Consider the following 115,343-nt stretch of genomic DNA (forward strand, 5'->3'; position numbering starts at 1 on the left):
CAATTGGTTTTGATCTTACTTTTTTAATTTCTTTTACAAACTCTACAACAGCACTATCGGTTACTGCATTTCTAACCGCCGCAGTTGCTTTAAATCTAGACGCGTATCTGCTTGCACCAATACCTGAATAAGCACCATAAGTGAAGCCTTTGTCTTCACGTAAATTTTTGTACAAACGAGCCGTACCTCCACCACCTAGGATCTGGTTTGCTAATAAAGCTGCGTAATAATCACCATCATTCATGTGTAATTTAACTGCGTTAATTACAGATACTTCAGATTGAACAGCATTTGGCACATCTATAAAATCAATTTCAGTAACTGAAGGGTTTTCAACTACAGGTAGTTCTTTCTTTGGTAATTCTGCTTTTTGCCATTTACTAAATAATGTTTTAACCTGCTTTCTAATATCTTTAAAATTAACATCCCCGATAATAATTAAATAAGCATTATTAGGTTTGTAGTAAGTGCTATACAGTTTTTGAACGTCATCAATTTTTACATTTTCTAAGCTCTCTTTTGTTGTTGATTCTCCAAAAGGATGATCTTTACCATAAGTCAAGGCATTTTCTACTCTGGTAGCAATTGCTTTAACATTACTTTCTTGATTCTTTATACCATCTAAACTTTGTTTTACTTGTTTATCAAATTCGTCTTGAGAAAAAACAGGATTTATGGCAGCATCTGCCATTAACTCCAGTACTCTAGGGAAATATTTTGATAAACTATTAGCTCTAGCACCTTCATCCCAAAAAGAGATGTTTGCTCCTAAATAATCAACTTCTTCGTCAAATTTAGCCTTAGGCATATTGGTTGAGCCTGTTCCTAACATTCCGCCCAATAAACCTTCTACTCCTTTTTTATCACCCAACGCATTAGGTAAATTATCGATAGTTAATGTAGCACTTACTCTAGGTAATTTATGGTTTTCTACTACTAAAACTTTTAACCCATTCTTTAATTCAAAAGTTTCTGGTGTGCCCAAATTAATTTTTGGTGCTGGTCCTGGTTTTGGTTGTTTACTTCTATCAATTTGAGCAGAGACTCCTAAAGAAAGAAGAAATATTATTATGATTGAAAATATCTTATTTTTCATTTTTGCTTTTTTAAACTAATTATTTTTCTTTTTGAGACTCAGGTAAGTAATCGATAATAACGCGCTTGTTTTTATCTAAATACTTCTTTGCAACTTTTCTAATCTCTTCCTTAGTAATAGAATTCACTATTTCTAATTCTTTATTAATCATACTTGTATTACCAACTAACAAATAATATGTTGCTAATGTACTAGATATACCTTGCACATTTGAATTAGAACTAACGTATTGATTTTCAAATTTATTTCTAACTTTCTGTAAATCTTTATCAGAAATTAAATCTGTTTGAAGCTTTACAATCTCTTCATCAATTTCATTAATAAGATCGTCTAAAGAATTACCCCCTAAAGGAATTGCCCCCATTATATATACACTATAATCTTTTAATGGCCTTGAAAAGGAAAATGCTTGTAGTGCTTTCTTTTTATCGTCAACTAATTTTTTATACAATCTTGAGCTCTTACCATCACTTAGAATAGTAGAAATTACATTTAAAACTCTTGCATCTCTTTCTTTCATAGATGCTGTTTTATAAGCCAATAATATTGCAGGTAATTGAATATTTGCATCATATTCTTTTACTCTTTTTTCTTGGGTTCTTTCTGGTTCTATAATATTATGACGATCAGCAATTTTTCCTTTTGGAATAGGACCGAAATAATCTTTTATCATTTTCTTCGTCTTTTCAATCTCTATATCACCTGCAACAACTAGTACTGCATTATTAGGCATATACCATTTTTTAAAAAAAGCTTCGAAATCTTCTAGTTTAGCGGCATCTAAATCTTTTATATAACCAATCATTGGTCTACCATAAGGATGCTTATCAAATAAATGGTTATAGATATCACCATAAATTGCCTTTCCATAAGGAGCATTATCCATACGGAATCTTTTTTCTTCTTTTACCACCTCATTTTGTGTATCGACAGCTTTTTGATCAATTATTGGATGCATTAAACGTTCTGACTCCATCCAAAGAGCTAACTCTAAATTATTAGAAGGGAATGTTTCAAAATAATCGGTTCTATCCCAATTAGTACTTGCGTTTCTAGTACCACCATTTGCAGCTACAATATTATTCCATTCTCCTCTTGGAATGTTCTTTGAGCCAGTAGATAAAAGGTGTTCATAAAAATGAGCCATTCCAGTTTTACCATCTTCTTCATCCATAGCACCTACATTATACATTACTCTAGTTGTTACAACCGGTGCATTGTTGTCTTGATGTAAAATAACGTGTAATCCGTTATCTAAATCATACTCTATAAAATCTACTTTTTGAGCACTAATAGCTAGTAATGCAACAAAAAATAAAGCTAGAGCTAAATTCCATTTTTTCATTTGATAGATTTTTAATTGTTGTTTGTGATATCTGACGTTAACTTATCAGATTTGTTACCCTTTTTCTTAGTTTTTTTAGAGGAATACAAATTTAATAAAATAAGCATCCTTATTAAAGGAATAGCCCTGCATTAATTTTTAATTAAACCTATTGTCAGTATGTAAAATAGCTGTATATTTGCACTCATTTTTAATTAAGCGAATCCCTCCAAGTGGGATATTATAAAAAACATTTAAATTATGTACGCAATTGTAGAGATAGCAGGGCAGCAATTTAAAGTAGCAAAAGACCAAAAGGTATTTGTGCACCGTTTACAAGAAAAAGAAGGATCAAAAGTAACTTTTGATAATGTTCTTTTAGTGGATGATGGCAAAGTAACTATTGGCGCCCCAGCTATAGACGGAGCAGCAGTAACTGCAAAAGTCATTAAGCACCTAAAAGGTGATAAAGTAATCGTTTTTAAGAAAAAACGTAGAAAAGGATACAAGGTAAAGAACGGACACCGTCAATCTTTATCTGAAATTCAAATAGAAGGTATTGTTGCAAGTGGTGCTAAGAAGACTGCTAAAAAAGCTGAGCCTAAGAAAGAAGCAGCTCCAAAGACAGAAGAAAAGAAAGCTCCTGTAAAGGCAACTGAAGATTTAAGCAAAAAAACAGTAGCAGAATTAAAAGAAATGGCTAAAGCTAAAGGGATCGAAGGAATCTCCTCAATGAAAAAAGCTGATTTAATTGCTGCATTATCATAATTAATAACAATAATTAAAACTATAGATCATGGCACATAAAAAAGGTGTAGGTAGTTCTAAGAACGGTAGAGAATCAGAATCGAAACGCTTAGGTGTTAAGATTTTTGGTGGACAAGCTGCTCTAGCAGGTAACATTATTGTTCGTCAAAGAGGTACAAAACATCACCCAGGTGAGAATGTATATATGGGTAAAGACCATACGTTACATGCACAGGTTGATGGTTTAGTAAAATTTACCAAAAAGAAAGATAACAGATCTTACGTTTCAATCGATCCGATTGAAGCTTAAGAATTTGTAAAATAAATTGTAAAACCCTTACCATTTCGGTGAGGGTTTTTCTTTTATATTTGTGAAGCATTTTTTCCTTAACAGGATGACCACTAACCCAAATTCAACTTGAGTTCGTTAAAAGGATTTTTTAAAGACACCATTATCTACGGAATTGCCGCTGTTTTACCCAGAGCAATAAACATCCTTTTAACCAAATTACACACAGATAAATTAGTTTCAGCTGAATTTGCAGAGAACACTTGGTATTTTGTTTTTGCTGCTTACTTTATTGCTTTTTTAACCTTTGGATTAGAAACAGCTTTTTTTAGATTTTTTTCAAAAGAAAAGGAAAAAGGGAAAATAGTATCAACAGCTTTTATAACACTTCTATTATCAACTACAGTTTTTTTACTTGTTTTATTAGGCTTTAATGAAACGCTATCCAGCTGGTTAGGTTTTGACAATCCTATGCATTTAAAAATATTAACGCTAGTTACTGCTTTTGACCTTCTAGTAGTTATTCCGTATGCATATTTACGTGTAACCAAAAGACCTATAAAATTTGCTTTTTATAAAATAAGCAACATCATAATTTATGCGTTTTTTAATCTATTTTTTTTATGGTTAATACCTTATGCGCTAAAAAATAATATTAGTTTACCAACTTTTTTAACTGATCACTATCAAAAAACACATCCAGTAGTTTATATATTCATTGCTAATTTAATAGCAAGCTTCGTCACATTTTTAATGCTGCTACCACAAATGTTAAAGTTTAAGTTTCAATTTGATAGATCAACATTGCAAAAAATGATGATATATGGAGTACCAATCATGATAGGCAGTTTAGCTTACGTAACTAACGAAAATCTAGATAAATTGCTTTTAGGTGATATGATTGGTAAAGATCAAATGGGTATTTATGCCGCTTGCTACAAATTAGGAGTCTTTATGACATTGTATGTAATGGCATTTAGATTGGGTGCCGAACCCTTCTTTTTTAATGAAGCACATAAAGAAAATGCCAAGGAAACTTATGCTAAAATCATGAAATGGTTCACAATCATAGGAACCGTTTTTATGTTAATTGTAGTAGTTTATATTCATCTTTTCGCAAGTATTTTATTGAGTAAACCTGAATATTATCAAGCCTTAGCTATTGTGCCAATCATTTTATTGGCAAACCTATTTTTAGGAGTTTATAATAATTTATCAGTTTGGTATAAGTTAACAGATAGAACAAAATACGGCATGTATTTTTCAATATTTGGTGCAGCAATTACAATTATTTTAAACCTATGGCTTATTAAAGAATATGGTTATATGGCTTCCGCTTGGGCTACCCTTGTAGCATATGGTAGTATGTGCATAATATCATACTTCTACGGAAAGAGATATTACAATGTACCCTATAAAATCAATGCCATTTTTCTTTATCTAATTTTAGCTACAGTTCTATCATTTATATCCTTTTATCAGTTTAAAGAGAATTATATAGTTTCTACTTTATTTGTAGTAGCTTTTGGGGGATTCATAGTATTTAAAGAAAAAAACGAACTTAAAACTATCTTTAAAAAATGACCGTAGAGATCATTAATAAATCAAAACATCAATTACCGCATTATGAAACTGAAGCTTCTGCCGGTATGGATTTACGGGCCAACATTAATGAAGCAATTACTTTAAAGCCACTAGAACGAGCAATCATTAAAACTGGATTGTTTATTGCCTTACCTGTTGGTTTTGAAGCTCAAGTTAGACCTCGAAGTGGTCTTGCCGCTAAAAAAGGAATTACCGTTTTAAATGCACCAGGAACAATTGACGCCGATTATCGTGGTGAAATAGGTGTGATTTTAGTGAACTTATCAAATGAAGATTTCGTGATAAATGATGGGGAACGTATAGCGCAATTAGTAATTGCAAAATATGAGCAAGCTGATTGGAAAGAAGTTGAAGCTTTAAATGAAACCAAAAGAGGTACTGGCGGATTCGGGAGTACTGGAGTTTAATTTTCCAGAAAATAATTTTATCGCATTATGAAAAAAGAGTTTCTGATAATTTTGGCAATTTTATCTCTAAACCAAGTTAAAGCTCAACTGATACAAGAAAGAACCATAGATATCTCATTAGGTTATGGATTGAGTGCACCTTATGATGATGTTGATGTTACAGGCAATGGGTTTTATTTACAAGGAGAATATGTATTTACATTTACTAATTGGTTAGATGTTAGACCCTATGCTGGTTTAATATTGACGAAAGTTGATGGTGATGACCAGAATTCAATTCAATATAAATCAACTGCAAATGCATTTCTAATAGGGGGTAAAGCAAGAATTACAGCTCCTATTCCTTGGGTTGCACCTTATTTAGAATCTGGAATTGGAGTATCTGTAGGTTCTTTCGAAACTCTAACCCCATTTACAAATATTGAAAAAAGCGGATTGTTATTTCACATTCCTGTCTCGATTGGATTGGAATTAGGACCCAAACACAATTTTGACCTTGCATTTACATACTATTTTCATCCTAGTGCAGAACAATTTGCAGGAGCCGTAGCACTTGGAATTTCAATTCCTTTAAAAAAATAGCATGTTAGTTAACCCCTTTAGATTCTATTCTTTCGGCAAATTCACCTTATCCTCAATAACTGTATCTATTCTATCCTGAGCCTCTTTGGGTAATAAGCCTTTACCTGCCAATACCAAGCCAAAAATCATAAGAGCGATACCCATACCACGCTTAATCTTTCTAATTACAAATGGAGTTAATCTACTTCGTAACTGCTTTGCCAGTAAAATTTTAAGTAAATCAGTGAGAAAATAAGCAATTAAAATAGTCGTAAAATATTTAAATATACGCGTGTCATTCATGTCTAAATTAGGACTAATAACTACTACCATACCTAACCAAAAGGCCAATACTCCTATATTAATAAAATTGAGAAAAAAACCTTTTACAAATAATCCTAAATAGTTGTTTTTTTCTACAACAACCAAGTCTTCATCTGTTATAACAGGTTTTCTTCGCTTGTAAAATGTGAAAAGCCCATAAACAAATAAAATCCCGCCGCCAAGTATAAACAATCGAGGATCATCTTTAATTTTTTCTAATAAAGTTCTACTACCGTAATAAGCGAACAACACAAAAAGAATATCTGCTATTATAACACCAAAATCAAAAACAACAGCAGCTCTAAAACCCTTAATTGCACTTGTTTCTAGTAAGACAAAAAAGACTGGTCCAATCATAAAAGCCAGTGCGATTCCTAAGGGTATGGCGTTAATAATGTCTTGCATATATCGACTACTATAACTAAAATTAGTATAGTTTATTTAGGGAATTTTAGTGAGCTAAAAATACAAAATTGGTTATTGAAATTTCTCAATTAACCTAAAGAAATTTCATCCGACAATTCATTAGTGTCATCAGATTGATGCGGAAAGTATTCCTTTAACTTTATTCCTGTTTCAGAAATTCCGAGTTTTAAACCATTGGCATAATTTCCGTTAGAAAACTCGCTGATGATATTATCTTTAATGCTGTTCCAAAAATCATCTGGAACAGTACCATCAATACCTTTGTCACCTAAAACAGAGAATTTTTTATCATCTACAGCAACATAAAACAAAACTCCGTTCTGTTGCTTTGTCTCATCCATTTTTAAAAAGTAAAACACCTCTTTAGCTCTCTCTAAAGCATCTTTTTCAGTGCTTTTTTCTAAATGAACACGTATTTCACCAGAAGTATTCTTTTCTGCATTTCGAATTGCTTCAATAATTTGTTGCTCTTCTACTGCAGTTAAAAAATCTTCTACCTTAGACATCCTATTCTTCTTTTTTACCGAAATCGAAGTTTACGTCTGGTGCATTCTCTGAACCAGCATCAGATTTATATCGAGCCATTTCTTTAAAGCCAAACATACCAGCTAGTATCTTTCCAGGGAATTTAGTGGTAAAAATATCATAAGTGTTTACGGCCTCGTTATAACGATCGCGCGCTACATTAATTCTATTTTCGGTGCCTTCTAACTGAGACTGTAACTCTAAAAAATTCTGATTAGCCTTTAATTCAGGGTAACGCTCAACCACAACCATTAATTTACTTAATGCGCCTGTTAAACCACTTTGCGCCTGTTGAAAAGCAGCCATATTTTCAGGAGTAATATTTGTTGGATCGATCGTGGTTGAAGTAGCTTTAGCTCTTGCATTTATAACACCTTCTAGCGTTTCCTTTTCAAAATCTGCGGCACCTTGCACTGTCTTCACCAAGTTCCCTATAAGGTCATTTCTACGTTGATAAGAGCTTTCTACATTAGACCACGCTGTCTTGGCATTTGCTTCATGTTCTACTGCTGTATTATTGAACCCTACAGCCCAGTTATATAAACCAAAACCTACTATGGCTAATATTATTAATACTATTAGTCCTTTTTTCATAATGATCTCTTTTAAAGTTGATTTTTAATTTGTAATAGTTCATCTTTCACTGCCTCTAATCTAGCAATAATTGAATGATTGTCTTTTATCTTTTCTGGGTTTTGTTTTAGTTTGGTTCGAGCACCGTCTAATGTAAATCCTTTTTCCTTGACTAAATGATAAATCATTTGTAGATTTTTAACATCTTCGGGCGTAAACATTCTATTGCCTTTAGCATTTTTTTTGGGTTTGATTACATCAAATTCTTTATCCCAAAAACGAATTAATGAAGCATTTACATTAAAAGCCTTAGCCACTTCGCCAATCTTGTAATATCTCTTGTCTGGTAAATTTATATGCATTAATCGAAAGATTGATTTTCTTGTGAAGCTGCTTTCAACATTGTTTTGAACTCTTCTGGAGTTAAATTTCCGTAATAGAAATTTATAGGATTAATTGGTTTACCATCTTTATGTACTTCATAATGTAAGTGTGGTGCCATAGACCTACCAGTGCTACCAACAAAACCAATTAAATCTCCACGTTTTACACGTTGCCCCTTTCTAACATTGTATTTAGATAAGTGAGCATATAAAGTAACATAGCCAAAACCGTGATCTATTCTAATATGATTTCCAAACCCAGATGATCCATTATCAGCTCTTTTTACAATTCCATTACCCGTAGCATAAATAGGCACTCCTTTAGCAGCAGTAAAGTCCATACCCTTATGCATTTTACGTGCTTTTGTAAATGGATCTGAACGCCATCCATACCCAGAAGCCATTCTGGTTAGGTCTTCTTTTTTTATTGGTTGAATTGCTGGTATAGATGCCAACAGTTTTTCTTTATCTTCAGCTAGGTTAATGATCTCATCTAATGATTTAGATTGAACATATAATTGCTTCGCAAGAATATCCATATTCTTAGTAGCATCAATAATCATATCAGAATTTTCAAAACCTTCTAAAGATTTATATCTATTTACTCCTCCAAATCCTGCCAAACGTTGTTCTTCTGGTATCGGATTCACCTCAAAATACATTCTATAAATATCATTATCACGTTGTTGAACACCTTCTAAAACCTTTTGAGCCTGGGTCATTTTTTTATCTAACAGCTCATAACGCAACTTTATATTATCTAATTCACGTTTTTGAGCCTTTTCTTTCGGAGATTCTATAAACTGAAGTAAAACAAAAATGATAAGTAAAGCGAATAAGACCGAGCTTGCCAAAAAAATCAACGATTGCTTTATCTTATCTCTTTTTCTTAGCTCTATTTTTCTATACGATAAGGTTTCAGAATCGTAATAATATTTTACCTTCGCCATAATGTGAATTTGTACTATTTTTGCACTTTGAAAGAGGCTATAACGTGCCTTATTTCAGTTGCCAAACGAACAAATTTACAAAATGTTTCGCAACCGTAAAAACAAGCAATTCATTTAGCTTTTAATTAACATTTTATGACATCTCAAGAGATACGACAGCATTTTTTAGACTTTTTTAAATCAAAAGAGCATAAAATTGTGCCTTCATCACCAATGGTATTAAAAAACGACCCAACGTTGTTATTTACCAATGCCGGTATGGTTCCTTTTAAAGAATATTTTTTAGGTCAGAAAAAAGTTGAAGTAAAAAGAATTGCTGATACTCAAAAATGCTTGCGTGTTTCTGGTAAGCACAACGACTTAGAAGAAGTTGGTATTGATACCTACCACCATACTATGTTCGAAATGCTAGGTAATTGGAGCTTTGGTAATTATTTTAAAAAGGAAGCTATTGCATGGGCATGGGAGCTTTTAACTGAAGTTTATAAAATTGATAAAGACAATTTATATGTAACAGTTTTTGAAGGTGATAAAGAAGATGGCCTAGACTTTGATCAGGAAGCATATGACTATTGGAAAGAATGGATAGGCGAAGATAGAATTATCAATGGTAATAAAAAGGATAATTTCTGGGAAATGGGTGCACAAGGACCTAGTGGTCCGTGTTCTGAAATTCATGTCGATATTCGTTCTGACGAAGAAAAAGCAAAAATTTCAGGAAAAGAGCTCGTAAATAAAGACCATCCACATGTAGTCGAGATTTGGAATTTGGTCTTTATGCAGTACAATAGAAAAGCAGATGGTTCTCTAGAAGATTTACCTGCAAAACATATAGATACAGGCATGGGCTTTGAGCGTTTATGTATGGTATTGCAAAACGTAAAATCTAATTATGACACTGATGTTTTTACTCCGCTTATCCGTGAAGTAGAAACTATTTCTCAAACAGAATATGGTAAAGATGAAAAAACGGATATAGCTATTCGAGTGATTGCTGACCATGTTAGAGCCGTTGCTTTTGCCATTGCAGATGGTCAATTGCCAAGTAATACTGGTGCTGGTTACGTGATACGTCGTATTTTAAGACGTGCCATCAGATACGGATTTACCTTTTTAAACCAAAAAGAACCTTTTATTTTTAAGCTTGTTCAAATCTTAAGCAAAGAAATGAGTGATGTTTTTGTAGAGCTAAAAGAGCAACGACAGCTTATTACAAATGTTATTAAAGAAGAGGAGCATTCTTTTCAAAAAACGTTGGAACAAGGCTTATTAATGTTAGACGGCATTATAAAAGGCGCTGACAATAAAGTTATTTCTGGAAATAAAGCTTTTGAATTGTACGACACATATGGTTTTCCAAAAGATTTGACTGCTTTGATCTTATCTGAGAAAGGAATGTCTTTTGATGAAGGTGAATTTAATAAAGAACTAGAAAAGCAAAAAAATCGATCTAGAGCGGCTTCAGCTGTTGAAACAGATGATTGGAACATCTTAATTGATGATCGCGAAGAAGAGTTCATTGGTTATGATTCGCTTCAAGCAGATGTACGAATTACCAGATATAGAAAGGTTACTTCAAAGAAAGATGGCGATATGTATCAACTGGTTTTCAATCTTACACCTTTTTATCCTGAAGGTGGAGGACAAGTTGGTGATAAAGGCTATTTAGAAACTCCTAATGGAGATGTAATCTATATAATTGACACTAAGAAAGAGAACAATTTAATTATACATTTTGCAGAAAATCTTCCTGACCATGTAAAAGATACTTTTAAAGTTGTAGTCGATGAAAAACAACGTTTTAGAACTGCTTGTAATCATACTGCAACGCATTTGTTGCATCAGGCATTGCGTGAAATTTTAGGAACACATGTTGAACAAAAAGGGTCTGCTGTACATTCTAAATATCTACGTTTCGACTTTTCTCATTTTTCTAAGCTTAGCTTAGATGAACTTCGCGAAGTCGAAGATTTTGTAAATGCACGTATTAACAACAAATTAAAGCTGCAAGAACATCGAAGTGTCTCTATGGAAAAAGCTTTAGAAGAAGGTGCTATGGCATTATTTGGCGAAAAATATGGAGATTCTGTCCGTACTATTCGTTTCGGTAAATCCATCGAGCTTTGTGGTGGTACACATGTAGAGAACACGGGTGATATTTGGCATTTTAAAATTCGTTCTGAAAGTGCTGTTGCGGCAGGCGTACGACGTATTGAGGCAATTACTTATGATGCGGTAAAAGACTTCTATTTTGAAACAAACAGATCTTATTTTGAAATTAAAGATCTATTTAAAAGCTCATTAAGCCCTGTTGAATCGGTAAAAACACTTCAAGAGGAAAATATCCAATTAAAGAAGCAAATAGAATCGTTGATGAAAGACAAGGCGTCTTCTTTAAAGGATGATCTAAAAAACAGTGTTGAAACTATTAACGGTATTAATTTTATCGCTACTGAGGTTTCTCTAGACCAAAGCGCAATTAAAGATTTAGCCTTTCAGCTTGGTGGTGAAATTGATGATCTCTTTTTTATTGCGGGTTCAAAAAATAACGGAAAAGCCATGCTAACTGCTTTTGTTTCTAAAAACATAATTAGTGACACGCTAAATGCTGGAAAAATAGTTCGCGAATTAGGTAAACTGATTCATGGCGGCGGCGGCGGACAACCTTTTTATGCAACTGCTGGTGGTAAAAATCCTGACGGAATTAAAGATGCTTTGGTAAAAGCGAAAGAGTATCTTAATTAATCAAAATGCAACTCCAAACCAATATTCCGTTACAACCTCAACAACACAATCAAATAGATTATAATTCTGAATTGTTATTATTAGGTTCCTGTTTTGCCGAAAATATTGGAGCTAAGTTAGATTACTTTAAATTTCAAAACAGCATCAATCCATTCGGAATATTGTTCCATCTTAAGGCTATTGAAAAGTTAATTACTAATACAATAAACGAGAAGGTATATACTGAAGAAGATCTTTTCTTCTTAAACGAACAATGGCATAGTTTTGAAGCACATTCTAAACTTAGCAATTCAAATAAAGATGAACTACTAACAAACTTAAATTCAGCCATTAAAGTTACTTCTCAACAAATAATCGATGCATCTCATATCGTAATTACCTTAGGAACCGCATGGGTGTATAGACATATTGAATCTGATACAATAGTTGCTAATTGCCACAAAGTACCTCAAAAGAAATTCTTAAAAGAACTACTTTCTGTAAATGAAATTAGTGGAAGTCTAGAAGCGACAATTTCATTGATAAAAAGTGTAAATCCTAGCACTTCTATAATTTTAACCGTTTCGCCAGTGCGCCATTTAAAAGATGGTTTTGCAGAAAATAACAGAAGTAAGGCACATTTGATATCAGCTGTTCATAATGTAGTTGAACCAAGAAGAAACATCCACTATTTTCCTAGCTATGATATTATGATGGATGAATTACGAGATTATCGTTTTTATACTGAAGATATGATTCATCCTAATCAAACAGCTATAGATTATATCTGGGGAAAATTTCAACATGCTTGGATTTCTCAGAAGGCCAAAAAAACCATGGAAGAAGTAGATGGCATACAAAAAGGGTTAGCTCACAAACCATTTAATGTAAATTCTGAACAACATCAAAAATTTATTGAGAGCTTAAAGCAAAAAATGGAAACACTTGAAAAAGCATTTCCATTTATAAATTTCAATTAGGCTACTATTAATTAACGTGTTGGTCAACATTTTGCCAAGGTCCGCCGTTAATAACATCTATACCGTGATCGGCTAAAAACTCTTCTGCTCTACCACTACGAGCACCGCTTCTGCAACATGTAATCACTGGTTTATTCCATGCTTTTATTTTGTCTACATGATCTGGCAAATAATCTAATACTATATGTTCAGAACCTTCTACATGCCCTTCATTATATTCTGCGTCAGTTCTTACATCGAGTACAACAGCATCTTTAGCCAAATAAGCTTTTACATCGCCAAATTCAGATTTTTTACTAAAAAGTCCCACTTTTTTTATTTTAAATTATTTGATACAAAGAAAACAAATAACGCTTTTATATAAAACTATTTTTTATAATTCTTACCGTAGTCAAAAACTAAATTTACAAAAGACTGCACTCCCAGTTTTAATCCACTCTCATCAATAAAAAAGTCTGGTGTATGATGTGCCGCCGCATCTTCTGGTTTAACATCTAGTGGTTTTCCTCCTAAAAAGAAATAAAGTCCAGGAACTTCTTTTTGAAAAAAAGAAAAATCCTCCGCTCCAGTAATAGCATTAATCAAATGTACATTTGTTTTGCCAGCTGCTCTCTCTAAAGAAGGAGCCATATTTTGAGTCAACTCTGGATCATTATATGTAATAGGATATCCTTTTTCTATTTCTATAGTAGCATCTCCTCCAAAAGCTTTTGCAATTGCAGGAACTCTCTTTTTCATTTCATCATTCAATTTTTTTTGCATATCATAATCCAACGTTCTAATAGTACCGATCATTTCAACTTCTTCAGGTATAATATTACCCCTTATACCACCTCTAATCATACCAACTGTAATAACGGCGGCTTCTTTAGTAAGTTCAGTATCTCTACTTACAATAGTTTGTAAGCCATTGATAATTTGTGCAGAGATCACAATTGGGTCAATACCTCCCCAAGGTCTAGAACCATGAGTTTGTTTTCCTTTTACCTTAATTGAATATCCTTGAGATGCAGCCATAATACCAGCAGGTTTATAAGAGATATGTCCAACTGGCATTCCAGCTGAAATATGTAAACCAAAAACAACATCAACATCTGGGTTTTTCAAAACTCCTTCTTCAACCATCATTTTGGCACCTCCATTTTCTCCTTTAGGAGCTCCCTCTTCAGCCGGTTGAAAAATAAATTTTATTGTTCCTTTAATATCTTTTTTATTTTTAGTGAGCACCTCTGCCACACCCATTAATATAGCTATATGCGTATCATGACCACATGCATGCATAACACCGGTTTCAATACCATTATAGGTGCTTTTTGCTTTAGATGCGAAAGGCACAGGAGTTCTTTCGGTAACAGGAAGGCCATCAATATCAGCTCGTAAACCAATAACTGGTCCTGGCTTTCCTCCTTTTAAAATTGCAACAACGCCAGTATGAGCAATACCCGTTTGCACTTCTAAACCTAAATCTTTTAAAAATTTTGCAATCTTTTCAGCCGTTTTAAACTCTCTATTTGACAATTCTGGATTTTGATGAAAATCTCTACGCCACTCAATAACTTTTGATTCGACATCGTCGATCATTTTATCAATTTTAGCATTTTGTCCTTGCGTATAAAAACAAGAGCATACAAATAAAAGAAGTAGTAATTTTTTCATTTTGAGTTAATTGTTTTGTGAAGCCTAAAAGTAAGGAAAATAATACTTAACCAAAAGTCAGTTTAATCTAGAGTTTTAAGAAAACAAATGCTACTATCAACATCTTTATATTGACCATAGTTAGGTATAATACTATACATAGATTTTTTATAAAGTGAAACCGCTGGCTCCATATCTTTTGCTGTCTCTAGAACTGATTTATAAAAACCTATTTCTTTTGCCCAGATTTCAAGCTCCATTAATATTATTTCTGCTACTCCTTTTCTTCTTGCAATGGACTTAACGAACATCCTTTTTATCTCAACAGTTGTAGCATCGTATCTTTTAAATGCTCCGCATCCAATAGCATTGTTTTCATCATAAACTATAACAACATTATTTAAATCATTTAACTTATTATATTGTTTAAAATAGTCATCTGAGTCTCCATTTATAACACTCAAATAATTATCTAACTCTTCTGTTAATAAGATAAAATCTTTATGATTTGAATTCGTTCTAATTACTTCCATTATTTTATAAAAAAATCCCACTTCTGTGGGATTTTTCCAATTACCTAGTAAATAATAATTCTCTATATTTTGTTAATGGCCAAAGATCATCATCCACCATTAATTCTAACTTATCACAGTGATATCTAATTTGTTCAAAATATGGTTTCACTTTATTACAATAAGCATCTGCTGCTTTTTGACCTTCTAACTTATTTGCTTTTTTACGAGCTTCAATCATTTCATTAATTTTTGAATTGATCTCGGCAATATGGTTTGATATTTTCTCAATCAAATCTATTTGCTCAGCAGCCAGTTTTTTAAATTCCTTGCCAAAAATATCTTTTAATCCTCTTACGTTTTCAATTAAAGTGTTTTGATATTTAACAGCCGTTGGTATAACATGATTACGAGCAATATCTCCTAATACTCTACTCTCAATTTGAATTCTCATAGTATATTCTTCCAACTCAATTTCATGACGCGCCTCTACCTCTACCTTGCTCATCACACCCATTTCTTCGAAAAGTGAAATTGCTTTTTTAGAAACCTTAGGTTTTAATGCTTCGGGCGTTGTTTTATTATTACTTAAACCACGTTTTTTAGCTTCTTTTTCCCATGCTTCTCCATAACCATCACCTTCAAATCTAATTTTTTTAGAAGCTTTAATATATTCTCTCAATACATTAAAAACAGCTTCATCTTTTTTAAGGTTTTTAGTTTCAATTAGTTTATCAACTTCTTTTTTAAATTCTTTTAACTGTTTTGCCATTATTGTATTCAAAACCGTCATGGGTCCTGCACAATTAGACCAAGAACCTACAGCTCTTAATTCAAACTTATTTCCTGTAAAAGCAAATGGAGATGTTCTATTTCTATCTGTATTGTCGAGTAAAATTTCTGGAATTTTACCAACGATATTCAATTTAAGATCTGTCTTTTCTTGAGGAGATAACTTTCCTTTAGTCACATTTTCTAATTCATCTAAAACAGCAGATAACTGCGAACCAATAAATACCGAAATTATTGCAGGTGGTGCTTCATTTGCTCCCAAACGATGATCATTACTTGCACTAGCAATAGATGCTCTAATTAATTCTTCGTAATCATTTACAGCTTTAATTGTATTCACAAAGAATGCTAAAAACTGTAAATTTTTCATTGGTGTTTTACCTGGGCTTAACAAATTCACTCCAGTATTTGTAGATAGTGACCAATTATTATGTTTTCCAGAACCATTTATCCCTGCAAAAGGTTTTTCGTGAAATAACACTTTAAATTTATGACGCTGCGCAATTTTTTCCATAACGTCCATTAATAAAGAGTTATGATCTACAGCTAAATTTGCCTCTTCATAAATAGGGGCCAGTTCAAATTGGTTTGGAGCTACTTCATTATGCCTTGTTTTCACAGGAATACCTAACAACATACTTTCCTGTTCTAAGTCTCTCATAAAACTCATAACTCTATTTGGTATTGATCCAAAATAATGATCATCTAATTGTTGACCTTTGGCAGGAGAGTGACCTAACAAAGTTCTACCTGTTAAAGTAATATCTGGTCTTGAAGCAGCGAGTGCAGAATCAATAAGGAAATATTCTTGTTCCCACCCTAAAGAAGCATTTACTTTAGAAACATTTTTATCAAAATATTTACAAATAGCTGTAGCGGCATGATCAACCGCCTGTAATGCTCTTAAGAGAGGTGCTTTATTATCTAATGCCTCACCAGTATATGCAACAAAAACCGTTGGTATACAGAGCGTTGTTCCATAAATAAAAGCTGGCGAAGTAGGGTCCCATGCTGTATATCCACGTGCTTCAAAAGTATTTCTTATACCTCCATTAGGAAAACTTGAAGCATCTGGTTCTTGTTGTACCAATTGACCTCCTCCGAATTTTTCCATAGCTCTACCTCCTTGGATAGTTTCGAAAAAAGCATCATGTTTTTCTGCAGTAGAGCCTGTTAAAGGTTGAAACCAATGCGTATAATGTGTTGCATCTTTTGACAATGCCCAATCTTTCATTGCTGCCGCAACTTGATTTGCAATTTTTCTATCAATTTTAGTTCCATATTCTATTGCATCTTTTACGCTTTGATATGCGTCACTAGTCATGAACTGACGCATAGCATGTTCGTTGAAAACATTTTTGGAAAAAGCTTCTGAGCGTCTACCGCTTTCTAAAACCTCAACGGGTTTTCTATTCAAAGTTTCTTTTAAAGCATTAAATCTTAAAGTTGACATATCATTTATTTTAATCTAATGTCAAAAATACAATTTTTTTAATTTTAAAACATATACCCTAAAAAAAATAGGGCTTAAATTATTATTTTAATAAAAAAAACAAAAACACCCCTAATTATTTTATCAATTAATTAAAAAAACACATATTTGCATTGTTAAATTAAAAAAATAGTACTATGAGCAAATCAAAGCTAGAGTATATTTGGTTAGATGGTCATGAGCCCACCCAAAACATGAGAAGTAAAACTAAAGTTGAAAATGATTTTAGTGGTAAATTAGAAGATTGCCCTGTTTGGTCTTTTGATGGTTCTTCAACCGAACAAGCATCGGGAGGTGCTTCAGATTGTTTATTAAAGCCTGTGGCAATTTATCCAGATCCAACTAGAAAAAATGGATATTTAGTGATGTCAGAAGTTTTAAGCGCTGATGGAACTCCGCACCCTTCAAATGCGAGAGCTACCATAGATGATGATGATAATGATTTTTGGTTTGGATTTGAACAAGAATATTTCTTAATGGACGGTAAAACTGGTTTACCGTTAGGATTTCCAAGAGGTGGTTTTCCTGGTCCACAAGGAAAATATTATTGTTCTGTAGGTGGTCGTTATACATGGGGTAGAGATTTTGTTGAACAACACGCAGACTTATGTATTGAAGCTGGATTAAATTTTGAAGGAATCAACCAAGAGGTTGCTCCAGGTCAATGGGAATTTCAGTTATTTGCTAAAGGAGCAAAAAAGGCTGGGGATGAGATTTGGGTAGCTCGTTATTTACTAGATCGATTAACTGAAAAATATGGATACTATATTGAATATCACCCAAAACCTGTAAAAGGTGATTGGAATGGTTCTGGTATGCATGCAAACTTTTCTAATACCACATTAAGAACTTGTGGTTCTAAAGAAGTGTATGAGAAAATTTGTGAAGCTTTTAGACCTGTTACCAAAGAACATATTTCAGTTTATGGACAATACAATGATCAACGCCTAACTGGATTACACGAAACTGCCTCTATTAACGATTTTAGTTATGGAGTCTCTGATAGAGGAGCATCAATCAGAATACCTATTATTACTGTTGAAAAAGGATGGAAAGGTTGGTTAGAAGATAGAAGGCCAGCTTCTAATGGAGATCCTTACAAAATTGCAGGAAGAATTATTAAAACTGTTAAAAGTGCAAATATTTAAGTAACAGTTAAAAATAAATTATGATAAGGCCAGCTTTTAGAGCTGGCTTTTTTTATAAGCCTCTAAAAGATAAATATATAAATATGATGTAGGCCGAAAACAGTAATAGCCCTTTTAGGCGAGAAATAATCAACTTTTTAGGAATAAATATTAGCGGCAATAGTAATAGCGAAATGGCAATCATCCAAATCAAATCATTTGACAATAAATTTTTATCAACTACGTGAATAGGTTTTACTATTGCAGTTAAACCCAGCACAGAAGCAATATTAAAAATGTTTGAGCCTATCAAATTCCCTAAAGAAATTGCTTTCTCTTTTCGCAAAGCAGCGATAACTGAAGCAGCCAACTCAGGAACGCTTGTGCCCAAAGCAACCATGCTAACGCCGATAACACGCTCACTTACACCCAATTTTTCAGCAATATCTACTGCTCCTTCAACAAGTAATTCTGAACCGGCCCATAATGCAACACCTCCAATAACAAGCCATAAAAAGATTTTTGAAGAAGAAGTTTCTCTTAAAGCTTCATCAACATCACCTTCATCATTCACAGAACCATTTTTACGAGATTGCTTGATCATAAAATAGATAAACACAATTAATGAAACTAAAAGAATCAATCCCTCAGCAGAAGACAGTACACTATCATTCCACAAAAAATAATAAAGCACCAGTGACAATAGCATCATCATTGGCCAATTCATTTTATAAAAATCTTTATCCACAGCTAACGGAAAGATAATAGCCGTAACACCGAGAACCAATGCTATATTCGCTATATTAGAACCTACAACATTACTTAGCGCCAAATCTGAATACCCATCTAAGGCCGCTTGTAAACTAACAATCAATTCTGGAGCCGAGGTTGCGAATGATACTACAGTCATACCTATTACGAGTTTAGATAGGTTTAATTTAAATGATAACCCCACAGACGATCGTACCAAAAACTCACCACCAACAACTAATAATAAAAAACCTGCAATTAGGTAAAAAATACTCATATACAATTTTTGACAAATATAATTTTAAATAGTATAAAGTTACTTAGACAATGGGTCTTTTATTAAAGAAAATATTCTGTAAAAAAGAAAAGAAAAAATGCTTTTAAGAAATAGAAACCTAAAAAACAGCCTTAAAAAAGACGATTTTTAGATGATTTAGTCCAAAACCGTTAAAAAAGACTCTACAATTATTACGCTTTATAACTAAAAACACGCTTTTATGTAATAAATTATTACTAATATCTAGATCTATTTATTACACCTGTGGTTTTAAAAATCATTATATATTAAAATTTGATAGGCAATTCTATAGATTTTTAATTTTTTTTGTGACCAAAATTTAGAAAGTTCACATATTGAAAAAGAATTAATTCTAAAACCTAAATAATTATCAACTTTTAACCCATTAAACATTTATGATTCTATTTATTATTTTAATTATTGAAACAATTATTAACCTTTTTTAAGTCGCTGCAAATTTTAATTAGACCAAACCACAAAACATAATGAAAAAGAAAATGTAGCATAAGTAAACCAATTTCAAATTAACCAAACCTAAGCTCTTGTCTCTTTTACTATAAAGATTCAAGAGTTTTTCTTTTGTATTATTGTACAATGAAAAAATCACTATTCAAATTACTAGCAAAGATCAATAAAGCTGTCTTACCAAGTTTTACGAAAAAAAGATTAGATATTTCTAAAGCTACAAAACTTCAATTAGCTATAATCGGTTGGCGGGCATTTATTACCAAGAATGCTATAGATTAGTTGTATTAAATTATACTCATTTCATTTTTCTATTATTTAGAAAAGAAATATATTTGCAACCCAAAATTGGCCTCGTGGCGCAACTGAATAGCGCATCTGATTACGGCTCAGAAGGTTATAGGTTTGAATCCTATCGAGGTCACTAAAAATAAAAAAGGCTCATACCATATCGGTGCGAGCCTTTTTACTTATCATGAATTGGAATTGTTTTTCGTATTAATCCTATTTCGGGGAGAAAGGAAAATTATTTTCGACTACAAAATTCAAACATATGTTCGAATTTTAGACAAACTGCCTTACGGCTTTACTACTTAACATAAGACAGCTTGTCTTCTAATTCACAGCAACTTTCCCTTTCATCAAAATGAAACTAACAGAAACTATTTTAATGCTTTCTATATTTTTATTCTATTATAAAGATTCTAAATTTTTTAATAAATGTTTCTTTTTAGGGACTTAATTCTAAGTTTACTTTATGTTTCACTTATTATTTACGAATCTTTTAAAGAACTTTAACTAATTGTTATGTTAGTTTTAATGTTTTCGAAAGTGTTATTTGCAACTTTCACTAATTAAACAATGATCTCTAAAAAGTTCCTACCCAAAAATTGAAATATTTTAATTTTTTTAATTAACTTATTGTTAATCAGTCTTTTAAATTTAAAATAATATTTAGAAATTTTATGCACACATTAATTTAAACTACTTAAAATCATTAAAAACCTTTACTTTTACCCATCAGTTAGAAATAAAATACCGAGTTAACACAATAATATAAATGTTAAAATTTCGCTATTTACAGACAATAAAAGACAAACAATTGTAGTTAATAGAGGCAGAATTAAAATTAGTATAATACATTAATATATAATTAATAAAGATTCGAATTAACTCTACCTTAAACAAACCAAATCACAAAACAATGATTAAGACACTTGATACTAGTGTTTGCCAAGAACATATTTTCTCAAAAATGTTTCAAAGTCATTCTACAGATCTTTTTAACTTTTTGAGATATAAGTATGGTGAAAACTTAAATCCTAAAGATAAAGTTCAAGAAGCATTTATTAAACTTTGGGACAATTGTAAGAAAGTGACTCCCGAAAAGGTAAAATCGTTTTTGTTTACTACTGCTAACAATATGATGCTTAATGAAGTGAAGCATCAAAAGGTAGTTTTAAGACATCAGCAAACTAAACCAAAGAGTTATACACACGAAGATCCCGAATACAAATTAGAAGAGTCTGAATTTATGCAAAAGTACGAACGTGCCTTGGCAAAACTATCAGAAGCACAACGTGTAGCCTTCTTAATGAATAGAACAGAAGGTAAAAGACATAAAGAAATTGCCGAAATACTCGGTATATCTAGAAAGGCAGTAGAAAAACGTATTTACGGAGCATTAGAAAAGTTAAGAAAAGAAATAGACGGTATATAGCCGTAGGAAAAAATAATACTATAGTTGTTTTATTTTAAACCGAATACAACAACTAATAAAAAATATCTATATTTAGGTAGGAAAAAAAACCTTTTAGTTGTTCTATTGATATAGAATTAAAATATGGAAAAGGATAATTTAATACAAAAATGGTTAAGTAACGAACTTAACGATGCAGAAATGGAAGCTTTTAAAAAGTTGCCCGAATACGATTCATATACTCGTATTTCTGAAGGTGCTAAACTTTTTAAGGACACTTCTTTTGATGTAAATAATGAATATAATAAGCTAGACGCAATTATAGCCAAAAAGAGAATGTCAACCAACCAAGAAACAACCCAAACAGAAACAATATCTTTATTACAAAGATTAAAACCAGTACTACAAATAGCAGCTATTTTTGTTATTGGTTTAGGAATTTATTTTGGTCCGTTTTACGACAATATGAAAACCGTAAAAACTGCCCAAAACGAAACAACCGTAAAATTACCCGATGCATCTTTAGTAGCCCTAAACAATACATCTCAAATACGGTATAAAAAGTCAAACTTTAAGAATAAGAGAGTCGTAAATCTAATTGGCGAAGCTGATTTTGATGTTAAAGAAGGCTCTACATTCGAAGTAGTAACCTGGTCTGGAACGATCAATGATTTAGTAGGTACTAAGTTTAGTGTTAAGCAACGTGCCAATACATTTGAAATTCTTTGTAAAGAAGGTGAAGTAAGCTTTACTTACAAAGGCAAAATCATTAGATTACCAGCGGGTAAAAAGCTAAACATTATAGATGGTAAAATTATCGAAGCTGAAACTAAGCTAGCTTAATTAACGTTTCACCCTACAAGCCATTAAAAAACTCCTGATTTCTCAGGAGTTTTTCTTTTTATAATATTTTAACATTAGCTCTTTAAGCTCCGTTCTCTTTCTTAATTAAGTTTAGTGCTGAACCATAATTAAACCATTCTATCTGACCAGTATTATATGTATGATTAGCAATAATAGTATCTTCTGAACCATCAGCATGTTTAACAAGAATTGTTAGCGGTTTACCCGGAGCAAAATCCTTAAGATCAACAAAATTAAAAGAATCATCTTCTTGTATTTTGTCGTAATCAGACTCATTAGCAAAAGTTAATCCTAACATACCTTGCTTCTTTAAGTTCGTTTCATGAATTCTAGCAAACGATTTGACTAAAACAGCAACAACTCCTAAATGACGTGGTTCCATAGCAGCATGCTCACGAGAAGAGCCCTCTCCATAGTTATGATCACCAACAACTATTGTAGGTACTCCAGCAGCTTTATAAGCTCTTTGTGTAGCTGGCACACCACCATATTCACCTGTCATTTGATTCTTCACAAAGTTTGTTTGTTTATTATAGGCATTTACTGCTCCAATTAGCATATTGTTAGAGATGTTATCTAAATGTCCTCTATAACGCAACCAGGGGCCTGCCATAGATATGTGGTCTGTTGTACATTTGCCAAAAGCTTTAATCAATAGCTTAGCGTTATTAATTTCACTACCAATAGGCTCAAAAGGTGTTAAAAGCTCTAAACGCTCAGAATCAGGACTTACATTAATTTGAACATGACTACCATCAGCTTCTGGAGCTAAATAGCCATTGTCATCTACATCAAAACCTTTTGGCGGTAATTCCCATCCTGTTGGTTCATCTAACAACACTTCTTCTCCGTTTTCAGCAGTAAGTGTATCAGTTATAGGGTTAAAGTCTAAACGACCAGAAAGTGCTATTGCAGCTGTTAATTCTGGTGATGCGACAAATGCATGAGTATTCGGGTTACCGTCAGCTCTCTTAGCAAAGTTTCTATTAAATGAATGTACTATACTATTCTTGGGAGCATTTTTAGGGTCCTCGTACCTACCCCATTGCCCTATACAAGGTCCACAAGCGTTTGTAAATATTTTCGCATCTAAATTTTCGAAAACTTCTAAAATCCCGTCACGTTCAGCTGTATATCGCACTTGTTCAGAACCTGGATTTATACCCAATTCTGATTTCATCTTTATTCCTTTATCTAAAGCTTGTTGTGCTATCGATGATGCACGAGATAGATCTTCGTAAGAAGAATTTGTACACGATCCAATTAAACCCCATTCTACATCTAAAGGCCATTCGTTAACCGTTGCCTTTTCAGTCATATCATTACCAACTTCAGTAGATAAATCTGGAGTAAAAGGCCCATTTAATAATGGCCCTAATTCAGATAAGTTAATGTCAATCACTTGATCAAAATATTGTTCTGGGTTTGCATATACTTCGTCATCACCTGTTAAATGTTCTTTCACCTCATTAGCAGCATCTGCAATGTCAGCTCTATCTGTTGCACGCAAATAACGCTCCATTGACTCATCATAACCAAATGTAGAAGTAGTAGCTCCAATTTCAGCACCCATATTACAGATAGTTCCTTTACCAGTACATGACATCGCTCTTGCTCCAGGTCCAAAATATTCAACAATGGCTCCAGTACCACCTTTTACAGTTAATATTTCAGCTACTTTAAGTATCACATCTTTAGGAGCTGTCCAACCTGATAATTTTCCTGTTAAGCGAACACCTATAAGTTTAGGAAACTTTAATTCCCAAGGCATTCCAGCCATTACATCTACAGCATCTGCTCCACCAACACCAATGGCAACCATACCTAACCCTCCGGCATTTACAGTATGTGAATCTGTACCAATCATCATCCCTCCAGGGAATGCGTAATTTTCCAATACTACTTGATGAATAATACCAGCACCTGGTTTCCAGAAACCAATACCATATTTATTAGAAACTGACTCTAAAAAGTTAAAAACCTCATTACTCGTATTCAAAGCATTTTGTAAATCTGCCTTTGCACCAATTTTAGCTTGTATTAAATGATCGCAATGCACAGTAGTAGGCACAGCAACTTTTTTCTTACCAGCTTGCATGAATTGCAATAAAGCCATTTGTGCTGTGGCATCTTGACAAGCAATTCTATCTGGAGCAAAATCTACATATGATTTTCCTCTTTCAAATACTTGAGATGGTGCTCCTTCAGTAAGATGAGAATACAATATTTTCTCAGCTAAAGTTAGAGGTTTACCAGTAAGTTCTCTTGCTTTATTTACGCGATCGCCCATAATTTTATAGACGTTCTTTATCATTTCTATATCAAATGCCATACTTAAAAATTGGTTTAATTAACGAGTGCAAAGTTACTTATTTTTGAAAACTTTTTGAACTATGCTTAATATAAAATGCTGAATTTAACCTATTAATGATAATTTAATAAAAATTGTGTGTTTTATTTAAATTATTAATAATTGAAAGGAAATAATTTTACCAACCTAGAAATGAATTTTTTGAAGAAAAGCCTTATTTCAAACGATTTCGGCGGACAAACCTAGGTTCAAAAGTCGGGTGCAACGAGGTTTTAGCTCATCATATTCGCCTGTCTTAACAGCACATTTACCTTTATAATGAACTAAATAAGTGCATTGCTCAGCTTGCTCTGGAGTATGCTCGCAAACATCTATTAAAGAGTCAATTACAAAATCAAAGGTATGAACATCATCATTGAATAAAACGATTTCATGTTGATTTACTTCTTGCTCAAGTACATCAATCTCTTCTTGTATTTTTTCTTTACCACTCATACTTTAAACATTTCAACAAAAATAATAAATCAATGTAAATAAAAAAAGAGGCGCATTTTTGATACGTCTCTTTTTACTTTTAAAGAATAATTGAAATCCGTAAGTCAATTGACTTGTGGCTTATTATGAATAATACAGATACACTACGAATATAAAAGTTGTTTACAATAGAATCAATAACGAAAACCGTGAATTTTAAAACTCATGGTAAACCACTAAATGCTTATAAATATTTAAGTGCAACCCAGTTATTACGCTCTATAATATTATCAAGTTTTAGATTCTGTTTTGAAACCTCTACATCTATTATAGGGATATCTTCTTGGTAAAAACCACTTAAAAGCAATACTCCTTCATCTTTTAAGCAGTTTGCATAAGTTTTTATATCTGACAAGAGAATATTTCTATTGATATTAGCAATAATAACATCATACTTTTTATTCACCAGTAAAGAAACATCACCTTCATACACTGAGATATATTTACAATTATTTCTTTCGCAATTCTCTAAAGAATTTTCGTAGCACCATTTGTCAATATCAATGGCATCAATAGGTTGAGCTCCTTTTTGCTCTGCAAAAATCGCAAGTATACCGGTACCACAGCCCATATCGAGTACTTTCTTACCTTTTAAATCTATGTTTAATAGATGCTGTATCATCATATGAGTTGTTTCATGATGACCAGTGCCAAAACTCATTTTTGGTTCAATAACAATATCGTATTCTAAGTTAGGATTTTCATGAAAAGGTGCTCGAATACTCACAACATCATCTACTTGAATAGGTTGAAAGTTTTTCTCCCATTCACTATTCCAGTTGACTTGCGCTATTTCTTCTTTGATATAAGAAATATTAAATTCATCGTTTTGAAGAATATAAATTGAACCCAGAATGTCATTATGATGTTCAGCTTTTTGGATATAAGCGGTCACACCATTTTCGTTTTCCACAAAACTTTCGAATCCGGCGTAACCTAATTCAGCTATAAGAATTTCCGTAGCTGGCTCTTTAGGTAAAACTTTAAAACTATATGCGATGTAAGTGTTAGACACTAAATGGAATTAATAATAGCTAAAAAATCATTCGCTTTTAGCGAAGCACCACCTATTAAACCGCCATCTACATCTGGATTTGAAAAAATTTCTTTGGCGTTGGTAGGTTTAACACTACCTCCATATAAAATAGAAACACGGTCAGCAACTTCATCATCGTATTGTTCTTTAATTAAGTTTCTAATAAAAGCATGCATTTCTTGTGCTTGATCTGGCGTGGCCGTTTCGCCAGTACCTATAGCCCAAACTGGCTCATAAGCGAGAATAATCTTATCCCAATCAACGTCATTTAAATGAAATAAAGAATCTTTTAATTGCTCTCGCACCACATCAAAATGATTTTCGCCCTGACGATCTTCTAGTTTTTCTCCAAAACAAAAAATTACTTCCATCTTATGTTCTAGTGCTTGCTCTACTTTTCTAGTTAACAGATGTGCATCTTCATTAAAATATTCTCGACGTTCAGAATGACCTAGAATTACTGTATCAATACCAACAGATTGTAACATATCTGCAGATATTTCACCTGTGTAAGCACCACTTTCAGCAAAGTGCATATTTTGAGCAGCTACTTGAACTTTAGAATTACGATTAGCTGAATCTTGAACGTATGGAATATTTAAAAACGGAGGTGCAACAATAACTCTAGTACCTTCTAACAGATTTGGCAACCCTCTACTAATTTTACTTACCAACTCTAAGGAAGCATCCTTAGTTAAATTCATTTTCCAGTTACCTGCTACGATTTTTTTTCTCATGATTTTATTTAAGTTTTACACGTGGATCTAGCCATCCGTAAATGACATCTACAAAAATATTGATAATAATAAACATTGTCGCTATAACCAACACACTTCCCATAATAATGGGTAAGTCTAGGGTATTCAAAGCGTTCACTATCTCCTTGCCGAGACCATTCCAGTTGAAGATATATTCAACAAATACGGCTCCAGCCAATAACGAAGCAAACCATCCTGAAACTGCTGTTACAACTGGATTCAATGCATTTTTTAGCGCATGCTTTCGAATAATCTTATACATAGTTAATCCTTTTGCTTTAGCCGTACGAATATAATCTTGATTCATCACTTCTAACAAAGAGTTACGCATTAACTGAATCACCACCGCCAATGGTCTAATACCTAAAACAATCGCTGGAAGTAGTAAGTTCTTCCAAACGATATATTTTCCTTCACCAAAATCGTCTACTTCATACAAACTCCCTGTCATATTCAAATTGGTATATTTATGTAAAACGAAGCCAAATAACCATGCAAAAATAATTGCTGAAAAAAAGGATGGTACACTCATACCTAAAGTACTAATGACAGAAATAAACTTATCAAAAAAAGTGTCTTTAAAAATTGCAGATAACACTCCAAAAACAATTCCGATACTAATGGCTATGACAATAGCAGACACAGCCAATACAAATGTATTTGGTAAGGTTTCGCCAATAACACTAGCTACACTTTTCCCATTCTTTTGAAATGACTCTCTTAAGTATGGCCATTTTATCGCCAGTGTTTTATTACCAATAGAAAACAACTTAGCAAAACTATATTTATCAGAATTTAAAAAAGTATAGTCTTCTTTATTATTTGAATGTAAAGAAATAGGCGATAGATCGTTTAAATAATACACATACTGCGTAAAGATTGGCTTATCAAAGCCATATTTTTTTTTCACAGCTAATAATTGTTCACTATCCTCTCTCTGATCTAGCATCATACGCGCTGGATCACCAGGTAATACCGTAAACAAAAAGAAAATAACAGTTACAACACCAAAAAGTGTAAGTACTCCGTAAAATGATTTGTTTAAAATATAGCTGAGCAAAAGTGGATTTTGAAAATCAAATATAGGTAATTTCACTACATTTGCCCAACCTATAAAAGTAAGCAATGACCCAACAAGAACTTGTTGCCCAGATTAGAAAAAAACAATCTTTTCTATGCATTGGATTAGATGTAGATCTAGAAAAAATTCCTCAGCATTTACTTAATTTAGAAAACCCTATTTTTGAATTCAATAAACAAATTATTGATGTCACACATCATCTAGCTGTTGCTTATAAACCAAATATTGCCTTTTATGAAGCTTATGGTATCAAAGGATGGGTAGCTTTACAAAAAACCATTAACTATTTAAACGAAAAACATCCCGAAATTTTTACTATTGCCGATGCCAAACGCGGTGATATTGGTAATACTTCCACGCGATATGCAAAAGCTTTTTTTGAAGATTTAAATTTTGATTCGATTACCGTTGCGCCTTATATGGGAAGTGATTCTGTTGAACCGTTTTTAGCTTTTAATGATAAATTTACCATAATGTTAGCTCTAACTTCTAATATTGGCGGGCTTGATTTTCAAACCTTAAAAATTGAAAATGAAGAATTGTATAAAAAAGTGCTACAAAAATCACTTTCTTGGAAAAATTCTGAACAGTTAATGTATGTTGTTGGAGCAACTCGCCCAGATTACTTTGCCGAAATAAGAAAGATTATTCCTAATCATTTTTTGCTGGTCCCCGGTGTAGGAGCTCAAGGTGGAAAATTAGCAGATGTCTGTAAATATGGACTCAATAATGATATTGGATTATTAATTAATTCTTCTAGAGGAATTATTTATGCATCTAATGGAAAAAATTTTGCAGAAAATGCGCGCGCAAAGGCATTGGAATTACAGCAAGAAATGTCAAATTATTTCTAATAAAAAAAGCCAAGGTAATCACTCCTTGGCTTTACTAATTAATTCAAATAATCACACCGTATGAAACAAAAGTTTAGTGGCGTGAAGTATATGTCAAATGTATAGCGATATCAATTAAGGTTGCTCTCAAAAGAAGTAAACTATCTTATTTTTGATTTAAAAGACAAAAAGCTCACCAAAAAAGTGAGCTTCTTATCATCAGTTATTGATTAAATTATTAGTCAATATCTGTTATATTGACTGTTTGAGATTTCAATAAATCTGTTCCACCTCTTCCAACAAGAACTTCACCTTCACTATTTGATGCACTTGTGAGGGTCACAACCAATGTCTTATCTCCGTCCGCAACCCCATCAGTTAATAATTGAACGACAATATCAACATTATCCAACAAGTTAGCCGGATCAGGAGCATTCGGATCAGGAACAATGACTACGCTGCCGCCAGCACTGGTAGCATCAGCCACTGTGAAGTCTGTCCCAAACTCTGCAGTACCACTAAATGTGAAATTCACCGTTACATTTGAGGTTGAACCATTAGGAATTTCCACAGATAAATTTTCCTCATCACCTTCATTAGCATCAACGGGATCAACGGTGGTATTGGCTCCCGAAGCAGCGAAAGCAACATATTTACCATCCAATAATTGGACGTTAAGGCCCTGATCATTATCATTCAATTCAAAATCTTCAGAACATCCGGTTAAAAATACAGCGGACATACATACTATATATATTATTTTTTTCATCTTAATAGTGTTTTAGTTTTCAAACCACATAGGTGTTTGTGTTGGTTTATCATCCGGAGTATTTGGATTCGCCGCAATTTCATCTGGCGGATATGTAAATCTCCGTAAAATTTCACCAATAGTTGAATTAGGTGGAGCCGTTAAGGCGGGAACTTTGTTAATTCTCCAAATATTCCAGGCCATTACGGGCTGTAGAAAGGCGGCCAAATACTGCTGATTATAAACGTCATTTAATATAGGAGCAGCAAGGCCGTTTATATAGGCATCAATATCGGCTGTTGAGACCGTAGCCAATATACCTGGAACATCTTGCCCCCACCATTTGATAGCATTTCTTACACCATTTCTATAATTCGTGTCTGCATCGCCAGCTGCTACAAAACCTTCTAAGGCTAATTGCGCTTTATAAAGATCTATTTCAGCAGGCATTAGTAACATATCCGGAAGATTACCTCTAATAATATTATTGCTTAACACAGAAGTAGTAGGATCAGGAAACAGGTCATTCCCAGGAGGATCTAAGTCGTTTCTTGCTACCCACAGATCCCAACGAGGATCTCCTGATTCACTTAAGAGCTCATCAATCGGGTCACCTGGACCGAAAACATCTTGACTTTCATTATCTGGTCCAAAAAAACGAGTGATAAATGTGAACATAGCATTTTCAGCTCCTGCTTGTCCTGCATATTGTATCATGGCAGTTTGATCGTTACTTTCCATTAAGGGTTGCCCTAAGGCCTCATTAATCTGTGCATCAACACTCGTACCTCCACTTTTTAACATCATCAAGGTACGTAACTTCAATGAATTGGCTAAAATTCTCCAATTTGCTATGTTACCACCATAGAACATATCACTGCCTGGTGTAATCACAAAGTTACCAGTTGCAGGAATTGCATCTATTAAGGCCATAGCCTCATCGTACATAGCAACAACACCATTTAAGACTTCTTCTTGACTGTCAAAATTTGGGCTCGGAAAATCAGTCCCATTTAAAGCCTCTGAAAAAGGTACGTCTTCCCAAATGCTCGTCGCCTCGTAAAAAACATGCGCCATTAAGATGGTAGCGATGGCATTGACATTATTACTGGTTTCACCGGCGGCGGCGGCATCAGTTTTTACCAATGATAAATTTCCCAACGCTTGTACATAAAACATACCCCACGTATTACCGGTAAGAAAGCTGCTCACATTTCCTCTATTTGGGCTGTTAAATGTGTTTGAAATATATTGTGATACGTCACAAATTCTGGTCCCTAATTCAGGGACTTTCCTCGCAGAATATTGCACAAAAACATAAGGCAATACTGCATTGGGATCTGCAGAAGAAGCAGCCAATGGATCTGTATTGATGTCTAAGGTCCTATCACAAGACTGCAATGACCCCACCATCACTAAAGATGCCAATACTATAAATTTTAATTTTTTCATCTTTTCTTAATTTTTAAATTTAAAATGTTAGCCTTACATTAAAACCAATACTTCTTGTAGAAGGAACATTCGATCTTTCAACACCAAAACCATCAGCACCTGAACCAAATAAACTTGCTTCTGGATCGATGTGAGGAACTTTAGAATATAGTAATGCTAAATTTCTACCTTCAACTCCAAAAGTTGCACCTTTAAGGAAGGTCCTCTCTAATAGTGAAGAGGGCAACGTATATGAAATACCAACCTCTCTTAGTTTTACAAACGTGGCGTCAAATACCCAAGGGGTAGCAACAGAACCTACACCTAATGATTGAGTCCAATAGTCCTGAGCATTTAATAATGGTACATTATTTTCAGTTACATTACCACTGGCATCAACAAGTACACCTTCGGTATCAATAAAAGTACCCTCTCTACCATATAATGTTTCTGTAACCAAACCACCTTGCTGTAAATTTTCAACAGTAGACGATTTCATTACTCCACCCCATCGCACATCAACAGTGGCTGTTAGATTAAATCCTTTATAGCTAAAGTTATTTACCCATCCACCGGTCCAGTCTGGTAAGACAGAGCCCAGAATTTCAGCCTGACCCGCTTGTTGCCTTCTGCCTGTTGTGGGATCGATAATTGGCCTCCCGGTCGTCGGTTCTCTTAAGAAATCAAAACCAAATAATTGGAATTCTTCACCAGGTACTGCCATCACCTGAACACTGTTAAAGGCAGAGGCAATCTGGAATTGCTGTAATTCTCGAGTTAATTCTACAACTTCAGATTCAACTTGTGAGAAGTTGATCGCTGTATTCCAGATAAAATCTCCTATTTTAAGCGGCGTTGCATCGATTGCAATTTCAAAACCTTCCTGGTCTACCTGACCTACATTTAATACTCTAAATCCAAAACCTGTAGTTTCCGGAATGGCTACCTGTAGTATCTGATCCTTATTTTGATTTTTAAAATAGGCAACATCCAGTCCTATTCTGCCTTTAAATAATTTCATATCTAATCCAAATTCATATGATGTTTGTTCTTCCGGCACCAAATTGGCAGGTGGAATCGTTGGATTTGCTCTATACGCCAGAGCACCATTGAATGGAAAATTCACGTTTAAGCCATATTGACCCGTAGCAGTAGTAACAGGTAAAAAGTTAAAATCTAACTGATACGCCTGAGTATCATTACCAACCTGTGCCCAACTAGCTCTCAATTTTCCATAAGAGATCCAATCATTGTCAATACCCAATGCATCAGTAAATACCAATGCTAAACTCGCCGATGGGTAGAAATATGAATTATTATCTTCTGGTAAGGTAGAAGACCAGTCATTTCTCGCTGTCAACGTTAAGGTTGCCCAGTTCTTATAACCGAACTCCGCAGAACCATATAAGCCAACTAATCGAGCCTCAGCAAAATCTCTGGTTGCAATGGTTTGCGCAGCATTGGCAGGGCTAAATAATTCCGGTATTAATAAATTTACTCCTTGAATTCTTTGACGCTCAACAAGTCTCGAATTATACTGAAAACCTCCTAGTACATTCAACGAAAAATCATCAGTCAAGTCTCTTGTATATGAGGCAATAATATCCGAAGTAATTTCTTGTCTTCTCAAATTATCTGAATCAAAATCTCCTTGCAATCTTTGAACAGTACCTTTACTGTTTTCAATAAATCGTTTATCATCATCAAGATCGATACCTATTCTTCCTGTTAATGCAAAGCCTTCAAAAGGCTTATACGTTACAGAAGCATTAGCAATCACACGATCATCGTCACGGTCATTGGAATTCTCATTTCGCAACCAAAGAGGGTTATTTGATAAGTTACCCGCGTCATCAACAATATGGTTGATTTGATTACCACTTGCATCGATCCAAGGATCAAATAAGTTTTGATCTAACGTACTACTAAAAGAGCTTAAACCAATAATATTTGGGTCATTTGCACCAGTTGCACCAGTTCCTTCAGATTTCGATTTCACATAGGTAACTCCAAATCTTGATTCTATTTTATCATTATGTCTAACACCGGCATTAAAACTTGCTGTATACCTATTTAATTTAGAGCCAGGCAGTATCCCTGTTTGGTTTAACGAGGTCAAACTTAGCCTGTAATCCATTTTATCTGACGCGTCGGCAATGGCGAAATTGTTAATATAAGTATATCCGGTATCAAAGAAATCTTTAATCCCATTATCATCCACAGCCGTTAAAGGTCCAGATTGTCCGGTGACTGGTAAATTAGGAACAGTTTGACCCACGATACGTGGTCCCCAATCGAAGCCAACAAAACCAGCGTCGTAAACACCTCCGGTTCCCATGGCATATTCTTGCTGATAATCTGGTACTCTAAATAGATCATCAAATCTTACTGTAGAGTTGATAGTAACTCTTGCATTACCATCGGCAGTCGCTTTACCCTTTTTGGTTGTAACAATTATTGCACCACCCGCAGCTCGAGAGCCATATAAGGCAGTTGCGGCAGCACCTTTCAGTACGTTCATCGATTCAACATCATCAGGGTTGATTACCGCAGCACCATTCGCGAAATCTCTGTTACCGGAAATTCTACTATTACCAGCCGTTTGAGAGTCATTAATAATGATGCCGTCAACAATCCAAATCGGACTATTTCTACCAGATAAAGAAGATACACCACGAATAATAATTTTTGATGAACCTCCAATATTACCACTCGAGTTGGTAATTTGAACACCTGTTACTTTACCTTGTAGGGCATTTACGATATTACTTTCTCTCGCTTTTACTAAGTCATCGCCTTTTACAACATCAGTACCATAACCAAGCGCACGTGCTTGTCTTTGAATACCTAACGCCGTAACTACAACTTCTTCTAATACGTTGTCTGCCACTAAAACAACATCAATTACATTACTACTTCCAACTGCTTTTTCTTGGGTGGCCATACCAACGAAGCTAAATACCAGCACATCGCCGACATTCGCATTAATTGAGTAGTTACCATCGAAATCAGTTTCAGTACCTGTAGATGTACCTTTAATGATAATACTAACACCTGGTAATGCGCCAGTTTCGTCTGAAACAGTACCCGTAATTGTTCTTTCCTGTGCATGTGTTGCAAAACTTAAAAACACAACAAAAAAGAAACATAAATTGTAAAACTTACATTTCATATGTATAAATATTTAAATTATTGTGGCGCTAAAGTATACTTCGGCCTAGATTATAATTGAAACTTTGAAGTAGGCCTCACATATAATGAATTAAAGGGTTTTAAATTCATAACTTATTATATAATTAGATTTAGCAGGCTGTAAAGTTGTTTATTCAATATAAAATCCAAGGAAATTTATGTATAAACAAATGATTTGAAAGGTTATATTATTGAATTAAAAAAATTATTATATGATTTGAATAGCTTATAAGTTGATTTTAAGGTATATTGAGAATAAAAATTACAAATCTTAATTAGCGATATTTACTTATTAATTCACAGTATATGTCATATATAGAGACCATCATTATCGATGACGAGTCATTAGCAAGAAAACGCATTTCATCTTTACTTCAGGATATCCCTGATATCAAAATTATTGGTGAATGTTCTAACGGTTATGATGCAATTAAAAAGATTACAGAGTTGAAGCCAGCATTAATTTTTTTGGATATTCAGATGAAAGACATGACTGGTTTTGAGGTCTTGAATACTTTAAAGCCTGAATTATGCCCATTGGTCATTTTTGTAACAGCATACGATGAGTATGCGATAAAAGGTTTTGATTATTTCGCTTTTGATTATTTATTAAAACCCTTTAAAGATGAGAGATTTTACAATTCTGTTAATAGGGCTAGGGAGTTTGTTACGAAAAATAATATTCATTTTTTTAAGGATAAAGTAGAAGATTTATTAGAGTATATTAAAAGTCAAAACAAAAGTGACAATCTGGACATATTCAACAAAATCTCAATTAAAATTGGCAATAAAGTAAAATTTGTAAATATTGAGTTTGTAAAATATATTACTGCTTCCGGGTATTATGCAGAGATCCATACCGATGAAAAAAAATACTTGCTGAGAGAATCTCTTACTAATTTAATTGTAAGACTTAATTCTCTTCATTTTATTCGAATACATCGATCTACTATAATAAATCTTCAATTCATGGATGAAATGGTACATTCAAATTTTAGCGAAATTGATGTTAAAATGAGTGATCAGAAGTTATTTAGAGTCAGTAAAGGTTATAAAAAAGATTTACTTAAAAGATTGACCTTAAAATGAAAAGAGTTTTCGGAATCGATAGCTTACTGCTCAAATACTTAGTGTTATATTATTCACTCGTTACTTTCTTTGAGTTATTAAAGAAAATTTATTGGAGATATGAATTTAATCCGGCAAATGAAATAAACCAGGATTACAAAACAATGAGTTGGTTTTTTTTGTTATTCTACAATTTATTATTAGATTGGTTTATCGTAATAGTTATTATGGTACTTGTTGCTCGTTTAACAAAATGGATGCTCAAAGAGTTAAGTTGGATCAATGTGTTAATTATTAATTTTTTTCTTTCTTTTATTTTTCCATGGCTAATTTTTCTTTTTGCAGGCTCTGTAGGTTTTCTCATAAGAGGCTCAGCAGGTTCATTTAAGAGAACAGTATCGCTTAATCATTACGTAGATGTCTTCAGCTTAAACTTTCTAATCTACACTTCAATGTTGGGTATCATAATGTTATATTATTATATTCAGCAACTTAAGGAAAGTGAGGGTAAGAAGATCAAATTATCAAGACAACTAGCATATTCTAAGCTAAAAGCTCTGAAGTCGCAGTTACAACCTCACTTTTTATTTAATACGTTAAACAGCATTCATTCATTAATGAGCAGCGATATTAAGAAGTCGCAAGAAGTATTGGTTAACTTGAGTGATTTATTACGCGAAATTATTGACTATAGAGATAATAATATAATTGAATTACAACAAGAAATCAACATTCTTAATAAATATTTGGAAATCATTAAAGTTCGTTTTTCAGATGATCTATCCATGGCGTTAAACGTTCAAAATGGAGTGAAAGACGCACTCATTCCAAGTCTACTGTTGCAGGTAATTGTTGAAAATTCTGTGAAGCATGGCTATTCAAAATTCCATAGTGAACTTAATGTAGTCATTAAAATAACAAGTAAAAATGACAAGCTTATTTTAAAGATCTATAATGATGGAATACTGTTGGACAAACCTTTTGAGGTCTTAATTTCTCAAGGTTCAGGGTTAAAAAATTTAATAGAACGATTAAAAACCTTATATAATGATGACTATTCCTTTCTTTTTTATAACAAAGACAATAAATTAGTAGTGACGGAAATCCAAATACCATTAAAATTTCCAAATATGAAAATTAGACACAATATGATTAGTAAACCAACTAAGACTAAAAGTGAGTAAATAGTATTCATTTTTTTCTTGATGTATTCTCCTATGTATAATTTAAATAGCTTATTCTTCGAATTAAATTTTAATATTTGTCGATTAAAACTCTTCGTATGAAATTACCCAACTCCATCATCTGCTGATGTCCTTTTTTCTTCCCCCAGCGTCCAAAAATGTAAAAAAACACCCATAAGATTGGCATCGTAATAGTTAACCCAAGTGATACAGAGTGGTTTTTCCCTAAACTCAAATCGGTATAGAGCATTGTTGCAAAAACGGCAAAGGCTAATGCTACACCAAAATAAATAAACATAAATAATGTCCATAATGTTGGTTTGGGTCCAAATAACCCTTTAACAATTGACGCATCATTTCCTACATTTTCAACCTCCAACTGCAATTGTGGTGACCAGAAATGCTCATCAATTTTAGCAACATCAATAACAATATGATTTCCTGTCACTTTTCCTCTAATATCAGAAGAACTTAGTTTAAATACATTTTTAAATTTTTCAAGAATATTGTTTTTAGATTCTTGATGTTCTAATACAAAGCGAGGCTTTAATAGAATTTTGTTTAATTGATTATCAATAGAAAAATCATCCACTTGCAAACTATGTTTATTCAATCTTAAATTTATAAAATCTATTCCTAATAGGTTATCTTTGCACCCATATTTAAAAGCCATGGGAAACATTGTTGCCGTAGTTGGTAGACCAAATGTTGGTAAATCCACTTTTTTTAATCGTTTAATTCAGCGTCGCGAGGCTATCGTTGATGCTGTTAGTGGTGTTACACGTGATCGTCATTATGGAAAATCTGAGTGGAACGGACAAGAGTTTACCCTTATTGATACCGGTGGTTATGTAGTCGGTTCAGACGATATTTTTGAAGCTGAAATAGACAAACAAGTTGAGCTTGCTATAGATGAAGCCGATGCCATCATTTTTATGGTAGATGTTGAATCTGGTGTGACTGGTATGGATAAAGACGTTGCTCAACTGCTTAGAAAGGCTAAAAAACCTGTTTTTTTAGCAGTAAATAAAGTTGATAATAATAAACGCAGAGATGATGCTGTAGAGTTCTATTCTTTGGGTCTAGGTGAATATTACCCAATTGCAAGTATTAATGGTAGCGGCACAGGTGATTTATTAGATGCGCTTGTTGAAGCTTTACCTGAAAAAGAGGAGGAAATTATAGATGAACTTCCTCGTTTTGCAGTTGTGGGTAGACCCAATGCTGGTAAATCTTCGTTTATCAATGCCCTTATCGGTGAAGACCGCTATATTGTAACAGATATTGCAGGTACAACTCGAGATGCTATTGATACCAAATACAATCGTTTTGGGTTTGAATTTAACTTAGTAGATACGGCAGGAATCCGTAGAAAGTCTAAGGTAAAAGAAGATTTAGAATTCTATTCAGTAATGCGTTCAGTTAGAGCTATAGAGCATTGTGATGTTGCTATTTTGGTTTTAGATGCTACTCGAGGATTTGAAGGTCAAGACCAAAACATTTTTTGGCTAGCTGAAAAAAACAAAAAAGGAGTTGTAATCCTTGTTAACAAATGGGATCTCGTTGAAAAAGATACGCATACTACTAAGCAATTCGAAGCGCATATTAGAAAAGAAATTGCGCCTTTTACAGATGTTCCTATTTTATTTATTTCGGCTCTTACTAAACAGCGAATTTTTAAGGCAATTGAAACAGCCGTTGAAGTTCACAAAAGCCGAAGTAATAGAATTGCAACTAGCAAATTGAATGAAACTATGTTAGATATCATTCAGCAAAATCCACCACCTGCTACAAAAGGGAAGTTTGTAAAAATAAAATTCTGTACTCAGTTACCAACGCCTACACCTCAATTCGCATTTTTTTGCAATTTACCACAATATGTAAAAGACCCTTATAAGCGATACCTTGAAAATAAAATGAGAGAGATTTATAATTTTCATGGAGTACCTATCATAATTTACTTCAGAAAGAAATAATACTTTCGAGATCTTAACCATCGTCCAATATTTTGTACATTTATTTCATCAACCTTAAATGTACCCTCATGAACTTCAAAATTATTTTTTTATTCCTGCTTTTTAGCACATCTGTTCTTTTTGGTCAAAAAAACAAACAAGATGTTTTAAAGAAAATTGATAGTAAAAAAGAAAAGTACAGCAAGATCGCTCAAACAATCTGGAATTATGCAGAAATGGGTTATCAAGAAGAAAAAAGTGCTGCGTTATTACAACAGAATCTTAGTGATGAAGGATTTACAATAAAAAAAGGGGTGGCAGGAATGCCCACTGCTTTTATTGCAGAATATGGTTCAGGCGAACCTGTGATTGCTATTTTAGGAGAATATGATGCATTACCTGGTCTTTCACAACAGGCGATTCCTGAAAAGAAATCCGCTAACGGAAAAGCTGGACATGCTTGTGGCCATCATTTATTTGGCACGGCTTCAACTGCCGCTACGATAGAGATAAAAAATTGGTTAAAGACCAATAATAAAAAAGGGACAATACGATTTTATGGTACACCAGCTGAAGAAGGAGGTTCGGGCAAAGTATATATGACACGAGAAGGTTTGTTTAATGATGTTGATGTTGTTTTACATTGGCATGCTAGTAATAAGAATAGTGCCAATCCTAGAATTGCTTTAGCTAATAAATCAGCAAAATTTAGATTTTATGGGGTTTCTGCTCATGCCGCAGGTGCACCCGAACAAGGTCGTTCTGCATTAGATGCTGTAGAAGCTATGAACTATATGGTAAACATGATGCGTGAGCACATACCTCAAGAGTCTAGAATACATTATGTAATTACAGATGGTGGCAAAGCGCCTAATGTGGTTCCAAATTATGCAGAAGTTTACTATTATTCTAGACACCCAAGACGAGATAAAGTAATTAAAATTTTTGATAGAATTATTAAAGCTGCCGAGGGTGCAGCTTTAGGCACAGGAACAACTATGGATTATGAAATGATTGGAGGGACTCATGAAATGCTTCATAACTTAACATTACAAAAATTAATGCATGATAACTTATCTTCAGTTGGCGGGTTTAATTATACTCCTGAAGAAAAAATATTTGCAGAAAAAATTTCTAAAAGTTTAGGTATTAAATCTCTTGATTTAACATATACAGAAGGAATATTTCCTTATGAAACCAATTTGAATTCTAAAGGTTCTGGATCTACTGATGTTGGTGACGTAAGTTTTGCTGTTCCAACTGCTGGTATGAGAGCTGCTACTTGGGTACCTGGCACTCCAGCACATAGCTGGCAAGCAGTTGCTACAGGGGGAACTGATATTGGTAATAAAGGAATGATTGTCGCTGCCAAAACTTTGGCTTTAACAGCAATAGATTTATTTTCAGATCAAGAAATAATTGATAAAGCAAAAGAAGAATTTAAAAAACGAAGAGGCGCTGACTTTAAATATATTCCGTTATTAGGGGATAGAGCACCAGCATTAAATTATAGAAAATAGCAATTAAAAAGAAATAATCATTTCTTGTTTTGCAACATTAAATCCTTTTTCGAGCACATTTTTTTGAGCTTCGCTACCATCAATTAATAATGGGTTGGTATGGTTGAAATGAATAAAATAGATTTTCTTTTTATTCTCTTCTGACAATTCATTAAATAGACTCATACTTTCTTCAACAAAAGGATGCGGCACCTCATTCATATCTCGGTTGATTTCTCCGTTTTTAAAAAAAGTTGCATCTAGTAAAGCAATATCCACGTCCTTAATATAGTCATTAATGCTTCTATCCCATTTACTCCACTTATCAATATCAGGTATAAATAAAGCCTTCTTATTTTGATTATTAATTATAAACCCTACTGTTTCTGTAAACTCATCTCGATGTGGAACTTGAATTGGAGTTACAGAAATTCTTTTATTTAAAACAATCGTTGAGTCCCTCCTTACAGATTTTAGTTTAACATTATTCAGTTTTACCAATTGACTCCAAGGTCCGTTTTCAGATAAATATTGTTTCATTTTTGGCATTACATAGACTGGTATTTTCTGAGCACTCATTGCTTCTCTACCCAAGTACATTAAACCTGTGTAATGCCCCATGTGACCATGTGTTAAAAAGATGCCGTCTGGTAATTCTTTATCTTTTAAATATTTTGAAAGTAAATTAGTCTGCTCAGTAAAATCAGGAGTTGCATCAAAAACCCAACTTTCATTAGAAATAGGATCAACTAAGGCAATAGAACTTACCAATCTTTTATGTTCTACATTATTGTATACTCTTTGGCAACATTCTTTTTGACAAGAAATTTGAGGATAACCAGCATCTTGAGCAACACCCAGAACCACAATGTAAGGATCATTTTTTGTTTCAATTATTCCCTCTTTTTTACCAGAGCAAGAAATAAGAAAAAATGAAAAAAGTATGTATATAAAAAATCTCATTAATAAATCACCATCCACCAGAAGCACCACCGCCACCGAAGCCGCCGCCGCCGAAGCCACCGCCAAAACCACCTCCACCAAAGCTTCCGCCTCCAGAACTGCCACCGAAGCCGCCACCACCGCCAAATCCTCCACGTCCGGCATTACTTAATATAATAGCTTCTAATAATGAACGAGCAGCATCACCGTCTTTATAACGTCTTCTTCTACCTCCTCGTCCACCTCTATTCCTATTAGAAAGTATAATTAACAGAATTATAAAAAACAGAATTATAAAAAATATTGGAATTCCACCACTGCCACTGTCATTAGAAAAGTCACGTTTTTCTTGATATTCACCATTCATTATTTGCATAATAGCAGAAGTGCCTCGGTCTAGACCTCCATAAAAATTGCCTTTTTTAAATTCGGGTGTAATTATATTCGTAATAATACGTTTAGCGAGATTGTCAGTCAATAAATGCTCAACACCTTGTCCGGTTTGAATCGTTAGTTTCCTATCATTTTTAGCAATTAGAACAAATATGCCATTGTCTTCTTTTGCTTGACCAATTCCCCATTTTTGAGCCCATTTGGTAGCGTAAAATGCAATATTTTCATCATTAATTGTATTAACAGTAGCTACAACAATCTGTGTTGAAGTACTATCAGCGTAATTAATCAATTTTTGTTCTAAAGCATTTTTCTCATACCCACTCAATAAATTTGCTCCATCGTAGACACTCGTTTGTACTTTTGGTTTTGCAGGTATTTCTGTCTGAGCAGAAACAGAGAAATTCACAAAAAGCAGCAATAAAAAAAGAATAGAAAAGTATTTGGTTTGTTGTCTTAGCATGTAATTATTCAATGCATATTTTTGAAACTGCAATATACTAAAATGTATCTGCATTACATAGGTCTACATTTACTGCTAGATGTTACTCAGGTGTTAAAAAATTGGTTATCAATAAAATTCAAATTACTTTAGATGCTCTTTTAACTAACCTTAACAAAATGAAAAAAATAGTAGTACTTTTTGTGCTTATTACTTCCACAGCATTTTCTCAACAAATAGACATCAAAAAATTAAAGGGTATGAAGCCTCGTGCTATTGGTCCAGCAGGTATGAGTGGTCGAATTACTGCTATTGATGTTGTAAATAGTAATTCAGACATTATGTATGTAGGAGCTGCTTCTGGTGGTGTTTGGAAGTCTGAAAGCGGTGGCATCGATTGGAAACCGATTTTTGATGATCAACCTTTACAGGGAATCGGTTCGATTGCTATTCAACAGAGCAATCCCGATGTGATCTGGGTAGGTACCGGTGAAGGAAATCCTCGAAATTCCCTAAATGGTGGTTACGGTATTTATAAAAGTTTAGACGGTGGCAAGACATGGAAATCGATGGGGCTCGAAAAAACGCGCAATATTCATAGGATTATTATTGATCGCGATGACCCGAATACAGTATATGTTGGAGCTATTGGTTCTCCTTGGGGAGAACATCCAGAGCGTGGAGTATTTAAAACAACAGATGGTGGTAAAACTTGGAGTAAAATACTCTTTGTAAACAATAAAACTGGAGCTGCTGATTTAGTTGTTGATCCAAGTAATCCTAATAAATTAATTGCTGCTATGTGGGAGCATAGACGGAAACCATGGACGTTCAATTCTGGTGGTGAAGGTTCAGGATTATATGTCACCTATGATGGTGGTGACAACTGGAAAAAAGCTACAAACGAAGACGGACTACCCAAAGGAAATTTAGGACGCATGGGATTAGCCATTGCTCCAAGCAGTCCTAATATTGTATATGCCTTAGTTGAGGCAAAAAAGAATGCCTTATACAAATCTGAAGATGGTGGCGCGAAATGGAAAAAAGTAAATGACAAACCAGGTATTGGCAATAGACCATTTTACTATTCAGACATTTTTGTTGATCCGGTTAACGAAAATCGTGTTTATAGTGTATTCACTTATGTAAATGTAAGTGAAGATGGTGGGAAATCATTTAAACAACTTATGCCTGCTTATAACACTAATGTTGGTGTACACCCTGATCATCATGCCTGGTGGATACATCCTCAAAATCCAAGCTTTATGATTGATGGTAATGATGGAGGTCTAAATATCACAAAAGATCGAGGCAAGACTTGGCGTTTTGTAGAAAATTTACCCGTTGGGCAATTCTATCATATTAGTTACGATATGGAATATCCTTATAACCTCTACGGAGGTATGCAAGATAATGGTTCTTGGGCTGGTCCCGCTTATGTTTTAAAAGCACAAGGAATTCGAAATTCTTACTGGCAAGAAATCTCTTTTGGCGATGGTTTTGATGTGGTGCCTGATCCTAATGACTCACGTTATGGTTATAGCATGTCACAACAAGGTTTTGTTGTGCGTTATGACCGTGAAACCGGTAATGGTAAAATGGTTCGCCCTACACACCCTGATCCAAAAGTGAAATTACGTTTTAACTGGAACTCGGCAATTGCTCTTGATCCTAATGATAATGAGACTATCTATTTCGGAAGTCAATTTGTACATAAATCTTCTAATAAAGGACATGAATGGGATATTATTTCTCCTGATCTAACCACTAATGATAAATCAAAACAAAAGCAACATGAAAGTGGTGGTATTACCATGGATGCCACAGGGGCAGAAAACAATACAACTATTTTAGTAATTGAACCTACAAAACTTGAAAAAGGATTGTTATGGGTTGGTACTGATGATGGATTGATTCAGGTAACTCGTAACGGCGGCACTACATGGACAAATGTTACACCGAAACTTAAAGGTTTTCCGAAAGAAAGCTGGATTGCACAAATAAAAGCATCACCATTTAATGCTGGCGAAGCTTATGCTGTTGTAAATAATTACAGAAACTTTGATTTTAAACCATATCTATACAGAACAAGAGATTATGGTAAAACATGGGAAAGTTTACTAGATAAAAAGAGTGAAACCTTTGGCTACTCGTTATCATTGGTTCAAGATCCAATCGAAAAGAATTTATTATTCTTAGGTACAGAAAACGGATTATATTTCTCTATTGATGAAGGAAAAAATTGGGTGAAATGGACAGAAGGTTACCCTTCTGTACCTACTATGGACTTAGGAATTCATCCTCGAGAACACGATCTGGTTATTGGTACTTTTGGCCGCTCTTTTTATGTGCTAGATGACATTAGTCCTTTAAGGGAATTAGCAAAAAATGGCGCTAATGAACTCAGTAAAAGATTAAAGGTATTTAATGCTCCTAAAGCATTTATCAACCAGATTCAACAACCTTTAGGAACGCGTTTTGGCGGTAACGCAATGTTTAACGGAGAAAACAGAAAGCGCGGTGCCATGATTACTTATAGTATTAATAAACCAGAAGATAAAAAAGAGAATACTGAGAAAATTGATGATAAAAAATCTGTAAAGAAGAAAGGCGATTCATTAACCGTGAAAATATACAATTCAACAAACGAATTAATAAGAACCATAAAACAAAAAGCGCCTAAAGAGAATGGTATCAATAGAATGTATTGGGGTCTACGTGAAAAAGGCGTTCGAGGTCCATCGCGCAGAACAGTTAAAAAAAATGCTCCAGAACCTAGAGGAACTACTATTTTACCAGGAAATTATAAAGTTGTGATTCATTATAAAAACACTAAAGATTCTACTACAGTTTCGGTGGCTTATGACCCAAGAGTGAACATGCCCCTTGCTACTTTAAAAGCAAAGTATGATCTATTAAAGCAATTAGAGAAAAAGACTGCTTTAGCAGGAAAAGCCGTAGAGCAGTTAAAAGAATCTAAGAAGATTGCTGAGTCATATAAAAAACAACTCAAAGAGCAAAAAGGAGGTCAATATAAAGATGCTATTAAAGCTACTGATTCTATTGCAAAGTCAATTGGAAAATTAATTGATGGCATGATTGGTAAAGAGGATAAGCGCCAAGGTATTACACGTAATCCTCAACCGACACCTTTAACATTCTTATTTACAGCAAGGCGCTATGTAGGTTCTTTATTGCAAATGCCAGGAAAAACTGAAAAAGATGCTGTTAAAAATGCAAATGATAAAGTAGATGGTGCTATGAAATCAATTAATGAATTTTATAAAACCCATTGGCCAAGCTATAGAAAACGAATTGAAGATTTGAATTTGACTTTATTTAAAAATTATAAGGAGCTTAAGGAATAATTTTATTTGAAGGTACCAAACATTTATTAGTATTCCACTTGCCTTTTAAAGAGTCAAGTGGAATTTTTTTATGTTGACAATCCAAAAAGTAACCATCATTATCCTTTAATAGAATTTTCATTTTCCCCAATTTAACGGAATCAATAATTATTTCAATCAATTTAGTTTTAGACTCTTTCTTAAACATTTTTCCAATTGAAATACCAACTTTATTATTATATAAATCCATTTCTGTAGATGGATAATCTGGTAAAAGGCCATCTTCTAATTTCCGCGCTTTAAACGTTTGATAATTTCCCTTTTCATGAGCTTCCCCTAAACTATAAGCTGTTCGTCTACCAATACCCTGAGTTAATCTAGCCATCCAATAGCTATGTTTAAAAGCATCTAACTGACCGCCATTATTATCTTTACCAACTATGTCTTTTGATCTTATTGAATCTTTAATTCTTTCCGCTTCAAGCGAAATTAAATATGCTTTTTTTGCTTTAAAAGGATGGAATATCACCCAGTTTTTCTCGGGCTTAGAAAGTTTAGAAAATGAGTTTTTTAATGTAGGTGAACATCCTAAAAAGAGGAAACTTGAAACCAAAAAAATTAACTTATTTACTTTCATTTCTATAAGACAAAACCCTCTCTAAAATATAATTTTTTAATCAATCAACTAACAATTTAGCACTTCGATAATTGCATTATTCACATATATTTTGTTAATTTATAATTAGTTAACCAAAATAATTCAACTTTATGGAAAATTTACTCCCATTAATCGTACAATTAGTAAGTGGGGCTGTAGGCGGAAACGTAGCTGGCTCTTTAATGAAAAAAATGTCTTTAGGTACTGTTGGTAATTCTATTTTAGGAATTCTCGGTGGTGGTCTTGGAGGTCAACTTCTAGGTATGTTAGGCATTGAAACTGGAGGTGCTGAAATGGACTTAGGTGGCATCTTAGGAAGCATAGCTGGCGGTGGTGTCGGTGGTGGTGTTCTAATGGCAATTGTAGGGTTAATTAAAAATGCTATGAATAAATAATTAGCAAAAACTAAACAATTTCTAGGCACTCAACTTTTGAGTGCCTTTTTTATTTTCTACTATCTAATAAATTATATTCTTAAATTCGAGATTTAGAAATAATAAGAATAAATGCAGGCATCAAAAAGTAATTTCGAAAATTACCTGATTAAAGTTATTAATAATAGAGATTTAACAAAAACGATTCCTGAAATTGTAACTTCATTCAGTTTTTTAGAACTTAAAAAAAATGACTTTTTTGTAAGAGAAGGTAATATTTGTTCTTATTTCTGTTATATAGAAAGTGGTATTTTACAACATTCTATAGATGTGCTTGGTGAAGAGAAAACAACTTATTTGGGTTTAAAAAATTCATGTACATCTTCATTAAAGAGTTTCATAAATAAAGTCTCCTCAAGAAAATCTATCAAAGCATTAAGTGATTGTCGTTTATATGTTATCAGTATTGACCATTTTTATCATTTGCTCGAAAATAACAGAGGATTTAAGCAATTTTATTACAACCTGATTGAGAATCAAATTTATCTTATTGATGACTATCGTATAGATTTATTAACTCTTTCTCCTGAAGAACGTTATAATAAACTTTTATTAAATGAACCCAAATTATTACAACAAGTGCCTCTCCATTACCTAGCTTCTTTTTTAGGTATTTCTACAAGGCACATGAGTAGAATTCGCAAAAACATAAATTAACGCCATTTGGCTACTTAATTACACTTTTCTTTAATTATTTTTGAGGTTCATATTTAATTCACCTTTATGAAATACCTTCCTATTGATCGTAACCTGTATATAAAGAATCGTAAAAACTTTATGGCTCAAATGAAGTCAAACAGTCTAGCAGTATTCAATTCAAATGATATCTATCCTATAAGTGCAGATAGTACGATGCCATTTGAACAACATCGTGATATTTTTTATTTAAGTGGTGTAGATCAAGAAGAAAGTATTTTGGTATTATTTCCAGATTGCCCAAAAGAAAAACATCGCGAAATCTTGTTCTTAAGAGAAACTAATGAGCACATTGCTGTTTGGGAAGGTGAAAAGCTGACAAAAGAAGCCGCTCTTAAAACCAGCGGAATAAAAACGGTTTACTGGTTGCAAGACATGGAAAAAGTTATGTTTGAATTGATGACACAGTGCGATACAGTTTATATCAATACTAACGAGCATTATAGAGCTGCTGTGGTTATCGAAACCAGAGAAGATCGTTATACAAAATGGTTAAAAGAAAAATACCCTGCACATTCGGTTGCTAAGAGTAATCCTATCTTACAACGATTACGTTCGGTAAAAGATCAAACCGAGTTAGATTTAATGCAGAAGGCATGTAACATAACCGAAAAAGGGTTTAGACGGGTATTAGGTTTTACAAAACCTGGTATAATGGAATATGAAATTGAAGCCGAATATATGCACGAATTTTTACGTAATCGCTCTAAAGGGTTTGCTTATACACCCATAATCGCTTCTGGCAACAATGCTAATGTATTACACTATATAGAAAACAATCAAGAGTGTAAGGCTGGCGATCTTATTTTAATGGATGTAGGAGCTGAATATGCTAATTATGCCAGTGATATGACACGAACAATTCCAGTATCTGGTAAATTCACCAAACGTCAAAAAGAAGTTTACAATGCTGTGAATAGAGTGAAAAATGAAGCTACTAAAATGCTAATTCCTGGTACTGATTGGGCAGAGTATCATGTAGAAGTTGGTAAACTAATGACCTCAGAATTATTAGGATTAAAACTAATAGATAAAACTGACGTTCAAAAAGAAGATAAAGATTGGCCTGCTTATAAAAAGTATTTTATGCATGGCACTTCACATCATATAGGTTTAGACACCCATGATTATGGCATTTTAACTGAACCCATGCAAGCCAACATGGTGTTTACAGTTGAACCTGGCATCTATATACCTGATGAAGGTTTTGGTGTTCGTTTAGAAGATGATGTTGTTATTCAAGAAAAAGGAGAGCCTTTTAACCTAATGCAAAATATACCTATAGAAGCAGAGGAAATTGAGGAAATAATGAACCAGTCTTAGACTGGTTTTATTTTAATGTCAAAGCATTGTCCTCAGTACTTTTACCTCTTGGTATTAACTGGCCTTTGACTTCAATAGAACTTGTGTCAAACGATTTTATTTCTTTCTTATTTACAATATAAGATTTATGTACTCTGATAAAATAATTAGGTAAAGATTCTAAAGCTTTTTTTATCGAACCATATGCCGTAATCTTTGAATTATCAGTAAAGTGATAAGTAGTGTAATTACCTTGGCCTTCTATATATAGAATTTCATTAATATTTACTCGATGTATTCTTCTGTCTGCTTTAATTTCCAGATAATTTGTTGACTGATCTTCATTTTTCTCTTTTTCAATTAAAAACAACTGAAATATTCTTAAACTTAACACCAAAAAGACTGTTGTGTTAATTAAAACCGTTGCCCTAAGCAACATTTTAAAACTAAACAATCCTTGAGTCGTATTATTTTGCAATAGGTCTTCATAAAAGACATGAATAAAAATACGTTGTAGAATTGCAGCAAATAAGATCAATAAAACATAGCCCATTATAAATTTTAGAAACTTTTTAGGTATTAAAAAATTTGGCAATAAATAATAGATAGTTATATACACCGCCATAATACGAATTGGCAATAAAATAAATTCTAAGAAAAATGATGCTTGTAAACCTTGATTCGTTGCCCAAATCAAACTAAAGAAGACATAATAGAGTATCCAAAAAAGTACATGGGTTACTATTCTAGAATTGAAAAGATAAAATTGGGTTGACCGCATAAAAATTTCAACAAAACCAAATCATATCTTTAAGCCTTTTCATATAAAAACAAAAGGCGTTTATATAATTTGTGATTTGAGTAAAAGTAATCAATCTAATTTTAAAGAAAACTTAAAAAAATTACAAAATATGTTATTCAAGCATCTAAAAGTTACCATTTCATTTTTATCTTTTATTTTATTTATTAACCTAAGTTATTCGCAAAGACTAGAAAGAAGAGCAATGTGGCAAGCGAAAATAAGTAGTCCCAAGAATAACATGCCAGGGGCTAAAATTGTTTCCTTGGAAAAAGGGAGTCCATTGGAAATAGCTGGATTATTAACCAACGATATTATATTAAAAGTTGATGACAATCTGATTAGAGATGGTGAAACCTGGACGGAGATTACTTATGGAATTAGAGCCGAAAAATCAATAACTATTGAAGTCCTAAGAGATAATTATTTATTGCAGAAAAGTGTACGTTTAAATCCTATTCCTAAAGAAATACATAAGGGTCTCGACACTCATTATGAAGAAGTAACAAGCTCTTATGGAATTACCCAAAGGGTAATCATTACTAAACCAAAAAAAAGTCGTAAACAGCCCGCTGTTGTTTTAATTGGTGGTTTAAGCTGTTCAAGTATTGAAGCATATCCGGGAAGAACCAATAATTGGATGCGAGTGATTAAAGATTTGGTTGAAAAAACAGATATGGTTGTTATGCGTATTGAAAAACCAGGGGTTGGCGATAGCGAAGGCGATTGTTCTAAAAGTGATTTTCTAACGGATATTTCAGGGTTTAAAGCTGCTATTAAATTATTAAAATCAAAGCCCTATGTTGACACCTCAAAGATTATTGTTTATGGATCAAGTATGGGTAGTGCTTTAGCTCCTATGTTAGCAAATGAATTTAATCTAGCTGGTGTGATCTCTGATGGTGCTTTTTTTAAAACTTGGTTTGAACATATGCTAGAAATTGAAAGGAGAATTCGCGAAATGAATGGAGATTCTGAATCTGAAATAGTTGAAAAAATGAATAAATATTATATTCCATTATATTACGGAATGCTTATCCAAAAGAAATCTTATCAAGATATTGTAAATGAATACCCTGCCTTAGGAAAATATAATTATCATGGCCCTCAACATATGTATGGGCGACCTGTGAAATATTATCAGCAATTACAAGATTATGACTTGGCTGGTGAATGGGAAAAAATAAAAGTTCCTGTACGAATTATGCGAGGTACTAATGACTGGATTATGTCTTCTTTTGACAATAAGATGATTATAGAGATACTGAAGAAGAATGGTCATTCCGATCATATTCTATATGAATATCCTGGCTTAGATCATTGGAACACCATACACGAATCGCCTAAAAATTCTTTTCAAGGAAAGCCTGGCAAATGGAAAGATGATATTAGTATGATCATTGTTAACTGGGCTCGAGAAATGGCAGGGTTAAACTAACCACTAATCATTCAACGAAAATTTAGGTGGTGATTGCCATACTATGTTTATGCTTTTCCAACCGTCATCGGTCTTGACCATGTTAAGGTAATCAATACCCCATTCAGCTATTACTTTAACAACGGCTATTTTATCTGAAACTTCTAATACCTCAACTACTCTAGGAGATTGATCATTTGTTCGGTCTCCTTTTACGTTCCAACGTTTTGCCAAACTAACTAATCTATCAAAAGGCATTTCTATATTGTCTGAATAAGCATTCTTTTTTTTATCAAACCACCAACCAACTTTACGAACATCTTTATGTACACTTTTATAAGCTAAAGTAGTGTCTACTTTATAAAAGGTATCTATATAATTATAACCCGCCTCGGTTACATCTTTAATGGCTTGTTCTTTATCTTGAGCTACTAATGGAAAAGTAAATAATAATACCAAAAGTATAGTTAGTTGTTTCATGACTTGTTATTTTCCTCAAATATAATTAAATATCAGATTACAAACTATTAAAAGAGTTCTAGCAAAAAAGCGAACTTACGTCCGCTTTTGCTATTTATTATGTATTCTATATCTATTTAAGCATGGTAATAACGCTCATTGATAATCTTACCATCTCTCCATTGAGTTCTGTTTACTTGTTCAAATTTATGATGTTGACCGTCCTTAGTTTTGAATTCCATTATAGCCTCGTAATATGATATATCTCCCGATACTGATTCGTTTTTAATATCATATCTAATAAACTCAGATACATCAGCTAATAATTCTTCTTCTGCTCTAATACATACATCTTTGCCCACTTTCGGTTCATTATTTGCTTCTTGTAATACTACATCATCAGCTAGATATTTATCCATTGCCTCAAGAAACTGTCCTTTACCTAATAATTCTTTTAAATCTTTAAGTCCTTCTTTGATCTGGTTTTCCATAATTTATTGATTTTAAAAGAGTGTCATAAATAATATGACACTCTTGATTTATAATTTATTGTGCTACTGCAAATTTACCCGCTTCTACTTTTGGGAAATCTACTTCTGTGTCAGCTATATGATTTACATAATTTGTAAGAGTGTTCGAAACTACATTTAATACAATTTCTAATACATCACCATCTGTATAACCAGCGTCTTTAACAGCTTGTAATTCTTCATTATTAACAACTCCTCTGTTTTTAGTAACTAATTGCGCAAATTTCAATCCAGCTTGAGTTTTAGCATCTTCTGAGTTTCCTAAACGATTTTGTTCAGTTTGCTCATCTGTTAATCCACTCATTTTACCAATTGCAGTGTGAGCAGATAAACAATAGTTACATTCGTTCTCTTCAGCGATAGCTAAAGCCAATTGCTCTCTAAATTTTGCGTTAAAGTTTCCGCTTCCAGCAATCTCTCCTAAAGATAAATAGGCTTTTAACGTAGCTGGCGAATTACCAAATACTTTAATAAGATTGGGTATAAATCCTAATTTTTTATTTACTGCATCAAATAATTCTTTTGATTCTCCTGTAGTTGTTTCTGGGTTTAATGTTTCAATTCTTGTACTCATTATTTCTAATTTTTTAATTGTTATTATTTGTTTTATTTATTCTTACAGCTGTTTGCATCATATTCTTGATAGCCCCAGCAGTTTGGGCATTGTTTATTTTTATTCATGTTATGCCGATTTTAAATTATTGATTTTTGTACGTAAATCTGATTCTGAAATAAGGCCAACTTCGCGACCTACTTCAATCTTATCTGCAATATGAATCAGTGTAGGTATACTACGAACACCAAACTTTTGCGCTAATTCTTGATTTTGATCTACATTCACCTTTTTAATGATTACATCTCCCTCAAATTCCTCTGCCAATTTGTGAACTGTTGGTAACAAGGTTTGGCATGGTCCACACCAGTCTGCATAAAAATCGATTAGTACATTCTTATTATTTTCTATTGTTGTTTGAAAATCTTTTTGATCTAATTGTATGTCCATAATTCTTTGTTTTTAAATTCTGACACAAAGATGCGGCGGATACTAAGGCAAGAAAATGGACAAAAGTTCCTAAGGTTTGGACAGGGTTAAGTTTTTGATAAAAAAGAAGCCCGATTCTTTCGAATCGGGCCCAAAATATTTTAAAATTTAATGAGGCTTACTTCTTATTGTTAAGCGCTAATCCTGCCAGCGTTAACGTAAGTGCTACATGAATCATACTATCCATCCAGTTTGCATTTGGAATATGCACTAACACCAAAGCTACCAATATTACAATAGCCATAGACGCGTAAGCTTCATACAACCTTTTATTTGCTAGTATTAATATACCAGCTACTAATTCTGTTGCGGCTAAAAGCGCAGCTAAGATTAAATTACCAGTATCTCCAAGAAATCCGAAACCGATACTTTGTAAACCTTCTGCCATTTTTTGTAATCCCACACCTCCGAGAAAACCAATAAAAAATTTCTCAAGACCACCCCATATAAAAAGCAGGCCCATGCCTATTCTAATTAATAAATTTCCGTTGAACATAATTTTAAAGTTAAAGTTAGTTTGCTAAAGTTATTACTTTTTAAACTCTTTCTCTAGTTCTTCAGTTGTATATACATGACTAGAGATCATTCTAAAGTTAGTTAGTGCAGCTTGATAACCGTCTAAATCTGGCAACTTTGCTGCAGCCGTAGCATCCTTTACAACTGCCACCCTAAAGCCCTGTTCTACTAATTCTCGCATGTGGGATTCTGTACATAGATTTGCAGACATTCCGCCAAGAATAACATTCTCTATTCCTCTCTTGCGTAACTGCAAAACAAGATCATTAGTATCTGGGCCATATACTTTATGTGGACTAGTAACAACTGTATTATTATCATTAATATACTGTTTATACTGTGTCAACCAATCGGCTCCTGAGTTTTCAAAACCGTCTATTGACAAAGCATCTTTACGATCAAACATTCCTATTTTATGCATTAAAGCCTCTAATGCACCTTCTATCTTCCATTTATGATCACTAGGATAATAATAATGTGGTGATACAAAAACAGGTATGTTATTTGCTTTGGCTAATTTAAATAGCGTTTCGATGTTGTCTACTGTATTGTTCTCAGTCACACTAGCTCCCACTACTCCCCAAGTCACTCCTTGAGGGCTTAAAAAATCATTTTGAGGATCAGTAATTACGATAGCTGTTCTATCATCAATCTTAAACCCTGGGTCTGGTAATTGTGCAAAACTTATTGCACTTATTAATGTTAATGCAAAGAATAACATTGCTTTCTTGATTTGTTTCATGCTAAATAATTTTAGTTATGTATTTAATTAATTATTACAGCACAAAACTATAATTGCTAAGAATGATAATAAATGGACAAAAGTTCTTAGGAATAGGACATCCTAATTTTTAAGTTCTTTTTTGAATTGTAAAGGCGATTTTTCTACAACCTTAGTAAAAAATCGTGTGAAGTAAGCAGGATCGTTAAAACCCAAATCGTAAGCAATGTGCTTTACAGAATCATCTGTATAGAGTAATTTACGCTTCGTTTCTAGTATAATTCTGTTTTTAATAAAATCACTAGGTGTTTGCACTCCTATATTTTGGAAATGTTTTGTTAATGATTTAGGAGATAACCCAAGACGTTCTGCGTAGTAAGTAACTGAATGTTCCTTCTTAAAATTAAGATCAACTAAAGTGCTAAAATCTTTAAACAATTTAGTTTCGGCAACTTCTTTTACAACATCTCGTTCTTTTTTAATACGAACCGAATGCACAATAAACTGTTTTAAATACGCTTGTAACATATCGTACTGAGCAGTATCTTCTAAACGAAACTCCTCAGTTAAGTTAGTAAGTATGGTAGTTAACTTATTACTTTCTTCTTGATTAGGTTTTACAAATGGAGATTCATAAATATTATTGAATAATACTCCATTACAGGACACCTCTTTATCATGTGTTTGTATGCAATAAAAATCTCTAACAAACGTAATTTGATATGCTTCTTTTACTTTTTCAGAATTAACTGAAAATACCTGACCTGGCGATAGAAAGAATAAGACTTCTCCATTAAAATCATAGGTGTTAAAGTCAATACTATATGAACCTTTACCATCTTTAATCCAATAGATACGATAGCTATCTACCTGTTCTGGTTTGTTAACCACACATGCTTTTTCAAAATCTACTACATGTAATGAAAAAATGTCTTTATAGGTATAGGTTTGTATATCTTGAACCGCCATTATTTTTTATTAGCATAAATTTAGTCGTAAAATTCTAAAAATATTTCAAACTTAAAATTTACCTCCGCTATAAGAAAATATAATAATTGAAATTAACCGAATCTTAAACTTTAAAAGTATATTTATCCCAGAAAACCAAGGTTACTCCAGTGCTATTTAACTCAATTGATTTTGCAATTTTTTTACCAACAGTTTTCTTACTGTATTGGTTACTTCAAAACAAAAGGCTAAAAATTCAGAATTTTTTGATTGTTCTAGCCAGCTATCTATTTTATGGATGGTGGGATTGGCGATTTTTATCATTAATACTTTTTAGTACAGTTGTAGATTACTCTGTAGGATTGCTTCTAAAAAAAGAAAAAAACCTAGTTACTAGAAAATTCTTACTATCTATAAGCATTTTAATTAATCTTGGCTTTCTAGGGTTCTTTAAATATTATGATTTTTTCTTAGATAGTTTTGTAGAGACCTTTTCATTTTTTGGAAAAAGAATAAATGCTAATTCATTGAATATTATACTTCCTGTTGGAATTAGTTTTTATACATTTCAAACACTAAGTTACACTATCGATGTTTACAGAAAAAAGCTCAAGCCCACTAAAGACTTTATTGCATTTTCAGCTTTTGTAAGTTTTTTCCCTCAATTAGTTGCTGGCCCAATCGAAAGGGCCACACATTTACTTCCACAATTTTATAGTAAGCAAGTTTTTGATTATAAAAAAGCTGCTGACGGAATGCGTCAAATACTTTGGGGGTTATTTAAAAAAATAGTTATTGCTGATAATTGTGCAGAATTTGCCAATCAGATTTTTAATAATTCTTCAGATATGAATGGTAGTTCTTTGGCTTTGGGAGCTTTATTCTTTACATTTCAAATTTATGGTGACTTTTCAGGCTATTCTGATATAGCTATTGGTACATCCAGATTATTTGGATTTGACCTAAAGCAAAACTTTGCTTTTCCGTATTTTTCAAGAGATATTGCTGAATTCTGGAGACGTTGGCATATTTCTCTTTCCAGTTGGTTTAAAGACTACCTCTACATTCCTTTAGGAGGTAGCAGAGGTGGCACCTGGATGAAAATTAGAAACACTGTCATAATATTCGTAGTTAGTGGTTTTTGGCATGGCGCTAACTGGACATTTATCTTTTGGGGTGCTTTAAACGCCATTTACTTTTTACCATTATTGTTAACTAAAAACAATAGAAAAAGTATGGAAATAGTGGCTAAAGGAAAGTATCTACCCACTTTTAAAGAATTGTCTTCTATGCTATTCACTTTTGGACTTACTGTTTTTGCATGGATATTCTTTAGAGCCGAAAATATTGAACACGCATTCTCGTACATAACCGGATTATTTTCTACTTCTCTTTTTTCAACACCAAACTTTGATGATAATAATGTTACAACAACTTCTATTCTTATCCTGATATTCTTACTAGTTGAATGGCAAGGTAGAGAAGGACAATATGCAATAGAAAATCTGGGGCTTAAATGGAAGCGCTCCATAAGATATACTCTATATTATGCAATTATATTTTCAATTATTTGGTTCGCAGGTGGAGCTCAAGAGTTTATATATTTTCAATTTTAGAAATTATTATGAAAAAATTTATTTATAGAATTTTGATCTTTTGCCTTCCTATTGTTGCCTTCATATTTATATCATTGATCTATTATAAATTTGTAAAAACGCAAAGTGAATTCAAAATAAAAGATATTTCAAATTTTGAAACCATCTTAATGGGTGACTCACAAATACAACGAATTAACACTGATTATTTCACTGATGATACTTATAATTTTGCAAGTAAAAGCGAACATTATTATTTTACTTATCAAAAGCTATTACAACTTTTAAAAGATAAGCATTCTATTAAAAGGGTGATCTTAGGTGTATCTATCCATAACTTCTCTCCTGTTTATAATCGACTTTTTAATGTTGCAACCCCGGAAGGAAAAAAAAGTTTAGAACGGTATTTATATTTTATAGATTATTTTGAGCCATCTGATTTTTTAAAACAATCTTCTGCATCTCATACCAAGAATATTATTAAAGGCCTCTACAAAACGCCTACAATTAATGGGTTTTACGAGTCAGTTGAGAAAAAACCTAATAACGAAACCATTCAACGCATTCTAAATATGCACTACTCAGCAAAGAAAGATGAAAACACTATTAGCGATAGTCAGATTCTATATCTAAATCGTATTGATAGCCTTTGTGAAGCGGAAGATATTGATTTGTATTTAGTGTCAACACCATATCACCCCAATTATAAAAAGAGAATTAATAAAGAATATGTTGATATCTTTTATGAAACTATAGGCAACTTAAAAAAAGCTCATCATATTGATTTTCTGTCTGATCAACCTTCTATAAATTGGATGTCGGATGCTAATCATTTAAATAAAGATGGAGCTGCTATTTACAGTGAAAAAATCAATCAAATTATAAATGCTAATGCCAATAAAAAATAATTCTCTGTGGCAATTCTAAAATTTATCCTGTAAATTGCTCTTTTAACCAATTTTTAAAACTATCGAGCAAAAAAATCTATCTAGATATACCTTTATTGTACTACTCATCTTAGCCGGCGAAGCCGTGTTTATTTTACCTTTTGTATTGGCGCGTATCTTTTTACCTACTTTTTTGGAAACTTTTGACCTTACCAATTTAGAAAAGGGTATTTGTTTTTCGGTATATGGAATTGTAGCTTTTATCTCATATTTTTTTGGCGGAATGTTAGCCGATAAGTTTAAACCCAATAACTTAATGGCCATTGCACTTTGGTTGACTGCTTTGGGTGGATTTTATATGATAACAGTTCCCAGTTATTTTATGCTAAAAGTACTATATGCCTATTGGGGTTTTACCACTATCTTTTTGTTTTGGGCTGCGATGATAAAAGCAACACGTATTTGGGGAGGTGTAAATTCACAAGGAAAAGCCTTTGGTTTTTTAGATGGTGGTCGCGGATTGGTAGCAGCGTTATTCGGAACTTTAGGTGTCGTAATTTTCTCTGTTTTTATGCCTTCGGCTGAAGCATTGGCCGCGGGCGCGCAAAGTAGTGAAGCATTTATTAGAGTGATTTTTATTTCATCGATTATAGTAGCATTTGTAGGAGTGTTGACTTTTTTCTTTTTAAAGCTACCTCAAAAAGAAGCTGCTGAACATCAGGTAAAAAGTATCTCTGCTGCCAATGTAAAAACGGTTTTAAAATTGCCTGGTGTATGGTTGTTAATGATTATTATTTTATGTGCTTATGTAGGTTATAAGTTTACCGACGTATTTTCATTGTATGCAAAAGAAGTGATGCTATATAGTGAAGTTGATGCAGCTAAAACAGGCACTTATTTATTATTTATCAGGCCAATAGTTGGTGTACTCGCGGGTTTTTTGGCTGATAGATCTAAAGCATCAATTTATTTAGTAATAGGTTTTGCCGTAGCAATTGTTGGTTCTTTATTATTTGCTAGTGATTTGATTGACCCATCGATGGATATCTTTTTCTTACTCTCAGTATTTTTAGTAGCTCTTGGTGTTTATGCCGCTCGCGTATTGTATTTTGCCGTGTTAGAAGAAGGCAAAATACCATTAGCTCTAACAGGAACTGCAGTAGGTGTTATATCTGTAATAGGATATACCCCAGATATTTTTGCAAGCCCTTTAATGGGCTATTTACTCGATAGTTCACCCGGAAGAACTGGCCACCAACATGTTTTTTTAGCACTTGCAGTTTTTTCGTTGGTAGGATTGATAGCTTCTTTTATTTTTATGAGACTACATAAAAGTCGATAAAAAGAACACTTCTAATTAAAGCTGTATTTTTACTCAATGAACTATCGTTATTTTATTTTTAGCCTTGCTCTCTCTATACTTTCGTGTTCTAGCCCAGCTCAAAAGAAAGAATCTAATCATATTTTAAATACGAAAAATCAAGTTCTTCAATTTGACACATTGGTCTGGTCAGATGAGTTTGATACCAATGGCCCACTTGATTCATCAAAATGGTTCCAACAGAAGCAATTACCAAACGGTACCAGTTGGTACAATGGTGAAATTCAACATTACACTAATAGAATAGATAATGCTGTTATTGAAGACGGAATCTTAAAAATAATTGCCAAAAAAGAATCATTTACTGATCAAGGAGCTACTAAACAATATACCTCGGCAAGACTCAATTCTAAATTTGCATTCACCCATGGCAAGGTTGAAATAAGAGCTAAATTACCTACTGGAATTGGTACTTGGCCAGCAATGTGGATGTTAGGAAAAAACATATCAGAACCAGGAGCTTACTGGCAAACACAAGGGTTTGGAACAACCCCGTGGCCTAACTGTGGTGAAATTGATATTATGGAACATTGGGGTGCCAATCAAGATTTCGTGCAAAGTGCTATTCATTCCCCCTCAAGCTTTGGTAACACTGGTAATAAAGGTGGGCAAACAATTAGCAATGCGTCTATTGAATTTCATGTATATACCCTCGAGTGGACTCCTGAAAAAATGATCTTTAGTGTTGATAATATAGTGCATTACACCTATAACCCACCAGTTAAAAATGATAGCACATGGCCCTTTAATGATGATCAATACTTGCTTTTTAATGTTGCCATTTTACCTAATATTGCTACAAATTTTACTAGTAGTAACCTTGAGATTGACTATGTTCGTATCTACCAACAAAGTACGCTATCAAATAATGAGATTACGCAATCTAATGATACTATTGCTTATCCAAATCCGGTATCAGATTCAATGACAATTGACGTTAGATCGACAAATAATGAAGCCCTTGCTACAATTTTTAGTATTGAAGGCAAACTGATCAACACTACCTCAGTGCCTATAAAAAACCAACGTATTTTTATAAACGATTTAGAGCGATTAACTAAAGGTATTTATTTTATAAAACTAGAAATCGACGGAAATAACAAAACTATTAAGTTTATTAAAAAATAGGAGCTTAGTGCTTTTTAAATGCATTCGCTAAGACAAAAGCAACTAAAGCTGGTAACACCCATCCCAAACTATATTGAGAAAGCGGTATTATATTCTGTATTCCAGCTAAGCTTTGCGGCGGTATAATAAACTTTAAAAAGTCAGGTATACTAAACAAAAAGGTTACCGCTACTACTATTTTAAATACCAAAGGTGAAGCAAATTTCTCAGGTATAACATTCAACAATATCAATACAATAGTAATTGGGTAAATAAACATTAATGCAGGTAAAGCAATATCAATGATATAATGTACATCAAACTGACCTACAACTACGCCAATAATACAACCTAATACCGCCGTAATTGTATAAGCAAGTTGTGATTCTTTAAATAATCCTTTAAAGTAATCGGCGGTTCCAGTAATAATTCCCACGGCAGTGGTAAAACAAGCCAAAGCAACCAATACACTTAAAAAAGTAGTGCCAAAATTACCCAAAGTAATGGTACTTAAACCTGCCAATACTTCTGTACGCGTGGCTGTAGCATCAAAAGACATATTAAACAACGAACCGCTTAAAATCATACCACTGTAAATAATAAATAATCCGGCTCCGGCAATAAAACCAGATTTAGTAATGAGTTCTTTCTTCGCTTCAAAAGAATCATGACCTCGCAACTTTAAAGAGATAATTATAACAGCACCAACCACCACGGCACCAATGGCATCAAAAGTTTGATACCCTTCTAATAGACCATCTACAATAGGTGTTTTAAACAACGAAGGATTTTGCAACGGTGTAGATGAACCCAAAGCAATGGCAATAATGGCCAATAGAATAAGTACAATAAGTGGCGTAAGATATTTACCAATAAGACTTAAAATCCTTGAGCGGTTCATTACAAAAATGAACACCAACACAAAATAAATAGTGCTGGTTAATAAAGAGGTGGTACCAAAAAATGGTTCAATAGCCATTTCGTGTGTAACCGAAGCTGTTCTAGGCGCTGGTAAAGCCACCGAAATGGCATACACAATTAAACAATAAGCTAAACTAAAAACAGGTGATACTTTTTTACCAAAGTCATACATGGTACCTTGTAAACGTGCATGTGCTAGAATACCCAATAGTGGAATCAATACGGCAGTTATGGCAAAACCTAAAGCTACCCAAAACCAATCTCCACCAGCTTTAAAGCCTAAAAAAGGAGGTAAAATAAGGTTTCCTGCCCCAAAAAACATCGAAAACAATGCAAAGCCACTAATCCAAATTTCTTTTGTTTTATTCATGCTAACTTCCCATAAAAATAGGAATCTTTTTAATTGTTAATAATTCTTTTCTTTTGGCACTTCTAACTTCAATCATCAAGCATCCATCTTCTTTATCTTTGCCGAATATAGTAAAATGATTTTAGCACATAAAGGCATCGATATTTTTTATACCGACCAAGGTAAAGGTCAGGCGGTGGTATTGTTACATGGTTTTTTAGAAAATTCATCAATGTGGGAGCGGATAACCGCCCAGCTAAGCATGAAAAATCGTGTGATCTGTATTGATCTTTTAGGACATGGCAAAACCGGATGCTTGGGTTATATACATACCATGGAGCAAATGGCCAAAGCTGTTGAAGCTGTTTTACAGCATTTAATGATTAGACGTTCGATTATGATTGGGCATTCTATGGGTGGCTATGTAGCGCTCGCTTTCGCGGAAAAGAATCCGGATGCTTTAAAAGGGTTATGCTTGCACAATTCCACTTCAAAAGCAGACTCAACGGAGAAAAAGAAAAATCGCGATAGAGCCATCAAAGCTGTAAAACAAAATCACAAGACTTTTGTTCGAATGGCTATTGCAAATCTGTTTAGGCCAAAAAATCGAAAGATTTTTGCTGAAGAAATAAAATCTCTAAAAAAGGAAGCATTAAAAACACCTTTACAGGGAATTGTTGCTGCTCTAGAAGGAATGAAAATACGTGATCATAGAGATATGTTATTGCATTTTTCACCTTATAAAAAGCTATTGATTATTGGTAGAAAAGATCCTGTGTTAGATTATGACTCATTGATCGATCAAGTTAAAAATACAGAAGTAGAGTTAGTAGAATTTGCCGATGGACACATGAGCCATATCGAAAACTTTGATGATTGCTTATTTGAGTTGCAATGGTTTATCAAAAAATGTAGTTAAATACTTTATAAATCTTTTAACAACCTCTCGTGTAATTATAAATTATTTTAGCCGACCATTGCTACAGCAAAAACCAAACTATTATGTTTAAAAGATTACTTTTCTTATCAATATCTATTGTGATACTATTGTCTTGTACAGAGAAAGAAGAAGTTACTTTTTCTATCTCAGGAACTATTGACCCAGTTGTTGATTATGCAATCTTAAAGCAAGAGGCAGATATAGAGCGTAAAGTAGAAAAGGTAATAGATACCATCCTAATTGATAAAAATGGATATTTTGAAGCGTCATTTAATACAGAGCCTTATTTATATTCTCTTACGTTTCCAAATAAAAAGAAAGTAGGTTTAGTAATAAACAAAGGGCAAAATTTACTCTTAACCATAACTGGTTATAATACTGATAATTTTAAAACTGTAGTTCGAGGTTCAAAGGATAGTGAAGAATTATTGGCATATGAAACTTTTAGAGCTGAATCGTTAGATAGATTGGTAAAATCAGTTCGCAGAGAAATAAAGGAATTGAAAAAGACTGAGAATCCAGACCAAGGAAAGATTGCTGAATTAGGTAAATTAGAATTAATCAATTACGATAAGCATTTAGATCAACTAGTTGATTATATTCAAAAAAATATGAATTCAACTTTGGGTTTATATGCAACTTCTATAAGATGGAAAGGAGCACATCAATTAGCTAACTTTGATTCATTGGCTACTCAATTTGAAGCTGCCCACCCTGATTTAGCTATTACCAAAAAAATTCGAGAAAAAGTAAATCGTCTACAACAAACTGCTATTGGTGGAACAGTTGCTCCTATTGAAATGCCAAACGCTGCCGGAGACATGGTAAGTTTAGCTTCATTAAATTCTGATTATACTTTAATTGATTTTTGGGCTAGTTGGTGTGGACCCTGTAGGCGAGAAGCTCCAAAATTAAATGAGTTAATGTCTAAACATTCACGAGAGCAATTTGATATTTATGGTGTATCACTCGATGATAAACGTGAAAAATGGTTAAAGGCATTAGAAAAAGACAATCGTACTTGGGCTAATGTTTCTACTTTAGAGCGTTTTAAAACACCAGCTGCTTATGACTATGTTGTAACGGCTTTACCTGATAATTTTTTGATCGATAAAAATGGTAAGATCCTAGCCAAAAATTTACATGGAGAAGAGCTTACTAAACTTATTGATAATCTGATTGTCAAAAAGTAATTATTTCTTTACTTCTTCAAAATCTATAGAGTAAATTCTATTTAATCCTTTCGGACATTGTTTATACATCTCTAAAAATGAATCTAAATCTAACGATTTGTCGTAGAATCTCTTCGCGTCAGTTTTCTGACTCGTAAAATATAATTTACCTGTTTTTATATCTACAAATGGGCAAAAATCAAGATACTCAGAATTGATTTTGTTTAATAACTTTCCTTTAGACCAAGTGCCATTTTCATTATAACTAATATACAATTCCCCTCTTCCTTTACCTTCTTTAGGGCGCTGACCACTAAATAGAATATAACTCTCGTCAGGGGCTACAAAAGCATTAAATTCAAAATATTTAGTATTTAATTCTCCTTTAAGTGAAGTTGGCTCTTGGTATTTGCCATTCTTTAATCGACTAACAAAAATATCTTCCCTACCCACAGCTCCTTCTCGTTCAGCAGTAAAATAGATATCCTCATTATTAGTAACCGAAGGATAAAATTCGTGAGCCGAAGTATTAATAGGTTCTCCAATGTTTTTTGGCTCCGACCAGCCATCATTAATTCTATCTACGAACCAGATATCATAATCTTTTGGTTTTATAGAATCCTTATGAATCGGCCTATTCGACACAAAATATAATCGCTTGCCATCTGGAGAAAATGCTGCTTCTAAATCTCTATATTTACCTGTAAAAGAAACAGATTTAGGCTTACTCCAACCGTCCTTTGCTTTCTTAATATATGCAATCAGTGCTACTCTACTTTTTAGATCATCAACTGTAAAATAAATCTCTTGGCCATCTGGTGACATCGTAAAATCGCGCACATTAGGATAATCCTCAAAGACTTCTGGTAAAAAGGCCTGAGCTTCTTTTTGAGAAAAAGATAAGATTGAAGCTAATACAGTAAAAATTGATAGTATAATTCTAATCATTAGGGATTGATTTTGGTTTCCTAAAATTAGGATAATATTAGCTTAAATGAAATCAACTTGAATAGATTAACTCTTTTTTAACTACAATCTAGCGAAACGTAAAAATTAAATAATAATTAGTTGATTTCTATCAATGGTTCAATATTCAATAAGCATCCTTTGTCTTTGCCATATAAACTACCTTTACTCATATCATAAACCTTTTAAATAATTGGATTTGAGATTAATAATTACAAGGCGAAGTATACTTTTATCAAATTTTTTAAAATAAGTATTTTGTACGTTGATTAAGTTAAATCTAAAGATTAATAAGATGCTGTTTTAATTATTTTCATATTGTAAGATGTGACACCTAAATTTTATTCATTCTCTTAACTTCTATTTCAATCATCTTTTTATCGTTAAAAGTGATTTTTTCAATGGCCTCTGCAATTTTATTCTTGTCTTTTTTATTTTTTAGATCGTATGATACCAGGTAGTAATCTTTTATTTTTTTAATTTCTAAATTGTATGCTTTATTAATACCTACATAAGGCCAAACAGCATCAAGCATTTCTTCTCTACTTTTATAATTAGCCCATTTGCTTTTAAACACTATATTTTTATACAGAATATTCAGCAAAGGTTCTTTAATCTTGTCGCCCATACATTCGTAATACACTTGAATTGTTAATTTATTTTCATCCATTCTTTGTTTTGTTTCTATTTTTTTGCGCAGTCAATAACTAAGAAAATGAATAGTAATAAAATAGAGTGTTGAATTTCATAACTCTTTTACTTTTAATTAGATCAATTTATGATATATAATATACCACCTACGATTATTAGTATTAAAATCCATATTGATAGAATAATTACTAAAAAATAGAATCGTTTATTTGAAGTATCACTCATTTATTTTAAAATAGATTGAAAAAACAGGATTTCCTATTTCGTCTGCCGTAGTTATTAAAATGGGTGGTTCATTATTTGATAGTTTTACATTATTTATAGCGGCATGCTTAAAAGCTTCACTATATAAACTATTCATTAATGATTTATCTTTTGTAGCACTTACTAAATATTCGCCAGCATTCATCTCTACAATTTTGAAAGGAGGTTTTATATTTCTTCTTTCGTTTACTACATGTCCATGAAATGATTTTAACATATTTTCTTTTTCCGTTTGAGGATCTGACAAATAAATTGACACCGCATTTAACGGTTTGTAGTAATAATTCAAAGTTTTTAGTTTCGATTTCACCTGTTCTATATGCTTTGGTGTATTTTGATAAGAACCTATGAATTCTTTACCAAAAATTAAATTATCTTCTTCTAGATTTATCTTTTTAATTTCTACGTTACTACTCATTTTATTTTCAATTTTAGGTTTGTATAATCCGTCATAGACAGGCACCCATGTCTTGCCTTTATCTATTGAGCGCTCCATAAGTTGTCTTACTGTTTTATCTTCATTATTGAAATAAGACATTCTTAATAAATACTTAGCTCCATTTGGTGTTGTTGCGTTCGCAATAATTTGCATATTTCCTTTTGTAATACTATCTGGCTCTGAGTAGTGCGAAACACTACCACCAGCTACCCAATTTTGCTTCCATTTTTTGTCAGCACTATCGTAATAACTGATTGAATTGCCACCAGCCCTTCCATTTTGCGGTCTATAATTTTCTATTATACCGCAGTCTCCATTGGTTAATGAAATTGTACTTTCCGCAATTTTTTGACCTCGAGTAAACACTTCCCACTCACCAACCCAAAAATCAAAACGTCGATAGCTGTTATCTGCTTTACAAGGATAGATACTATTATATACTTGTTTTCTTACTTTTCTATAATTCTGACTAGATTTTAATAACTCGAACTCAGAATTATCAATTTGATTTAGAGTTAATCTGCCCGTTTTGGAAGCAGTGTCTAGTTCTGCTATAGCCATTTCTATCTGACCAGTTTTTGTGTAATTTTTGGCGAGATTTAGTTGAACAGGAAAAATATTAAGCCCGTTTTCTTTGGCTAAGTTTAACTGCTTAATGGCATCATTATGCTTTTGCAAATTGGTATACGACAAGCCTAACATATAATTAGCCATAGAGTCTGTTTTATTGACTATAAGTGCTTTTTTTGCTTTGGCAATTACTGCTTTGTAATTTTTGTTACCCAGTTCTGGTTGATATGCTTTTTGAGAAAAGCCAATATTTGAAAGGTTAATAATTAAGAGGGTTAGTATTATTCTTTTCATTTTTAAAATAATTAGTTTCTCAAATGAAAAGAATCTAATTTGAAAATCTGTAAACCTTTATAAGGGTTAGCTACAATTAACAAAGTTTAACATAACTGTATTTTTATAGTTAAAAGAATCCAATTTTATAACCATTTTTAGTTTTGTAAATCTTTAACAATAAACAATATTAAGCCCAATATTAATACCGAAATTAAAACGTGCAAACCAGCTAAATATTGATCAAAATTTGGATTAGAATCATAACTATTTAAAATCATAAAAGTAAGTGGTAAAAACATTAATAATAAGAAGATCAAAATTAATAGGATAACTATTTCAATCTTATCTTTGACACTCATTTTAATCTTCTTTAATACACCATATTTGCCAAAAAATATGTTCTTTACCATTGGGCATTACCATTTTCCCTGTCCAATCATAGCCCTTATCTGATATATTAAAAAAAGTAAGGATACTTTCAGCTTCCACATTATTCTGGAGTTTTTGTTTTCTTTTCAATATAATCTTATCGCCTTCTTTACCACCAACCCAAACATTTGGATCTCGCATCATATTTGGTGTAAAGAATGGAACATGCCATTTTTTAGTTTTAGGATTGAGTATTCTTATACTTGTAAATGCTGATTGAATTGTATCGTTGCCAAACCAGCCATCATCTTGCACCCCAAAACCATTTAAAATATACTTCCATCTCCATTTAAGTGCCAACGTATCTTGACCTCTTTGCAAACTTTTACAATTACATTCGCCTATTAGTTTTTCGAAATCTTTAATCTCAGCTGGGGCTTTAGGGTTTGACTTACCGTAAGGGTTTTCTTTGGAAACTTCGTTCACAGTTAGTCTCTTACTAAATGGCTCTTTAAATTGGGCGCAAGCAACATTACATATCATGATAGTAAATAGCAAAATGTTTATACTTCTTATTTGATTAATCATATGTTTAAGGATTCATTATTTAGAACAAGATTAAAAGTCCGCCACGAAAGCGGACTTTCTAAAATTGTAAAGGTTGTTTTTTATATCAAAGTCAATGCAAGAGCATAAAAATCTTAATCATTAATTTAAATTAATCGATCTAAGGTACAACAGTATACATTGTGACACCACGCTCACCATAAGCAGTTGCTGTCCAATAAATGGTAACTACACCGGTTGCGGCATTATAATTACTAGCAGTCGCAGAAGCAGCATCTTCTATAACTGAACCACCAAACTGATCTGAAACACCGCTCCAAGTAACTGGTCCGTCAGTAGTTGGGTCAAATTCAATTACGGCAGCAGCAGGTGTAACACCATAGTTTGTTGCATAAGCATTAGTGTATAATCCTCCTGTGATATCTGCGATACCATATTCTCCTTCTACAGAACAATCAGCTAAAGCAATTCTATCATCATAGGCATATGGTCCAGAGCCAAAGTCATCTACTAAGATTGTACCAGTAACATTATAAAGTCCTGCTACGTCTCCACAGTCTATATCAGAAATGTTTACAGTCTGAGTTCTTAATAAATCAGTTCCACCACGACCAACATTTACAGCACCTTGACCATTAGAAGCACTTACAAGAGTTACAGTTAATGTTTTGTCACCATCTTGATTTTGATCTTTTACTAAATCAATAAGTATATCCACATTATCTATGACGTTAGTGGCGCCACCACCGTCATCCGGTGTAAGTACAACACTACCTCCAGCACTAGTACATCCAGCACAAGTGAAATCTGTACCAAAAATAGCTGTACCCCCAAACTCAAAGTTAATTGTAACATCTGATTCTGTACCTGTAGGTATCTCAACATTTAATGCAACACCAGTATCTCCCTCCTTAGCATCTATTGCAGGAGTAGTAGTATTGGCTCCATTAGCACTATACGCTACATAGTCGCCATCTAATAATGCAACGTTTAAACCTTGATCATTATCGTTTAATACAAAATCTTCTGAACAACCGGTTAAGAAAATAACCGATGCTATTAAAATATATGTTATTTTTTTCATCTTAAAATACGTTTTTAATTTTCAAACCACATTGGTTCAAAAGTTGGTTTATCAGCTGGAGTGTTAGGATTCGCTGCTATCTCATTTGGAGGATATACAAATCTTCTTAATACAGTTCCTATCGACGAATTTGGTGGAGGAGCTAAAACAGGTACTTTATTAATTCTCCATACATTCCACGCCATAACTGGTTGTAAGAATGTAGCCAAATATTGTTGATTATATATATCGTTCATTGTTGGAGCAGCTAAACCATTTACATATGCGTCAATATCACCAGTAGCTACAGTAGCTAATACTCCAGGAATATCTTGCCCCCACCATTTAATAGCATTGCTAACACCATTTCTATAGTTAGTTTCAGCGTCACCAGCAGCCGCAACACCCTCTAATGCTAATTGTGCTTTATACAAATCTATTTCTGCTGGCATTATTAGCATGTCAGGTAGATTAGCTCTTATAATATTATTACTTAAAACTGATGAAGATGGATTTGGAAATAGATCATTACCAGGTGCAGGCAGATCGTTTCTAGCAACCCACAAATCCCAACGTGGATCTCCAGAGCCATTTAACAAAGCATCTATTGGGTCACCAGGACCAAATACATTTAAACTTTCATTATCCGGGCCAAAGAATGCAGTAATAATTGCTAACATTGCATTTTGAGCTCCTGGTTGTCCAGAATATTGTATCATGGCAGCTTGGCTATTTGTTTCCATTAAGGGTTGGCCTAAAGTCGTATTAATTTGTGCATCAACACTTGCGCCACCACTTTTTAACATCATCAATGTACGTAGCTTTAATGAATTGGCTAAGATTCTCCAATTGTCCATATTTCCGCCATAATACATATCACTGGTAGGAGTAATTGTAAAATTACCTGTAGCAGGAATGGCATCTATCAATGCGATAGCTTCATCATACATAGCAACAATGCCATTCAATACATCCTGCTGGCTGTCAAACTGAGGGTTAGGAAAATCAGTACCATTTAAAGCTTCACCAAAAGGAACATCTTCCCAAAGACTCGTTGCTTCATAAAAAATTTGCGCCATTAAGATGGTTGCAATTGCATTTACATTATTACTTGTTTCTCCCGCAGCTGCAGCATCCGCTTTTACTAATGATAAATTTCCTAATACTTGCACATAAAACATTCTCCAGGTATTACCTGTAAGAAAACTACTTACAGTACCTCTATTTGGGCTATTAAACGTGTTTGAAATGTATTGAGATACATCACAAATTCTAGTTCCTAATTCGGTTACTTTTCTAGCCGAATATTGTACAAAGACAAATGGCAAAACTGCATTCGGATCGGCCGAAGAAGCAGCCAAAGGATTAGTATTGATATCTAGGGTCTTCTCACAAGATTGTAATGACCCAAACATCAAAACAGATGCTAATATTATAAATTTTATTTTTTTCATCTTTTCTTAATTTTTTAAGTTTAAAATGTTAGTCTTACATTAAAACCAATACTTCTTGTAGTAGGCACATTCGATCTTTCTATACCAAAGCCACTAGCTCCAGAACCAAGTAAACTGGCTTCAGGATCTATGTGAGGAACTTTAGAGTATAATAATGCTAAATTTCTTCCTTCAACACCAAAAGTTGCACCTTTGATAAATGTTTTTTCTAACACTTTTGAAGGTAATGTATATGATAAACCTACTTCTCTTAGCTTAACAAAAGAAGCATCATACACCCAAGGAGTAGCTACACTACCAACACCTAAAGAAGCTGTCCAGTAGTCTTCAGCATTTAATAATGGCACATTGTTATCAACAAATCCACCATTTCCATCAGGAATAACACCATCAGTATCTATAAAAGCTCCATCTCTACCATATAAAGTTTCAGTTACAAGTCCACCTTGTTGCAAGTTTCGAACTGTAGAAGATATCATGACACCACCCCATTTTACGTCAATGGTAGTATTCAAGCTAAAACCTTTATAAGAAAAGGTATTTACCCAACCACCTGTCCAATCTGGTAAAACAGAGCCTAAAGTTTCTGCTTGGCCTGCCTGCTGCCTTCTACCAGTAGTAGGATCAATAATTGGCCTGCCTGAAGCAGGGTCTCTTAAGAAATCAAAACCAAATAATTGAAATTCTTTACCAGGAACAGCCACTACCTGTACACTGCTAAATGCAGACGCTATTGTAAAACGTTCCAAACCGGGTGTTAGCTCAACAACCTCCGATTCCACCTGTGAAAAGTTAATTGCAGTATTCCAGGTAAAGTCACCAACTTTTAAAGGGGTAGCATCTATGGCAAGTTCAAAACCCTCTTGATCTACCTGACCAACATTTAAAACTCTTGATCCAAATCCTGTAGTTTGAGGAATAGCAACAGCTAATATCTGATTTCTGTTTTCATTTTTAAAGTAAGCAAAATCAATACCTAATCTTCCTTTGAATAGTTTCATGTCTAACCCAAATTCATACGAAGTTTGTTCTTCTGGAACTAAGTTTGAAGGAGGAATAATTGTACTGGCAGAATATGCTAATGCGCCGTTAAATGGGAAATTATTATTTAAACTATATTGTCCCGATGCTGTAGTAACTGGAAAAAAGTTAAAATCTAATGCATAAGGAGTTGTATCATTACCTACTTGCGCCCAACTAGCTCTAAATTTACCATAAGAAATCCAATCACTATCAATACCAAAGGCATCTGTAAATACAAAAGCTAAACTTGCTGATGGATAAAAATATGAATTGTTATCTGTAGGTAATGTAGAAGACCAGTCATTTCTAGCTGTCAACGTTAAGGTTGCCCAATTCTTATAACCAAATTCGGTAGAACCATATAAACCAACCAATCTAGTCTCGGTAAAACCTCTACCTGCTAGCGTTTGCTGAGCATTTGCAGGGCTAAACAATTCAGGAATTAATAAATTAATACCTAGTATTCGCTGTCTTTCAAATATTCTTGAGTTATATTGGAAACCACCTAATACATTTAAAGAAAGATCTTCTGTTAAATCTCTTGAAAAAGAAGTAATAATATCAGCAGTAATTTCTTGACGTCTTATATTATCAGAATCAAAATTACCCAATAACCTTTGTATTGTACCCTTGCTATTTTCTATAAATCGCTTATCGTCATCTAGATCAATACCTATTCTTCCTGTTAAAGCGAACCCTTCAAAAGGCTTGAATGTTACAGAGGCACTGGCAATTACACGATCATCATTACGATCATTTGAATTTTCATAACGTAACCAAAGTGGGTTATTTGCCAAGTTGCCTTGATCATTTACTATATGGTTTATTTGGTTACCGCTAGCATCTTTCCAAGGACTAAATAAATTTTGATCTAATGTACTACTAAAAGAACTCAAACCAATAATATTAGGGTCGTTGGCACCTGTAGCACCAGTTCCAAAAGATTTAGACTTAATATACTGAACACCAAATCTTGTTTCTAATTTATCATTATGTCTAATACCAGCATTGAAGCTAGCAGTATATCTGTTCAAACTTGCACCAGGAAGTATACCTGTTTGATTTAATGATGTTAAACTTAACCTGTAATCCATCTTCTCACTGGCATCTGAAACAGCAAAGTTGTTGATATAGGTATAACCTGTATTAAAGAAATCTCTAACTCCATTATCTTTAACTGCTCTTAATACACCTGGTACATTTGTCACAGGAGCATTAGGTACAGTTTGACCAACAATACGTGGCCCCCAGTCAAATCCAGCAGAACCAGAACTGTAAGTACCATTAGTACCCATTGCATATTCTTGTTGATAGTCTGGTATTCTAAAGAGATCATCCATTCTAACTGTTGAATTAATAGAAACTGTAGTATTACCACTTGAACTTGCCTTACCTTTCTTGGTAGTAACTATGATTGCACCAGCTGCTGCTCTAGAACCATAAAGTGCAGTAGCTGCTGCTCCTTTTAAAACGCTCATAGACTCAACATCATCTGGGTTGATCACAGCAGCACCATTGGCAAAATCTCTATTACCAGAAATTCTACTCGTTCCAGCTGTTTGAGAATCATTAATGATAACCCCATCTACAATCCATATTGGGCTGTTTCTACCAGATAAAGAAGATACCCCTCTAATTATAATTTTAGAGGAACCACCTAGGTTACCACTCGAGTTTGTAATTTGAACACCAGTTACTTTACCTTGTAAAGCATTTACAATGTTAGACTCTCTAGCCTTTACTAAGTCATCTCCTTTAACGGCATCTGTACCATATCCAAGAGCACGAGCTTGTCGTTTAATACCTAAGGCGGTAACAACTACTTCCTCAAGAACATTATCAGCAATTAATACTACATTAATTACCCTTGCAGTACCTACTGTTTTTTCTTGAATAGCCATACCAACAAAGCTAAATACAAGCACATCCCCCTTTTTCGCATTGATTGAATATTTACCATCAAAATCAGTTTCGGTACCCGTTGCAGTTCCTTTAATAATTATACTTACTCCTGGTAAAGGGCCAGTATCATCTGAGACTGTTCCTGTAATAGTTCTTTCTTGTGCATGTAGTAGAACACTACTAAACATAACAAAAAAGAAACATAAATAGTAAAACTTACATTTCATAAATTAGTTATTTGAGTTAATAAATAGTTAAAAGAAATGCCAAACAAAAAAGCTTTAGAAAACTAATTAATTCAAATAATTTTCCTTAATTATGAAAACAAAGTTTAGTGGAACTTTAATACTTTTATAAGTAGGAAATGGTTTCGTCCACTTTTGTTGTTCAACATTTCTGCTTTCAAAGAAATATTGAAAAGAATAGAAATATGTAACTGCTTAAGAACCTTTACAGATTCGCCGATACAAGCTTACATTTACATTAATAATCAAATGTTTACAGTTACATTTAGTTATCTAAACAAATTCAATTCGACTTGCTTAAATTGTTATCTTATTTAGAGATTGATATACATAAATCAATAATTCAAATAAAAAAGCCAGAGCTCATAACACTCTGGCTTACTAATTAATTCAAATGTTCATCCTTATGAAACAAAGTCTAGTGGACTAATGTATTATCATGAAGTAAGAACTAAAGCTATACGCTTTATATAACAAAGAAAAATAAATAAATCCTAGGGATTGTAATGTCTTAAAAACCTTTACAAATTTGCCGATATATTTTAATAATATATTTAATGTATTCTAGGAAGCTCGGTCTTCTTTAAGCTTATATTGGCTTGGAGTAATACCTGTATATTTTTTAAATGCTTTATAAAAGGAAACTCTATTATTAAAGCCACTAGCATATAAAACATCTGTAACAGTTAAATTGTCATCATCGTTTAACATTGTTTTGGCTTCTTCTATTCTATACTTATTAATAAAGTCGAAGAAATTAGCATCAAAGTGTTCATTAATTACTTGAGACATGTGATGTCTTGATAAATTTAATTTTTCTGCTAAATTGTCTAACCTAAGGTCGCTATTTAAATACGGCTTATTCTTATTCATAAAATTTTCAAGCCTAAATTTTAACTCAATAGAATGATTCTTGGTCAAACCTGTTTTTTGATATTTTTTGAAGGGTATGATTTTATCCATTGATAATCCATTGAAAACATCGGGTTGTAAAAATCCAAAATAGGATATCATTGCTATGAAAAAAATCATTGTATAGACTATAATATAATCATATCCTTCCGCTATCAAACCTATTTCTTGAAATACAAGATAAATTATGAATGTTGTTACATAGCCTAAAAAAGAATATATTAACCACGCAAGCCATCTCGATTGATTATAACTTTTTAGATCTCTTCGTTTATTCAAGAGAATGTAAACTCCATATACTAACATTATTAGCACCAAAAATTTTGTAATGTGTCGATTGGAAAAATATTGATACTCAGAAAGTTTACTATTTCGCAAAACAGCCAATTTGTTAGACGCAGAAAGGACATAAAATTGCCATGAATTAAAAAGCAAAAATATAAAAGGAAGAAAATGAAAAGTGTCTTTAAGAGTAAATTCTTTACGAAAAATTATTCGGTTGACATACAAAAATAAAATGGGGGCATATAAAGACCAAACCAAGCTATTAGAGAAAATTAGTACCGCATAATCGATTTGAAACAAAAAATTAGACCAATACAATACGTTATAAAAAATATTATAGCCAAAAAGAAGAATATAAAATCCCAATAAAAAATTGGCAACAATATCCCCTTTCTTTTTTAAGAAAAACAAGAACGCTATAATTACAGCTTGAAATGCAAAAAACAAAAATATGTTCTCAAATAAATTCATTGACTTATTACTTGCAGCAAAAATACCATTAAGCCAGGCTTAATCTGTAAACCCTTATAAGCAAGAACAAAATACTTGGTTAATATCCATTTTTTAACAAGGCATTCCATCCTTGTGCAGTGAGTTCCACTTTTTGATTTGCGCGTGTAACCAAACTCATTCCTTCATTTTTGTCGGTAATATGCCCAATAACAGTAAAGTTTGGGTTTGCTTTTATTTTTTCAAAATCATCAAGGGAAATAGTGAAAAGTAATTCGTAATCCTCCCCTCCACTTAACGCTACCATTGTAGAATCTATATTAAACTCTTCGCAAGTAGAAATAACCTGAGGATCAAGTGGAAATTTGTCTTCATATAAATTACACCCTACTTCGCTTTGTTGGCAAACATGTATTATTTCTGACGACAATCCGTCAGAAATATCGATCATAGAAGTTGGTTTTACCTCTAAATCTTTTAGGAGCTTAATAACATCTTTTCTCGCTTCAGGTTTCAGTTGCCTTTCAACCAAATAAGTATAATTATCTAACTCTGGTTGTGCCTTAGGATTCGCCTGAAAAACTTGTTTTTCACGCTCTAAAACTTGTAAACCTAAATAAGCCGCTCCTAAATCACCTGTAACAATCACTAAATCGTTAGGTTTAGCACCATTTCTATAGACCACGTTCTTTTCTTCAACTTCACCTAAAGCAGTAATGCTTATCAATAAGCCTTTAGTTGAAGAAGTTGTATCACCACCTATTAGATCAATATTATAATTCTTACAAGCTAAATCAATTCCTGCATACAATTCCTCAATCGCTTCTAATGGAAAACGGTTCGATACTGCAATAGAAACTGTAATCTGAGTAGCGTTTCCATTCATAGCATACACATCAGACAAATTTACCATTACAGCTTTATATCCTAAATGCTTTAATGGCATATACGAAAGATCAAAATGTACACCTTCAACCAACAAATCAGTCGTAACTAAAATTTGCTTATCAAAGTCTAATACCGCTGCATCATCACCGACTCCTTTAACAGAAGATTTATGCTGTAATTTAATTGATTTAGTTAAATGCTGTATAAGTCCAAACTCACCAAGATCGGCTAATGAGGTGCGTTGTTCATTTTTATCTTCTAGCATAATTCAAGTTTAACAGTGAGAAATGTATACATTTGTTTTTCATTGCAAAAATCGATAATTTTTAACAATTAGCATGATTTTTGATAGTTTTTAAAACTCAAATAATACTTAAAATGACTAAAAAAAATTGTTTCCTATCAATCATTTTTATTTTTTTAATTCTGTTTTATTCATGCTCATCTTCTGATGACACTACAACACCTCCACAAGTAATTGATAACAAATGTCCAAACGGAGAAGCAAATGGCTTTCCCTGTAAAAATTATGATCTTCAATCACAAGTTACTTTAGGTGAAATGTCAGCCACTTCTGGAAATGATTCTTGGGGATGGACAGACGCAACTACTAACAAAGAATATGCTTTAATGGGTTTAAACAACGGTACAGCATTTATTGATATTACTGATGCTGAAAATCCTATTTTTTTAGGAAAACTTCCAACAGCAACCGTAAATAGTGGTTGGCGAGACGTTAAAGTGTATAAAGATCATGCTTTTATTGTTAGCGAAGCAACAAATCACGGTATGCAAGTATTCGATTTAACTAAGCTTAGAAATGTTTCAAACCCACCTCAAACTTTCACAGTTGATACACATTTTACAGATTTTGGCAAGGCTCATAATATTGTAATTAACGAAGATAGCGGTTATGCTTATCCTGTTGGTACTGATAGAACCGGCACTTATAGAGGAGGACCACTTTTTATTAATATTCAAAATCCTCTGAGCCCAATGAGCGAGGGCGGTTATAGCGAAGATTCTTATAGTCATGATGCTCAAGTAGTGACTTATATTGGTCCAGACACAGATTATTCGGGAAAAGAAATTCTTATTGGAAGCAATGAAAATGAAATAGCAATAGTAGATGTATCGGATAAATCTAATCCGCAAAGAATCTCAACAATATCTTATAGTAATGTGGGCTACATCCACCAAGGTTGGTTTACAGAAGATCAGCGATATTTTATATTAGGAGATGAATTAGATGAAACTGGTTTTGGGTTTAACTCTCGTACCTTAATATTTGACTTTTCAGATCTTGACAGCCCTTTATTTAAGTCTGAATACATAGGCCCAACGGCCGCTATTGATCATAATGGCTATGTTAAAGGTAATTTATTCTTTTTAGCCAATTACACTGCCGGAATGCGTATTATTGACATTTCTGATATTGCAAATGGCAACCTAAATGAGGTTGGTTTTTTTGACACGTATCCTAACAACAATGATGCAGCTTTTGATGGTGTATGGAGCGTATATCCTTATTTTAATAGTGGAAATATTATAATTAGTGATGCGGACAACGGTCTTTTTATAGTTAAAAAAACTAATTAAAAGTTATGAAAAAAAGAAGTATTTATTTTATGTGCTACCTCTTGTTGTTGGCTGCATGTGATAAAGATGATAATATTACTTCTGAACCTCCCATTATCTTACCAACACCAATTAATGATGGCAGAACACCTTGTATAAATGGTTTTGCACAAGAATATCCTTGTAATAATTATGATTTGATGGGGCATCTAAGTCCTGCCGAAATGAGTGCCGAACGAGCAATGGATATATGGGGCTGGACAGATAGTGTAACTGGCAAAGAGTATGCACTGATATGCTTAAATACCGGGTTAGCATTTGTTGATATTTCTGACCCTATTAAACCTATATATTTGGGTACTTTAGCAAGTGCCATTGTTGGTAGCCTAATCACACCAAGAGATGTTAAGGTTTATAAAGATCATGCTTTTATGATGGCTCAAGCGACAGGTCATGGATTACAGGTTTTTGACTTAACCAAATTGCGGAATGTCGACAATACGCCTCAATCATTTAATGCAGATGTTTACTATACAGATTTTACTAACGCTCACAATTTGGCCATCAATGAAGAGACAGGCACTCTCTGTGCAGTTGGTAGTCAAGAATTTCAAACTAGTGAACCCTTTCTGGTTCAAGGTCCATATTTTATAGACATTCAAGACCCTGAAAACCCTATTGCAATAGGTGACTATCATTCTTATATATCTCCTATAAACTCCTTAACTCATTATGTGTCGCATCATGATGCACATGTTGTGACATATAAAGGACCAGATACAGATTATACAGGCAAAGAAATTTACTTTGGGCTTAATCTTTCTGGTGAAAATTTAGAAATTTTAGATATTACCAATACTTTTAATCCTAAGGTTATTTCGCATGGTGAATATGAAAATGCTTCTATCCCACATCAAGGATGGCTTACTGAAGATCATCGTTATTTCTTATTAGGTGACGAGGGTGACGAAAGTGATTTTGGTTTTAACACTAGAACAATTGTTTTTGATTTATTAGATTTGGATGCTCCTAAAGTACTTTACGATTATATAGGCACGACAGCCGCCATAGACCATAATGGCTACGTAAGAGGTAATACTTTTTATCTTGCCAATTATGAAGCAGGGTTAAGAGAGATCGATATTACCAATATTGCCAATAACATGGAAGAAGCTGGTTATTTCGATACTCATCCTGAAAGTGATAATGCTTCCTTTGAAGGTGCTTGGAGTGTATATCCTTATTTTAATAGTGATAACATAATAATTAGTGATAGAGAGAATGGCTTGTTTATAGTTAAAAAGAATACTCAATGAAAGTAATTTCTAAATTTTTCATACTAATCAGTTTAGTATTTATTGGGTGTAATTCAGATAATTCCATCTCTATTCCAGCTTTAACAGGAAAAATAGAATGGCAGAAAACATTTGGTGGTAGCGGAAATGATATAGCTCGAGGAATAATAGAAACCACGAATGGAGGTTATGCTATTATCGGATATACCAATAGTATAGATGGTGATGTCACAGATAAAAATTTAGCTGAAAATGATTTTTGGATCTTAAAATTAGATCAAAACGGAAACATAGAATGGCAAAAAACCTATGGAGGTAGTGGTGATGATAAAGGTCGTGCCATTATTCAAACCAACGATGGTGGGTACGCTATAACTGGCCCAAGCATGAGTGCTGATGGTGATGGAAGTCAAAATCAAGGTTTTCATGATCACTGGTTAGTAAAATTAGACTCTCAAGGCAATATTCAATGGGAAAATTCTTTTGGTTTTGCAGGTCACGACCATAGCCGTTCACTATTTCAAACCGATGATGGAGGTTATTTTATTGGTGGTTATTTAGATGTTACCGCTTCTGGTGGTGCAGGAAATGAAACTATAACAACAAAACATGGTGTCGGTGAATTTTGGGTTCAAAAAATTGATGTTAATGGAAATCTACAATGGCGTCGCTATTTTGGTGGATCTAATAATGATAGGATCTATAAAGTTTTACAATCTCATGATGGAAATTTCTTACTAGTTGGTTCATCAGAAAGTGATGATTTTGATATTACTAACACCAATGGTAGTTATGATGTTTGGGTAGTAAAAATGGATACTCAAGGTAATAAATTATGGGAAAAATCTTTTGGTGGTTCAGGTATTGATGATGGTTATGCAGCGGTCGCAACAAATGATGGAAATTATTTAATTGCTGGAGCCGCAATTAGTTCGGATGGTTTGATTTCTTCTCCGAAAGGGAATGCCGATGTATGGGTTATAAAAATCAATGATAGTGGTGACCTACTATGGGAAAAATCTTTTGGCGGTTCTGCTTTCGACGCAGCCTTTGCTATAAGTAAAAGTAATAGCATTTTTAGCTCCTATGTAATCGCTGGCAACTCTAAAAGCAACGATGGTGATCTTTCTGCGAATAATGGTGAAAATGATTTTTGGGTATTAAAAATTGACACGAACGGAAAACTATTATTCGAAAAGTCATTAGGCGGATCAGGACTTGATTTTGCTTATGGGGTTACTGAAACTTTTGATGGAAAAATAGTTGTTGTAGGAGAGACTGAAAGTTCTGATAAAGATATTAATTCTAATAAAGGCGGAAAAGATATTTGGGTTGTAAAAATTCAATAACTCTATTATTTCTTCAAAACCAAATTACTTAATTATATTTATAGGGTGAATTCCATCCTAGATCAAGCTTTACAAAACGCTAAAAAAATCACAATAAATTGTGATTCTAAGCTTATTTTTTTTAGTGATCTACATAGAGGCGATAATAGTTATGCCGACGACTTTAGCCATAATATGGAAATATATGGGCATGCGCTAAAAACATATTATGACGATGGCTTTACATATTTTGAATTAGGCGATGGTGTTGAGCTATGGGAAAATCATTCTTTTGAGCCTATTTATAGAGCACATGCTGCTTCTTTTGAATTATTGCGCCAATTTCATTTAGAAAATAGAGCCTATATGTTATGGGGAAATCATGATATGATTTTTAGAGATCCTCTAGTTGTGGAGAATATGGTTTATAAATACATCTATACCCCAGATGAGTTAAGAGAAAAAAAACGACTTTTCAATTTACATTATAATGAAAGCATTTTACTCGAAATTGAAAATACTGAAAAGTCTATTCTTCTCATCCATGGGCATCAAGCAGATTGGTTTAATTATAAGATGTGGAAACTTAGCTTATTTTTTGTACGCTATTTATGGATGCCTTTGCAGAAATGGTTTAACATAAAAGACCCTACGAGTCCTGCCAAAAATTTTAAAAATCTAATTAGAGTAGAACGCAAAATACAAGATTGGATCATCAATAATAACAATCAAATGGTAATTGCTGGCCATACACACAGACCTCGTTTTCCTGAACCTGGAGATATTCCATACTTTAATGATGGTAGCTGTGTGCACCCTAAGTCGATTATTGGCATCGAGATTAAAGATCTAGAAATCTCTTTAGTAAAATGGCACAATAGTATTGACGAAGAAAATCAAAACAAGATTATTAAAACAATTTTAGAAGGACCTAAAAGTTTAGATTTATATTTATAAACCCCGTTCCTTTTGTATTTGCTCATAAGCTTGCTGAATCTTTCTAAATTTCTCTTCAGCACCTTTTAAATGTTCTTCACCTAAATGTCTTAATTTATCAGGATGGTGTTTTTTAACCATTTTACGATATGCTTTTTTAACCTCATCATTAGAAGCATTTTTAGTAATCTCTAAAATCTTATATGCATTGTTAACTTCGTTGTAGAACATTGCTTTAATCGATTGAAAGTCTCGATCACTTATATATAAGTATCCTGCTATACGGCGAATAGTTTGCATTTCTACTTCGCTAACATTCCCATCTGCCTTACCTATACCAAATAAAAAATGCAGCAATTGTAATCTAGAAGAATGCTCCATCATTTGACGGATTTGCATACAAACCTGTCGAGTGGAGATATTATTATTCTTAATAATTCCTCCAAAAAGTTTAAATGCTTTATTTGCTCTATCTGCTCCATACATTCCTTTAAAACTCTGGCGTACAAAATCGAGCTCGCGTCTATCAACTCTTCCATCAGACTTTATAACTACCGCTGCTAAGATCAATAAACTCACTTCGAAATCACCAGAAGATGTCATACGCGGCTGTCTTCCGGCTTGACCCGTTTGTCTAAAATCTCTAACATCTACGTCAGAAAATCCATCAATAACACTTCCTAAAGCGAAGCCTAAAATTCCGCCAATAGGGCCTCCAAATGACCAACCTAAACTAGCACCTAACCACTTTGCAAAACTCATAAACTGTAATAATTTCTAAAATATTTCAAATATACATTTATTGTATTTATACGTATCTTTGCAAGACATTTTGTTACTAAAAAATTAAGAAAATATGTATCCAGAAGAAATAGTAAAACCAATGCGTACGCAATTAGTTGAGGCTGGTTTTAAAGAATTATATACAGCAGAAGATGTTGATGTTACTTTAAATGAAAAGGGAACCACTTTAGTGATGGTAAATTCGGTTTGTGGGTGTGCCGCTGGTACTGCAAGACCAGGTACAATTATGTCTTTACAAGGCGAAAAAAAACCTGACCATTTAACTACTGTTTTTGCAGGAATGGAAAAGGAAGCCGTTGATAAAGCTAGGGAGCATATGATTCCGTTTCCCCCATCATCACCAGCTGTAGCTTTATTTAAGGATGGTGAATTGGTTCATATGTTAGAACGTCATCATATTGAAGGTAGATCTGCAGAAATGATCGCTGAAAATTTAAGTGAAGCTTACGCAGAATTCTGTTAAAAAGAACTATGAAACGCAACCTTATAAATGATCTTATATCTACTAAAAAAATAGTTGGTATGAGATCATCTTTTTATGTGTTTATTTTAGTGCTTTTAGCAGCATGTAGTTCAGAAGATAGTGCTACAAAGGAAAAGGAAGCTGAATTAAAGCAAATTACTGATCTTGAAAGTGAAATAAGAGATTTAGTAGATTCCTCTATTTGTAATGAAACCTCTGAATGTGCTTATATAGCTTTTGGAAGCAAACCTTGCGGTGGTCCTTGGAGCTACTTAGTTTATTCTACTTCAATTGATGTTGATTTGCTTACATCTAAGGTTGAAGAATTTAATGATATGCAAAGAGAGTATAATCAAAGACATGGTATTGCTTCTGATTGTGCTTTTGTAAGTCCACCAACAGGTCTTGAGTGTGAAAATGAGAAGTGCGTTGCTGTTTCTACACAAGTAGGCAATTAGAAAACTCTTGAGAGGTTAAAACCAAAAAAGAAATCACCATCACTCCAGTCTCCAGTACCTTGACTTAAAAAGCCATTAGCATTCATTGGTTGTGCATTGGTAAAATGTAATTGAAAAACATGCCCTCCAGTCTCCAAATCAAATCCAATTGAGAGTGGATTTTTAAATGGTGAATTCTCTGCTCGGTTTAAATGTAAACCATAATCTATATTTACTGACCAACGTTTGCTCAATTTATGTCGGCCACCTACGCCAACAATATACTGTGTATTATCTTGATTACTAAGCTTTGTTAAATTTTCATGTAATAATGAGGGTATCAACTCTAATGAAAAATCTTTATTAAACTTTTTTGAAATTAATAGCTGACTTACATAAGCCACACGGTGCTTAAATTCTAACCCAGTTAATACATCCTCATCTAGTCCAGTATTAATTGTTACACTATTAAAACCAACTATAGTTACCGGAAATCCGTTTTTCTCTTGACGAAAAAGCCTATACTTTAAAGCACTTTCATAGGTTTTTTCAAAAGAACTACGTGAAATACTTATGTTTAACCAATCTGATACACCATAGATAAAGTTAAGTCGTGTTACGGCTTGATCTAAGCCAAAAAAATCTTCAATTCCAGTTTTTACAGAGCCGAATCGATGTGAAACAACCAAATAAAATAACTTTTTGTCAGCGAGCTTAGTAGACTCAAAATTCACAATTTTTAGGCCTTTAAAAGCAGCATCTTCAAATTGATCAGAATTATCTTTATCAATATCATTTAATAAGTCTTCTTGAGAAAAACTTAAAAACGGAATAAATAATAGTAGTAATAATTTTTTCATAATGTTTTATTTGTCATAAAATACAATTGCTTGATCTATTTTAAGTTGCTCTAGAAGATCATCATATCCCACATATCTTCCTTTAACCGTAATTTGGACATGTGTTTTTAAGGTTCTTAGCATAGTATGCTTAAATGTAATATAGCTTTTGTTATCTAAAATCAACCCTTTCTCTTCTAAACTTGAAACAATACCTTTAAGTTGAATTACTTTGTCTAAATACTTTTCATTAAACTTATCTTGATCTTCTTGAAACAATGCATAAAAATCTGTTGCTTTTAAAGTAATTACAACTTCTTCATTAGCAATATTACGATGTTCTTTATTTAGATAATTATATAGAAAAAAAGCAACAAAAATTAATGCCAAAACAATGAATACACCTTTTCGTTTCATTGTGGTGTTAATTTAAAATTTAGTTCAATTTTTACTTTTTTGGCAATTTTGTTCCGAACTATTTTAGGAATCTTAATATTGAAGTCTTGAGGAATAGTTATAAAGCTTCCTCTTAAAAGGATATTAGGTCCTTGTTTAGAAATTATAAGTTTAGATTCAATTTCTTTATCAATACCATGAAAGTTTAAAGTACCTACAACATTATATTCTTTCTCAACCGATGATAGTTTATCTATCTTAAAATCTACTATTTTTCCTTTAAATGTTGTTTTAGGATAGGAATCAGATTCTGCATAATTTTCATTAAAGTGTTCTTGCATTAAAGCGTTTCTAAACCTGAACTCTTTTACCAAAGCAAGAGAGGCGATTTCACCTGTTTTAATATTTAGGATTGCAGTTACTGAATTATTCTCAGCCTTAACGGGTTCAAATGTTTTTTCTGAGGCTTCAAAATAGATACTGCCACCTTTATCCAAATATTTATTTTGAGCAAAAGACTGAATGGAAACAACAACGGCAATGAAAAATAAAATCCTCATTTAATTTTCTAATAATCCATCTTGTATCCATTGATCTACAACATCTATAGTTGCTTGAGGCAATCTGGGTCCACCAACAGGCATAAACCCTGTTTCACCTAATTGTTTAGAAATGGCCGTCAAAATAGAAGAGGCTCTACCTCTAACTTCGGTGTAAGTGGTTAAAGAAAATGGAGCATCGTTAGTAGTTGGATTACCATGACATCCTAAACAATTCGCATCAATTGCTGGTTTTACATGCTGATTGTATGTAATTTTTTCCGATGGAGGTGGTGGTGTAACATCATCTTCACTATCACTAGAGCAACTATAAAATCCTAAAGCTAAAAGGACAATTAAAAACGTACTAATATTTGTTTTCATGATTTATACTTTTTAATAATTCATTCTTTTTTGTTGTTTTTTGATAATTATTACGACAAAAGGTTACAAGATTTGTAACTTTTTTTAGCAAACATTATCTAAATTAAAACTCATTTTCTATGGAAATAGTACGAATTAAGGATTATAAAAGTTATAAAATATCAGATTCTGAAGTAGCTCAAAGAGTGCTTTCTGGAGAAAAAGAGTTGTATGAAATTCTACTAAGGCGTAATAATCAAAAATTATTTAGAGTTATAAGAGCTTATTTAATAGAACCTCAAGAGATAGAAGATATAATGCAAAATACCTATTTAAAGGCTTATGAAAAATTACATCAGTTTAAGTTTAATTCAACATTTTCAACTTGGTTGATTAGAATTGGCATCAATGAAGCCCTAGCTAGGTTAAATACTAAAAAAAGGTATTACAATTTGTATGAATCGAGTGAAAATTATTCCAATAAAACTATTTTAAAAATAGCATCTAATAAACAATCTAATCCAGAACAAATCACAATAGGTAAAGAAGCCATGCAGATTATTGAGCAAGCAATTGATATATTAGATTCAAAATACCGTGTTGTTTATATCATGAAAGAAATAGAAGGCATGAGTATCTCAGAAATTGCTGATTGTCTTCAATTGAGCACTTCAAATGTAAAAGTAAGACTACATAGAGCTAAAGGTAAAATTAAAGAAAGCTTATATAAGCAATACTCTCCACAAGAATTATTTGAGTTTGGGTTTAGTAAATGTGATAGACTTGTAGAATCTGTTCTACAAAAAACTTTCTAATTTTAATTATTTGGTTAATAAACTCAAGTAAAAAAGTCCTCTATGTTTATAGAGGATTTTTTATTTTTATAAAAAATTATGCTTTATGTCTAAAAAACAATTGTCTGATTATTCAAATAATGAGTTAACTGCTCAATTAAAAAAAACAAAATCTCTTTTTGCCATTTTTATAGGTTTAATAATTACAATGGTATTCATAAGTTTTTTTACTATTTACTCTAACGAAATCAGTTTTAACACATTTTTACCTCTGTTTTTTTTACCAATGTTATTTGTTTATCACAAGCAAGTAAAACTTATTAAAAAAGAGATAGCTTCAAGAAAATAAATGAACAAAAAACAAATAATTCAAAATACTATTGGATTCGTAAAAAATACTCTCGTTGGAGCTGAAGGCGGTCATGATTGGTTCCATATTGAACGTGTATACAACAATGCAAAATTAATAGCTAAAGGCGAGGATGCTGACGATTTTGTGGTTGCTCTTGGTGCTTTACTACATGACATAGCTGACGCTAAATTTTATGATGGCGATGAAACTATTGGTCCTCGAAAAGCTTCTCAATTTTTAATCTTACAAAATGTAGACAGTCTAATTATTGAGCACGTAGTCAATATAATTAAGCATATCTCATACAAAAATAATCTAGATAATTTAAGTAAAACATTTATTTCTAAGGAGTTAAAAATAGTTCAAGATGCTGATAGGTTGGATGCTATTGGCGCAATAGGTATTGCTAGAGCATTTAATTATGGTGGATTTAAAAATAGAGAATTACACAATCCTAATACTAAACCAAATCTAAATATGTCTAAAGAGGAGTATAAAAAATCTAAAGCACCAACAATCAATCATTTTTACGAAAAATTACTGCTTCTAAAAGATAAGATGAATACCAAGACTGGTCGACGAATTGCTACAAATAGACATAAATTTATGGAATCATACCTTCAACAGTTCTATAATGAATGGAATGGGAAAAAATAATAATTTTCACTGCGAATTGATAGAGGGCTTTCCCGATACAGAAAGACTCGAAGTTCTAATCAATCTCTATGATTCTATTTTCGAAAACGGGCGAGTCACATTTTTTAAAGAAAGACTCTTAAACAAAGAAAATGTATTATCTCTTATTGCTTATAAAAACAAACATCCTGTAGGCTTTAAAATCGGTTATAAATACGATGAGAATACTTTTTATAGCTGGGTAGGCGGTATATTAAAAAACCTTAGAAATCAAGGCTTTGCATCTAATCTAGCATTGTATCAAGAAAACTGGGCAAGAAAAAAAGGATTCACGAAACTTAGAACAAAATCAATGAATCGTTTTAAGCCTATGATGATATTAAACCTTAAAAATGGGTTTGATATCAAACAAGTTTACACAAACGATAGCGGACAAACTAAAATTATCTTTGAAAAGGATATTTAAGAAAAGTTCGACTTACGTTTCTCTAAAAAGGCAGATGTACCCTCTTCAAAATCTTCGGTTCCAAAACAATTTCCAAACTCTTCAATTTCAACGTTATAACCATTAACACCATCTTTAAAATTAGCATTAATAGCTTTAATTGCAGAAGAAAGTGCAGTTGAAGAATTTCGCATAATCTTGGCTGCAATTTTTTCAGCCAATGGTAATAATTCTTCTTGTGTGATTACATGATTTACAAGTCCTGATTTAAGAGCATCTTCTGCCGAAATCATTCCAGCGGTCATTACCATTTCCATTGCTTTACCTTTACCTACCAATTGAGCTAAACGCTGTGTACCGCCATAACCGGGTATCACTCCTAAACTAACTTCTGGCAATCCCATCTTTGCATTATCAGATGCCACTCTAAAATGTGCTGCCATTGCTAATTCTAAACCTCCGCCTAGAGCAAACCCATTTACTGCTGCAATTACAGGTGTTGACAGGTTTTCTACAAAATCAAACAATGTTTCCTGACCATTCCTTGCTAACTCCTTACCTTCTTCAACATCAAAATCAGCAAATTCAGAAATATCAGCCCCAGCAACAAATGCCTTTTCACCGCTACCTATAATAATGATCACTTTACAAGAAGTATTAGAATCTGCTTCAGCAAAAGCATCATGTAATTCTTGAATGGTTTCCCTATTTAATGCATTCAATTTTGAAGGACGATTGATCGTAATTGTGGTAATTTCACTATTTTCTTCAACTAATATATTGTTATAACTCATAGTTTATATTTAAGACGTTTCGACTTTACTCAACGTGACAAATTATTTTTTAGGAATGGTAACTGTAAAAACTGTACCTCGTTCAATTTCTGATACAAAAGTAATGTTTCCGTTGTAAGCTTCTACAATGCTTTTTATCATAGGCAAACCTAGTCCCATACCACTAGATTTTGTAGTAAACTTTGGCTCGAAGATTTTGGTTTTATCTTCTTCAGATATTCCTTTACCATTATCTGCAACAGAAATTAAGACATTGCCATTATTTTCGACAACTTTTACTTCAATTTTAGGATTCGGTTGATCTTCTAATGATTGATTTGCATTCTTTACCAAATTGGTAACCACCCTAATAAGCTGAGTTTTATCTAACTGCGCTAACAACTCATCTTCTTTATGAAAATAATGAATGTAGTCTTCATTAAAAATATCTAGTGCTAATTTAACAACCTCTATTACATCTAACTCTTCTCTTTTTTGTTTAGGCATTTCTGCAAAACTTGAAAAAGCCGATGCAATTGAACTCATAGTATCTATTTGTTGAATCAACGACTTACTAAACTCATTTAGTTTTTCTTTGGCTTTAGGATCATTAGCATCAAAGCGTTGCTCAAAACTCTGAACCGTTAATCGCATCGGTGTTAACGGGTTCTTAATTTCGTGTGCTACTTGCTTGGCCATTTCGCGCCATGCTTGTTCACGTTCGCTTTTTGCTAATTTTACAGCACTTTCGCCAAGTTCATCGACCATATCGTTATAAGCATTTACCAAATTATAAATCTCCTCGCTGGCATCTTTTAGAATAATTTTCTCGTTACGCTTATCTAATTTGGTTTGATTGATCTTATCACTTACTGTTTTAATTGATTTTGTTATGTATTTAGATACTAAATATGCTATGGTGATAGCAATAAATAGCATTAATAAATACACCAAACCTAATCGTAGCAAGAATTCTTTAAGCTCTTTTTCTTGAAAAGTATTATCCTCTAAATAAGGCAGGTGCAATATGCCTATCGGTTTATACTTGTTGTCGTTTATATATGTATATGATGCTTTAACTTTAATACCATTGGTTCTTTCTTCTTCTTGTACAACTCTGTGATTACCATCATCAGAAATTTGCTCTAATATATCTTGTGGAATATCATCATCATCTGTGTCTTTAGAAAAGCTTGACGACGATGTTACAAGTAGCTTTCCGTCAAGGTCATAAATATTAATATCAAGCTGATTGATTTCAGAAATATCATAAATTCTGTCTTTAAAAATCTTATCTAGATTTTCTGTGGAAACATGATATGTAGTTCTTCTTCGTAATTCTAGATCTATACTCGATTTTATGGCATTTTCCTTACGTGACAAACGACCTTCGTGATAGTCTTTGGCCTGCTCATTATATTGATAAATAGTAATTAACGCTATTAAAATAGAAGCAATGACCACTAATAAGATCATTGCCACAAAAATACGAGTACGTAATGAAGTTTTTTTAAGCTGCATTTATAAATAGATTGCCGTAAAGATAGCAAATATCGTTCCTAAAAAAGTTCAAATAAATAGAATACTAAAAACTAATTAAACCAAACAGCATAGCGTTTTCTTCGGAGTTCGAGAGCTAATGCCTTTTCTTTTTTTAAAGCCTCTGTTCTAGTGTTAATTGGTTCAATATGATTGTAAAGACTTGGTCTAAGATAAGATCCATATTTTTCTACAATAGAAGATGATAATTTATAACCTTTCTTGTTTCTATATCCTGATTTATGCTGAAGAAAACGTTCTTTTGGTGTTCTACTCGTCATACCAACATAAAGACATTCTAAAACACCATTGAATTGAGGATTTGCTTCTCGGAATTTTTTGTTTTCGGTAAAAACACGTTTAGAAAGCTCTACAACATAAATATGGTATGGCATAAGTAAACTTATCTAATTGAATGAATAAAGTTACTTATACTTTTTACATCATGTTTGCTCAAATGCTTTATAAAAGCCGAACCAATAATAGCTCCTTGGGCATATTGAGTAGCTTGTATAAATGTTTCATTATTTGAAATGCCAAATCCAACAATCTGAGGATTATTAAGGCTCATATCTGAAATCCTTTTAAAGTAATCTGTTTGAGTATTTCCAAATCCACTTTTGGCTCCTGTGGTACTTGTAGAACTTACCATATAGATAAATCCATTTGAAACTGAGTCGATATATCTGATACGTTCATCACTTGTTTGCGGTGTAATTAAAAACACATTGATTAGCCCATATTTCTCAAAAATCGACTTGTATTGTTCGTCATATACATCTACAGGAAGATCTGGTAAAATCAATCCGTCTATTCCTATTTCATGACATTTTTTACAAAATGCTTCCACTCCATATTGTAAAATAGGATTAAAATAACCCATAATAATTAACGGAATCTCTACGCTTTTGCGGATATTCTCTAATTGAGAGAATAGAACCTCTGTAGTCATTCCATTTTTTAGCGCTTGTGTTGAACTCGCTTGAATTGTAGGTCCATCTGCTAAAGGATCACTAAACGGTAATCCAATCTCAACCATATCAACTCCTGCTTTTTCAAGATTTTGGATGATTCTAACGGTATCGTTTAAAGCCGGATAACCAGCAGTAAAGTAAATCGATAATAGTTTTTTATCTCCTCGTGATTTCTGATTGATTCGGTTCATCATAAATTAAAATAGTCAATATAGTTTTGTAAATCTTTATCTCCTCTTCCCGAAAGACTAATTACTACAACATCTTCAGGATTAAACTGTTTGTGTTTAAAAACAGCTAATGCATGACTACTCTCAATTGCAGGAATAATTCCTTCTAATTTTGCTAATTCTAAGCCTGCTTGCATCGCTTCATCATCTGTTGCTGAATAAAATTCACCTCTACCCGATTTGTATAAATGTGAATGCAATGGCCCTACACCTGGATAATCCAATCCTGCAGAAATTGAATAAGGTTCGGTAATTTGTCCATCATCAGTTTGCATCAATAAAGTTTTACATCCATGAATAATCCCTTCTTTTCCGAGCGCCGAAGTGGCAGCACTTTTTCCTGAATTTATACCCTTACCTGCTGCTTCAACCGCAATAATTCCGACATCTTCATTATTTAAAAAATGATAATAGGTCCCTGCAGCATTACTCCCACCACCAATACAAGCAACCACATAATCTGGATTTTCTCTACCTTCATGTTCTTTTAATTGCCATTTAATTTCTTCCGAAATCACCGATTGAAATTTTGTTACCATATCTGGATAAGGATGTGGACCAATAGCTGAACCTATGATGTAATGTGTATCTACCGGATTATTAATCCAATCACGAATAGCTTCATTGGTCGCATCTTTTAACGTACGACTTCCTGATAAAGCTGGACGAACCTCAGCTCCCAGCATTTTCATACGAGCAACATTTGGTGCTTGCCTTGCAATATCTATTTCACCCATATAAACCACACATTCAATTCCCATTAATGCGCATACAGTGGCAGTTGCAACGCCGTGTTGTCCAGCACCTGTTTCAGCTATAATCCTGTTTTTGCCTAAACGCTTAGCCATTAAAATTTGACCAATAGTATTGTTTACTTTATGAGCTCCTGTATGATTTAAATCTTCTCGCTTTAAATATACTTTTGTGTTGTATTTTTTACTTAATCGTTTGGCAAAATACAATGGTGATGGACGCCCAACATAATCTTTTAACAACTGATTGAACTCATCTCGAAAGGAAGGTTCAGCCATTACCTTCAGGTAATTCTGCCGCAATTCTTCTACATTAGGATATAACATTTCAGGGATGTAAGCCCCTCCAAATTCACCATAATATCCTTTTTCTGTTATATGATAACTCATAACTGAGATTTAAACTTTTTTAATTGTTCATTGTTTTTTAAACCTGGCTCAATTTCAAACCTACTATTTACATCAATTGCATGGCAATATTGTGCAGCGTCAGTTTTTCTAAAAGATTTAATATTATCTATTTCATCCAAACCTATTCCTCCACTTAAAAAATAAGGTTTTGTTGATGGATATTCTTGCAAAACACTCCAATCAAAGGCATATCCATTTCCACCGGGAAGCTTGCCTTTCGTATCAAACAAATAGTAATCACAAACATCTTCGTACGGTTCTAAAATAGAAAAGTCGAATTCATCTTTTATAGAAAATACTTTTATAACTTCTTGCCCTTCATTTTTCAACCTTTTACAGTATTCGGGTGATTCACCACCATGGAATTGAACAGCATTTAATTTATAATTCTCTATCTTTTCAAACACTTCTTCTATTTCTGAATCTACAAAAACACCAACTTTTTTAATCGAATTGGGAAGCTCTAGAATAGTGTCTTCAAAATTCCTTGGAGATTTATCATAAAAGATAAAGCCTAAGTAATCCGGTTGAAGCGCTGCTACCTCAGCCGTATTATATTTCATACCACAGACTTTTAATTTCATGCTTCTAACTCTTTTATAAATTGATTAGCGTGTAAGCCAGGGTTATCAGTTTTCATAAAGTTTTCACCTATTAAAAAACCTTGATATCCATATTGTTTTAAATCTTTAATCGTTTCAACAGAACTAATACCACTTTCAGATACTTTAACAAATTTCTCTGGGATCAAATCACTTAAATTTTTGCTTATTTGAGTGCTTACTTCAAAAGTTTTTAGATTACGATTATTTACACCAAGCATATCTAAACTAGGCATGATAGATTTTTGCAATTCTTCTTCATTATGTACTTCCAATAATACATTCAATTTAAGGCTTTGTGCTAATTCTGAAAATTGCTTAATTTCATTTTGATCTAAAATTGCTGCTATCAAGAGAATAACATCTGCACCATTAGACTTTGCCTCCAGTAATTGATATTCATCTATAATAAACTCTTTACGAAGTAATGGCAACTTACAGCTTGCCCTAGCTAACAATAGATCATCTAAAGAACCTCCAAAATATTTAGCATCAGTCAATATTGACATACCACATACATCTGCTTCTTCGTATCCTGAGGCAACATCTTGTACATTTAAACTTTGGTTAATCACAGACTTGGATGGAGATCGTCTTTTGTGTTCAGCAATAATACCTGAAGTACTTTTTCGTAATCTTTCAGTTAATGAAATGGTCTCTCTTTCAAACAATATAGATTGTTCCAACCGTTTTGTTGGAATCAATTCCTTTTTTAATTCAACTTCTTTTCGTTTATCGGCTACTATTTTATCTAGTATCGTCATTTACTTAATACTATTAGTTTATCTAACTTCTGTTTTGCCTTACCAGATAGTAAGGATTCTTTAGCTAATTCAAAGCCATCTTTCGGTTGTAAACCTTTTACGGTAGCTATCGCCATGCCTGCATTAGCCGAAACTACATTATTCTGTGCTTCTGTACCATTACCGGAAATGACCTTCATGAAAATATCAGCAGATTCTTTCACAGAATCGCCACCAAAAATATCCTCTTGCCGGATAGCATTTACGCCGAAATCCTCTGGAGACAACATATCCTCATAGTTATTGGATATCATTTTAGTATTCCCCGTAAGGGATATTTCATCATAACCATCTAATGCATGTAACACTGTATAATTCTTGTCAGATTTTTGATAGAGATACCCGTATAATCGTGCTAATTCTAAACTAAAAACCCCTACCAATTGATTCTTTGGAAAGGAAGGATTTACCATAGGACCTAACATATTAAAGAAGGTTTTAACTCCCAATTCACGGCGAATAGGTGCTACATTTTTCATTGCTGGATGAAATAATGGTGCATGCAAAACACAAATGTTTGCCTTCTCTAAACAGTGCTTTAAAAAATCACTTTCATTACTGAATTTAATCCCTAGATGTTCCATCACATTACTTGATCCTGAAATAGAAGATACTCCATAATTTCCATGCTTGGTCACATGAATTCCAGCACCAGCTGCCACGAAAGATGACAATGTGGAAATATTAAACGTATTTTTTCCATCACCTCCTGTGCCGCATAGATCAATAGTGTTATAATCTGAAACATCTAATGGAATACATAATTCTAATAGAGCATCTCGAAATCCCTCCAATTCTTCAACGGTGATAGTCCGCATCATATACACAGTTAAGAAAGAAGCTATCTGACTCTGGTTGTATTCTCCTTTCGATATGTTTACCAACACATTTCTAGCCTCTTCTTTAGAAATGGTTTCGTGATTGATCAATCTATTTAATAATGCTTTCATAAATTAAGAATTGATCCAGTTTTTTAATATTTGTTTTCCGTTTGGAGTTAACACAGATTCTGGATGGTATTGCACTCCTTTTACATCATATTCTTTATGGCGCAAAGACATAATCTGTCCGTTTTCATCAAAAGATGTAGCCTCTAAACTATCTGGCAAATCTGTATCTACCACCCAAGAATGATAGCGCCCTACAGGGAATTCATTGTCCAAGCCTTTAAACAATTCTTCATCTTCAACACTTGTGGTAACATTGGTAGCTACTCCGTGATATACCGTATCTAAATTTGAAATAGTGCCACCAAAAACTTCACCAATAGCTTGTTGTCCTAAACAGACTCCTAAGATGCTTTTTGAAGGTGCATATCTTTCAATAATGGCTTTTAACAAGCCTGCTTCATCTGGTATCCCAGGACCTGGAGAAAGTATAATTTTTTCAAAATCATCTACTTCATCTAAGGTTAATTTGTCATTCCGTTTAACTACTACTTCGCAATCTAGATCTTCTAAATAATGAACCAGATTGTAAGTAAAGCTATCGTAGTTATCTATTACTAAAACTTTCATATTATTCTATTCTTTCTGCTGCTTCTAATGCTTTTGTTAAGGCTCCTAATTTATTATATACTTCTTGTAATTCGTGTTCTGGTTTTGATTTAGATACCAACCCCGCTCCTGCTTGCCAGTGTAATGTATGATTCTTACTCAAAAACGTACGAATCATAATAGCATGATTAAAACTACCTTCAAAATCCATAAAGCCAATAGCTCCGCCGTAGAATTCACGACTCGTTTTTTCATATTTTTCGATTAACTGCATGGCCATATGCTTCGGTGCTCCACTCAATGTCCCTGCAGGAAAGGTATCTGCTACAACCTGCATAGTCGAAGTATTTTCATGCTTTTTACCAACAACTTTACTTACTAAATGAATAACATGCGAAAAGAATTGCACTTCTCGGTAACTCTTCACCGTTACTTCAGATCCATGTCGGCTTAAGTCGTTTCTCGCCAAATCAACTAACATAACATGTTCTGCATTTTCCTTTTCATCAGCAGCAAGTTGCTTTGCCAATTCTGCATCCTTTAAATCATCACCAGTTCGTTTAAAAGTTCCTGCAATTGGATGAATTTCTGCTTCTCCGTTACTAACAACCAATTGTGCTTCTGGCGAGCTTCCGAAAATTTTAAAGTCTCCGAAATCAAAATAGAATAAGTAGGGTGATGGATTTATGGTTCTTAATGCTCTGTATACATTGAACTCATCACCTTTAAATTTCTGTGAGAATTTTTTTGATAGTACTAGCTGAAATACATCTCCTCTAGCGCAATGTTTTTTAGCTAATGCTACATGCTCTTTATATTCTTCGTCTGTTAAGTTCGAACTAATAGTTCCATCTTTAGAAAAATTGAACGTTGTATAATTCTTAGCCTTTAGTAACTGATGAATCTCATCAACATTATGATTTCCGTCGAAACTATTTGAGAAAATATAGGCTACATTTTCAAAGTTACTTATAGCAATTATGTTTTGATAGACTGCATAATACATATCAGGAATTCCTAAAGAAGCATCCTTTTTAGAAATATCTATATCCTCAAAATAACGAACTGCATCATAAGCCGTGTAACCAAAAATTCCATTAGTAATGAACTTAAATTTTTCTTCTAGATCAACACTGAATTTCTTAGAAAACTCATGAAAAATCTCAGGAACATTCGTTTCTTCACCAATATCAACTTGAGTTGAAGTTCCATCAGGGAAATTTTGAGTTACCCCTTCATTAGCTACTTTAATTGTGGCAATCGGATTAAAACACACATACGAAAAACTATTATCAGTAGCTCTGTAATCACTATTCTCTAATAAGATACTATTCGGGTATTGATCACGCACTTTTAAATAGATACTTACAGGCGTAATAGTATCTGCTATGATCTTTTTATATTTTGACTTAAGATTGTATTGTTTCATTTTTTAAATTAAAAAAGGCTTGTCGTGAATGACAAGCCTTTTGATATTATAGTTTTTAAATATACGTAGGTGTTACTTCACGAAGTTTGAGTTTCGAGAGTTCCACCACCAAGTATTATTTAAAATTGTATTCATCTTTTATTTTCTTGAGACAAATGTAAAAACTTATTTCTACTATCCAAAAAAACTTTTACTATTTATATTTTAATTTAAAATAGATCAACATCATCGATAAGATTCCTGTTATTCCATTTGCTACAACCATGGCTACACTATTGATATAAAACCCGTATACCAACCAAGCCATAATACCGATAAAGAACAACGAAAACATGGTTAATGATAAGTTCTCAGCCGATTTCTCTTTCCAGGTTTTATATACCTGAGGCACAAAAGATGCAGTGGTTAAACCACCAGCTAATAATCCTAAAATTTCGATATTAAATACCATAGCTTAAAATTTTCGAGCGGCGAAAGTACAACAGAATTTTTAAATATTAGCCAACAATATTTACAATTTTACCAGGCACTACAATTACCTTTTTAGGTGTACGCCCTTGCAACTGCGCTTGTGTCTTTTCATGCGCCATTACAGCTTCTTCTATTTGCTCTTTATTTAAGTCTAAACCTAGCTCCATAGTAAAACGCATTTTACCATTAAATGAAATAGGATAGTTCTTAGTACTCTCAACTAAATGACTTGCATTAAACTCAGGGAACTCAGCAAATGCAATCGATTCTTTATGACCTAATTTGCTCCATAATTCTTCTGCTATGTGAGGCGCATATGGTGAAACTAAAACAAGCAAAGACTCCAGAATTTCTCTACTCGTACATTTTTGAGCTGTTAATTCATTTACGGCTATCATAAACGTAGATACTGATGTATTGAACGAAAAGTTCTCAATATCTTCTTCTACTTTTTTAATGGTTTTATGAAGCGTCTTTAGATTATCTTTTGTTGGTTCAGTATCGCTTACGCAGAAAACATCTACATCATGATACAATTTCCATAACTTTTTTAGGAAGCCATGTACACCTGTAATACCCGCAGTATTCCACGGTTTTGATTGCTCCAAAGGGCCTAAAAACATTTCATATAGACGTAAACTATCTGCACCGTATTGTTTACAGATATTATCTGGATTGACAACATTGTATTTTGACTTGGACATTTTTTCTATCTCACGAATGACTTTAAATGTCCCGTCATCTTCACAAATAAACTCAGCGTCCTTATATTCTGGCCTCCAATTCTTAAAGTTTTCAATATTTAATTCATCAGATGCATTAACAAAAGAAACATCAGCATGAATAGTTCTAAACTTCACTTTTGAAATTTCATTCATACTCAATCCCTTTTTGTTAAAAAAAGATAAGAACTCTTTCCATCTATGGTGTTCAGAATTCATATAGTTTGGACCTTGTAACAAACCTGCCGATTCAAAGACATTTAAGCTTTTGTCATCATAAATCGCTTCATAGACAAACGCACTTGTTCCCGTAATCATCCCTTGGTTGATCAATTTTTTAGCATATTCATCTTTAGGTACTAAACCTTTATCAAACATAAACTTTTGCCAGAAGCGCGAGTATAGTAAATGTCCGGTTGCATGTTCTACCCCACCTATATATAGGTCAACATCTTGCCAGTAGTTAATCGCTTCTTGCGAGAAAATCTCCTCATTGTTATGAGGATCCATATACCGGTTAAAGTATTGTGAACTCCCTGCCCAACCTGGCATTGTATTTAATTCTAATGGGAAAACGTTTACATTATCGATCAACTCGTTACTTACTACTTCTGCCTTGAGGCAGTCCCAAGCCCAAATCTCTGCATTCCCTAATGGTGGTCTTCCGTCTTCTGTAGGCAAATACTTTTCTACTTCAGGTAATACAATTGGTAAATGTTCCGCATCAATCATTTGCGGCATTCCATCTTTATAATATACAGGGAATGGCTCTCCCCAATAGCGTTGACGACTAAATACAGCATCCCGTAAACGGTAGTTTACCTTACCATAGCCTAAACCACGTTTTTCGATCTCATAAATAATGGTTTTCATTGCTTTTTTATACTTCAGACCATTTAAAAAATCTGAATTTGCAATGACAGTATTTTCTTTATCAGAAAAGGCTTCTTCAGAAATATCTACTCCTTCAAAAATATTTGGGATAGGAATATCAAAATGCTTGGCAAAAGCATAATCGCGTTCATCACCACAAGGTACCGCCATAACAGCACCTGTACCATAACTAGCCAATACATAATCGCCAATCCAAATCTGTACTTTTTCTCCAGAAAATGGATGAACTGCGTAGGCACCAGTAAATACTCCTGAAATGGTTTTTACATCAGCCATACGTTCACGTTCACTACGTTTGGCAGTTACCTCAACATAATCTTCTATTGCTTCTTTCTGCTTATCAGTCACGATTCGTGACACTAATTCATGTTCTGGAGCCAACGTCATAAAAGACACTCCAAAAATGGTATCAGGTCTGGTGGTAAATACTTCAATTTTAGCATCATGCCCATCAACATCAAATGATACCATTGCACCTTCTGAACGACCAATCCAATTGGTTTGAATATCCTTTAAGGGCTGAGGCCAATCAATGGTATTTAATCCATCTAACAAACGTTGCGCATAGGCAGAAATACGCATACTCCATTGTTTCATTTTTTTACGCACAACAGGATGACCACCTCGTTCTGAAACTCCATTTACAATCTCATCATTTGCCAATACAGTACCTAAAGCCGGTACCCAATTCACTTCGGTTTCCGATAAAAAAGTTAATCTATATTTTAAAAGTATTTCTTGTTTTTTAACTTCAGAAAAAGCATTCCATTCATCAGATGTAAAAGTTTCAACATCGTCATCCGCGGAAGCGCTTATTGTAGCATTTCCTTCATTTTCAAAAATTGCAATTAAGCTCGAAACATCTTCTGCTTTATTACTATCATTATTATACCACGAATTGAATAACTGAATAAAAACCCACTGTGTCCATTTATAATAACTAGGGTCTGAAGTGCGAACTTCTCTACTCCAATCAAAAGAAAAGCCTAACTGATCTAATTGACGACGATACGTTTTGATATTTTCTTCAGTTGTAATGGCTGGATGCTGCCCAGTCTGAATAGCATATTGCTCAGCTGGTAGTCCGAATGAATCATAACCTTGTGGGTGTAATACATTAAAGCCTTTATGGCGTTTATACCTCGCATAAATATCACTGGCGATATAACCTAGAGGATGCCCAACATGCAGTCCAGCTCCCGAAGGATACGGAAACATATCTAACACATAATACTTTGGCTTGTTTGATGTATTCTCTGCCTTAAAGGTCTCATTCTTTGCCCAATACTCTTGCCATTTGGCCTCTATTTCATTGAAATGGTAGCTCATTCAGTTTCAAAATTTTGAAGTGGCAAAGTTATAATTAATATGGTTAACCTCAAGTAGTTATTTTACATAAAAAAAGCGAGGCAGAGCCCCGCTTTTTAAGAATATTTTATACGATTAATATTTGATTGGAACAGTAACAATTGTATTTCCCCAACCTAAATACATATTTACATTTCCCTCCTCACCATCGAAAGCAATAGAAAAGGGCTCGATATGAGCATCACCTTTAGATACCATTCCTTTAACACGAACAACATCTTCAGATTCTTTGTAAGTATAATCACCCCAAGCATTTCTAGCAGTATTTAAAATTAGTGTCCACTCTGTCTCGCCTGGAATTGTAAAAAAAGCATAAGTTCCTGCTTTTACATTTTCACCTCCAAAAGTAACATCTTGGAAAAATGTGATTTCTGCTGCTTCATTAGCACCGGTTCTCCAAATTTTTCCTGATGGAGCCAACGATTCAAGTTCTCTTTTCCTTAATTGAGGTCTACTATAAACTACTTTTATTGATTTATCTAACACTTTATAATTTTTAGGAAACCATGCTATATCCATTGGGCTTTTATTTAAGCCACTAAATATATGATCTGAGCTCTTGTCCTTTGGCTTTTCGGCACAACATAACATCGCAAATGCCATCACCAATATTATAGCTAATTTTTTCATGATTATTTTTTAGGAGTTTGTCATTTATGTTAGCAAGATAAAAATAACAAAAAAATTATAAACTCTTTATTTCATTTATTTTCTTGCTAATTTTTCTTGAGGTCGCAAACAATTGTAAGTAAAAGAGTTAACCGGAGTTTCAACACCGAGCCTTTTACTCTCTTTTACTATGTAACCATTAAAATTTTCGAGTTCACTAGGTTTGCCTTCCATAATATCACGCTGCATAGATGCTGTAGTGTTTGGACCCATACTTAAAAACATATTAATAGCTCTATCAACATCTTCTGAAGTTAAACCGATTTTTTTAGCATTGGCAACAGCTTTAATCTCATTAGCAGTTTTGTTAATGATATCCATAATCTTTTCGTCTTTTTGGAATTCGCCAAAAGGAACACGAGTTAAAGCACCAATGCCACTAACTGTAGCAATGAAAAGAAACTTGCGCCAAATATCTAAATGAATATCTTTAGAGATTTTATTCTTTATATCTGATTTATTAAAAATGGAATGGATTTCTTGTACTCTTTCAGTTTGATTATTATCATATTCACCAAAGATAATTTCGGGTTCATAGACAAAATGATCGATAACACCCGGAGCTTCAATCTTACTTACGATCTTGCATAAACTCGCGAGTACATTTTTATGAGGAAGTTCCGCTCGTAATTTATCAACATTATCTGCTCCATTTTGTAATGGTAACACCATTGTCTCTTCGTTAAGAATGGGCTTTATCTGTTTAGCAATATCAGTAACTTGCCAAGACTTTGTAGCTAGAATAATCAGGTCAGGGTTTTGAATTTCTCCAACCTTATCAATAGCTCTTGGATGTACAACGAAGTCTCCTTTTACGCTTTTTACTTGCAATCCATTTTCTTGAATTGCCTCAAGATGTTTCCCTCTTGCAACAAAGGTTACATTAAACCCAGCTTGAGTCAATTTTCCACCAAAATAACCGCCAACTCCTCCTGCTCCTACAACAACTATATTCATCTAAATAACTTTAAAATTTAAAAGTACAGTTTTTTGTACATTTAGACTTCTTAAAACTAAACCATGAAAAATTTACTCTTCGTTCTACTAATGCTATTAACTCTTGCCTGCCAGCGGCAGGAAAAAGCTGATTTAGTGGTAATTAATGGTAATATCTATACTGTTAGTGACAGTTTTGCTAAAGCGGAAGCATTTGCTGTAAAAGACGGAAAAATTATCGCCGTAGGAAGTACCGGTGAAATAAAAGAGAAGTATGCAACTCTTAAAATTATTGATGCTAAAGGAAAAGCAGTGTACCCAGGATTTATCGATGCACATTGTCATTTTTTAGCGCTAGGCATAGAAGAACAGCAAGTAAAATTAGTAGACACGAAAAGCTTTGATGAGGTTTTAGAGCGACTTGTTGATTTTCAGAAGGAAAAAAATGTTAGTTACATTCTCGGGAATGGCTGGGATCAAAACGACTGGGAAGTCAAGGAATTTCCTACCAAGGAAAAATTAGATTCCATATTTCCTAATACACCAGTAGTCATAACAAGAATTGATGGACATGCTTTATTAGCAAATCAAGCGGCTATAGATCTTGCAGGTGTTACTGTTAATACACAATTTTCTGGTGGAGATATTTTACAAAAAGATGGTAAACTCACCGGTATATTTATTGATAAACCTATGTTTTTAATTGGTGCTAAAATTCCGCTACCAAGCCTAAGAGAATCCGTACAAGCGTTAAAAAATGCTGAGAAAATATGCTTTGATTTGGGTCTAACTACTGTAGATGACGCAGGTTTGTCTAGAGAGACAATCGAACTTATTGACAGCTTACAACAAGCTGGAGAATTAAAAATGCGTGTCTATGCCATGGTGAGCGGAAATAAGGAGAATTTAGATTATTATTTAAATAAAGGTATTCATAAAACTGATCGATTAAATATTCGTTCTTTTAAAATTTACGGTGATGGTGCTTTAGGATCACGAGGTGCTGCTATGCGTAAAGCTTATAGTGATAAGCCAGATCACTATGGAGCCTTGGTAAATACTCCTGAATTCTTAGCTAGTGCAGTTGAACGAATTGCCAATTCTGAATTTCAAATGAACACGCATGCAATTGGCGATTCAGCTAATCACTTTTTATTAGGAACTTATAAGCGAGTATTAAAAGATAAAAAAGATAGACGTTGGAGGATTGAACATGCACAAATAGTATCGCCAGAGGATTTTGATGCTTTTAAAAATATTATTCCTTCCATACAACCAACTCATGCAACTAGCGATATGTATTGGGCTGAAGATCGTATTGGTTCAGAACGTATAAAAGGAGGTTATGCTTATAAAAATCTACTTAAAAGGTACGGAAAAGTAGCTTTAGGAACAGATTTCCCTGTTGAAAAAGCAAGTCCGTTCTTAACATTTTACGCTGCCGTTGCAAGAAAGGATTTGAATAATTATCCAAAGGATGGATATCAAATGGAAAATGCATTATCTCGTGAAGAAACTCTAAAAGGAATGACCATTTGGGCTGCTTATTCTAACTTCGAAGAAAATGAAAAAGGTAGTATTGAAGTTGGCAAGTTTGCTGATTTTATAATTCTCGATCAAGATATCATGACCGTTGATGTTAATAAAGTACCTAGTACAAAAGTATTAGAAACCTATGTTAATGGTGAAAAAGTAAACTAGATTTAATAATCTGTTCTATGCGCTAATGCATCATTCTTTTGTTTAAAATCTAATGGAATTTTAATTCGAGTAGCGTCCCAACCTAATACCATATCTATATGTTTTGTGGCTTTTTTAAAAGCTATTGAAAATGTCTCTAATTCTTCTGCTTTACTTATAGGGATAATGACTTCTGCGACATTAAACATTTCGTCATATTGAAATGCCCCCCAAGTATCAAGTTGAGAGTTTAAAATTACCTTCCATTCTTTTTCTCCAGGAATCGTTAGTAAAGTGTAACTACCTGCAACAACTTTTTCTCCGCCAAATTCAACATCTTTATAAAATCTAATCTCTGTAGCCTCATTATAACCTGTTCGCCATATTTCCCCGAAAGGAATCTTATCTCCAAAAACTTGTTCTCCATTTTTAGACGGACGACCATATAATACTTTTACCAACGGAGGCGTAACTCTTGTCTCTCTATAATAAGATATATCGTGAGGAACTTTGTCTAAATCTTTAAATCCTTGGGCAGATATCTCGCCAGTGATTACCAGAAAAAACATAGAAATACCAAATAAAATGCAATTTCTTTTCTTCATGAATTAGTACTGTTTAGCATACTACTAACGACATAACGGATTGCTTTAGTATTTATATTAACATATATTAGAATAATTTTACTTTCATAACCATAAAATTACACTTTAGCATAAATCATATAAACAAATTGATAATTTGTAACTAAAAAATACTTATTGGTTTTGATTAATAAACTTATAAGCAACATTTGCACTATAAATTATAGAACAAAAACAACAAAAAATTATGTGTGGAATTGTATGTGCATTTGATTTAAAGCAAGATTCAGAGATATTACGCCCTCAAATATTAGAAATGGCTAAGAAAATACGTCATCGTGGTCCAGACTGGAGTGGTATTTTTAGTGATAACAAAGCTATTTTAGCTCATGAACGCCTGGCAATCGTTGACCCAGCTTCGGGTAAACAGCCTTTGTTTAGTGAAGATAAAAAACTCATTTTAGCTGCTAATGGCGAAATCTACAATCATAGAGATATTCGCAAAGATTTTGAAAAGACTTACAAATTTCAAACACAATCAGATTGCGAGGTCATATTAGCTCTGTATAGACAAAAAGGAGAACGTTTTTTAGATGACCTTAACGGCATATTCGGTTTTGCACTTTATGACGCTGAAGAAGATGCTTATTTAATTGCTCGAGATCATATGGGTATTATTCCTTTATATATTGGTTGGGATAAATTCGGAACTTTTTATGTTGCCTCGGAATTAAAAGCGTTAGAAGGTATTTGTAGTAAAATTGAAATTTTCCCTCCTGGTCATTATTTATATAGTAAAGATGCTGAAATTAAAGAATGGTATCAACGTGATTGGATGGATTATGATGCAGTTAAAGAAAACCAAACGAGCATTGATGAATTACGAGAAGCACTAGAAGCTGCTGTGCATCGTCAATTAATGTCTGATGTACCTTATGGTGTTTTACTTTCTGGAGGATTAGACTCTAGTATTACATCTGCAATTGCCAAAAAGTATGCTTCTAAACGTATTGAGTCAGATGATCAAAAAGAAGCTTGGTATCCTCAATTACATTCTTTTTCTATAGGATTAAAAGATTCACCCGACCTTATTGCTGCCCAAAAAGTTGCAGATCAAATAGGAACTGTTCATCATGAAATTACTTTTACCGTTCAAGAAGGTTTAGATGCCATTAAAGATGTTATTTATCAATTAGAAACGTATGACATTACAACAGTAAGAGCTTCTACACCTATGTATTTAATGGCTCGTGTTATTAAATCTATGGGAATCAAAATGGTACTATCTGGTGAAGGTGCCGATGAGATTTTCGGTGGTTATTTATATTTTCATAAGGCACCAAGTGCAGAAGAATTCCACAAAGAAACTGTGAGAAAGCTAGATAAATTATATCAATATGATTGTTTACGAGCCAACAAAAGTTTAATGGCCTGGGGAATTGAAGGTAGAGTTCCTTTTCTTGACAAAGAATTTATGGACGTAGCAATGAGAATTAACCCACAAGATAAAATGATTAATGGTGAGCGCATGGAAAAATGGGTATTACGTAAAGCCTTTGAAAGCTATTTACCAGAATCTGTGACTTGGAGACAAAAAGAACAATTTAGTGATGGTGTAGGTTACAATTGGATTGATACACTTAAAGAATTGGTAGAAAGTGAAGTGACAGATGAAATGATGAAAAACGCTGCATTTCGCTTCCCAAAACAAACACCTGCTACTAAAGAAGAATATTATTATAGAAGTATTTTCGAAGGTCATTTCCCTAGTGAAGCAGCTGCATTAACAGTTCCATCAGTTCCATCTATTGCTTGTAGCACACCTACTGCTTTAGAATGGGATGAAAGTTTTAAAAATGCTAATGAGCCTAGCGGTCGTGCCATTGCGATGGTACACGAAGACGCCTATTAAAATATAAAAGAAAGAGTTTTGTTTTTGTTCTAAATACGGTTTCAAAAGTTAATTTTGTAGCCGTATTTATTTTTCTTCAATTGTTATACGTAACTTTACATTCCTTAAAAAAACAAGCCATTTTCATTTAAAAAATTAAATAGATGAAAATTTTAATTGTAGAAGACGAAATCGAACTATTAGATAGCATGGTAAGCTTTCTAAAAAATGAAGATTTTATCTGTGAACAAGCCACAACCTTTTTTGATGCTGAAGATAAATTAATCAGCTTTAAATACGATGTGGTTGTATTAGATATTAATTTACCTGATGGTAGCGGTATCGATTTATTAAAGCTAATTAAAGAGCGAGATTCTAATATTGGTGTTTTGATTGTTTCCGCCAGAGATTCGCTAGATGATAAATTAGAAGGATTAGATTTGGGTGCCGATGATTATATCACAAAACCATTTCACCTTGCCGAATTAAATTCTAGAATAAATTCTCTAATTCGTCGCAGAAGTTTTGGTGGTAGTGAGTCTATTGTTTTCAATGAAATTGAAATCGATCCAGGTTCAAAAACAGTTACTATAGATAAAAAACCTATAGAGCTAACCAAAAAAGAATACAATCTTCTGTTATACTTTATAGCTAATAAAAATAAAGTGGTTACTAAAGAATCTATTGCAGAGCACTTATGGGGTGATGAAATTGAAATGGCTGATAGTTTTGATTTTATTTACACACATTTAGGTAATCTTAGAAAAAAAATGAAAAAATACGGCTCTCAAGATTATGTAAAAACAATGTATGGATTGGGGTATAAATTTGCTGAATAACTAAACACCTCCACTTTCGTGGAAAGGAAGGATGAAACTTATTGAAAGAACAGGTAGAGCGTACTTATTTTTATCAATTGCTATTTTTATATTGGGTGGTATCATTCTAGCTATTGTACTAACCACAGTAATGAATCGTCGTTTAGATGAAAAATTATTGTACAACAAAGAAGTACTCTCCAAGGTCTATAAATATGAATATCCCCTTACAATATTCGATGCACCTAGAGAATTAACTGATGCTGAAAATAAAATGTATCCTAACGACACTATCATATTTAAGGATACTTTGATCTTTCATGCGATAGATGATGTTGAGGGAGCCGAAACTTATGAAAAATACCGACAATTAACAGCTTATGAAACCTTACAGGGAAAACGTTTTAAAATAGTAACCAGAAATTCTCTAGTAAGAAACCAGGACTTTATTACGATAATTACAGGTGCTACAATCTTAACGATTCTGTTACTTTTAACTGGGTTATGGTTCTTAAATACCCGAATTACCAGAAGAATTTGGAATCCATTTCACCACAATTTAAGTAGTCTAAAAAATTTCTCCATTCAGGATCAAAAATCTATTGATCTAGAAAGGTCTGAAATAGATGAATTTAAAGAACTAAACAAATCTATTAAAAGTCTTACCGAAAAGGTAAGTTCAGATTTTAACAACCTCAAAGAGTTTACCGAAAATGCTTCTCACGAAATGCAGACTCCATTGGCTATTATGCAGTCTAAAATAGAACTATTGCTACAATCTGAAAATTTAAACAAAGAAGAAATTAAACAACTACAATCTATATATCAAGCTGGTAAACGACTTTCTAAACTAAACAAAACATTATTGACCTTAGCTAAGGTTGAAAATCGTCAGTTTAGTGAGATAGAAAACCTCAATTTGACAGAAGCTGTCAATAATAAGCTCGAGAATTACGAGGATTTTATCCAACAAAAAGAACTTACGGTTACAAAAAAAATGAATCCAGACACTATATTATCTACTAACAGCACGCTTATTGACATGCTAATTACTAATTTAATATCAAATGCAATTAGGCATAATATAAATAAGGGTGATATAAACATTGAACTTCAACCACAATATCTATTTATTTCTAATACTGGTAGTGAACTAAAGATTGACCCTAAAAATCTATTCAATCGTTTTAAAAAAGAAAGTTCTTCGCCTGATTCATCTGGATTAGGTTTAGCCATTGTGAAGAAAATTTGTGATATAAACGAATGGAAAATAGACTACACTTATGCTGATAAGCAACACCAAATTATGGTGCGTTTTTAAATCTTTAGATTTTCTTTAGATTCTTACCATACATTTGGAACATATAATTGATTGCTTTCGCTGTTTGATATCCAAATAAATAACTTTTTTTATTTTTCAATTAATGGCATAAGGGGAAAAATTAAAAAAACAATCAATCAGAATAGAAAGCTAATTCGGTTAATGGCTTGTAGGGTGAAATAGTCTAAAATCTCTTCAAAATTTTAGACTATTTCTTTTAAAAAGAAGATAACAGATCAAACATATACTCTAAATTAAATTAATAACTTCCGCGTTATTAATATTTAAAAAACACGCTAATCGGCGTGTTTTTTATTTGATAAACTTTAACATTTAGAATGCTTTAGTTTTAGATTTTCTTTAGATTCTCGCTATACTTTTGTCATCAACAAACTAATACTAATTTTAGTTTAAACATTTATAATTATGAAGAAATTAAGCATATTTTTATTGTTACTAAGTACGGTAAGCTTTGCTCAAGAAACAAAAGAAGAGAAAATCGAGGAAGAAAAACAAGAAGCAATTGTTGTCAAAAAAGCAAAGGTGGATGTAGGTAGAATCCCAGTTAGCATATTAGAAACACTTAAAGGTTCTTACGCAAAACATTTTGTAACTAATGCCTTTAAAACTAGAACTAAAGATGTGATCTACTTTATAGAACTTCAAAAGAGCAGAGAGCTATTTACAATAGCTATAGATAAAGATGGTCATGTAATTAGAGAAATTAAAGGTGAAGCCAAAACTTCTCTAGCCAACTTAAACTAAGCTCTTAAAAATTTATTGATTATTTGTGCTTAACACATTTTAAAAGCATGCTCCTAATGTACCGAGCATGCTTTTTTTATGCTTTCTTTAACATAAAATTGTATGTTTTTTTAGATTTTCTTTAGATTCAAAAGCTAACTTTGAAGGACAAACAAAAACTATTTTTTTAATCTAAATCACATGTCATGAAAAAATTAAGCATTCTATTTGTATTAGCAGTTTTTTGCCTTACAACCACCACTACCTTTGCTCAAGACACCAAAGAAGTAGCAAAAAAAGAAATGAAAGCCAAGAAGAAAAATTATGCTGAAGTAGCTACTGCAGATCTTCCTGATGCCGTTCAAGCAACACTAAAAGAATCTTTTGCAGATTATAATGTAAAAAAAGCATACAAGTCTAAAAACGATGAAGGTAAATTGGTATACTATGCTAAAGTAGAAAAAGATGGCAAGTGGCTTAAAGTAGGTCTAGATGAAAGTGGAAAAATCTTTAAAAAGAAGGAAATCCATAAAAAACACAAAAAAGAGAAACATTCAAAATAACAGAGATCATTTAAAACAAAATGGCTCATAGTAGGGTTAGAAATAGCTTAAAAGAATCAATAAACTTTTAGGCTATTTCTGTTTGTGAAACTTAGAAGATAATTACAATAACTTTTTTCTAATTTTTGTTAATAACTTACCTTATTATAGACTTTAAAAAACACGCTCAAACGAGCGTGTTTTCTTATATTTGTATGTTTTTGAAAATACGTAAAAAAGAGAGTAAAAAATATGAGCGAAGAGGCTAAAAAACCGAATTATTCAGCTGATAGTATTCAGGCGTTAGAAGGTATGGAGCATGTTAGAATGCGTCCGTCAATGTACATAGGTGATGTGGGAGTTAGAGGACTCCATCATTTGGTTTATGAAGTAGTAGATAACTCTATAGATGAAGCCATGGCTGGTCACTGTGATGCTATAGATGTTTGGATCAACGAAGACAATTCAATTACCGTAAAAGATAATGGTCGTGGTATACCAGTTGGCATGCACAAAAAAGAAGGTGTTTCTGCTTTAGAAGTAGTAATGACCAAGATTGGTGCTGGGGGTAAATTCGATAAAGATTCTTATAAAGTTTCTGGTGGTTTACATGGTGTTGGTGTATCTGTTGTAAATGCATTGTCAAATAGCTTAAAAGCTACCGTTTACCGTGATGGTAAAATCTGGGAGCAAGAATATGAAAAAGGTAAAACACTTTATCCTGTTAAAACTGTAGGTGATTCTAGCGAAAATGGAACTATGGTTACTTTTTCACCAGATGATACTATATTTCAAGCAGAAATAGATTTTAGTTACGAAACACTATCGACTCGTATGCGCGAACTTTCCTTTTTAAATAAAGGAATAAAAATTTCTATTACTGATAAACGTGAAAAAGATGATGAAGGTAACTTTATTAGAGAAGATTTTCATAGCACTGAAGGACTTAAAGAATTTGTTCGATATCTTGATGCTACTCGCGAACAATTAACATCTGAAGTGATTTCTATGGAGGGTGAGAAAAATGGCGTTCCTGTTGAAGTCGCTATGGTTTATAATACTTCGTATACTGAGAACTTGCATTCTTATGTAAATAATATCAATACACATGAAGGAGGTACGCATTTATCTGGTTTTAGAAGAGGATTAACCGGTACTTTAAAAAAGTATGCCGAATCTTCTGGTATGTTAGACAAATTAAAGTTTGATATTGCTGGAGATGATTTCCGTGAAGGATTAACAGCTATTATTTCTGTAAAAGTTGCTGAACCTCAATTTGAAGGGCAAACAAAGACCAAATTAGGAAACAGAGAAGTAACTTCTGCTGTAAGTCAGGCAGTTTCTGAGATGTTAACTAATTACTTAGAGGAAAATCCTAACGATGCTAAGACTATTGTTCAAAAGGTCATTTTAGCTGCTCAAGCTCGTCATGCTGCTCGTAAAGCGCGTGAAATGGTACAGCGTAAAACTGTAATGAGCGGAGGTGGTTTACCAGGAAAATTATCTGATTGTGCTTGGAGCGAACCAGAGAAATGTGAGATTTTCTTAGTTGAGGGTGACTCTGCAGGTGGTACTGCAAAACAAGGTCGTGATCGTAATTTTCAAGCAATTTTACCACTGCGTGGTAAGATATTGAATGTAGAAAAGGCAATGCAACATAAAGTTTTTGAGAATGAAGAGATCAAAAACATGTTTACTGCTCTTGGGGTAACTATTGGAACTGAAGAAGACAGTAAGGCTTTAAACCTTGAAAAACTACGTTACCATAAAATAGTAATTATGTGTGATGCCGATGTTGATGGTAGTCACATTGCTACATTAATTTTAACGTTCTTCTTTAGATATATGAAGGAATTAATAGAAGAAGGTTATGTCTATATTGCTGCACCTCCATTATATTTAGTAAAGAAAGGTGCTAAAAAAGAGTACGCTTGGAACGATGAAGAGCGTGATGCAATTGTAGAGAAGTTCGGAGGAGCAACTATACAACGCTATAAAGGTCTTGGTGAAATGAATGCTGAACAATTATGGGATACTACTATGAATCCAGAATTTAGAACAATGCGTTTGGTAACCATAGATAGCGGAGTTGAAGCTGATAGAGTCTTCTCAATGCTTATGGGTGATGATGTTCCGCCAAGAAGAGAATTTATTGAAAACAACGCGATTTACGCAAACATAGATATTTAATTAACTTTTTCCATGGCAATGGGAATCTAAACAATACAAAAACTAAAAAATGAAAGTAACGGTTGTAGGCGCTGGTGCAGTTGGTGCCAGTTGTGCTGAATACATAGCTATTAAAGATTTTGCATCTGAAGTAGTACTATTAGATATTAAAGAAGGGTATGCCGAAGGCAAAGCTATGGATCTAATGCAGACAGCTTCTTTAAACGGATTTGATACAAAAATTACTGGTACTACTAGTGATTATTCTAAAACGGCAAATTCTGATATTTGTGTGATTACTTCTGGCATTCCGCGTAAACCAGGTATGACTCGTGAAGAATTGATTGGTATTAATGCTGGTATTGTTAAATCTGTTTCTGCAAGTTTAATCGAACATTCGCCAAATACTATATTAATAGTTGTTTCAAATCCAATGGATACCATGACTTATTTGGTTCACAAAACAACTGATTTACCTAAGAATAGAATTATTGGCATGGGTGGCGCTCTAGATTCAGCTCGTTTTAAGTACCGTTTGGCAGAAGCTTTAGGAGCACCAACTTCAGACATTGACGGAATGGTTATTGGAGGTCATTCTGATAAAGGAATGGTGCCTTTAACACGTTTAGCAACACGCAACTCAGTACCTGTTTCTGAATTTATTTCTGATGAACGATTAAACCAAGTAAAAGAGGATACTAAAGTTGGTGGTGCAACACTTACTAAATTACTAGGTACTTCTGCTTGGTATGCTCCTGGAGCAGCTGTGTCTGGTTTGGTTCAAGCAATTGCTTGTGATCAGAAAAAGATATTCCCATGTTCTACTTATTTAGAAGGCGAATTCGGTTTATCTGATCTTTGTATTGGTGTACCAGTAGTTTTAGGTAGAAACGGAATTGAAAAAATTGTTGAAATAGATTTGAGTGAAGCTGAAAATGCACATATGCAAGAATCAGCAGCTGGCGTTTCAAAAACTAATGGTCTTTTAGAACTATAATCTAGTTTAAAGTTTATAAAATAAAAACCCTGCTATTAGCAGGGTTTTTATTTTTGTATATTATTTATAATTAACCTTTAAGCCAAGCATCTCTCAACTTAATCTGTTTTTCTGTAGCATTTTCTTTTGGTGCAAGTTTTTTACCATTTGTATAAGATTGGGTTAGTTTGGTTTTTATAATTACCTCTTCTCCCGCTCTATCAAGTTTAACTTCTATCTCTTGACCTGGCTGCCATGCAAAAACTTGTCCTAAAACTTGATTGGCATTTTGCAATGTAACTTCGCCTCCATTAACAGTTTTGATAACGTCATTAGGTTTTACACCTTGCTCGTTCCAAAAGCTATTATTTACAACTAAATCATTAAAATAAACATCTCCTTTGGCTTGATTAACAGCAAAAATTAAAGCCCCTGCATTCTGTACATAATTTGTTTTTACTTTACCTTCTGCAATTTCTAATCCTACTTTGTCAAAATAAACGCTGTAATCTATTGGAGTAGAACCTATCACATGAGTGTCAAAGAAATTTCGAATAGACGGATATGTCATCGAGACAATTTCATCTACAATCTTATCATCTTCAAATGGTTTATTCTTTCCATACTTTAAAGACAATTCTTTCATTAAACTTAAAACACCTCTAGCTCCATTACTTTCTTCTCGCATTAAAATGTCTATACACATTCCTATTAAAGCACCTTTTTGATATACATTAGCATAATTAGGAGCATATTCTTTCTCTAATATATTCTCACTCATCGCTGTAAAACTCATCGCATCATTAAACCTTAAAGAAGAATTGATTTTTCCTAAAATTTTTGCGTAAAACTCATCATTAGAAACTAAATCTTGATTGATTTGAAACAATGTCGCAAAGTATTCTGTAAGCCCTTCATACATCCATAAATGCTTAGAAAAAGTTGGTTCGTTATAATCAAAATAATGTACGTCTTCAGAATGTACACTTAAAGGTGTGACAATATGAAAAAATTCATGAGAGACTATATCTATTAAACTTTTAGCCAACGCTTGTTCAGACATAGATGCAGGCATTACTACCACGGTGGAAGTATGATGTTCTAATGCTCCAAATTTTGTTGGTGCATTTTCTTCATTACTAGCTAGATAAACATAAATATCATATCTAGGTGTACTATTGATGTCTCCCAAATATGTCTTTTGAGCTTTCATCATTTTCTCCATTGTTTGTTTAAGTGAACTCGCAGAATGAAGATCACTTGCTGAATACACACTTAAAACAATTTTTATATCACCTACTTTAAATTCTTCAACTGTTAAATCACCATACATCATCGGATTGTCGGTGATATCAAAATACCTCGGTGCAAAATAACTAGATGTTATAGTAGTTCCATCTTCACTTTCCTTGCTATTAGTGACTTGTAATGCAGAAGTACGCACAAAATCTTTAGGAGCAACAACATCTAACTTATATTGATTGTTTTTTAAAGAATCAAAATAACCTATAAAACCATGAAGGTTTAGTACATAATTATCAGGTTCAATATTAGTACCAGCCATCGAATATGGTGTAGTAATCTCTTTATTTTTTTCGACATCGAATGTATCATTAACTAAATAAGTAATCTTATCTAAATTTGTAGCATTACTAATCGTCCATGTATTGGTTGAAATTTTTTCTGTAGGGATTTCATTACCATTATAATCAAAAGCTTTGAAGTCATCTATAAAATATCCGAAATCACTCACTTCATAAGTTCCCTGAACTACTTTTGGTAATCTATATGTTACGCTATCTACTAAAAATCTTCCAGGATTAATTGTTACAGGTGCTTTGTCGTCAACTACCTTTGTAAGATCGATAGACGTTTCAATTGGGGTTTGTGTTGCTAAGTCGTTTGGAGTTGCTGTTTTTACACTTCCACAACTAACCATAATAGCCGCGAGCAAAAACATCATTACATTTCTCATTATATAAAATTTTTAATTTTATAATTAGTAGTTAAAAACCAATTAGTGTTACAGTTTTTTAAGAATTTCTTTAAGATAATCCTGATATTACACCATTGTTGTCAATAGTCATATTCTCTGAAGCTGGATGACCTGGCAGACCAGGCATTCGCATCATTTTACCAAGAATTGGTATTAAGAATCTTGCCCCTGCAGCAATTTCTATCTCACGTACTGTTATTCTAAATCCTGATGGTCGTCCTATCAATTTATCATTATCTGAAAATGATTTTTGTGTCTTTGCCATGCATATTGCAAAATCGTTAAACCCTAAACGATCAATACGTTTTAAGTTCAATCTAGCTTTATTATCAAAATCTACACCATCGGCTCCATAAATTTCTTTAGCAATCTTTTCAATTTTTTCTACAACAGGCGTATTCCAATCATATAATGGTTTAAATTTAGTTGCTTTATTTTCAACAACATCTACCACCGCTCTAGCTAAATCTTGTGTTCCATCACCTCCTTCAGCCCATCCTTTAGAAACTACAGCGTGCACTCCTAAAGATTTACATTTATCAATTATAAAATCAACCTCTTCTTGAGAATCACTTATAAAATTATTGATTGCAACAACGGGTTCAATATTAAATTTTCTAATATTTTCAATATGCTTTTCAAGATTTGTAAAACCATTTGATACACGTTCTACACTAGGTGTATTGTACTCTTCTTTTGGTGATCCTCCGTGATGACGTAGCGCCCGAATCGTAGCTACCAATACCACACATTTAGGATTCAACCCTGCGTAGGCTGATTTGATATTTAAGAATTTTTCTGCGCCTAAATCGGCGCCAAAACCTGCTTCAGTCACAACATAATTTGATAATGATAATCCCATTTTTGTAGCAATAATTGTATTAGTTCCTTGAGCAATATTTGCAAAAGGCCCTCCATGAATAATTGCCGGATTATGCTCTAAGGTCTGAACCAAATTAGGTTTAATGGCATCTTTTAATAAGATAGCCATAGCGTCTTCAGCTTTGAGATCTCGTGCGAAAATAGCTTTTTTATCAAAGGTAAAACCTACAAAAATATCACCTAATCGTTGTTTAAGGTCATCAAAATCTGTTGCCATACAAAGTATTGCCATTACCTCTGAAGCTGGTGTGATATTAAATCCGTCTTCACGTGGAATACCATTTGAAATACCGCCCAAACCAATTGTAATTTGGCGAAGTGCTCTATCGTTCATGTCAATTACTCGCTTCCAAGCAATTGTTCTTGGGTCTAATCCTAGGTTATTTACTTTACTTTGCAAGTTATTATCAATTAGTGCTGATAATAAGTTGTTTGCTTTTTCTACTGCATTAAAATCGCCTGTAAAATGCAGATTGATATCTTCCATTGGAACTACTTGAGAGTAGCCTCCTCCTGCAGCTCCTCCTTTAATTCCGAAAACCGGACCTAAAGATGGTTCACGTAATACAACTGTAGCCTGCTTACCTATTTTATTGAGACCTTCATTTAATCCTATAGAAACTGTTGTTTTCCCTTCACCAGCAGGTGTTGGTGTTAAAGCAGTAACTAAAACTAAATTATTATTCTTTATTTTCTCATCATCTATTAACTTTAAAGGAAGCTTTGCTTTATACTTACCATAAAGAATTAAATCGTCTTCATCTATATTTATTTTTGCAGCTACTTTACTAATATGCTGCATGTTGTTTTGTTGGGCTATTTCAATATCTGTAAGGTGAGCCATGTAGAAAAATTTTGAGTACGCTAATATACTAAAATTACTATGCGTTGCCTTCCGCGAAAGCGTATTTAACGACTTTGTTTTCAATGAGTTTTTAGCTAAAAAGCTGAAAAAGAAAAAAGTGC

108 protein-coding genes and 1 tRNA gene (1 of these 109 running past the window's edge) are annotated in these 115,343 nt (G+C 33.2%); 45 read left to right on the forward strand and 64 right to left on the reverse strand.

What is annotated here, in order from left to right:
- Both AC1EUV_RS01895 and AC1EUV_RS01900 read right to left on the reverse strand, forming a co-directional pair.
- A protein-coding gene (locus AC1EUV_RS01895; RefSeq protein WP_480196965.1) for a M16 family metallopeptidase crosses the window boundary here: on the reverse strand, positions 1-1,096 show its 5' portion. 968 nt of this gene lie to the left of the window's left edge; only the first 1,096 of its 2,064 coding nucleotides appear in the window; the start codon lies at positions 1,094-1,096; the stop codon falls past the left edge of the window.
- 19 nt (positions 1,097-1,115) lie between these two features.
- Positions 1,116-2,441 (reverse strand): M16 family metallopeptidase, encoded by a 1,326-nt coding sequence (locus tag AC1EUV_RS01900; protein WP_480196966.1) that lies wholly within the window; start codon positions 2,439-2,441, stop codon positions 1,116-1,118.
- Positions 2,442-2,681: 240 nt separating this feature from the next.
- Between AC1EUV_RS01900 and rplU the strand changes: the two genes are divergently transcribed.
- The 5 genes from rplU to AC1EUV_RS01925 all read left to right on the forward strand — a co-directional run bounded on the left by rplU (position 2,682) and on the right by AC1EUV_RS01925 (position 6,050).
- Positions 2,682-3,188: a 50S ribosomal protein L21 gene (gene rplU / locus AC1EUV_RS01905; RefSeq protein ID WP_480196967.1), complete on the forward strand. Its 507-nt coding sequence runs from the start codon at positions 2,682-2,684 to the stop codon at positions 3,186-3,188.
- Positions 3,189-3,216: 28 nt separating this feature from the next.
- Positions 3,217-3,477 (forward strand): 50S ribosomal protein L27, encoded by a 261-nt coding sequence (gene rpmA / locus AC1EUV_RS01910; protein WP_480196968.1) that lies wholly within the window; start codon positions 3,217-3,219, stop codon positions 3,475-3,477.
- A gap of 108 nt (positions 3,478-3,585) precedes the next feature.
- On the forward strand, positions 3,586-5,040 hold the full coding sequence (locus AC1EUV_RS01915; RefSeq protein ID WP_480196969.1) for an MATE family efflux transporter: 1,455 nt from the start codon (positions 3,586-3,588) through the stop codon (positions 5,038-5,040).
- A complete protein-coding gene (dut, locus tag AC1EUV_RS01920) occupies positions 5,037-5,468 on the forward strand; it encodes a dUTP diphosphatase (RefSeq protein ID WP_480196970.1) in 432 nt (143 codons plus the stop codon). The genes AC1EUV_RS01915 and dut overlap by 4 nt, the downstream gene beginning before the upstream one ends.
- A gap of 27 nt (positions 5,469-5,495) precedes the next feature.
- A complete protein-coding gene (locus tag AC1EUV_RS01925) occupies positions 5,496-6,050 on the forward strand; it encodes a hypothetical protein (RefSeq protein WP_480196971.1) in 555 nt (184 codons plus the stop codon).
- A 24-nt stretch (positions 6,051-6,074) separates the two neighbouring features.
- On the opposite strand, the gene AC1EUV_RS01930 is transcribed toward AC1EUV_RS01925, so the two are convergent.
- The 5 genes from AC1EUV_RS01930 to AC1EUV_RS01950 all read right to left on the reverse strand — a co-directional run bounded on the left by AC1EUV_RS01930 (position 6,075) and on the right by AC1EUV_RS01950 (position 9,210).
- Positions 6,075-6,758, reverse strand: coding sequence for a LysE family translocator (locus tag AC1EUV_RS01930; protein ID WP_480196972.1), 684 nt, complete (start codon positions 6,756-6,758; stop codon positions 6,075-6,077).
- 89 nt (positions 6,759-6,847) lie between these two features.
- A complete protein-coding gene (locus AC1EUV_RS01935; RefSeq protein ID WP_480196973.1) occupies positions 6,848-7,285 on the reverse strand; it encodes a TPM domain-containing protein in 438 nt (145 codons plus the stop codon).
- A gap of 1 nt (position 7,286) precedes the next feature.
- A complete protein-coding gene (locus tag AC1EUV_RS01940) occupies positions 7,287-7,898 on the reverse strand; it encodes a LemA family protein (protein WP_480196974.1) in 612 nt (203 codons plus the stop codon).
- 11 nt (positions 7,899-7,909) lie between these two features.
- Positions 7,910-8,239, reverse strand: coding sequence for a MerR family transcriptional regulator (locus tag AC1EUV_RS01945; protein WP_480196975.1), 330 nt, complete (start codon positions 8,237-8,239; stop codon positions 7,910-7,912).
- On the reverse strand, positions 8,239-9,210 hold the full coding sequence (locus tag AC1EUV_RS01950) for a peptidoglycan DD-metalloendopeptidase family protein (RefSeq protein WP_480196976.1): 972 nt from the start codon (positions 9,208-9,210) through the stop codon (positions 8,239-8,241). Before AC1EUV_RS01950 ends, AC1EUV_RS01945 begins: the two co-directional genes overlap by 1 nt.
- A 135-nt stretch (positions 9,211-9,345) precedes the next feature.
- On the opposite strand from AC1EUV_RS01950, the gene alaS reads away from it, so the two are divergent.
- Together alaS and AC1EUV_RS01960 are read left to right on the forward strand one after the other, a co-directional pair.
- Entirely contained in the window at positions 9,346-11,955 is a 2,610-nt protein-coding gene (gene alaS, locus AC1EUV_RS01955) for an alanine--tRNA ligase (RefSeq protein ID WP_480196977.1), read from the forward strand.
- A 5-nt stretch (positions 11,956-11,960) separates the two neighbouring features.
- Positions 11,961-12,914: a GSCFA domain-containing protein gene (locus AC1EUV_RS01960; RefSeq protein ID WP_480196978.1), complete on the forward strand. Its 954-nt coding sequence runs from the start codon at positions 11,961-11,963 to the stop codon at positions 12,912-12,914.
- A 7-nt stretch (positions 12,915-12,921) separates the two neighbouring features.
- Here the strand turns inward: AC1EUV_RS01960 and AC1EUV_RS01965 are convergent, their stop codons facing one another.
- The 4 genes from AC1EUV_RS01965 to AC1EUV_RS01980 all read right to left on the reverse strand — a co-directional run bounded on the left by AC1EUV_RS01965 (position 12,922) and on the right by AC1EUV_RS01980 (position 17,306).
- Positions 12,922-13,224 carry a rhodanese-like domain-containing protein gene (locus AC1EUV_RS01965; protein WP_480196979.1) on the reverse strand — a complete coding sequence of 101 codons (303 nt, stop codon included), beginning with the start codon at positions 13,222-13,224 and terminating at the stop codon, positions 12,922-12,924.
- 56 nt (positions 13,225-13,280) lie between these two features.
- Complete coding sequence (locus AC1EUV_RS01970; RefSeq protein WP_480196980.1) at positions 13,281-14,570, reverse strand: amidohydrolase; 1,290 nt, start codon at positions 14,568-14,570, stop codon at positions 13,281-13,283.
- 62 nt (positions 14,571-14,632) lie between these two features.
- Positions 14,633-15,082, reverse strand: coding sequence for a GNAT family N-acetyltransferase (locus AC1EUV_RS01975; protein ID WP_480196981.1), 450 nt, complete (start codon positions 15,080-15,082; stop codon positions 14,633-14,635).
- A gap of 40 nt (positions 15,083-15,122) precedes the next feature.
- Positions 15,123-17,306 (reverse strand): glutamine synthetase III family protein, encoded by a 2,184-nt coding sequence (locus AC1EUV_RS01980; RefSeq protein ID WP_480196982.1) that lies wholly within the window; start codon positions 17,304-17,306, stop codon positions 15,123-15,125.
- Positions 17,307-17,482: 176 nt separating this feature from the next.
- Between AC1EUV_RS01980 and AC1EUV_RS01985 the strand changes: the two genes are divergently transcribed.
- Complete coding sequence (locus AC1EUV_RS01985; protein WP_480196983.1) at positions 17,483-18,493, forward strand: glutamine synthetase beta-grasp domain-containing protein; 1,011 nt, start codon at positions 17,483-17,485, stop codon at positions 18,491-18,493.
- Positions 18,494-18,545: 52 nt separating this feature from the next.
- Here the strand turns inward: AC1EUV_RS01985 and AC1EUV_RS01990 are convergent, their stop codons facing one another.
- Positions 18,546-19,499: a calcium/sodium antiporter gene (locus AC1EUV_RS01990; protein ID WP_480196984.1), complete on the reverse strand. Its 954-nt coding sequence runs from the start codon at positions 19,497-19,499 to the stop codon at positions 18,546-18,548.
- Between the two features lie 615 nt (positions 19,500-20,114).
- Between AC1EUV_RS01990 and AC1EUV_RS01995 the strand changes: the two genes are divergently transcribed.
- The 4 genes from AC1EUV_RS01995 (at position 20,115) to AC1EUV_RS02010 (ending at position 22,527) form a co-directional block, all read left to right on the forward strand.
- On the forward strand, positions 20,115-20,267 hold the full coding sequence (locus AC1EUV_RS01995; protein WP_480196985.1) for an SsrA-binding protein: 153 nt from the start codon (positions 20,115-20,117) through the stop codon (positions 20,265-20,267).
- Between the two features lie 68 nt (positions 20,268-20,335).
- A tRNA-Arg gene (locus AC1EUV_RS02000) sits at positions 20,336-20,409 on the forward strand.
- Positions 20,410-21,189: 780 nt separating this feature from the next.
- The gene (locus AC1EUV_RS02005) at positions 21,190-21,705 is read left to right on the forward strand and encodes an RNA polymerase sigma factor (RefSeq protein WP_480196986.1); all 516 of its coding nucleotides are present in this window, start codon (positions 21,190-21,192) and stop codon (positions 21,703-21,705) included.
- Between the two features lie 123 nt (positions 21,706-21,828).
- A complete protein-coding gene (locus tag AC1EUV_RS02010; protein ID WP_480196987.1) occupies positions 21,829-22,527 on the forward strand; it encodes a FecR domain-containing protein in 699 nt (232 codons plus the stop codon).
- A gap of 82 nt (positions 22,528-22,609) precedes the next feature.
- On the opposite strand, the gene AC1EUV_RS02015 is transcribed toward AC1EUV_RS02010, so the two are convergent.
- The 5 genes from AC1EUV_RS02015 to AC1EUV_RS02035 form a co-directional block, all read right to left on the reverse strand.
- A complete protein-coding gene (locus tag AC1EUV_RS02015) occupies positions 22,610-24,880 on the reverse strand; it encodes an aconitate hydratase (RefSeq protein WP_480196988.1) in 2,271 nt (756 codons plus the stop codon).
- A gap of 198 nt (positions 24,881-25,078) precedes the next feature.
- On the reverse strand, positions 25,079-25,354 hold the full coding sequence (locus AC1EUV_RS02020) for an ATP-dependent Clp protease adaptor ClpS (RefSeq protein ID WP_480196989.1): 276 nt from the start codon (positions 25,352-25,354) through the stop codon (positions 25,079-25,081).
- A 223-nt stretch (positions 25,355-25,577) separates the two neighbouring features.
- A complete protein-coding gene (gene prmA / locus AC1EUV_RS02025; protein WP_480196990.1) occupies positions 25,578-26,408 on the reverse strand; it encodes a 50S ribosomal protein L11 methyltransferase in 831 nt (276 codons plus the stop codon).
- Entirely contained in the window at positions 26,408-27,166 is a 759-nt protein-coding gene (tpiA, locus tag AC1EUV_RS02030; RefSeq protein WP_480196991.1) for a triose-phosphate isomerase, read from the reverse strand. The genes prmA and tpiA overlap by 1 nt, the downstream gene beginning before the upstream one ends.
- A 4-nt stretch (positions 27,167-27,170) precedes the next feature.
- Positions 27,171-28,247: an ABC transporter permease gene (locus AC1EUV_RS02035; RefSeq protein ID WP_480196992.1), complete on the reverse strand. Its 1,077-nt coding sequence runs from the start codon at positions 28,245-28,247 to the stop codon at positions 27,171-27,173.
- Between the two features lie 65 nt (positions 28,248-28,312).
- Here AC1EUV_RS02035 and pyrF point away from each other — a divergent pair, with 65 nt between their 5' ends.
- Positions 28,313-29,122, forward strand: coding sequence for an orotidine-5'-phosphate decarboxylase (gene pyrF, locus AC1EUV_RS02040; protein ID WP_480196993.1), 810 nt, complete (start codon positions 28,313-28,315; stop codon positions 29,120-29,122).
- Positions 29,123-29,339: 217 nt separating this feature from the next.
- Here pyrF and AC1EUV_RS02045 read toward each other — a convergent pair whose 3' ends face one another.
- The 3 genes from AC1EUV_RS02045 to AC1EUV_RS02055 are packed head-to-tail and all read right to left on the reverse strand — an operon-like array spanning position 29,340 to position 34,452.
- A complete protein-coding gene (locus AC1EUV_RS02045; RefSeq protein ID WP_480196994.1) occupies positions 29,340-29,870 on the reverse strand; it encodes a hypothetical protein in 531 nt (176 codons plus the stop codon).
- A 12-nt stretch (positions 29,871-29,882) separates the two neighbouring features.
- Complete coding sequence (locus AC1EUV_RS02050; protein ID WP_480196995.1) at positions 29,883-31,301, reverse strand: SusD/RagB family nutrient-binding outer membrane lipoprotein; 1,419 nt, start codon at positions 31,299-31,301, stop codon at positions 29,883-29,885.
- 19 nt (positions 31,302-31,320) lie between these two features.
- The gene (locus AC1EUV_RS02055; RefSeq protein ID WP_480196996.1) at positions 31,321-34,452 is read right to left on the reverse strand and encodes a SusC/RagA family TonB-linked outer membrane protein; all 3,132 of its coding nucleotides are present in this window, start codon (positions 34,450-34,452) and stop codon (positions 31,321-31,323) included.
- Positions 34,453-34,778: 326 nt separating this feature from the next.
- Between AC1EUV_RS02055 and AC1EUV_RS02060 the strand changes: the two genes are divergently transcribed.
- Both AC1EUV_RS02060 and AC1EUV_RS02065 read left to right on the forward strand, forming a co-directional pair.
- A complete protein-coding gene (locus tag AC1EUV_RS02060; RefSeq protein WP_480196997.1) occupies positions 34,779-35,561 on the forward strand; it encodes a LytR/AlgR family response regulator transcription factor in 783 nt (260 codons plus the stop codon).
- Positions 35,562-35,704: 143 nt separating this feature from the next.
- Positions 35,705-36,724, forward strand: coding sequence for a sensor histidine kinase (locus AC1EUV_RS02065; RefSeq protein ID WP_480196998.1), 1,020 nt, complete (start codon positions 35,705-35,707; stop codon positions 36,722-36,724).
- A 70-nt stretch (positions 36,725-36,794) separates the two neighbouring features.
- Here AC1EUV_RS02065 and AC1EUV_RS02070 read toward each other — a convergent pair whose 3' ends face one another.
- Positions 36,795-37,397, reverse strand: coding sequence for a GTP-binding protein (locus tag AC1EUV_RS02070; protein WP_480196999.1), 603 nt, complete (start codon positions 37,395-37,397; stop codon positions 36,795-36,797).
- Between AC1EUV_RS02070 and der the strand changes: the two genes are divergently transcribed.
- Both der and AC1EUV_RS02080 read left to right on the forward strand, forming a co-directional pair.
- Entirely contained in the window at positions 37,396-38,700 is a 1,305-nt protein-coding gene (der, locus tag AC1EUV_RS02075) for a ribosome biogenesis GTPase Der (protein WP_480197000.1), read from the forward strand. The two genes, AC1EUV_RS02070 and der, sit on opposite strands and share 2 nt — an antisense overlap.
- 68 nt (positions 38,701-38,768) lie before the next feature.
- Positions 38,769-40,199, forward strand: coding sequence for an amidohydrolase (locus tag AC1EUV_RS02080; RefSeq protein ID WP_480197001.1), 1,431 nt, complete (start codon positions 38,769-38,771; stop codon positions 40,197-40,199).
- Between the two features lie 3 nt (positions 40,200-40,202).
- On the opposite strand, the gene AC1EUV_RS02085 is transcribed toward AC1EUV_RS02080, so the two are convergent.
- Both AC1EUV_RS02085 and AC1EUV_RS02090 read right to left on the reverse strand, forming a co-directional pair.
- A complete protein-coding gene (locus AC1EUV_RS02085; protein ID WP_480197539.1) occupies positions 40,203-41,141 on the reverse strand; it encodes an MBL fold metallo-hydrolase in 939 nt (312 codons plus the stop codon).
- Positions 41,142-41,148: 7 nt separating this feature from the next.
- Positions 41,149-42,030 (reverse strand): TPM domain-containing protein, encoded by an 882-nt coding sequence (locus tag AC1EUV_RS02090; RefSeq protein ID WP_480197002.1) that lies wholly within the window; start codon positions 42,028-42,030, stop codon positions 41,149-41,151.
- A gap of 104 nt (positions 42,031-42,134) precedes the next feature.
- Between AC1EUV_RS02090 and AC1EUV_RS02095 the strand changes: the two genes are divergently transcribed.
- Positions 42,135-45,323, forward strand: a complete 3,189-nt coding sequence (locus AC1EUV_RS02095) for a WD40/YVTN/BNR-like repeat-containing protein (protein ID WP_480197003.1) — start codon at positions 42,135-42,137, stop codon at positions 45,321-45,323.
- On the opposite strand, the gene AC1EUV_RS02100 is transcribed toward AC1EUV_RS02095, so the two are convergent.
- Positions 45,313-45,939, reverse strand: coding sequence for a DUF6973 domain-containing protein (locus tag AC1EUV_RS02100; protein ID WP_480197004.1), 627 nt, complete (start codon positions 45,937-45,939; stop codon positions 45,313-45,315). The two genes, AC1EUV_RS02095 and AC1EUV_RS02100, sit on opposite strands and share 11 nt — an antisense overlap.
- 131 nt (positions 45,940-46,070) lie before the next feature.
- Here AC1EUV_RS02100 and AC1EUV_RS02105 point away from each other — a divergent pair, with 131 nt between their 5' ends.
- From AC1EUV_RS02105 to AC1EUV_RS02115, 3 genes are all read left to right on the forward strand, one after another.
- Complete coding sequence (locus AC1EUV_RS02105; RefSeq protein ID WP_480197005.1) at positions 46,071-46,355, forward strand: hypothetical protein; 285 nt, start codon at positions 46,071-46,073, stop codon at positions 46,353-46,355.
- Positions 46,356-46,466: 111 nt separating this feature from the next.
- Positions 46,467-47,051 (forward strand): Crp/Fnr family transcriptional regulator, encoded by a 585-nt coding sequence (locus AC1EUV_RS02110; RefSeq protein ID WP_480197006.1) that lies wholly within the window; start codon positions 46,467-46,469, stop codon positions 47,049-47,051.
- Between the two features lie 66 nt (positions 47,052-47,117).
- Complete coding sequence (locus AC1EUV_RS02115) at positions 47,118-48,413, forward strand: aminopeptidase P N-terminal domain-containing protein (RefSeq protein ID WP_480197007.1); 1,296 nt, start codon at positions 47,118-47,120, stop codon at positions 48,411-48,413.
- Between the two features lie 7 nt (positions 48,414-48,420).
- Here AC1EUV_RS02115 and AC1EUV_RS02120 read toward each other — a convergent pair whose 3' ends face one another.
- Positions 48,421-49,017: a LytR/AlgR family response regulator transcription factor gene (locus AC1EUV_RS02120; protein ID WP_480197008.1), complete on the reverse strand. Its 597-nt coding sequence runs from the start codon at positions 49,015-49,017 to the stop codon at positions 48,421-48,423.
- Between the two features lie 286 nt (positions 49,018-49,303).
- Between AC1EUV_RS02120 and AC1EUV_RS02125 the strand changes: the two genes are divergently transcribed.
- On the forward strand, positions 49,304-50,629 hold the full coding sequence (locus AC1EUV_RS02125; RefSeq protein WP_480197009.1) for an alpha/beta hydrolase family protein: 1,326 nt from the start codon (positions 49,304-49,306) through the stop codon (positions 50,627-50,629).
- 3 nt (positions 50,630-50,632) lie between these two features.
- Here AC1EUV_RS02125 and AC1EUV_RS02130 read toward each other — a convergent pair whose 3' ends face one another.
- From AC1EUV_RS02130 to AC1EUV_RS02160, 7 genes are all read right to left on the reverse strand, one after another.
- Positions 50,633-51,088 carry a nuclear transport factor 2 family protein gene (locus AC1EUV_RS02130; protein WP_480197010.1) on the reverse strand — a complete coding sequence of 152 codons (456 nt, stop codon included), beginning with the start codon at positions 51,086-51,088 and terminating at the stop codon, positions 50,633-50,635.
- A gap of 116 nt (positions 51,089-51,204) precedes the next feature.
- Positions 51,205-51,558: a nuclear transport factor 2-like protein gene (locus AC1EUV_RS02135; RefSeq protein WP_480197011.1), complete on the reverse strand. Its 354-nt coding sequence runs from the start codon at positions 51,556-51,558 to the stop codon at positions 51,205-51,207.
- Positions 51,559-51,613: 55 nt separating this feature from the next.
- Positions 51,614-52,171 (reverse strand): carboxymuconolactone decarboxylase family protein, encoded by a 558-nt coding sequence (locus tag AC1EUV_RS02140; protein ID WP_480197012.1) that lies wholly within the window; start codon positions 52,169-52,171, stop codon positions 51,614-51,616.
- A 108-nt stretch (positions 52,172-52,279) separates the two neighbouring features.
- Entirely contained in the window at positions 52,280-52,600 is a 321-nt protein-coding gene (gene trxA / locus AC1EUV_RS02145) for a thioredoxin (protein ID WP_480197013.1), read from the reverse strand.
- 157 nt (positions 52,601-52,757) lie between these two features.
- Positions 52,758-53,135 (reverse strand): DoxX family membrane protein, encoded by a 378-nt coding sequence (locus tag AC1EUV_RS02150; RefSeq protein WP_480197014.1) that lies wholly within the window; start codon positions 53,133-53,135, stop codon positions 52,758-52,760.
- A gap of 33 nt (positions 53,136-53,168) precedes the next feature.
- Entirely contained in the window at positions 53,169-53,897 is a 729-nt protein-coding gene (locus AC1EUV_RS02155; RefSeq protein WP_480197015.1) for a cysteine hydrolase family protein, read from the reverse strand.
- Positions 53,898-53,999: 102 nt separating this feature from the next.
- Complete coding sequence (locus AC1EUV_RS02160; protein WP_480197016.1) at positions 54,000-54,845, reverse strand: helix-turn-helix domain-containing protein; 846 nt, start codon at positions 54,843-54,845, stop codon at positions 54,000-54,002.
- Positions 54,846-54,994: 149 nt separating this feature from the next.
- Between AC1EUV_RS02160 and AC1EUV_RS02165 the strand changes: the two genes are divergently transcribed.
- The 4 genes from AC1EUV_RS02165 to AC1EUV_RS02180 all read left to right on the forward strand — a co-directional run bounded on the left by AC1EUV_RS02165 (position 54,995) and on the right by AC1EUV_RS02180 (position 59,815).
- Complete coding sequence (locus AC1EUV_RS02165; RefSeq protein ID WP_480197017.1) at positions 54,995-56,440, forward strand: MBOAT family O-acyltransferase; 1,446 nt, start codon at positions 54,995-54,997, stop codon at positions 56,438-56,440.
- Positions 56,441-56,448: 8 nt separating this feature from the next.
- Complete coding sequence (locus AC1EUV_RS02170) at positions 56,449-57,327, forward strand: hypothetical protein (RefSeq protein ID WP_480197018.1); 879 nt, start codon at positions 56,449-56,451, stop codon at positions 57,325-57,327.
- A 61-nt stretch (positions 57,328-57,388) separates the two neighbouring features.
- Complete coding sequence (locus tag AC1EUV_RS02175; protein ID WP_480197540.1) at positions 57,389-58,648, forward strand: MFS transporter; 1,260 nt, start codon at positions 57,389-57,391, stop codon at positions 58,646-58,648.
- A gap of 36 nt (positions 58,649-58,684) precedes the next feature.
- The gene (locus AC1EUV_RS02180; RefSeq protein ID WP_480197019.1) at positions 58,685-59,815 is read left to right on the forward strand and encodes a glycoside hydrolase family 16 protein; all 1,131 of its coding nucleotides are present in this window, start codon (positions 58,685-58,687) and stop codon (positions 59,813-59,815) included.
- A 4-nt stretch (positions 59,816-59,819) separates the two neighbouring features.
- Here the strand turns inward: AC1EUV_RS02180 and brnQ are convergent, their stop codons facing one another.
- Complete coding sequence (brnQ, locus tag AC1EUV_RS02185; RefSeq protein ID WP_480197020.1) at positions 59,820-61,085, reverse strand: branched-chain amino acid transport system II carrier protein; 1,266 nt, start codon at positions 61,083-61,085, stop codon at positions 59,820-59,822.
- Between the two features lie 115 nt (positions 61,086-61,200).
- Here brnQ and AC1EUV_RS02190 point away from each other — a divergent pair, with 115 nt between their 5' ends.
- Both AC1EUV_RS02190 and AC1EUV_RS02195 read left to right on the forward strand, forming a co-directional pair.
- A complete protein-coding gene (locus AC1EUV_RS02190; RefSeq protein ID WP_480197021.1) occupies positions 61,201-61,983 on the forward strand; it encodes an alpha/beta fold hydrolase in 783 nt (260 codons plus the stop codon).
- A gap of 83 nt (positions 61,984-62,066) precedes the next feature.
- Entirely contained in the window at positions 62,067-63,197 is a 1,131-nt protein-coding gene (locus tag AC1EUV_RS02195; protein ID WP_480197022.1) for a TlpA family protein disulfide reductase, read from the forward strand.
- On the opposite strand, the gene AC1EUV_RS02200 is transcribed toward AC1EUV_RS02195, so the two are convergent.
- The 9 genes from AC1EUV_RS02200 to thiL all read right to left on the reverse strand — a co-directional run bounded on the left by AC1EUV_RS02200 (position 63,198) and on the right by thiL (position 75,765).
- Positions 63,198-64,124 (reverse strand): TolB family protein, encoded by a 927-nt coding sequence (locus AC1EUV_RS02200; protein ID WP_480197023.1) that lies wholly within the window; start codon positions 64,122-64,124, stop codon positions 63,198-63,200.
- 352 nt (positions 64,125-64,476) lie between these two features.
- The gene (locus AC1EUV_RS02205; RefSeq protein WP_480197024.1) at positions 64,477-64,812 is read right to left on the reverse strand and encodes a hypothetical protein; all 336 of its coding nucleotides are present in this window, start codon (positions 64,810-64,812) and stop codon (positions 64,477-64,479) included.
- A 198-nt stretch (positions 64,813-65,010) separates the two neighbouring features.
- Positions 65,011-66,360, reverse strand: a complete 1,350-nt coding sequence (locus AC1EUV_RS02210; RefSeq protein ID WP_480197025.1) for a hypothetical protein — start codon at positions 66,358-66,360, stop codon at positions 65,011-65,013.
- Positions 66,361-66,702: 342 nt separating this feature from the next.
- A complete protein-coding gene (locus AC1EUV_RS02215) occupies positions 66,703-67,299 on the reverse strand; it encodes a hypothetical protein (RefSeq protein ID WP_480197026.1) in 597 nt (198 codons plus the stop codon).
- A 139-nt stretch (positions 67,300-67,438) separates the two neighbouring features.
- On the reverse strand, positions 67,439-68,362 hold the full coding sequence (locus tag AC1EUV_RS02220) for a hypothetical protein (protein ID WP_480197027.1): 924 nt from the start codon (positions 68,360-68,362) through the stop codon (positions 67,439-67,441).
- Positions 68,363-68,376: 14 nt separating this feature from the next.
- Positions 68,377-69,795, reverse strand: coding sequence for a SusD/RagB family nutrient-binding outer membrane lipoprotein (locus AC1EUV_RS02225; RefSeq protein ID WP_480197028.1), 1,419 nt, complete (start codon positions 69,793-69,795; stop codon positions 68,377-68,379).
- 20 nt (positions 69,796-69,815) lie between these two features.
- A complete protein-coding gene (locus tag AC1EUV_RS02230) occupies positions 69,816-72,947 on the reverse strand; it encodes a SusC/RagA family TonB-linked outer membrane protein (RefSeq protein WP_480197029.1) in 3,132 nt (1,043 codons plus the stop codon).
- Positions 72,948-73,529: 582 nt separating this feature from the next.
- Entirely contained in the window at positions 73,530-74,183 is a 654-nt protein-coding gene (locus AC1EUV_RS02235) for an AraC family transcriptional regulator (protein WP_480197030.1), read from the reverse strand.
- 529 nt (positions 74,184-74,712) lie between these two features.
- A complete protein-coding gene (gene thiL / locus AC1EUV_RS02240) occupies positions 74,713-75,765 on the reverse strand; it encodes a thiamine-phosphate kinase (protein WP_480197031.1) in 1,053 nt (350 codons plus the stop codon).
- A 113-nt stretch (positions 75,766-75,878) separates the two neighbouring features.
- On the opposite strand from thiL, the gene AC1EUV_RS02245 reads away from it, so the two are divergent.
- Genes AC1EUV_RS02245 through AC1EUV_RS02260 form a run of 4 tightly spaced genes read left to right on the forward strand, consistent with a single transcriptional unit; the run spans position 75,879 to position 80,658 of the window.
- A complete protein-coding gene (locus AC1EUV_RS02245; RefSeq protein WP_480197032.1) occupies positions 75,879-77,099 on the forward strand; it encodes a choice-of-anchor B family protein in 1,221 nt (406 codons plus the stop codon).
- A 5-nt stretch (positions 77,100-77,104) separates the two neighbouring features.
- The gene (locus AC1EUV_RS02250) at positions 77,105-78,394 is read left to right on the forward strand and encodes a choice-of-anchor B family protein (RefSeq protein ID WP_480197033.1); all 1,290 of its coding nucleotides are present in this window, start codon (positions 77,105-77,107) and stop codon (positions 78,392-78,394) included.
- The gene (locus AC1EUV_RS02255; RefSeq protein WP_480197034.1) at positions 78,391-79,722 is read left to right on the forward strand and encodes a hypothetical protein; all 1,332 of its coding nucleotides are present in this window, start codon (positions 78,391-78,393) and stop codon (positions 79,720-79,722) included. Before AC1EUV_RS02250 ends, AC1EUV_RS02255 begins: the two co-directional genes overlap by 4 nt.
- A gap of 45 nt (positions 79,723-79,767) precedes the next feature.
- Positions 79,768-80,658, forward strand: coding sequence for a metallophosphoesterase (locus tag AC1EUV_RS02260; protein WP_480197035.1), 891 nt, complete (start codon positions 79,768-79,770; stop codon positions 80,656-80,658).
- On the opposite strand, the gene AC1EUV_RS02265 is transcribed toward AC1EUV_RS02260, so the two are convergent.
- Positions 80,653-81,399, reverse strand: coding sequence for a TerB family tellurite resistance protein (locus AC1EUV_RS02265; RefSeq protein WP_480197036.1), 747 nt, complete (start codon positions 81,397-81,399; stop codon positions 80,653-80,655). The genes AC1EUV_RS02260 and AC1EUV_RS02265 overlap by 6 nt on opposite strands.
- Before the next feature lie 94 nt (positions 81,400-81,493).
- Between AC1EUV_RS02265 and AC1EUV_RS02270 the strand changes: the two genes are divergently transcribed.
- Entirely contained in the window at positions 81,494-81,904 is a 411-nt protein-coding gene (locus AC1EUV_RS02270; protein WP_480197037.1) for a BrxA/BrxB family bacilliredoxin, read from the forward strand.
- Positions 81,905-81,912: 8 nt separating this feature from the next.
- Positions 81,913-82,362 carry a hypothetical protein gene (locus AC1EUV_RS02275; RefSeq protein WP_480197038.1) on the forward strand — a complete coding sequence of 150 codons (450 nt, stop codon included), beginning with the start codon at positions 81,913-81,915 and terminating at the stop codon, positions 82,360-82,362.
- On the opposite strand, the gene AC1EUV_RS02280 is transcribed toward AC1EUV_RS02275, so the two are convergent.
- From AC1EUV_RS02280 to AC1EUV_RS02295, 4 genes are read right to left on the reverse strand one after another with little or no spacing between them, the layout of a single operon-like run.
- Positions 82,359-83,201, reverse strand: coding sequence for a DUF5777 family beta-barrel protein (locus AC1EUV_RS02280; protein WP_480197039.1), 843 nt, complete (start codon positions 83,199-83,201; stop codon positions 82,359-82,361). The genes AC1EUV_RS02275 and AC1EUV_RS02280 overlap by 4 nt on opposite strands.
- Positions 83,202-83,207: 6 nt before the next feature.
- A complete protein-coding gene (locus AC1EUV_RS02285) occupies positions 83,208-83,597 on the reverse strand; it encodes an OB-fold protein (RefSeq protein ID WP_480197040.1) in 390 nt (129 codons plus the stop codon).
- Positions 83,594-84,136: a YceI family protein gene (locus AC1EUV_RS02290; protein ID WP_480197041.1), complete on the reverse strand. Its 543-nt coding sequence runs from the start codon at positions 84,134-84,136 to the stop codon at positions 83,594-83,596. The genes AC1EUV_RS02285 and AC1EUV_RS02290 overlap by 4 nt, the downstream gene beginning before the upstream one ends.
- Positions 84,137-84,499, reverse strand: coding sequence for a hypothetical protein (locus tag AC1EUV_RS02295; protein ID WP_480197042.1), 363 nt, complete (start codon positions 84,497-84,499; stop codon positions 84,137-84,139). It lies immediately after the preceding gene.
- A gap of 119 nt (positions 84,500-84,618) precedes the next feature.
- On the opposite strand from AC1EUV_RS02295, the gene AC1EUV_RS02300 reads away from it, so the two are divergent.
- From AC1EUV_RS02300 to AC1EUV_RS02310, 3 genes are all read left to right on the forward strand, one after another.
- On the forward strand, positions 84,619-85,293 hold the full coding sequence (locus AC1EUV_RS02300) for an RNA polymerase sigma factor (RefSeq protein ID WP_480197043.1): 675 nt from the start codon (positions 84,619-84,621) through the stop codon (positions 85,291-85,293).
- A 328-nt stretch (positions 85,294-85,621) separates the two neighbouring features.
- Positions 85,622-86,281, forward strand: coding sequence for an HD domain-containing protein (locus AC1EUV_RS02305; protein ID WP_480197044.1), 660 nt, complete (start codon positions 85,622-85,624; stop codon positions 86,279-86,281).
- Positions 86,268-86,726: a GNAT family N-acetyltransferase gene (locus AC1EUV_RS02310; RefSeq protein WP_480197045.1), complete on the forward strand. Its 459-nt coding sequence runs from the start codon at positions 86,268-86,270 to the stop codon at positions 86,724-86,726. The genes AC1EUV_RS02305 and AC1EUV_RS02310 overlap by 14 nt, the downstream gene beginning before the upstream one ends.
- Here AC1EUV_RS02310 and AC1EUV_RS02315 read toward each other — a convergent pair.
- The 14 genes from AC1EUV_RS02315 to AC1EUV_RS02380 form a co-directional block, all read right to left on the reverse strand.
- The gene (locus AC1EUV_RS02315) at positions 86,723-87,499 is read right to left on the reverse strand and encodes an enoyl-CoA hydratase/isomerase family protein (protein WP_480197046.1); all 777 of its coding nucleotides are present in this window, start codon (positions 87,497-87,499) and stop codon (positions 86,723-86,725) included. The genes AC1EUV_RS02310 and AC1EUV_RS02315 overlap by 4 nt on opposite strands.
- Positions 87,500-87,541: 42 nt before the next feature.
- Positions 87,542-88,999: a sensor histidine kinase gene (locus AC1EUV_RS02320; RefSeq protein WP_480197047.1), complete on the reverse strand. Its 1,458-nt coding sequence runs from the start codon at positions 88,997-88,999 to the stop codon at positions 87,542-87,544.
- Positions 89,000-89,070: 71 nt separating this feature from the next.
- Positions 89,071-89,412, reverse strand: coding sequence for a GIY-YIG nuclease family protein (locus tag AC1EUV_RS02325; protein ID WP_480197048.1), 342 nt, complete (start codon positions 89,410-89,412; stop codon positions 89,071-89,073).
- Positions 89,413-89,420: 8 nt separating this feature from the next.
- Entirely contained in the window at positions 89,421-90,182 is a 762-nt protein-coding gene (gene trpA / locus AC1EUV_RS02330) for a tryptophan synthase subunit alpha (protein WP_480197541.1), read from the reverse strand.
- Positions 90,182-91,363: a tryptophan synthase subunit beta gene (gene trpB, locus AC1EUV_RS02335; protein WP_480197049.1), complete on the reverse strand. Its 1,182-nt coding sequence runs from the start codon at positions 91,361-91,363 to the stop codon at positions 90,182-90,184. The genes trpA and trpB overlap by 1 nt, the downstream gene beginning before the upstream one ends.
- On the reverse strand, positions 91,360-91,968 hold the full coding sequence (locus AC1EUV_RS02340; protein ID WP_480197050.1) for a phosphoribosylanthranilate isomerase: 609 nt from the start codon (positions 91,966-91,968) through the stop codon (positions 91,360-91,362). Before AC1EUV_RS02340 ends, trpB begins: the two co-directional genes overlap by 4 nt.
- Positions 91,965-92,750 carry an indole-3-glycerol phosphate synthase TrpC gene (trpC, locus tag AC1EUV_RS02345; RefSeq protein WP_480197051.1) on the reverse strand — a complete coding sequence of 262 codons (786 nt, stop codon included), beginning with the start codon at positions 92,748-92,750 and terminating at the stop codon, positions 91,965-91,967. The genes AC1EUV_RS02340 and trpC overlap by 4 nt, the downstream gene beginning before the upstream one ends.
- Positions 92,747-93,739 carry an anthranilate phosphoribosyltransferase gene (gene trpD, locus AC1EUV_RS02350; protein WP_480197052.1) on the reverse strand — a complete coding sequence of 331 codons (993 nt, stop codon included), beginning with the start codon at positions 93,737-93,739 and terminating at the stop codon, positions 92,747-92,749. Before trpD ends, trpC begins: the two co-directional genes overlap by 4 nt.
- A gap of 3 nt (positions 93,740-93,742) precedes the next feature.
- Positions 93,743-94,306: an anthranilate synthase component II gene (locus tag AC1EUV_RS02355; protein ID WP_480197053.1), complete on the reverse strand. Its 564-nt coding sequence runs from the start codon at positions 94,304-94,306 to the stop codon at positions 93,743-93,745.
- A 1-nt stretch (position 94,307) separates the two neighbouring features.
- On the reverse strand, positions 94,308-95,714 hold the full coding sequence (locus AC1EUV_RS02360; protein ID WP_480197054.1) for an anthranilate synthase component I family protein: 1,407 nt from the start codon (positions 95,712-95,714) through the stop codon (positions 94,308-94,310).
- A 193-nt stretch (positions 95,715-95,907) separates the two neighbouring features.
- Positions 95,908-96,165: a SemiSWEET family sugar transporter gene (locus tag AC1EUV_RS02365; RefSeq protein ID WP_480197055.1), complete on the reverse strand. Its 258-nt coding sequence runs from the start codon at positions 96,163-96,165 to the stop codon at positions 95,908-95,910.
- A 46-nt stretch (positions 96,166-96,211) separates the two neighbouring features.
- Positions 96,212-99,130 carry a leucine--tRNA ligase gene (locus tag AC1EUV_RS02370; RefSeq protein ID WP_480197056.1) on the reverse strand — a complete coding sequence of 973 codons (2,919 nt, stop codon included), beginning with the start codon at positions 99,128-99,130 and terminating at the stop codon, positions 96,212-96,214.
- A 114-nt stretch (positions 99,131-99,244) separates the two neighbouring features.
- A complete protein-coding gene (locus AC1EUV_RS02375) occupies positions 99,245-99,799 on the reverse strand; it encodes a DUF2911 domain-containing protein (protein WP_480197057.1) in 555 nt (184 codons plus the stop codon).
- Positions 99,800-99,874: 75 nt separating this feature from the next.
- Entirely contained in the window at positions 99,875-100,795 is a 921-nt protein-coding gene (locus tag AC1EUV_RS02380) for a ketopantoate reductase family protein (RefSeq protein ID WP_480197058.1), read from the reverse strand.
- A gap of 63 nt (positions 100,796-100,858) precedes the next feature.
- Here AC1EUV_RS02380 and AC1EUV_RS02385 point away from each other — a divergent pair, with 63 nt between their 5' ends.
- Positions 100,859-102,475 carry an amidohydrolase gene (locus AC1EUV_RS02385; protein ID WP_480197059.1) on the forward strand — a complete coding sequence of 539 codons (1,617 nt, stop codon included), beginning with the start codon at positions 100,859-100,861 and terminating at the stop codon, positions 102,473-102,475.
- A 2-nt stretch (positions 102,476-102,477) separates the two neighbouring features.
- Here AC1EUV_RS02385 and AC1EUV_RS02390 read toward each other — a convergent pair whose 3' ends face one another.
- Positions 102,478-103,059, reverse strand: coding sequence for a DUF2911 domain-containing protein (locus AC1EUV_RS02390; RefSeq protein ID WP_480197060.1), 582 nt, complete (start codon positions 103,057-103,059; stop codon positions 102,478-102,480).
- A 226-nt stretch (positions 103,060-103,285) separates the two neighbouring features.
- On the opposite strand from AC1EUV_RS02390, the gene asnB reads away from it, so the two are divergent.
- From asnB to mdh, 7 genes are all read left to right on the forward strand, one after another.
- Positions 103,286-104,950: an asparagine synthase B gene (gene asnB, locus AC1EUV_RS02395; protein WP_480197061.1), complete on the forward strand. Its 1,665-nt coding sequence runs from the start codon at positions 103,286-103,288 to the stop codon at positions 104,948-104,950.
- Between the two features lie 143 nt (positions 104,951-105,093).
- Complete coding sequence (locus tag AC1EUV_RS02400) at positions 105,094-105,768, forward strand: response regulator transcription factor (protein ID WP_480197062.1); 675 nt, start codon at positions 105,094-105,096, stop codon at positions 105,766-105,768.
- Positions 105,769-105,799: 31 nt separating this feature from the next.
- Positions 105,800-107,068, forward strand: coding sequence for a sensor histidine kinase (locus AC1EUV_RS02405; protein WP_480197063.1), 1,269 nt, complete (start codon positions 105,800-105,802; stop codon positions 107,066-107,068).
- 426 nt (positions 107,069-107,494) lie between these two features.
- A complete protein-coding gene (locus tag AC1EUV_RS02410; protein WP_480197064.1) occupies positions 107,495-107,833 on the forward strand; it encodes a hypothetical protein in 339 nt (112 codons plus the stop codon).
- 185 nt (positions 107,834-108,018) lie between these two features.
- Positions 108,019-108,375 carry a hypothetical protein gene (locus AC1EUV_RS02415; protein ID WP_480197065.1) on the forward strand — a complete coding sequence of 119 codons (357 nt, stop codon included), beginning with the start codon at positions 108,019-108,021 and terminating at the stop codon, positions 108,373-108,375.
- Between the two features lie 231 nt (positions 108,376-108,606).
- Positions 108,607-110,544 carry a DNA topoisomerase (ATP-hydrolyzing) subunit B gene (gene gyrB / locus AC1EUV_RS02420; protein WP_480197066.1) on the forward strand — a complete coding sequence of 646 codons (1,938 nt, stop codon included), beginning with the start codon at positions 108,607-108,609 and terminating at the stop codon, positions 110,542-110,544.
- Between the two features lie 49 nt (positions 110,545-110,593).
- Positions 110,594-111,520 carry a malate dehydrogenase gene (gene mdh / locus AC1EUV_RS02425; protein ID WP_480197067.1) on the forward strand — a complete coding sequence of 309 codons (927 nt, stop codon included), beginning with the start codon at positions 110,594-110,596 and terminating at the stop codon, positions 111,518-111,520.
- 70 nt (positions 111,521-111,590) lie between these two features.
- Here mdh and AC1EUV_RS02430 read toward each other — a convergent pair whose 3' ends face one another.
- Complete coding sequence (locus AC1EUV_RS02430) at positions 111,591-113,474, reverse strand: M61 family metallopeptidase (RefSeq protein WP_480197068.1); 1,884 nt, start codon at positions 113,472-113,474, stop codon at positions 111,591-111,593.
- Between the two features lie 70 nt (positions 113,475-113,544).
- Positions 113,545-115,221 carry a formate--tetrahydrofolate ligase gene (locus tag AC1EUV_RS02435; protein ID WP_480197069.1) on the reverse strand — a complete coding sequence of 559 codons (1,677 nt, stop codon included), beginning with the start codon at positions 115,219-115,221 and terminating at the stop codon, positions 113,545-113,547.
- Positions 115,222-115,343 lie beyond the last annotated feature (122 nt).

Source organism: Maritimimonas sp. 2304DJ26-3 (assembly GCF_056591635.1).

Bases quoted from the DNA above. Each gene is read 5' to 3' on its own strand.
- AC1EUV_RS01900 (WP_480196966.1), bottom strand. From the start codon at position 2,441: ATGAAAAAATGGAATTTAGCTCTAGCTTTATTTTTTGTTGCATTACTA.
- rplU (WP_480196967.1), top strand. From the start codon at position 2,682: ATGTACGCAATTGTAGAGATAGCAGGGCAGCAATTTAAAGTAGCAAAA.
- rpmA (WP_480196968.1), top strand. From the start codon at position 3,217: ATGGCACATAAAAAAGGTGTAGGTAGTTCTAAGAACGGTAGAGAATCA.
- dut (WP_480196970.1), top strand. From the start codon at position 5,037: ATGACCGTAGAGATCATTAATAAATCAAAACATCAATTACCGCATTAT.
- AC1EUV_RS01925 (WP_480196971.1), top strand. From the start codon at position 5,496: ATGAAAAAAGAGTTTCTGATAATTTTGGCAATTTTATCTCTAAACCAA.
- AC1EUV_RS01930 (WP_480196972.1), bottom strand. From the start codon at position 6,758: ATGCAAGACATTATTAACGCCATACCCTTAGGAATCGCACTGGCTTTT.
- AC1EUV_RS01935 (WP_480196973.1), bottom strand. From the start codon at position 7,285: ATGTCTAAGGTAGAAGATTTTTTAACTGCAGTAGAAGAGCAACAAATT.
- AC1EUV_RS01940 (WP_480196974.1), bottom strand. From the start codon at position 7,898: ATGAAAAAAGGACTAATAGTATTAATAATATTAGCCATAGTAGGTTTT.
- AC1EUV_RS01945 (WP_480196975.1), bottom strand. From the start codon at position 8,239: ATGCATATAAATTTACCAGACAAGAGATATTACAAGATTGGCGAAGTG.
- AC1EUV_RS01950 (WP_480196976.1), bottom strand. From the start codon at position 9,210: ATGGCGAAGGTAAAATATTATTACGATTCTGAAACCTTATCGTATAGA.
- alaS (WP_480196977.1), top strand. From the start codon at position 9,346: ATGACATCTCAAGAGATACGACAGCATTTTTTAGACTTTTTTAAATCA.
- AC1EUV_RS01960 (WP_480196978.1), top strand. From the start codon at position 11,961: ATGCAACTCCAAACCAATATTCCGTTACAACCTCAACAACACAATCAA.
- AC1EUV_RS01970 (WP_480196980.1), bottom strand. From the start codon at position 14,570: ATGAAAAAATTACTACTTCTTTTATTTGTATGCTCTTGTTTTTATACG.
- AC1EUV_RS01975 (WP_480196981.1), bottom strand. From the start codon at position 15,082: ATGGAAGTAATTAGAACGAATTCAAATCATAAAGATTTTATCTTATTA.
- AC1EUV_RS01980 (WP_480196982.1), bottom strand. From the start codon at position 17,306: ATGTCAACTTTAAGATTTAATGCTTTAAAAGAAACTTTGAATAGAAAA.
- AC1EUV_RS01985 (WP_480196983.1), top strand. From the start codon at position 17,483: ATGAGCAAATCAAAGCTAGAGTATATTTGGTTAGATGGTCATGAGCCC.
- AC1EUV_RS01990 (WP_480196984.1), bottom strand. From the start codon at position 19,499: ATGAGTATTTTTTACCTAATTGCAGGTTTTTTATTATTAGTTGTTGGT.
- AC1EUV_RS01995 (WP_480196985.1), top strand. From the start codon at position 20,115: ATGAAAAAATCACTATTCAAATTACTAGCAAAGATCAATAAAGCTGTC.
- AC1EUV_RS02005 (WP_480196986.1), top strand. From the start codon at position 21,190: ATGATTAAGACACTTGATACTAGTGTTTGCCAAGAACATATTTTCTCA.
- AC1EUV_RS02010 (WP_480196987.1), top strand. From the start codon at position 21,829: ATGGAAAAGGATAATTTAATACAAAAATGGTTAAGTAACGAACTTAAC.
- AC1EUV_RS02015 (WP_480196988.1), bottom strand. From the start codon at position 24,880: ATGGCATTTGATATAGAAATGATAAAGAACGTCTATAAAATTATGGGC.
- AC1EUV_RS02020 (WP_480196989.1), bottom strand. From the start codon at position 25,354: ATGAGTGGTAAAGAAAAAATACAAGAAGAGATTGATGTACTTGAGCAA.
- tpiA (WP_480196991.1), bottom strand. From the start codon at position 27,166: ATGAGAAAAAAAATCGTAGCAGGTAACTGGAAAATGAATTTAACTAAG.
- pyrF (WP_480196993.1), top strand. From the start codon at position 28,313: ATGACCCAACAAGAACTTGTTGCCCAGATTAGAAAAAAACAATCTTTT.
- AC1EUV_RS02045 (WP_480196994.1), bottom strand. From the start codon at position 29,870: ATGAAAAAAATAATATATATAGTATGTATGTCCGCTGTATTTTTAACC.
- AC1EUV_RS02050 (WP_480196995.1), bottom strand. From the start codon at position 31,301: ATGAAAAAATTAAAATTTATAGTATTGGCATCTTTAGTGATGGTGGGG.
- AC1EUV_RS02055 (WP_480196996.1), bottom strand. From the start codon at position 34,452: ATGAAATGTAAGTTTTACAATTTATGTTTCTTTTTTGTTGTGTTTTTA.
- AC1EUV_RS02060 (WP_480196997.1), top strand. From the start codon at position 34,779: ATGTCATATATAGAGACCATCATTATCGATGACGAGTCATTAGCAAGA.
- AC1EUV_RS02065 (WP_480196998.1), top strand. From the start codon at position 35,705: ATGAGTTGGTTTTTTTTGTTATTCTACAATTTATTATTAGATTGGTTT.
- der (WP_480197000.1), top strand. From the start codon at position 37,396: ATGGGAAACATTGTTGCCGTAGTTGGTAGACCAAATGTTGGTAAATCC.
- AC1EUV_RS02070 (WP_480196999.1), bottom strand. From the start codon at position 37,397: ATGGCTTTTAAATATGGGTGCAAAGATAACCTATTAGGAATAGATTTT.
- AC1EUV_RS02080 (WP_480197001.1), top strand. From the start codon at position 38,769: ATGAACTTCAAAATTATTTTTTTATTCCTGCTTTTTAGCACATCTGTT.
- AC1EUV_RS02085 (WP_480197539.1), bottom strand. From the start codon at position 41,141: ATGAGATTTTTTATATACATACTTTTTTCATTTTTTCTTATTTCTTGC.
- AC1EUV_RS02090 (WP_480197002.1), bottom strand. From the start codon at position 42,030: ATGCAGATACATTTTAGTATATTGCAGTTTCAAAAATATGCATTGAAT.
- AC1EUV_RS02095 (WP_480197003.1), top strand. From the start codon at position 42,135: ATGAAAAAAATAGTAGTACTTTTTGTGCTTATTACTTCCACAGCATTT.
- AC1EUV_RS02100 (WP_480197004.1), bottom strand. From the start codon at position 45,939: ATGAAAGTAAATAAGTTAATTTTTTTGGTTTCAAGTTTCCTCTTTTTA.
- AC1EUV_RS02105 (WP_480197005.1), top strand. From the start codon at position 46,071: ATGGAAAATTTACTCCCATTAATCGTACAATTAGTAAGTGGGGCTGTA.
- AC1EUV_RS02110 (WP_480197006.1), top strand. From the start codon at position 46,467: ATGCAGGCATCAAAAAGTAATTTCGAAAATTACCTGATTAAAGTTATT.
- AC1EUV_RS02115 (WP_480197007.1), top strand. From the start codon at position 47,118: ATGAAATACCTTCCTATTGATCGTAACCTGTATATAAAGAATCGTAAA.
- AC1EUV_RS02120 (WP_480197008.1), bottom strand. From the start codon at position 49,017: ATGGCGGTGTATATAACTATCTATTATTTATTGCCAAATTTTTTAATA.
- AC1EUV_RS02125 (WP_480197009.1), top strand. From the start codon at position 49,304: ATGTTATTCAAGCATCTAAAAGTTACCATTTCATTTTTATCTTTTATT.
- AC1EUV_RS02130 (WP_480197010.1), bottom strand. From the start codon at position 51,088: ATGAAACAACTAACTATACTTTTGGTATTATTATTTACTTTTCCATTA.
- AC1EUV_RS02135 (WP_480197011.1), bottom strand. From the start codon at position 51,558: ATGGAAAACCAGATCAAAGAAGGACTTAAAGATTTAAAAGAATTATTA.
- AC1EUV_RS02140 (WP_480197012.1), bottom strand. From the start codon at position 52,171: ATGAGTACAAGAATTGAAACATTAAACCCAGAAACAACTACAGGAGAA.
- trxA (WP_480197013.1), bottom strand. From the start codon at position 52,600: ATGGACATACAATTAGATCAAAAAGATTTTCAAACAACAATAGAAAAT.
- AC1EUV_RS02150 (WP_480197014.1), bottom strand. From the start codon at position 53,135: ATGTTCAACGGAAATTTATTAATTAGAATAGGCATGGGCCTGCTTTTT.
- AC1EUV_RS02155 (WP_480197015.1), bottom strand. From the start codon at position 53,897: ATGAAACAAATCAAGAAAGCAATGTTATTCTTTGCATTAACATTAATA.
- AC1EUV_RS02160 (WP_480197016.1), bottom strand. From the start codon at position 54,845: ATGGCGGTTCAAGATATACAAACCTATACCTATAAAGACATTTTTTCA.
- AC1EUV_RS02170 (WP_480197018.1), top strand. From the start codon at position 56,449: ATGAAAAAATTTATTTATAGAATTTTGATCTTTTGCCTTCCTATTGTT.
- AC1EUV_RS02180 (WP_480197019.1), top strand. From the start codon at position 58,685: ATGAACTATCGTTATTTTATTTTTAGCCTTGCTCTCTCTATACTTTCG.
- brnQ (WP_480197020.1), bottom strand. From the start codon at position 61,085: ATGAATAAAACAAAAGAAATTTGGATTAGTGGCTTTGCATTGTTTTCG.
- AC1EUV_RS02190 (WP_480197021.1), top strand. From the start codon at position 61,201: ATGATTTTAGCACATAAAGGCATCGATATTTTTTATACCGACCAAGGT.
- AC1EUV_RS02195 (WP_480197022.1), top strand. From the start codon at position 62,067: ATGTTTAAAAGATTACTTTTCTTATCAATATCTATTGTGATACTATTG.
- AC1EUV_RS02200 (WP_480197023.1), bottom strand. From the start codon at position 64,124: ATGATTAGAATTATACTATCAATTTTTACTGTATTAGCTTCAATCTTA.
- AC1EUV_RS02205 (WP_480197024.1), bottom strand. From the start codon at position 64,812: ATGGATGAAAATAAATTAACAATTCAAGTGTATTACGAATGTATGGGC.
- AC1EUV_RS02210 (WP_480197025.1), bottom strand. From the start codon at position 66,360: ATGAAAAGAATAATACTAACCCTCTTAATTATTAACCTTTCAAATATT.
- AC1EUV_RS02215 (WP_480197026.1), bottom strand. From the start codon at position 67,299: ATGATTAATCAAATAAGAAGTATAAACATTTTGCTATTTACTATCATG.
- AC1EUV_RS02220 (WP_480197027.1), bottom strand. From the start codon at position 68,362: ATGAAAAAAATAACATATATTTTAATAGCATCGGTTATTTTCTTAACC.
- AC1EUV_RS02225 (WP_480197028.1), bottom strand. From the start codon at position 69,795: ATGAAAAAAATAAAATTTATAATATTAGCATCTGTTTTGATGTTTGGG.
- AC1EUV_RS02230 (WP_480197029.1), bottom strand. From the start codon at position 72,947: ATGAAATGTAAGTTTTACTATTTATGTTTCTTTTTTGTTATGTTTAGT.
- AC1EUV_RS02235 (WP_480197030.1), bottom strand. From the start codon at position 74,183: ATGTTAGTATATGGAGTTTACATTCTCTTGAATAAACGAAGAGATCTA.
- thiL (WP_480197031.1), bottom strand. From the start codon at position 75,765: ATGCTAGAAGATAAAAATGAACAACGCACCTCATTAGCCGATCTTGGT.
- AC1EUV_RS02245 (WP_480197032.1), top strand. From the start codon at position 75,879: ATGACTAAAAAAAATTGTTTCCTATCAATCATTTTTATTTTTTTAATT.
- AC1EUV_RS02250 (WP_480197033.1), top strand. From the start codon at position 77,105: ATGAAAAAAAGAAGTATTTATTTTATGTGCTACCTCTTGTTGTTGGCT.
- AC1EUV_RS02255 (WP_480197034.1), top strand. From the start codon at position 78,391: ATGAAAGTAATTTCTAAATTTTTCATACTAATCAGTTTAGTATTTATT.
- AC1EUV_RS02265 (WP_480197036.1), bottom strand. From the start codon at position 81,399: ATGAGTTTTGCAAAGTGGTTAGGTGCTAGTTTAGGTTGGTCATTTGGA.
- AC1EUV_RS02270 (WP_480197037.1), top strand. From the start codon at position 81,494: ATGTATCCAGAAGAAATAGTAAAACCAATGCGTACGCAATTAGTTGAG.
- AC1EUV_RS02275 (WP_480197038.1), top strand. From the start codon at position 81,913: ATGAAACGCAACCTTATAAATGATCTTATATCTACTAAAAAAATAGTT.
- AC1EUV_RS02280 (WP_480197039.1), bottom strand. From the start codon at position 83,201: ATGAAAAAATTATTACTACTATTATTTATTCCGTTTTTAAGTTTTTCT.
- AC1EUV_RS02285 (WP_480197040.1), bottom strand. From the start codon at position 83,597: ATGAAACGAAAAGGTGTATTCATTGTTTTGGCATTAATTTTTGTTGCT.
- AC1EUV_RS02290 (WP_480197041.1), bottom strand. From the start codon at position 84,136: ATGAGGATTTTATTTTTCATTGCCGTTGTTGTTTCCATTCAGTCTTTT.
- AC1EUV_RS02295 (WP_480197042.1), bottom strand. From the start codon at position 84,499: ATGAAAACAAATATTAGTACGTTTTTAATTGTCCTTTTAGCTTTAGGA.
- AC1EUV_RS02300 (WP_480197043.1), top strand. From the start codon at position 84,619: ATGGAAATAGTACGAATTAAGGATTATAAAAGTTATAAAATATCAGAT.
- AC1EUV_RS02305 (WP_480197044.1), top strand. From the start codon at position 85,622: ATGAACAAAAAACAAATAATTCAAAATACTATTGGATTCGTAAAAAAT.
- AC1EUV_RS02310 (WP_480197045.1), top strand. From the start codon at position 86,268: ATGGGAAAAAATAATAATTTTCACTGCGAATTGATAGAGGGCTTTCCC.
- AC1EUV_RS02315 (WP_480197046.1), bottom strand. From the start codon at position 87,499: ATGAGTTATAACAATATATTAGTTGAAGAAAATAGTGAAATTACCACA.
- AC1EUV_RS02320 (WP_480197047.1), bottom strand. From the start codon at position 88,999: ATGCAGCTTAAAAAAACTTCATTACGTACTCGTATTTTTGTGGCAATG.
- AC1EUV_RS02325 (WP_480197048.1), bottom strand. From the start codon at position 89,412: ATGCCATACCATATTTATGTTGTAGAGCTTTCTAAACGTGTTTTTACC.
- trpA (WP_480197541.1), bottom strand. From the start codon at position 90,182: ATGAACCGAATCAATCAGAAATCACGAGGAGATAAAAAACTATTATCG.
- trpB (WP_480197049.1), bottom strand. From the start codon at position 91,363: ATGAGTTATCATATAACAGAAAAAGGATATTATGGTGAATTTGGAGGG.
- AC1EUV_RS02340 (WP_480197050.1), bottom strand. From the start codon at position 91,968: ATGAAATTAAAAGTCTGTGGTATGAAATATAATACGGCTGAGGTAGCA.
- trpC (WP_480197051.1), bottom strand. From the start codon at position 92,750: ATGACGATACTAGATAAAATAGTAGCCGATAAACGAAAAGAAGTTGAA.
- trpD (WP_480197052.1), bottom strand. From the start codon at position 93,739: ATGAAAGCATTATTAAATAGATTGATCAATCACGAAACCATTTCTAAA.
- AC1EUV_RS02355 (WP_480197053.1), bottom strand. From the start codon at position 94,306: ATGAAAGTTTTAGTAATAGATAACTACGATAGCTTTACTTACAATCTG.
- AC1EUV_RS02360 (WP_480197054.1), bottom strand. From the start codon at position 95,714: ATGAAACAATACAATCTTAAGTCAAAATATAAAAAGATCATAGCAGAT.
- AC1EUV_RS02365 (WP_480197055.1), bottom strand. From the start codon at position 96,165: ATGGTATTTAATATCGAAATTTTAGGATTATTAGCTGGTGGTTTAACC.
- AC1EUV_RS02370 (WP_480197056.1), bottom strand. From the start codon at position 99,130: ATGAGCTACCATTTCAATGAAATAGAGGCCAAATGGCAAGAGTATTGG.
- AC1EUV_RS02375 (WP_480197057.1), bottom strand. From the start codon at position 99,799: ATGAAAAAATTAGCTATAATATTGGTGATGGCATTTGCGATGTTATGT.
- AC1EUV_RS02380 (WP_480197058.1), bottom strand. From the start codon at position 100,795: ATGAATATAGTTGTTGTAGGAGCAGGAGGAGTTGGCGGTTATTTTGGT.
- AC1EUV_RS02385 (WP_480197059.1), top strand. From the start codon at position 100,859: ATGAAAAATTTACTCTTCGTTCTACTAATGCTATTAACTCTTGCCTGC.
- AC1EUV_RS02390 (WP_480197060.1), bottom strand. From the start codon at position 103,059: ATGAAGAAAAGAAATTGCATTTTATTTGGTATTTCTATGTTTTTTCTG.
- asnB (WP_480197061.1), top strand. From the start codon at position 103,286: ATGTGTGGAATTGTATGTGCATTTGATTTAAAGCAAGATTCAGAGATA.
- AC1EUV_RS02400 (WP_480197062.1), top strand. From the start codon at position 105,094: ATGAAAATTTTAATTGTAGAAGACGAAATCGAACTATTAGATAGCATG.
- AC1EUV_RS02405 (WP_480197063.1), top strand. From the start codon at position 105,800: ATGAAACTTATTGAAAGAACAGGTAGAGCGTACTTATTTTTATCAATT.
- AC1EUV_RS02410 (WP_480197064.1), top strand. From the start codon at position 107,495: ATGAAGAAATTAAGCATATTTTTATTGTTACTAAGTACGGTAAGCTTT.
- AC1EUV_RS02415 (WP_480197065.1), top strand. From the start codon at position 108,019: ATGAAAAAATTAAGCATTCTATTTGTATTAGCAGTTTTTTGCCTTACA.
- gyrB (WP_480197066.1), top strand. From the start codon at position 108,607: ATGAGCGAAGAGGCTAAAAAACCGAATTATTCAGCTGATAGTATTCAG.
- mdh (WP_480197067.1), top strand. From the start codon at position 110,594: ATGAAAGTAACGGTTGTAGGCGCTGGTGCAGTTGGTGCCAGTTGTGCT.
- AC1EUV_RS02430 (WP_480197068.1), bottom strand. From the start codon at position 113,474: ATGAGAAATGTAATGATGTTTTTGCTCGCGGCTATTATGGTTAGTTGT.
- AC1EUV_RS02435 (WP_480197069.1), bottom strand. From the start codon at position 115,221: ATGGCTCACCTTACAGATATTGAAATAGCCCAACAAAACAACATGCAG.